We start from the raw sequence: 105,618 nt of genomic DNA, 5'->3' as shown, positions 1-105,618 counted from the left end.
TTTAATTCACGAATATTGGCTGAACCGTTGATTAGATAACTGCCATCACTTTGGGGATGAATTTCTTTTTCATCATCAATGGTATTAGCAGTAAATTCACCAACAATTTCTCTGAAAATATCTTCCAGCGTAATCAAACCGAGCAAATCACCATACTCATCTACCACCAAACCGGTACGTCGCAATTTACGTTGGAATTGAATAAGCTGTGTGTTAAGCGGAGTGTCTTCTGGAACGAAATAGGCTTCCTTAACAATACTCTCAAAGGTCTGTAGATTCAGATTGTCCTGAGTCATCAGATTCAAGGCTTTACGGACATGCAAAATGCCAACGATATTATCCATACTGTCACGATAGACGGGCAGTCTGGTGTATCCGCAATGTGAAAGCTGTTTTACGATATCCGCAAACGGCTGATTGATATCAATGCCTTCTATTTCATTGCGCGGTACCATCACATCATTCACAGTTACCTGTTCTAAATCCAAAATACTCATCAACATATCTTTGTGACGGTTTGGGATCATGCTACCGGCTTCCATCAGTGCTACCCTTAACTCTTCGATATTAATAGCCGTAGAAGTCGCATCTTCACGAGAAACACCAAATAAACCCAGCAATCGATTGGTGATAATACTGGTAAACCACACTAGCGGATAGAGAATGAATAGCAGTGGCTTTAAAACGAAACTAGCCGGATAGGCAACGCGTTCAGGATGCAGGGCAGCTAATGTTTTCGGGGTGACTTCAGCGAATAATAATATGACCAGAGTCAGGGTAAAGGTCGCCACCACAATACCATTCTCGCCTAGCAGCTTAATCCCGATAACTGTTGCAATCGCTGAGGCAAAAATATTCACAAAATTGTTGCCTAGCAGGATCAGACCAATCAAACGATCTGGTCTAGCAAGTAAACTGCTGGCAATGATTGCGCCACGGTGACCTTGGGATGCAAGATGTTTTAAACGATAGCGATTTAACGACATCAAAGCTGTTTCTGAGCTGGAAAAAAACGCCGATAAAACCAATAAACCAAACAGGATCAGAAACAGCGCAATTAAAGAGGTATTTTCCATCAAATTAACTTTGTATTAAAAATTCAAGGACTAGCTTGCTACCGACGTATGCCAGCAATAAAAAACCAAACCCGGATAAAGTCCACTTAACTGCTGTCTGGCTACGCCAACCGTATTGCATGCGTCCCCATAACAAGCCAGCAAAAACCAACCAGGCAATAACCGACAAGACCGTTTTGTGGACAACATGCTGGTCAATAAAATCATCTACAAAAACAAAACCGGTGATTAAGCCCAAGGTTAATAAAATAAAGCCAGCATTAAGCAGTTGAAATAACGCTTTTTCCATTGTTTGGAGTGGTGGCAATTTGCGCAATAAGCCACCGGCATTTTTGTGGCGTAATTGTTTTTCCTGAATTGCCAAAATAATTGATTGCATGGCCGCAAGTGCCAGTAGGGCATAAGCCGTAAGAGACAATAAGATATGCCACTCTAAAGCGGGATCGCTAAGTGTTTGTTGGTTACCGGGCGCTTCCACCCTAAACATCAGACATAATGCAACTAACGGATAAACGACTATTCCAGGATGGGCTATTGGAGAACGCATTCCCGCTAACATGGCAATGAAAGCCATTAACCAAGCAGCGATGGATAACATGCTCATTAGGCTGAGATCCCAACCTTGAGCAAATTTCATTGTGAAATAAATATCTGCAGCATGAAATAACAATGCCAATGTGGTCAATATACCAATCGGTAATGCAAGTTTATTCGCGTTATGATCGCGTTTGACAAAGTCACGGATCAAAATAACGCTGCTACTTAAATACAGTAAGAAGGCTAATGCGTTGGCAATGGCCATGAGGGGAAATCCTTAAGTTCCAATAGTGTTTATCCAGTTAAAAGCGGGTTTATCATAAATGATAAGCTGCTTCGCCGGATATCATATCAGTTATAATGCAATATCTAGAGTCTGTTTAAATTTCCTACACTTCTGAAAAATAAACAGACCCTAATACAAATAGTACTGATTTTTCAGTAACGAACCGATGCAGGATACATTATGTTTGACAGCCTAAGTGACAGACTCGCCGGTAGCCTCAAAAAACTGCGTGGCCAAGGTCGAATCACCGAAGACAATATAAAAGAAACGTTACGTGAAGTACGTATGGCTTTGCTTGAAGCTGACGTTGCTTTACCTGTAGTTCGCGATTTTATCGAAAAGGTAAAAGAGCGCGCAATGGGTCAGGACGTAATGCGCAGCCTCAGTCCAGGCCAAGTTTTCGTTAAAATAGTCAATGACGAATTGGTCGCTGTAATGGGCGATGAGGATAATAGCCTTAATCTGAACAGTCAGCCGCCAGTAGTCATTCTTATGGCAGGTTTACAAGGCGCGGGTAAAACCACCAGTGTAGCGAAGCTGGCACGATTCCTAAAAGAGCGCCATAAAAAATCCGTGATGGTTGCCAGTGCTGACGTCTATCGTCCAGCGGCGATCGAACAGCTCAAAACATTAGCGACGGATGTTGAAGCGAAGTTTTTCCCCAGTGATGCTAGCCAAGATCCTGTTGCAATCGCCCAAGCTGCTGTAGCGCAAGCCAAGCTTGAATATGTCGATGTGGTGATTATTGATACGGCAGGTCGTCTGCATATTGATGATGACATGATGGGTGAAATCAAACGCATCCATGCAGCAATTAATCCAGTTGAAACCCTGTTTACAGTGGATAGCATGACTGGCCAGGATGCGGCCAATACTGCCAAAGCGTTTAACGAAGCGTTGCCACTGACCGGTGTGATTTTGACTAAAACAGATGGCGACGCGCGAGGCGGGGCAGCTTTATCCATTCGTCATATCACCGGTAAACCCATTAAATTTATGGGTGTGGGGGAAAAGACAACCGCATTGGAAGTGTTTCATCCAGATCGTGTGGTTTCCCGAATTTTGGGAATGGGTGATGTGCTTTCCCTGGTGGAAGATGCGCAGCGCAAGATGGATGCTGGTTCTGCTGAAAAACTGGCCAACAAGCTCAAAAAAGGCAAAGGCTTCGATTTCGAAGATTTCCGCGATCAATTGCAACAAATGAGCAAAATGGGTGGGCTTACTTCGTTGATGGATAAATTGCCCGGCATGGGGCAACTTCCAGATTCAGTTAAGAACCAAGCGAATGATAAAGAGCTGGTTAAAATGGAAGCAATGATTAATTCGATGACTCCTAAAGAGCGACGTCGTCCTGAATTAATAAAAGGTTCGAGAAAAAAACGTATCGCAACTGGCTCAGGAACACAGATCCAAGATGTAAATCGCTTACTGAAACAGTTCTCTCAAATGCAAAAAATGATGAAAAAAATGGGCCAGAAAGGTGGCATGGCTAAAATGATGCGTGGCCTTGGTGGAAAGCTCCCAATGGGCGGCGGTGGCATGCCATTTTAGGACAATCGCATTTACAGCTTTGCAAAGCTTAGATAAGTGCGTAAAATAACTCTATTTTTCCATCCAGATTTTCAACGGGTAGGTTTATGGTAACAATTAGAATGACTCGCGGCGGCGCTAAAAAGCGTCCTTTCTACGGCATTGTCGTAACAGATTCACGCAGCAAACGTGATGGTCGTTATATCGAGCGCGTTGGTTTTTTCAACCCAATCGCTAAAGGCCAAGAAGAAGAATTGCGCATTGATTTGGAACGTGTGAAACATTGGATCAGCCAAGGTGCACAAACTTCTGAGCGTGTAGCTCAGCTGATCAAACAAGCACAAAAAGCTGCTTAATTTCACTCCGGGAGTGTCGTGATGGCTGATGCCAGCGAATTTATCCCGGTAGGGAAGATATCAGGAGTTTTTGGCGTTAAGGGCTGGGTAAAAGTATTTTCTTTTACCGATCCTCGCGACAATATCCTTGAATATAAACCGCTTTACGTGCATCGCCATGGTGATTGGATTCCAATCGACGTTAATGGCGGCCAGTTGCAAGGTAAAGCAGTTGTTATGAGTCTGGAAAAGGTTACTGACCGTAATCAGGCCATGACATTAATCGGTTCAGAGCTGGCGATTAAACGGTCGCAGTTGCTTGAAACTGACGAAGATGAATATTACTGGGCTGATTTAGTTGGCCTGACAGTGATTAATACTGAAAATGAAAAACTGGGAATTGTTGATCACCTGTTAGAAACCGGTGCCAACGATGTTCTCGTAGTGAATGGAGCAGATGCGGAAACGCAATATCTGATTCCATTTGTATTAGAAAGAACCGTATTGAAGGTTGATCTGGAAAATAAACAGATTCAGGTTGATTGGCAAGCCGACTATCTTTGAACAATGAAATGCAGCTATCGGTAATTTCATTGTTTCCTGAGATGTTTGCTGCAGTAACAGAATATGGCGTAACAGGTCGGGCGGTAAAACAAGGCAAATTAAGCCTGAATTATCATAACCCAAGAGAATTTACGTCAGATAAACATCAGACCGTGGATGATCGCCCTTATGGTGGCGGCCCTGGGATGGTTATGAAAGTCAGTCCGCTGTTGGATGCAATTAAGGTTGCAAAACAACATTTAGGTGATGATGCAAAAGTCATTTATTTATCACCTCAGGGACAAAAGCTGAATCAGCATGCGTTAGGCCAAATGGCGAAACGTAAATCAATGATTCTGCTGGCTGGTCGCTACGAAGGTATTGATGAGCGATTAGTAGAACAAGAAATTGATGAGGAATGGTCGATTGGTGACTATGTTCTCAGCGGCGGTGAGCTGGCAGCCATGGTGATGATTGATGGTATTGCCCGTTTGTTGCCGGGGGTGTTGGGTGATGCTGAATCTGCAGAGCAGGATTCATTTATGAGTGGTCTTTTAGACCATCCGCATTACACTCGTCCGGAAGAGTTAAATGGCCAGACAGTGCCAGCCGTACTGTTAGGTGGGAATCATGAGGCAATACGTCAGTGGCGTCTCAAACAGTCCTTAGGACGAACATGGTTACGGCGACCTGATTTGTTGGAATTGATAACTTTAACAACAGAACAGGCTGCTTTATTGGAAGAATTTATTGCCGAGCGCGGGCAGGATTAGTTGGGAGCAAACAATGAGTAACATTATCGATCAGCTTAACGCTGAACAATTGAGAAGCGATATTCCGGATTTTTCTGCCGGTGACACAATTGTTGTCAAAGTTCGTATTAAAGAAGGTGAGCGTGAGCGTGAACAGGCTTTTGAAGGCATTGTTATCGCAAAACGTAACCGTGGTTTGCATTCAGCTTTCACTGTTCGCAAAATCTCTAACGGTGTTGGTGTAGAGCGTGTTTTTCAAGCGCACAGCCCGACTATCGCCAGTGTTGAGTTGAAACGTCGTGGTGATGTTCGCCGTGCGAAACTTTACTACCTGCGTGATTTGACTGGTAAAGCAGCACGTATTAAAGAAAAATTGTAATTATTACGGGTCGTCAGATCCGTTGAATTATAGAAGGGACAAAGTTGATTTCAGCTTTGTCCCTTTTTTTGTGGTTTGAAATTATTAATATGCGCAATAGTGAATCTTAAGCAATCCAATGACAAAGCCTAGCGATATACATCTGAGTCATCTACAAAGCTTTCTTGATTCCTTATGGCTTGAATCCGGGCTCAGTGATAATACGGTTACCGCTTATCAACATGATTTGGTGGCATTCTCCAGCTGGTTACAGCCATTGGGTGTGACATTAGTTAATGCCGAGCGTGAGCATATCCAGCGTTATCTGCAACAACGAATGCGTGATGGTAAAAAGGTGCGCAGCGACGCACGTTTGTTATCCAGTTTGCGTCGGTTTTATCGTTATCTTTGCCGTGAAAGTATTCGTGATTCCGATCCTACTGCGATGCTGGAATCTCCCAGACTTGGCAAATCACTTCCAGGTAGTTTATCTGAAGAAGATGTGATCAACCTGCTAGCCCAACCCGATACTGAAAGTGCTTTGGGCATGCGTGACAGAACGATGTTGGAAGTTTTGTATGCCACCGGGTTACGGGTATCTGAACTGGTGGCGTTAACCTTTGAACAACTCAATATGCGCCAGGGACTTATTCGCTGTATCGGTAAAGGAAATAAAGAACGACTGGTTCCCTTAGGTGAAACCGCGTTGGACTGGTTACAGCTTTATTTGCTGGAAAGCCGACCTCAGTTATTACAAGGCCAGCTGACAGATGATTTATTTCCAACTCGTCGTGGCCAATTAATGACCCGTCAGGCATTCTGGTACATCATCAAACGTTACGCCAAACTGGCACATATCGATAAACCACTGTCACCGCATACGTTACGCCATGCTTTTGCCACTCACTTGTTGAATCATGGTGCCGATTTGCGTGTGGTTCAGTTGTTACTGGGGCATGCCGATTTATCGACAACGCAAATTTACACCCATGTCGCTAAAGCCAGACTGCAACAGATGCATAACCAACATCATCCACGCGGGTGAGTTTTCAGCATCATGTGAGCTGATGTTAAACTGGCGAGTTAAAAATTAATTAGTTTGGGAGAAGCTAAATGCCCTCATTTGATATTGTTTCTGAAGTAGACAAGCATGAATTGACCAATGCGGTGGATCAAGCAAACCGTGAACTGGATAACCGCTTTGATTTTCGAGGAACCGAAGCCAAAGTCGAACAGTCAGACAAAACGCTTACAATGTTTGCCAATAGTGATTTCCAGTTAGATCAGTTGCTCGATATCCTCAGAATGAAATTGGTTAAACGCGGTATTGATATCAGTTGTCTCGAGCTTAAGGATTCAGTGGGCTATGGCAAGATGCGCAAACAGGATGTACTAGTTCGCGAAGGTATCGAAAAAGATTTATCGCGTACCATTGTTAAACTGATCAAAGAGAGCAAAATCAAAGTGCAGGCAGCAGTGCAGGGCGATAGTGTCAGAGTTACTGGCAAAAAACGTGATGATCTGCAACAGGTAATGGCGTTATTGAAAAGTCATGATTCGATTGATATGCCACTGCAATTCAACAACTTTAGAGATTAAGAGAATTATAAGAATGAATTTAAGCCGACTGGCATGGTTGCCATTATTGCTCTGCGTAGCTCTGGTACATGCAGATGAAATATCAGAATTGAAAGCCGAACTGCAGAAACAACTACCGGATATGCAATTGCAATCATTGACTCCTGTTGGTCAGACCGGTTTATACGAAGCCGTTATTGATGATCGCATTTATTACTTTACGGCAGACGGTCAGTATTTATTGCAAGGCGATATTCTGGCATTGGAGTCACGTGAGAATATTACCGAAGCCCGACGTTTGGAAGTGAAAAAAGGATTGCTGGATCGAATAAATGAAGATGAGATGATTATCTTCGCCGCGGAAAAACCAGAGTATGCCGTCACGGTGTTTACCGATGTTGATTGTGGATATTGCCGAGAATTACACCGTCAGGTGAAAGATTATAATGATTTAGGCATTACCATTCGTTATATGGCTTTTCCACGTGCCGGAGCTAAATCCGAATCAGCTAATAAATTAATAGAAGTCTGGTGTGCCAAGGATCAGCAGAAAGCCATGACGGACGCCAAAGCACAGCGTGAAGTGAATAAAACTTCTTTGTGTGAAGACAATCCAGTGGCTGAGCAGTTTGAAATTGGTGGTAAATTAGGTGTCCGGGGTACTCCGGCTATTTTCCTGGAAGATGGTCAAATGCTACCGGGGTATCTACCGCCCAAAAAACTTCGTGAAGTTCTGGATGAATATATCGGCTCACGTTAGTGAGAGATGCGTTTCTCCATGGGGCAAGCGTTGGTCAACTAAGCGAACAGCTTCCTGAGTGATTTCGATATAACTGGGCTCAGGATGCCAATCACCTAATACAATTCGGTAGCTAGGAATAGTTTGTATCGATTCCAGTTTATGGATTGCAGGTCGATGCGTATGGCCATGTAGCAAAAGATTAACTTTATGCTGCTTCATTTCCTGTCTTACCGCAGCAGGATTGACGTCCATAATCTGGGCTTGTTTATACTGCTTTTTCTGTTTGCTTTTGGCTTTGATTTTATCGGAAATGCGCTGGCGAATAGACAAGGGCATGGCCAGGAACAGTTTTTGTAACCAACGCTTACGCACGACTTTTCGGTAACGCTGATAACTCACATCATCGGTACACAAACTATCTCCATGCATCAGCAATACTGAATGACCATAAAGATTTACCACTACAGGGTCATCCAATAAAACCCCGCCAACCAGTCTGGCAAAATCATTCCCAAGCATAAAATCACGATTACCCTGCATCAGGTAGATTTTGCTACCTTGTTGCTGCTGATGCTGTAACGCATGAATGAAAGGCTCAAATTCTGGTGGGATCAAATCGTCACCCAGCCAAGTATTAAAAATATCACCCAAAATATAAAATGCATCAACAGCAGATTGCTTTGCAACAAAATCAGTTGCCAGCCGGATTAACTCCGGCTGATCTGGACTAAGATGTAAGTCTGATAAAAACAGAGTTTTCATTATGATGGAGGTGTTGAATTATTCGACTATAGTCGCTTTTTCAATCACTACTGCATCAGCCGGCACATCCTGATGACCTCCGCGCATAGTGGTATTTACTTTGCGAATGGCATCAACCACGTCCATTCCTTCAATGACTTCACCAAACACGGCATAACCCCAATCCTGCATGGTTTTACCACGGTAGTTCAAAAAGTCATTATCTTTAGTATTGATAAAAAACTGTGCTGTTGCAGAATGCGGGTCGCCGGTGCGTGCCATCGCGACAGTACCTTTTGTATTGCTTAAGCCGTTATCGGCTTCATTTTGAATTGGCGCTTCGGTTTTTTTCTGTTTAAAAGATTCATCAAATCCACCACCCTGGATCATGAAGTTTTCAATGACACGATGGAAAATGGTGCCATCATAAAAACCGGATTCAACATATTGAATAAAATTTTTGACCGTTTCAGGCGCTTTGTCAGCATTTAGAGCGATAACAATATCGCCGTGATTGGTACTGAGCTTCACTTTAGTTTGTGTGCTGCCACCTTCCGCCTGGGCAGCCAGAGAAAACGAAGCAAAAAACAGAGGGGCCAAATGGCGGTAGAGTATTTTCATAGTGGCTTACTTCCAAAATTGCAAAAAACCAACATGATAGTGCATCAAAGCAATTCAGGTGAAGACAATTAAAGACCTTTTCAGAGGCAGCGTAACGAAACAGCGCTGTTATCCGACGCTGCTGACAGCGTATAATGCGCGTTCACATTTAACTGTAAAAATTCAATATGTCAGAATCTGCCGTCAATCATAATTTTATACGTCCCATTATTCAGGAAGATATTGATTCTGGCAGGATCGCCGGAAAAGTGGTGACCCGTTTTCCCCCTGAGCCCAATGGTTATTTGCATATTGGACATGCCAAATCTATTTGCCTGAACTTTGGTTTGGCAAAGGAATTTGGCGGTGATTGTCATTTACGCTTTGATGACACCAATCCAGCCAAAGAAGAGCAGGAATACATTGAAGCCATCAAGGAAGATGTACAGTGGCTGGGGTTTCAGTGGGCGGGTGACGTGCGTTATGCATCAAGCTATTTTGAGCAGTTTTATGCTTGGGCTATTCATCTTATCAAGCAAGGCAAAGCCTATGTTTGTGATCTCACTGCTGAACAAGCCAGTGAATACCGTGGCTGGGCGACCAAGCCTGGCAAAGAATCGCCATTTCGTAATCGTAGCGTAGAAGAAAACCTAACGTTGCTCGAAAAAATGAAAAATGGCGATTTTGCTGAAGGTTTTTGTGTTTTGCGTGCAAAAATCGATATGGCTTCGCCCAATATGAACCTGCGTGACCCTATCCTTTATCGCATTCGTAAACAGTCGCATCACCAAACTGGTGATACATGGTGTATTTATCCCAGTTACGATTTTGCCCACGGGCAAGGCGATGCGATTGAAGGAGTTACCCACAGTATTTGTACGCTGGAATTTCAGGATCATCGGCCGTTGTATGAGTGGTTTATTGAAAATTTGCCCGTACCTTCTCAGCCTAAGCAGTACGAGTTTGGCCGTCTGAATATTAACTACACGGTGACCAGTAAGCGCAATTTGAAACAACTGGTCGATGAGCAAATCGTTGCTGGCTGGAATGACCCCAGAATGCCAACGATTTCAGGCATGAGACGGCGTGGATATACAGCCGAAGCTTTACGCGCTTTTTGTGACGGTCTGGCGGTAGCCAAAACTGATGGTATTGTTGATATTGCCCAACTGGAATTTGAAATCCGTAAAGATTTAAATGAAAACGCAGCGCGTGCCATGTGTGTGCTCAATCCTTTGAAAGTGACCATCACTAATGCTGCTGAAAGCGTGGAATGGCTGGAAGTCGCGAATCACCCGCAACAGGAATCCATGGGGCAGCGTTCATTGCCATTCACTAAAGAGCTCTTCATTGATGCTTCCGACTTTACCGAAGACACCAGTCTCAGCCGGAAAAAATTCAAGCGCCTGGTTATTGGCGATTATGTGCGGTTACGCGGTGCTTATGTCATTAAGGCTGATGAGGTCATCAAGGATAACAACGGTGACATTATTGAAGTGATTGCCTCGTTAGTGCCAGATACCGTCGGCCAAAATCCGCCAGCTGAAATGAAACCGCGCGGCGTTATTCACTGGGTTTCAGCCACTGAAGGCAAAAAAGTCGAGTTGCGGTTATACGACAGATTGTTTGTGGCGGAAGCACCGGGAAAAGCAACGGGTAACTATCTTGATGATGTTAACCCGGATTCGTTAAAGGTCATTAAAGCGATTGCTGAACCGGCCATTGTGAATTGTGAACCAGAAACAGTTTTTCAGTTTGAACGCGAAGGCTATTTTATCAGTGATCGCTATGATCATAGCATTGATAAACCGGTATTCAATCTGACCATTGACTTAAAAGATACTTCAGATAAATAAAAAATGTTAAAACTTTACAACACCCTATCCAAGCAGAAAGACGTCTTTAAACCCATCGAGCCAGGCAAAGTCAAAATGTATGTCTGTGGCATGACGGTTTACGACCTCTGTCATGTCGGCCATGCTCGGGTAATGGTGGTGTTTGATGTTGTCACACGTTACTTACGAGCCAGTGGCTACGAAGTGACCTATATCCGTAATATCACGGATATTGATGACAAAATCATCAAACGCGCTATGGAAAACGGCGAAACGATTCAGACCTTAACTGATCGCTACATCAATGAAATGCATGCCGATGCCGATGCCTTGGGTGTGTTGAGACCAGATCATGAGCCTCGCGCCACCGAAGCCATGCAGCCTATGCTGAATATGATTCAGACTTTGGTCGACAAAGGCCTGGCCTATGCCGCTGATAACGGCGATGTTTATTATGATGTTAGTGAATTTGCTGATTACGGCAAACTATCTGGCCGACAAATTGATGATTTGCGTGCCGGTGAACGTATTGCTGTTAATGAAGCGAAAACCGATCCTCTGGATTTTGTTTTATGGAAAGCGGCAAAGCCTGAGGAACCCTCCTGGGAGTCCCCATGGGGGCCAGGGCGTCCCGGTTGGCATATCGAATGTTCAGCCATGTCCGCTGATTGCCTCGGACATCATTTCGATATTCATGGCGGCGGTCAGGATCTGCAGTTCCCGCATCATGAAAATGAAATCGCCCAATCCGAAGGGGCACATGGTTGCCAGTATGTGAATTACTGGATGCATAATGGTTTTGTGCGGATTGATGACGAGAAAATGTCAAAATCGCTGGGTAATTTCTTTACCGTGCGTGAAGTATTGGCCAAGTATCCAGCCGAGGCTGTGCGCTATTTCATTTTAATGAGCCATTACCGCAGTCCATTAAATTACGCAGAAGATCAACTGGAACAGGCCAAAACAGCCTTAACCCGTTTTTATCATTCACTGCGTGATGTCACACCAAAAAAAGTGATATGGCGGGAGGATGCTGAGTTCGCGCCGCGTTTTGCTGAAGCGATGGATGATGACTTTAATACGGCCTTGGCATTATCAGTATTAGCAGACGTGCGTCAGGCATTGAACAAAGCCCGTGAAGAAAACGACGAGCAAAAATCAGCTTATCTTGCCGGATTATTATTAGCATTTGGTGAAGTACTTGGTTTGTTCCAGCAATCTGCTGAGGCTTTTCTTACCGGTGGCCAACAAGATGAAACCGGTAAAATCGAACAATTGATTGCCGATAGAAATGCAGCCCGTTCGGCAAAAGATTGGGGACGCGCAGATCAAGTTCGTGATGAACTGACGGCGATGGGAATTGTGCTGGAAGATGCTGCTGGTAAAACCAGCTGGCGTAAAATTTAATATTTGTCTCAGCTGCCTGCTAATGGTGGCTGAGACAATTTAATTTATGGCAATTTTCTCCTGATCTAAATCAACAATAGCGTCATTAATCTACTTCCTAGCTATACAAAGCGGTTTAGTGTGGGCATGATCGAATTTACATTAATGGATCGATTATGCCCAAAGATAAAACGTATTTACTTACTATCAACGGCGGTTCATCCAGTATCAAATTTACGTTGTATAACGTAACCGAATCGCTTACTCCCATTTTGTCCGGCAAGCTCACAGGGCTGGGATTGTCTGCAGCCAAGTTGCGTGTCACAAATTCGATTCAGGCAGAAGAATCCACTGTAGATATCAAAGCTGATAATTACCGGCAGGCTATTGATGTATTGATAGATTGGTTCTATAAAAATATTGATATCAGCTCAGTTAAAGCTATTGGGCATCGAATTGTTCACGGTGGTCATCAGTATAAAAATCCGCAATGGGTCACCAAGCAACTAATCAAGCATTTGTCGGCAATAACACCTCTTGATCCACAGCATTTACCGGGTGAGATTCAATTAATCGAAGCATTTGACCAGCATTTCCCAAAGTTAAAACAAATGGTTTGTTTTGATACTGAATTTCATCAGAATCTGCCAACAGTTGCCAAATTACTCCCCATTCCCCGTCAGTATTATGAAAAAGGTATTTATCGATACGGATTTCATGGCCTGTCATACCAATATTTAATGCAGGAGTTACAACAGCAGAATGCTGAAAAATCTAACCACGACAGGATAATTTTGGCGCATCTGGGTAATGGGGCCAGTATGGCCGCTGTAATAAATGGACAATCTATTGATACCACAATGGCGATGACACCTTCGGCTGGCCTGGTTATGGGGACTCGTAGTGGTGATCTTGATCCGGGTTTATTTGGTGTTCTTAACCGAAGTGAAAGCATGGGTGCTGAACAGTTTGAAACAATGATTAATCAGCAATCTGGATTGCTGGGAATATCTACCACCACCAGTGATATGCAGCAGTTATTGGAACAACGGTCTACAGATCCAAATGCCGAAGATGCCATAAACGTTTTTTGTTATCAGGCCTGTAAACAGATTGGTGCCTATGCGGCGGCGTTAGGCGGTTTGGATACTTTGGTATTCTCCGGCGGGATTGGTGAAAACGTAGCGGAAATTCGGGCACAGATTTGTCAGCAACTAGCATTTATCGGCATTGAACTGGATAACGAATTAAATCAGCAAAATGCTCTGCGCATTTCAACATCACAAAGCAGAGTTACCGTCTGGGTCATCCCGACCAACGAGGAATTAATGATTGCACAATCAATGTGCGATCTATTGAACCTGAATCATTAAGGGGAAAAGCAAAATGACATTTGAACCATCAAATACATTACAACCACTGGATCAGGACTTATTAGACAAAATGCATGCTTACTGGCGTGCCGCAAATTATCTGTCGGTAGGACAAATCTACCTTTATGACAATCCTTTATTAAAACAACCTTTACAAGCAAGTCATATCAAACCACGTCTGTTGGGCCATTGGGGTACCACACCAGGCCTCAATTTTATTTATGTACATTTAAACCGTGTTATCAAACAACGTGACCTTAATATGATCTATATAGCCGGCCCTGGTCATGGTGGCCCGGCATTGGTCGCTAATACCTATCTGGAGGGAACTTATAGTGAAACCTATCCGGACATATCCGAAGATGAAGCCGGCATAAAACGTTTGTTCAAACAATTTTCCTTTCCGGGTGGCATACCCAGTCACGTTGCTCCGGAAACCCCTGGCTCGATTCATGAGGGGGGAGAATTAGGTTATGCCTTATCCCATGCCTATGGTGCGGCATTTGATAATCCTGATTTGGTTGTGGCCTGTGTGGTCGGTGATGGTGAAGCGGAAACGGGTGCGTTAGCCACCAGTTGGCATTCGAATAAATTTTTGAACCCGCAGCATGATGGAGCGGTATTACCAATATTGCATTTGAATGGTTACAAAATCGCCAGCCCGACAGTACTGGCGCGTATCCCCAATGATGAGCTGGAAGCATTGTTTTATGGTTACGGTTATACGCCGTATTTTGTTGAAGGCGATGATCCGCAGCAGATGCATCAACTGATGGCGGCAACATTGGATAAAGCCATGGAACAAATCCGGCATATTCAGAATGATGCGCGTGAACATGGCGTACATCTGCGTCCCCGCTGGCCAATGATCATTCTTCGTTCACCCAAAGGTTGGACCGGTCCAGAAGAAGTAGATGGTAAAAAAACCGAAGGCACATTCCGTTCTCATCAAGTTCCTATGGGCGATATGGATAAGGAAGGGCATCTCGAAATCCTTAATAAATGGATGCAAAGTTATCGCCCTGAAGAGCTATTTGACGATAGCGGTAAACTCAAAGCGGAACTGGCGGCATTAGCGCCTGAGGATGATCGACGGATGGGCGCAAATCCACATGCAAATGGTGGGCAGTTGTTGCAGGATTTAGTCTTACCTGATTTTCGTGACTATGCGGTGGAAGTCAAAAAACCTGGTGGAACAAAAGGTGAAGCGACCCGGGTAATGGGTAAATTTCTGCGCGATGTCATGCAACAGAATCTTGATGCCAAGAACTTCCGCTTGTTCAGTCCCGATGAAAATAACTCCAATCGTTGGCAGGATGTGCTTGAAGTCACCGGCAGAACCTGGATGGGAGAAATGATTCCGGGCGATGACAAGTTGTCCAAAGATGGCAGAGTGATGGAAATGCTCAGTGAACATCAATGTCAGGGTTGGCTGGAAGGCTATCTGTTAACGGGGCGTCACGGCTTTTTTTCCTGCTATGAAGCGTTTATTCATATCATCGACTCAATGTTTAATCAGCATGCCAAATGGCTGAAAATCTGTAATCAGATCCCTTGGCGTAAACCCGTTGCATCACTGAATTATCTATTGTCATCACATGTCTGGCGCCAGGATCACAATGGCTTTTCGCATCAGGATCCGGGCTTTATTGATCATGTGGTAAATAAAAAAGCCGAAGTGGTACGGGTGTATCTCCCCGCTGATGCCAATACACTTTTATCTGTTACCGATCACTGTTTGCGTAGCCGTAATTATGTGAATGTGGTTGTAGCGGGTAAACAATCTTCACCGCAGTGGCTGGATATGGAGTCGGCAGTAAAACATTGCACCGCAGGCGTAGGCGTCTGGGAATGGGCCAGTAATGATAATGGCAACGAACCGGATCTGGTGATGGCGTGTTGCGGTGATGTGCCGACATTGGAGACATTGGCTGCGGTGAAATTACTGAATATGTTTTTACCTGAGCTGAAAGTCAGGGTGATAAATGTCGTGGATTTAATGAAATTACAATCACCCAGTGAACATCCTCATGGGCTTGAAGAAGATGAATTTGATGCATTATTCACCGAAGATAAACCGGTTATTTTTGCCTATCATGGTTATCCAATGCTGATACACCGATTGACGTACCGTCGTACCAATCATAAAAACTTGCATGTCCATGGTTTCAAAGAGGAGGGTACCACCACCACGCCATTTGATATGGCAGTGATTAATGGTTTGGATCGTTTTCATCTAATGGAAAACGCTGTAAAACATCTGCCCAATCTACCCGGCGACAAAGTATCTGAAATTGAATTATTTATTCAACAGAAACTGGCAGAGCATGATGACTATATTCGGGAACATGGCCAGGATTTACCGGAAATTCGTGGCTGGCAATGGAGTAGTTGAATAGAGACTCTGGAAGCCCCTCCATAACCAGAGGGGCTTTCTCTGTTATTGATGCAGCTGATCAGCAGCAAACAAAGTGTTTTCCAGAAGTGTGGCTACGGTCATTGGGCCAACACCGCCAGGCACAGGTGTAATCCACGATGCTTTTTCGCTGGCTTTATCAAACTCAACGTCACCTGTTAACTTCCCGTTTTCCAATCGGTTAATACCTACATCAATCACGATAGCGCCATCACGGATCCAGTCACCCGGAATAAAGTTGGGTTTTCCTACCGCAACAACCAGCACTTCTGCACGACGAACATGAGATTCCAGATCTTTGGTCATGCGATGACATACGGTAGTGGTGCATCCGGCCAGTAATAATTCCAATGCCATTGGTCGGCCGACGATATTGGATGCTCCGACGACTACTGCTTCCTTACCTTTCAGTTCAATCCCGACAGATTGCATCATGGTAATGACACCTTTGGGCGTACATGGACGCAACTGTGGATTACGCTGGGCTAATCGACCAATATTGTAAGGATGAAACCCATCCACATCCTTATGCGGAGCAATATGTTCAATCACCACATCGGTATTGAAATGTGCAGGTAAAGGTAGCTGCACCAAAATGCCATCAATCTCATCGTCTTCATTAAGCTGAGTTATCAGATCCAGTAGTTCCTGCTCACTGGCGGTTTCGGGTAAGTCAAACGATTCAGATTTGAAACCTACTTCTTCACAACTGCGACGCTTACTGCCGACGTAAACCTGTGAAGCGGGATTGTCTCCAATCAATATTACAGCGAGTCCAGGCCGACGTTTGCCGGTAGCAAGGCGCATTTGAGTTGCTGCTTTGATTTTCTGTTTTAGCTCGGCAGCAATTGTCTTTCCGTCAATGATTTGGGCAGTCATTCTGTTGGTTCCGGCCTTTCAAAAGCGGCTATGATCGCACGTTGCGCCAACCACGGCAAAAAATATAAATGTGCTGTTGACTCGCTATCGCCATCAGCGTATTATTTCGCCTTCTTCGAGGATGTCTGTCCTTGGAAAAGTCGGGGCATAGCGCAGTCTGGTAGCGCATCTGGTTTGGGACCAGAGGGTCGGGAGTTCGAATCTCTCTGCCCCGACCATTTTTTGACTGCTTCAGCCTCACTTAGTTATTAATGCGCCCGTAGCTCATCCGGATAGAGCATCGGCCTTCTAAGCCGAGGGTAGCAGGTTCGAGTCCTGCCGGGCGTACCATTTCTACAATACTTTCAAGGTTAGTTGTTACTAACTACTTTCGCCATAATCTGCTTTTACTTTCGCCATCTTTACGTTTTCCACTGCTTCTAAGCTCTGTGTTTCCTCCCCTAAATAGTCTCTGATATATGCCCGTGTTTGTGCCTCAGTGGAGTGGCCCAAAAACTTGCGCGTAGCTTCAATTCCTTCTTTTTTATATCGCTCTGTTGCTGCAAATGGGCGAATATCTTTTAATTGCCACCGGCGTTTTAATTTTGCATCGTCGCGGGCTTTTTTAAACCAATATTTTATTGTTCCATTTAATGTGAGCGGCTGGCCCTTATCATCAAATAATATCGTTGGATCAATCAGCGTTACTTTAGATGAGGCGAGTAGCTTTTTACGTCGGTCAATCAGTTTACGAAAGTCCGGGCCAATCTGCACACGCTTGATGCGTTTGGTTTTTGGCATTTGATACATCAGATTGTCACCTTTGTCATGTGAGAATCTGAAACTGATTGCTTCATCAGGTCGCGTTCCGGCCATGTAGAGCGTTGACATGAGATCCTGAATAAAAGCTGGCGCAACATCATAAACTGCATTGAATTCGGCGCTGGTGATTAATATATCTCGATGCTCTTTTACCTTGTACTGCCTGGTGGTACCGGTGATGGGGTTTTCTATACCGCATAACCCGCGCAGCTTGGCCCAGTTGAACAGCACTGACATAAATTTAATTTCTTTTTTCGCGCCCACTTGTGAACTACGCGATTCAAAATACTGCAAAAACCACTCTGGTTTGAAGTCATCCATTTCAATGTCGGCGAATACGGCTTCAAGCTGTTTCCAATAGTTTTTGCGGTCTTTAATCGTGCGGGGTGCCAGGTTTGAGATGTTGGTTTTTTCGGCCCATTTCATGTACTGCTGATACACAGCGCCGAGCGTATTGCCTGAATATTTATCAACCTTAACGCCTTCAATCTCGCCCCATTTTTGTTTGGCTTTGGCAAAATCGGTGCCTAATGGCTCAAGGAGCCGCTTGCCGTTTTCATCACGTGGGTGCTCGTAGTAATACGCCACGTTGATGCCTTTGCGAGTTTTCCACGGGCGTTTGACCATGCGTGGCGGTAACTCGGGATGAGCGGTTTTATGCTTTGGTGTCATGATACTTTGTCAAAGTTAGGCAGTTTCATTGGGCTAATCTCAACAGCTTTGGTTGATATTCCGGACATCTTGATCCGAGCGTACCACCGGCCAATCTTAACCTTGTTTTTATGATTAACGCTATATTCCCACTCTTTTTCTTTTAACCAGTTGAGCTGCACATTAAGTTGACTGGCTCCTGTTAGTTCCTCGACTTCTTCTTCAGTCAGAAACTCGTTTGATATTTCGTTTTGAATTAAGAATGACATATGATCACCACCAAAATGGACGTTCAATATTGTGTTTATGGCAAAAGTCAGCGATAGCTGCTTTTTCTGAACTGCCAAAACCGAAGGCATCATCACCGTGTTTTCCTAAGAAATCACCGGGATCGTTATCTTCACTCCAGCAGGTCCACTGCAAATCTGCTTTATCCATGTGTGGTGAATGGTGAGTGAAGATGTCATTCGCCTTTTTCCAGTCGGATAGCTTGGCTTTTTGTTGGCCGATACCGTCGATTTCTAATTGCTCAGCCATAATCTTCAGCTCTCAATCTGATTAGCATGGTCCAAATAAGTCATAATCGCTCGCCTGGCGTGTTCGATGGTTAGATCACGGTGTTCTTGCTGTGCTTCTTCCCATGTTAGGGTTGAGCCGGCTGATTGAATGACCGATTCCCACAGGACTTTTGCAGCTTTTAAAAGAGCGGTTTCATCCATTGTCTTCACCTTCTCCAATTCGTTTATTCCACTTTTCTTTAATCGTTTTATATGTATCACTAGATCCGCCAAACAAAACCAACCCACAAGTATCAGAGTCATCATCTTCAACGCCGCATGAAGCGTTATAAGTTGACTTGTGTCCATGATTAAGGGTGGTGATTTGAGAGTCCTTACCACATAAAGGACAGGGTTTTAAATCTGGATTAGGAGTATTCATCTTGAACCCACTCATCCCAATCGAATTCACAACCATCATCTGATTTACAAAGTTCAAACATCTGTCCACACGCCGGGCAGCAGGGAATGTAAACGATCACCTTGATGCCTGGTGGAAAGTCTTTGCAATCTAATTTAAGTGGCTCTGACAAAAAGTCTGAATCCATATCGCCTTCACCGTATGCCTCCCAACGAGGAACAACCTGATCACACTTATCACCACCATAGACATCTGGCTTCATTTCAACATGCATAATTTCTTGAAATTCCATTGTGCTCACCTTTTCTCAAGATATTTGACGATCGTTTCCAGCGCATCGGCTGTCCGATCAGCGTTGTCTGCATATCTGCTTAACCGTGCTTCAATAATGTCGTGATGCTCTAACATGATGTTGAAGCGCGTATCGTCTTTTGAATCACCGGCTTTTTTTATTAATGCGGTGATTACAAGGCCGACAAAAAAGCCGATAAGAGTGGCACCGCTGGCAATTAGTAAATTAGTCATTTCAATATCCTTAAGGCTGTTTGATTTTATGCACTTACAAAAGTGACATCGATGGCGTTGGCGTGGCAGAATTTTATCTCTGCCATTACACCGATGGATTTATCCCATCCATCGAGTGATAGCACGATCATGCTGTCAGCCTTTTTGAGCATGGATATGCAGTGGTTTTGCCAAAATGCAAAGTCTGTTGGCAGGTTATGGCGTTGCGCCATTGCATGGCCGTGAACAATGGGTGAGTAAACCGGAATACCTTCTTTCATGAGTTCAGCGGCCTTTGCTTCGACTGCTTCAAATCGCTGCTGCATGATAGTTGGATCGGTATGGCTGTATGGGCTGGCTAAATAAATCATTTTTTACCTCAAATAACGTAAGCACTAGGGAAGGGTTTGAAAGGGATGTCATCATCGTAATAGCCACCTTGGCCGTCATAGTCCGTGCTGGACTGCGCAGCTTGTTGTGGCGGTGGTGATGCGAATTGTTTTTCAGCTTGGCTTTGTGGGCTGTGTTGGTCTTTGGTGGTACTGCCACCGCCGAGCATGGTCATGGTTTCTCCAACGATTTCGGTAGTGTATTGGTCTTGGCCTTGTTGGTTTTGCCATTTACGGGTTTGAATTCGGCCCTCGATATATACCTGTGCACCTTTGGTGAGGTATTGCTGAGCGATTTCACCGAGTTTGTTACGTAGCACAACGCGGTGCCACTCGGTTCGCTCCTGGCGTTCACCGGTTTGTTTGTCGCGCCATGACTCTGATGTGGCTATGCGTAAATTGCAGATTGATCCACCGTTAGCAAATGCCCGGCTTTCGGGGTCGACGCCGAGTCGGCCCACTAATATGACTTTGTTGACGCTCATGCGGCGTGCTCCTGTTGTGCTAAAAAGTGTTGATAGGCGGCTTTGATATCGTCGCGGTTGATCCATTCGGTTTTCATGTCACCTTCATGGTCGCGGTCGTAGACCAGCACGCAGGATCCACGAGTGTTTCCTGATACCTCATCGCCTTTTTTATAGTGCTTATCCGGTTTGTTGTTTTTGCCTTTGACGATGAAATCTTCGGGGGCCAGATGGGCAATGCGTCCGTTGATGTAGATGATGGTCGATGCTTTGCCAAAGGCGTAATCACGGAATGATTCTTCACCGTTGGGGTTGGGCAGATAAAAAACCGATGTGTAACCGAGTTGTGCTTCTGTCCAGGCTTTTTTCAACCATGATTTGGGGTCGCTGTAAGGCGGATTACAAAAGCCTGGTGACGGCAGTTTGTGCCAGTCCATGGTGAGTGCGTCTTGTTCTTTGCAGAGGAACAAGGGAAATTTCTCAATGCCGCGCTCAGCTGCCAGATCAATGGCAAAGTTGAATCGCTGGCCTAACCACCATGTGATGAAGTCAGGCGTTCTCAGCCTGTCTCTGATGTGTTTTGGGGTGGTTGAGCGGGCTTGGGGGATCATTCGCATAACCCATACATTGATGAGCAGGCGACTTCGGCTTCTTCATGTTCGAATAAGTCGAACATTTTGCCGCCACGTGTGGTTTTGCTCCACTCCACAACCTTATGGATTAGAGGTATATTCGTGATGATGCCGCTTTTAGTTTTCTCTCTGCCTTCAGCCGTTTTATCGGCTGCAAAAAATGATGCTGCACCTCTCTTGCTGGCTAATCTAACCAGTGTCTCCATTTCAGAAGTCCGCTGAATTTCTTCTGGGAAACGATAATTGATCTGTTTTAATTCAGATTTTTTGCAATGAATGCATGGCATGCAACCCACACGGCCCATGCCTTGCTTATATAGTGGGTTAGGTTTTATTCCATGCTTATCGTGCATTGCAAAAACTTCTTGCCATGTCCAATTGAGAACTGGTCTGTAGATAGATAAGCCACCACCAACATCTTCATGCTCGGTTAGCTTGGCTCGATCTTCTGATTCTTCGGCTCTTACGCCTTGCCAGCTATATACTTCATTGTTTTCAAGCTCATTAACGATATAGTCGCCGATAGGAATATGCTTCAATTCACTGGAACAAAAACGGGCTTTGGTTGAAGGAAAGCGGCCCTTCCATAAACACAAATCTAGAAATGGATTTCCAGTTGGATATAACACACTTAACGCCCGGACCCGGCCACGGTTATTCCAACCACGAATCCGAACTTTTTTGATTTTTCCAGTAGCCTTATCCTTTTTTCGTTTATAACGAACCTTTTTTGCTGATGGCTTGCATAGGTTGGCTCTACGTACATTTATTTCACGAGTAAAATCTCTCTTTACACGCACAACAGTGATGTTTAAAGCTGATTCAAGATAGTCGATATAATCAAGTGTTTGCTGTTGTTCATGGCCTGTATCAGCGAAGACAAAACGAAGGTTTTCCGTTTCACGTTCGAGAGCAAGTAATGCCATTGCAGTACTGTCCTTGCCTCCACTCATTGAAATTACATTGACTCTCATTTCGATTCCTTCCCGGCTCTGGCCATCTGTTGATTAATGGATGGGCTTAAGCGTAAAAACTCAGGCAGTGAGTGTGGGATGCCGTCGCTCATTTTCTTGTCGTCGCATTTGTCACAGACCAGACGCACACCGTGATTGATTTCGCCTTCAATCAAGTTGCCGACAGGTTTCCAGCAGCGGGAGCAGTGGAGTTCAGACATGGTTTAAGCCTGTCTATCCAGTTTCTCAATCTCTGCAACGATTAATGCTGCAGCTTTGATTAGGCTTTGACGCGGGGTAGTGGGTTTGAACCATTTTTTATCCCAACACCAGCCATCAGGGATCTCACCGTTTCGGAATGCATCACCTTGGGATTGTGGATGTAGGGCATCTGCTGCATGCATGGCATAAGCTGCAGCGGCACCCGCAATGACACCCGGATCATATCTATCGTCATGTTGTCGGGTGAACCCTTCTTCAACAATTTGTCTTACACGCTCTAGTTGTATTTCATTTACAACAGGCCAAGAAAACTGGTGATCGGGCGCAGCTTTAACCATTGTTCTATAAGTATCAGCAATGCGACCATAATGAGTTGCATCAACCTGCTCACGTGCAACGGCTGACTTTAGCATCTCCATAGTTGGTTCATTTGGTACTACTGTAGTGTTCATAAAGCTCTCCAATAATTATCTGCGGTGTTACGCCGAGTCGGCACTGAGAGCCTATTCCCCGGATTATTACGCTCTTGCCGTTTCGCACCGCATTAGGCTGCTGACTGCCTCGCCAGAGGGATGACCGGGCACGTATGGTCATCTTGTCAATCAGCAGCCTGATGCGTGGTGATTCATATCACCGCATTAATAAGCACCCTGCACGTTTGCTACCACACAATGCTTTAAGTTAATTAAAGGTGTGCAGGGTGCTTATTGATACGATTCTGGCCCCATCTGCCGGGCTTTCTCCGGCGCGTTATCATTGTCTTGTCCTCTTGTCTGGTTAATAAAAATCTATTCTCAAAAATTCCAGCAATTAGCTGGCACCCCTTAACCCCATTTAAGGGGCTTTGTGTTTAGTGTCGTTAGATAGCCATTGCTGGCATCTTTGGCATTTTTCGTAGTTGCCTATGTTGAGTGGCTGCACTTGTGAGTTGGTCACTGCCTTAAGCCCGCATTTGGATAGATAGAGGGCTTCACCATCTAGGTTGGCGTGTAGCCTTTTCCAGTGATGTGGTTTGTGCCGAAAGGGGATGATTGCCCAGCCGGTTGTTAAGTTGGGTATTTGCCCATAAGCCCATTTGGTTTCTGAATTACTCATGGTGGTGTCCATTCCAAATTTGTTGTGAATGGGATATGGCTGAATAAAAGCTGGTTGGCTCATTTTCAAAGCAGGTTTGTGGCTGAGTTTCTATGCCGCATGAGCATCGGATCAGCAGTGAGTGTGTTTTAGGCTCATTGGGTCTCAGGAATATGACCAGCTTGGCATCCTGTGTTTTGCAAAAAGCACATGGCTGCAGCGGTAACTTAAGTAATTTTTTAAGCTTTTCAATTTCAGTTTCGATACGCTCGTGTTCGATGCGTAAGTTTTGCTGAATATCGAGTAAGGGCTGGATTGGGTTCATTGCAAGCTCCCGGCATTTAGACCGCTAAACAAAACGTGCTTTTGCTGCATATCTGGGAAGCGGTGGCGATTGATCATGATGTGTTGTTCCACACCCGTGATGCCAAGTTGATGTAATAACGAATCAACAGCGGGTTTAACCTGAGATTTTGTGGCACCAAGCTTTTCAATCAAATGAAATGGGAAGTTGGCAGCAGCCTTGAATCCATACACCACTCTGTTGTCCTGTAGCTTAAAAATAACAATGTGTATGTCAGCTGCATGGTCAGGAAAAAGCAGTTTGAGTCGGGCCATTTGTTCGTCAATAGCCTGGGCTTGATAGATAATGCTCATAGTGAACGGCCTTTTTTAAATGATTGGCTGTTGTATTGACGCTGGCGTTTACGTCGGCCTTTTTGGGATAGGGTGTTATTTGATTTGCCGACCTTTTCAGACTTTCTTTTGGTTATAGCCGGCCGATTTCTGGTAAGGGTGTCTTTAAATCCATTAATGTGAAATATGCCAGGTGAGCCGATTGCGGCCATGGCAGCGGCTAGAATTAATGATGGGTTTTTCATGCTGCACTCCGCTCTACTAAATGAAGCTCCATGTGGTCCATTAATTCTTCAAACTCTTTTGTTTGAATGTATTGCTGAACGGTTGTGATCTTTAGGCGCTTCATTACGTTGTTAACAGCTTCTTCTGCTGTCCAACCATGCCCTGAAACAGTTATGTTGCTATCTGCCATCGTCACAATTGTTTCAAATGTCAAAACAAAGTTATTTGATGGCGTTTTATGAACACGAACCGATAAGTCAGCCAGTTTTCTGGGGAAAATACAGGCTAAACGGTGAAGTTGAGATTTCATTTCGTTATCTAATGAAACGATGCTTTTCATGGCAGTCTCCTTATGGCCAAAACGGGCGGTTTAACCAGCCCATAATCAGTTGGCGGTTATGGTCATCCAGCAAACCAGCCGCATCGGTGATGCTAAATTTGAGTTCGTCTTTTCCTAGCCAAATGTTGACAAAGAATGCGAGCATGACTTTTTCAGCATTGGTTAGGATGTTGCCTTTAATCGCTTTTTTGGCTGCTGGTACATCACACGACTTGGTTGTCTGATCAAAAAAACCACTGATAATGTTTCTCGACTGGCAACGTCGGATCAATTCAAAAAATCGTTGTTGTTCTTCATTCATTGGGGTCTCTCCTAATCGTTCAAAAAGTCTTGAAGGTCGCCACTGGTTTGTTGCTTTATCTTTTTAATGGCGGATTGTTCAAGGCCGTAAATAAATTGGGGCGAGCAGCCACACACATCGGCAATGAGTCTATGGGGCAGTGCAATACCGGCAGGGCGAATGATGTCGAGCACAGCCAGGCCAATGTCGATGTTTGGGTTACGGGTGCTTGGTCGCGTGTGCATTAGCTAATCCAGAAAAAGGCGGTTTGTGAGCCAACGAACAAGGCAATCAAAAACACTAGATCGTTAATGACTCTGCCGTGCTTTCTATAAACCCATTTGAGCCGTTTCATTACGCGACCAGAGGAATAGCAATGATAAGAATCATGCACACACCAATGGCGGTATTGAGTTTTTGCTCAGGGGTGTATGCGTCTCGGTTTTTGCTGTTTATTTCCATTGTGTTTCGCATGGGGTTCTCCCTATGCCCCGGCCATCACCGGGGCTTTATTTATTAGTTCTGATAACTGAATTTGCCGATGGTGACTTTGTGTTCAGCAGTCAGGCCATCACTGATTTTTTTGCAAAACTCTTGAACAATTTCGTGTTCAATCGCGCTTTGTTTGATGATGCGAAAGGCCAATGTGAAACCTTCTTTTTTGGCATTAGCACGAAGCGAACAGACAAAATCACGCATTCCAAGATCGGGATATGGGATGCAGCTGAAAATGAAATAAGCAGGCGGCGGTGCTTCACCCGCTTGCAATTCGACTTCTTCTAATGTGCTGCGGGATTGGGCATAGTTACCCTGGTCTTGATTGCTTTCGCCGCTGACTTTGATTTTCAGTCGACGGATGTTTTTAATGGCATCGGTGCTGCTGATTTCTTCACCATCAACATCATGGAATTGGATGTTTTCCATCCAGTCTTCTATAAAGTCGATGATGCTTTGTTGATCCATCTGAACATCAGATCTTTTAAGCAGGGCAGCATAGGCAGGTTCTTTTTCAAGGCTTAAACCGGCTTTGTGATGTCCCCATTTAGGTTCTGCAGGTGTACCAAGATCATAAAAAGCCACCGCACCGAAGTTTTCTTCATTGATAAACACATGGGATGAAGCTTGTTCACGTGTGTAATTTAAGAATTGCTCGATGTATTTGGTGCTGAGCATGGCCCGATAAAACAGGGGTGCCGCACCATATTTTTCCAGTGATGTCAGAGCAGTTTCGTTTGAGACGATAGCGGTAGGAATGTGCGTTTCCAGATCACGATCCAAAACACTACCGGCAAGCCCCAAAAGGGTTTGAATGTCTTGTCTATCCATTGACTTTAATCCCTGTCACTTTTGGGTTTTCTGAGAACATTTCTTCCTGTTTTTCTGGAGAAATGGTCAAGGCACCATCACGACGCACATACATCGGGGTGGAGGTGGTGGCTTCTTCGGATGATTTGCCACGCATAGTGGGCTTGGTGTAGGTCAGACGGTGCTGAACTTTCACACGATCCGATTCAGGGTCGTTGCTTAATGTCAGTTCAATAGTGACTTTGCCTTTTGTGCCATTGCTAACGTTAGTTTTGACGCCGAGTGCAACTTCACGCAGTGCTTTGCCTGCCAGCTTTTCAAATAAGCCAGCATCAAATTCGCCTAGCGTTTCGCTTAGGGTTGGAGCAGGTAATTTATCCATGTCAGTCTCCTGTTAGAAAACGTGCCCGGTTCCTGGATTCTTGGAGGGAGTTAAGATCCGGGCACGACGGTGTTGTTTTTGCACCGTGGCGACATTTATAACCAAGGTTGTTTTATATGTCAACAACCAAAGTTATAATTTTATCGAAATTGCTATTTTGGGATCCCGTTTTGGTAGTTTTAAAAGTGTATTAAGTATATTTTGCGCAAAAAAAACCCGCGATCGCGGGCTAAATTTATGAGTAAGGCTATTGGTTAAAGTTGGTCAACTGCCTGTTTTTTTTCTGCAGCCTCAACATCTTCTTTAGTTGTTAAATCAGTATAGATAATTGCCAATGATATCGATTGGTTTTCGCCGCCCAACATATTAGTGATCTGAGTATTTCCTGATTTCCATTCTGAATAATATATAAGTTGGCCAACTGAGATTGCTAACCCATGATTTTGCGGATCATCTCTAAATAAATTTGCTAGCCACTTAATATCATCTATGAGTGGTTCGCCATATTTAGTCGTTAACAATTCTTTTAATTTTTCGTAATCCCCTATGTGTTTATTTTTATTTAGATATTTTTGGTCACTTATGTACATAGCACTTACCAGCTTACTATCAGAGAAAATATAAGCAGCAGCCATATCTATACCGGCAATTTGTGCTTTATAAACTAGTTGAGTCGGGTATTGGTTGATGAGTTGCGCTGTTTCTTTTGCTTTAACAGATTCAATATCTTCACCCCAACTTGATCCTCTGAAATCATCAGAATAAACATTGCTGCTTATCATTAACAATACTATATATACATATAGTCTCATTGTTAAAACTCCTGATATGAGCCGGAAACTTTACCTATGACTTGGTAGGAATCATCCAATAAAACGGGTTTGTAGTTTTCATTGAAGGACCCTAAATATGGCAAATTTGCTTGGATTTCATATCGTTTAATTGAAAGTATTTTGTTGTTGTCTAGCGTTAATACCATGTTCCCTGATTCAAGATTGCAATCAGGATCAATGATAATAAAGGCACTGGTATGAAAACCAAACCTATCATTAGGTGTGGGTAGTTCTTCTACAGATACAGCAAACGAGTTGATGCTAACGGATTTGGTAGGGCACCAGAATTTGTGATTTTCCGGCGTTAGTTCAGCGGGCTTAATTCTCTCTATTATATTTTTTTTATTAATCACGGGCACATTCCTTATTGGTAGCGATCTATAGGGAAGTTTGCTTTCCCCAATATTGCCCTCAACAATTTGTGTGCCGATTTTATACGGATTCTGCTCAATTTGAACATTACCTGGTGTGGTTGGTGAACCAATACCAGTGGCAAGCCAAATTGAATTGCACTCGAGTGCCTGACTAATTTGAATAATGTATTTAGTTTGCTTTGTTTTTCCTGATTTAATCTTGTGAAAAGCCGCTTGTGAAAAAACTCTATGAGCTCGTTCAACAACTTGCTCTTCTGTTAGGCCGAGGTCAACCATCCTTTGTTTAACCCGATCTGCAAGGGTAGTCATAATTCGAATTCCAGTAAATAACTATGCATAAGATGCAAATTTCCACTTGCGCAAGTTATTCTCACGCGCATAAAAAGTAAAAACACCAAAGTTGTAATTTCTGTTGACAAATAACAACCAAAGTAATAATTTGTCGCCATGAAACCAGTAAACCCCATTGATAAAGCAATTAAGTTGGCCGGTAGCCAGACAGAGCTGGCCAGGCTTAGCGACATTTCTCAGGCGGCAATTTGGAAAATGGCTAAAGGTCATTCCAGATGTTCCGCTGAGTCTGCTGTAAAAATAGAAAAGGCATTAAACGGTGCTATTACCAGGCACGAATTACGGCCCGATCTGTTTGATGCGGTGACAGCAGCATGATTCTCTCTCATCTCGGTGATTTCCAATTTCCTTTGCATCGGGGTGTCCTTGGCGGCTTCGGTCGCCTTTTTTATTCCAGTGAGTGCAGTTTGATCGCTTCTGTCACTAATTTCTTCGATCTAACCTATGAAAAAGGATTTGGCTATGGATATTGATATCGAGGTGGATAGAGCTAAATCTGAGCTAACCAATAAACAGAATGATTTGTTGGCGATGCTGCCCACGGGCCTGACCCTGCCAGAGATAGCCGAAGCGTGTCATCGAACGCTTTCAACCATCAATACGCATCATCATGCCTTGTTAGCTAAGTTGGATGCTAAGAATAGGGCTCATGCCATTTCGATAGCGGTGGCAAAAGGTTATTTGAAGATTTCGCCAAAGGTGTTGTGTTTATGCCTGGCGTTTATTTCGGCTCAGGCGGCTGTTTTTCCTACGCCTAGTTTTGCTGATTCGCCTATGACGCGCACGCGTACTCGGGGGGGATCGTCGCTTCGGCTTTCTAGTGGTGCATCACGATTACGCCAATCATCTAAACGCTATGCCTTGGGTGAGGTTGATCCTTCGTTTTATTTAGAGGTGGCGAGTGAAGAATAAAGATAACGATGAGTCATGGATCAGTGTGTGTTTCTTTTATTTGTGCATGGGGATCTATTGCGTTGTTGCCACTGTGTTTACCTTCGTAATGGCTGTTTTTACGCTGCCATCTCAGGCACCTATTCTGTTCAATAAAGTTGTGAGTTTTTTCCGTGATCGCTTCTGATGCCTTGGCACATGTTCAATCGATGGGGCTGATGGTTGATGCGTTGGTGACGGATGGTGCTGTGCATCGTGTGCCGGTGCAGGGTAAGGCGAGTGGGACCAAAAGCGGGTCTTATTGCTTTACTGAGTTGGTGATTCCGGATGTTCGCACTGAGTTGTGCGGGTTTGTGTGTAATTGGTATGACAGGCGGTTTGAGTTTTTAAAGCCGGACATGCTGGATGATGATCCGTTTGAATCAATGTATGAGTCATTACAGCTTTTTACCACTATGCAGGAAGTCCAAAAGCAGCATGAGCAGGAGATGCATATTGAGGCATCACACCGTGCTGCTGAGATTTTTGAGAAGTTGCCAGACCGTGGAAAAGCGCCGTGGTTGTTTGAACACAATATCGGTGGCTATGGCTTGCGGTATAGCAAAAAAACGGTGGTGATACCGATTAAGACGATTACGGATGAATGGCGCGGCTTGCAGTTTGTGAATGAGGCGGGCAATGCCAAGTTTTTGACGGGTACGGATTTTTCAGGGGCGTTTCATTTGCTTGGCCAAGTGAAAAAAGAAGTGGCCATTGTGCGTGATTATGCGTCGGCGGCGGTGATTCATAAAACGATGAATTGGCCGGTTGCGGTGACGTTTGATGATGAGAATCTACGGGCTGTGGCTAAGGCGTTTCGTAAGAAGTTTCCGAAATTGTTTATTTTAATTTGTGGATCGGGGTCAGGTGCATCTGATGATCAGGAGAGCATTCCGGCTGCGTTAGCTGCTTTTGATTGTCAGGGGCAGTGCGTGTATCCGTTTGCTGGTGATTCATTATGACGCAATCTTTTATCGACCTGGCTATGCAATATGGCCCCGAGGCGGTGGCAGCGTCTATCCGCGCTCAATTAGAGAAGAACGAGAAGAAGCTTAAACAGCAGATTAAGCAGCATGAAGTGCCCGATACCCCCGATCAGCCTGCGGCGGAGTTGTGGCAAAAACGGCTGATGAGAAATGATAGAGGCGTTATTCAAAATCATGCATTTAATATTTTGCAGATATTGGATAACGACCCGGCATGGAAGGATGTGCTTGCTTATTGCGATTTTTCGTATCGAATCATCAAACGAAAACTGCCTGGTGTTAAAGATTTTAAATTGGGTGAGTGGGATGACGGCGATACGGCACGTTTGGGTATTTGGTTAACCTCTCGTCATAAATTCAAACCGGGCAGAGGTGAGATGTTGGATGCCTTGTTAACATCAAGCCAGTCAAGGCGATTTCATCCGGTTAGAGAGTATCTACAATCTGTTAAATGGGATGGCGTTAGTCGGATTGATAATTGGCTAGAGGGCTGTTTCGGTGCGAAAGCTAAGGCGGGGTCAAAGTACCTGCAATTAGTTAGTCGATATTTCATGATTTCGGCAGTGGCCAGAATTATGCTGCCGTTGAAAACGGACGACGTTAACAAGGTTGATACGGTGTTAATCCTGGAAGGTAACCAGGGGATTAAGAAATCAACAGCTGTGAAGACGCTCTTTGGTGAGTGGTTTTCTGATGCACCCATACCGATAGGCGATAAGGATGCTTATCAGAACATTACGGGGGTGTGGGGCGTTGAAATGGCCGAATTGGATGCGTTCAATAAGGCTGAGAATACAGCGGCTAAGATGTTCTTTTCTCAACAGCGTGACCGATATCGACCGAGTTACGGCATGTTTGCTCAAGACTTTCCACGTCAATGTGTATTTGTCGGTACCACGAATCAAGATGAGTATTTGAAGGATTACACAGGTAACCGGCGCTATTGGCCGGTTATGTGCACTAAGGTGAATATTCAGGCGCTAGCTGATTTTCGCGATTTGCTATGGGCTGAGGCGTTTCATGCTTATCAGTCGGGTGAGCGATGGTGGGTCGATGGGGCTGAAGAAGATGCTCTTTTCGAGAGCGAGCAGGATGATCGTATGCAAGCGGACCCGTGGGAGTCGATGCTACAGGATTACCTCGATACGGCTACAGATGAATATTTCACCGCTGCGGACTTATTGCTGAACTGTATAAAACTGGATGGCGGGCACATGACCCGCGCCCATCAAAACCGGCTTAGTCCGATCATGAAATCTCTCGGTTGGAAAAACGAAAGGCGATGGATCATAACAGGTGTTTCTGCTCAAAAAGTGCAGCGGCGGGTGTATGTGCGACCTGTGAAAAATGAGGCACCTTTTTGATTATGGCTAATTACAACCAATTTTGTGACAACCAAGACAACCTTGTGACAACCTTTTTAAAAGAGGTTGTCACGCTGAAAAATGTTGGTATATCTCGCTTTAGCCGATTTGTGACAACCAAGACAACCTCCTTACGTGACACGTGCGTGCACATGCGCACATGCGCGCACGTACGTGAATACGTTGTCACATATGTCACATCATGTTTTTTAATAAAAAAATCAGATAGTTATGTTGTGACAACCTGTTTTTATTTGGTTGTCTTGGGTTGTCTTGGTTGTCACAGAGGGTTTTTTCATGGGGGTGGTTATGAATCGTGATGTTCGGATAAACACCAAATCCTTGCTGCATCGTTGGGGTCAGTGGGCGAGCCGGGATGGTATGGCAAGGTTAGGTTATCCACCGATGTCAGCTGAGCAGATGGATCACATTAAAATCCATGAAGGTGATTACCCCACTGAAATGCGTGTTGAAATAGCGTTGTGTGAGTTGGGCAAGTTTGATGACCTGGCGCTTAAGGCCACTAAGCTGTATTACACAGAAGACAAAGAAACCGGAAACATGTTGAGCTGGGATGAAGTGGCAGACCGGCTGAAATGTGGCAAAAAGAAGATTAAGGCAGCACACGATTTCACTATCGGCTTTGTGGCTAGTTCTTTACGAGACCTGGTATCAAACTGATGGATCTGAATCTGTCAGCATTGGACAATGAACGTAAAGCCTTTGCATGGGGATGGATTAAAGAAAACAAGCCAGAAGTGGCAGCATTGATTGAATCAGCCTTTGTTAAGTCTGCGCAAAAAACCTTTGCTGGTGAAATCATTATCAATGTAAGCGATAGTGATTTAGCGGATATGAAAGAAAAGTTTGCAAAGGGGCCCCGAGTTGTTATATAAATCAGCACAAGATTCCATAAATGCCTCTAGCGCTTGCGTTAGGGGCTTTTTTTATGCCTGTGATATGGGGTGCAGTTTGTCAGTAGAGGAAATGAAACAGTTTATTGAGCACATTGCATCAACGTTATTACCGAAGATCTTTACCGTTACAGCCAGTGGTAATCTGCTTATTGCTGGCTTAGCCTTTGCTGATGTGGTCAATGTGTTTGTTTCATTCACTTCATTCGTCCTGATGATAGTGGTGTTTTGGTTTACTCTTCGACATAAAAAGCGCCAGGCATATCTGACAGAGTTAGAGATAGCTGCTAAAGAAACAGCTAATGCATTGAGCAGGGCGAACATACAGCCTTACCCGAAAGACTCAGATGCTTCACTTACTGATGCACTATGAACATTCAAATCAAATCAGAGTTGGATAAACTCACTAAGAATCTGACGGATGTAGAGAAGAAGCAAATCCCTTTTGCCATGGCTTTAGCCCTCAATGAAGCGGCTACCATTGGACAGTCAGCCGGTGTGAAAGAAATGCAAAGGGTGTTTGATAGACCAACACCCTTCATCCTCAAATCATTACGAGTGACCAGAGCAAGTAAGAACAACCTGAAGTCTGAGGTTGGCTTTAAGAATGTCTTTGGTAAGTTTGGTTCAGCGGTTGAGAACACACTGAAGCCACACATCGAAGGCGGCAAACGTAAGCCTAAAGGATCAGAGGCAACACTGAGACGTGCTGGTATTTTGCGGCCTGATGAATTCATTGTACCAAGCAAAGCACTCAGGCTTGACCGGTTCGGCAACATACCGAACGGCACCATGAATAAGATCCTGTCTAACATTGGTGGGTTTGGTGAGCAAGGTTACAAGGCCAACACTCCTGCAGCCAGACGAACACTCAAGTATATCGTTGGTGAAGTAGGTGGCACACGTGGCATCTGGAGTGTGCAAGGTAAGCAATGGAAACCAGTGCTCATCTTTGTTAAGCAACCAAACTATAAAGCTCGGTTCGACTTCTATGGCGTAACACAACGTGCAATAGATGAAGGCTTTCCCGGTGCCATGGCCCGAAGCTTGAGACGCGCACTCGATACAGCAAACTAAAGGTACTCCCGGGCCCCCAGCCCACACGGGTAATTAACACCCCGGTTTTTTTGTAGATTTGAATTCCTATAGGGGGTTCAGTTGCAGAAGTGATTGATTCATCAGCTCAAAATTCAGGAAGTGAGACGTGCCAACATTAAAAGTTATCGGCAATCATCTGGATATGAGCGAGCGAAACGCCGGTACCGTTTGCCAAAACCTTGGCTTAAATCGTGACACCTCCACACTGGATCACATCCGCATTACCTATATTCGTGATTTGCGAGAAAAGGCAGCGGGCCGCGGTGGTGAGGATCAAGGCAAATTAACACTGGCCAGAATCAGAGAGGCCAACAGTAATGCAGACCTTAGAGAGTTAATGGTCAAAGAGAAAGCAGGGCAGTTGGTGAATGTTAATGAAATCGAACCCCAACTTGTGTCCATGGTTACTGCAGCAAAACAGGAGCTCTTATCTTTACCTGAAAAAGTGGCGAGCGATATTAAAGCAATGCATGGCATTGAGATTGATGTATCGCTGATACAGGAACATATTTATGACTCCCTCAACCAATTGGCAACAAGCTTGCACGCAATCGATGCAAACGATGATGTCAAGAGTGATGAAAAAATGGTTACCTCCACCGAAATTAACGACTACTGAGTGGGCTGATAAATATCGTTATTTAGCTGCTGAATCATCAAACATCCACGGAAAATATAATTCAAAATTAACTCCGTGGGTTAAGTTCATACACGAAGCATTAGACGATCCAAACGTTTACAAAGTTGTTTGTATGAAGTCTGCTCAAGTCGCATGGACAGACGGTGTTATAAATAACTGGCTTGGTCGAATTATTGATATAGATCCATCGCCTGTAATCGGCTTATTCAGTAAGACTGATTCAGCCAGAGAGTTTGGACAAGAAAAACTCGGTCCGATGGTCACAGCCACACCAAGGCTTAGAGATAAGCTTGACGTAACTACAAGCAGAAAGGACGGAAACAGAGCTTTATTTAAAAAATTCCCTGGTGGATTTATCAAACTAGTTGGTTCCAACAGTCCGAGTAATGTCAAGTCAACACCTGCACCCAGAGTATTTGTTGAAGAACCTGATGATGCATCCGAAAACGTTGGCAAGCAAGGCGACTCAATTAAGTTGCTTGAGGAAAGAACCAAAACATATTCTCGAAGGAAAATAGTTTTCGGTGGTACACCCTCAATCAAAGGTCTATCAACAATAGAGGATGCTTATAACGGTTCTGATAAAAGAATTTTTCTTGTACCTTGCCATCACTGTGGCGAAGCTCACGCATTGAGTTGGGAAAACGTAGGATGGGATGAGGACGAAAACCAACTACATGAAATATATGGACATGCTAGACCTGAAACCGCTTATTACTCTTGCCCTCATTGTGGGGCTATTTGGAACGATTACGAAAAGATAAAAAATGTACGACAGATGTATCCAGAGAATACTGCTGAATTTCGAGGTGTTGCTGGCTTCTACATCAACGAATTGTACAGCCCGTTTCCAGGCTCAACCTTTTCAAGGTTAGTTGAACGCTATCTCGAAGCTGAACAAAAGCTTGAGCAAGGCGATCAGACTGACTCAATAGTGTTCACCAATGCAGCACTTGGTTTGCCGTATGAGTTCAAGTCTGATGCACCTGAGGCAGATGAACTAAAAGATAAAGCACTTGATTACCCAGAACTGGAAGTGCCACGGGATGGCCTGATATTAACTGCAGGCATCGACGTTCAGCACAACCGCTTTGCTGTGATCATTCGAGCATGGGGCCGTGATGAGGAAAGCTGGTTAGTTTATTGGCATGAGCTCCACGGGAATGTTCATGACAAATTAGATCCAGTTTGGGGCGAATTAGAAAAGCTGATTTATTCACCAATCAAGCACTTTTCAGGTGCTTCGATAATGATGAGTGCAGCCAGCTTTGACAGCTCAGACGGTACCACCTCTGACAATGTTTATGCCTTTGTTCGTGACATGAGCAAAAAATACAGATCGATTTCATCGATGGCCGTGAAAGGATCATCAAATGATTACGGTACCCGCGAGATATTTGCCAAACCGAAACAGTCAATCGACACCAAAAACAAAGCTAACACCAAGGCTGCCAAGTATGGTTTGGCTCCGTTTATTGTCGGTACCCACAAAGCCAAGGATGAAGTTGATAGACGACTCAAACTAGTCGGCAGGGGAAAGGATCGTTTCCACACATACAAAACAGTACGTGTTGATTATTTCGATCAAGTACTTGCCGAAGTTAAAGCGCCTCACCGCTCCATTCGCAACAAAATGGTTTGGCAGTTGAGGGCTGGCCAACGTAATGAAGCACTTGATTGTGAAGTGTATGCGCTGCATGCGGCTAGAGCTAAAAAAGTACATTTAATGAAAGCCGGGCATTGGGATGCTATCGAACAAAAGCTCATACAAAGCGATTTGTTTACAGCTCCAGATCCAGTGGAGCAAACAAATACACCAGCTGATAACGCCACGCCCGTTACAGCAAAACCAAAAAAACGACAACTTAGCGAAGGGGTTAGTCTTTAATGACTGGAATAACAAAAGAACAAGCACAAGCTAAGTTGGACACATGGTTAGCAGCTGATGAGCGTCTGGCAAAAGGCCAAAGCGTTTCGATTTCTGGTCGTTCGATCACGCATGCTGAAGCATTAAAAAATATCCAGTTTTGGGATAAGAAAGTTCGTCAACTCACCCGAGGTGGAAAACGTATCAGATTGGCGGTACCGAATGGTTAACAACGTCAACACACCTTTCGGAAATTTTTTACTTCCGGCATCGGTTGCACGTGAGCTCGCTACAGAGCAAGTTAATGCACTCATGGGTGGTTATTCAGGTGCAAGCAATAAACGCTCAATGCAAGGATGGCGTGCCCCTTCATTAGATGCTGATAGCTCGCTTGAATATGATTTAAAAAAATTACGAGATCGTTCAAGTGACTTAATTCGTAATAACCCTTTAGCAACTGGCGTCATTAATACCAAAGTGACATCTGTTGTTGGCTCTGGTCTCAAACTAAAGCCATCGATTAAGCGAAAATACCTTCCGATATCCGATGAACAAGCAGATGAATGGGAAAGCACTGCAGAGTTTGAATTTAACGAATTAGCTAAAACGATCAATGTTTCTGGAAACACATCCTTTGCAGGTATGCAGGATCTGGCCTTCCGTAGCGTACTCGAAAAAGGCGATACATTTGCGTTGTTAGTCACCAAAAAACGCCAGAACCTTCCCTATACACTTGGCGTTCAAATGATTGAAGCTGAGCGGGTTTGCAATAAAAATAACAAACGTAATGCTGATAGGCTGGTTGATGGTATTGAAAAAGATGAGTATGGCGCACCGATTAACTATCACATCATCACTAAGCACCCAGGCTCAACAATAAACAATAAAAAAACCGCATGGCAGATCGTTGCTGCCAATGATGCGAATGGCCGCCCACAAGTACTTCACTTGTTTAAGCCTTTGCGTCCAGGACAAACACGAGGCATTCCCGATCTAGCACCTGTCATTGATTCATTAAAACAGTTGGGACGATATACAGAAGCCGAATTAATGGCTGCAGTTGTCGGGGGAATGTTCTCAGTCTTTATAAAAACAGAAGATGGTGATGGTGAACTTGAACAATTAACCGAAGGTGCTACTAATTCAGAACAAGATTTATCACTGGGTAATGGTGCCATTGTAGGTTTAGGGCCCAATGAGTCAATTGAAGTGGCTAACCCCGGCAGACCTAACCAAGCTTTTGATCCGTTTGTATTGGCCATCCTGCGTCAGATTGGTACCGCACTTGAGCTGCCTTATGAAATATTGATCAAGCATTTCACAGCCAGCTACTCAGCATCACGTGCCGCGATGATTGAAGCATGGCGTTTCTTCATGGCCAGAAGACAATGGTTGGCAGAACGTTTCTGTCAGCCAATCTATGAAGCTATGATTGATGAAGCGGTCGCTATGGGCCGACTGAAAGCCCCTGGATATTTCTCCGATCCATTTATTCGTGCTGCCTATTTGGGTGCTGAATGGGTTGGCCAGTCACCTGGTCAGATTGATCCACTCAAATCAGCCAAGTCCGATGAGCTGTTAAATAAAATGGGCGTTAAAACACTGGACCAAATCACCAAAGAAACGACCGGTGGTGACTGGGATGCCAATCATCAGCAGTTAGTTAAAGAAAACAACCGCCGAACCAAAGATGGATTAAACGTTACTCCTAGTGCTGATGTGGGTGAGTTATTGCCTGAGGATCAGCAAAATGAAGGCGACGTTAGTTAGATAGTATTTTCATGTAAATAAAAGCCGCGCTTAGCAATAAGCAGCGGCTTTTTTTATGGCCGAACAAAAGGATAACCCTATGCCGAAAAGTGCGATTGAACTGCTCACGGGTGGCGCACCTTGGGCGATCATGCCAGAAATGATGGACACCATCGAAGCGATTGCCAATCGTGAAACCGATCCAGAGGCTGTTGCCAAGCAACTTGGTAGACCTTTACAAAACACACGATCAGTTGAAATGCGTGGTGATGTAGCAATCATTCCGGTTTCAGGTCCTATCTTCCCTAAAGCCAATTTAATGACCGAGATATCGGGTGCCACATCGATTCAGATCTTGGCGCTTGATTTTAATTCGGCATTACAAAATCCCAACGTGAAATCAATTGTGCTTGATATGAGTTCACCAGGTGGTCAGGTCAGCGGGATAAATGAATTTGCTGGAATGGTACGGGATTCGACCAAACCAGTAACAGCCTACGTGGGAGATTTAGCAGCCAGTGCCGGTTATTGGATAGCAAGCCAGGCTGATGAAATTGTGATGGAACCCACTGCGTTAGCAGGAAATGTTGGCGTTGTCCTTGGGTTTAAAAAACCATCTGCTGAAGACCCAAATAGAGAGCTTGTTTCATCCAGAGCACCAGATAAACGACCTGATTTAAACACTGAAGAAGGGGTCGCAGTTTTACAAGCCCGTATCGATGCTATCGAAGATGTTTTTTTAACTACCGTGGCCAGTGGTCGCGGTATGACAGTGGATGCTTTGGCCGCCATTCGTGGCCAAGTATTGGTAGGTCAGGCGGCTGTTGATGCTGGTCTGGCAGATAAGTTGGGTTCACTTGAATCCGTTATTGCCGGGTTATCCGGTGTTTCAATCAATGGAGGCGCTATGCCTGATACGAAAAAACCAACCGCAGGTGACGATCCAGAAACACCTGCATTAACCGTCTCAGCCATTAAGGCTGATCACCCTGAAATCTACGAAGCAATTTTTAATGCTGGTGCATCATCAATTGATGTTTCAGCAGTACAGAAAGAAGGTGCTGAAAAAGAACGTGAGCGAATCAAAGCCGTTCAAGAACAATCCGTTCCTGGCCATGAAGCATTGATCACAGAAATGGCATTTGATGGTGTTACCTCACCAGGCGAAGCGGCTATTGCTGTATTAAGAGCTGAACGTGAGCTCGGTGCAAAGCATTTAGAGTCTACACAAACCCGAATCACACCATTGCCTGATGCAGAAGTTACCACCAAGGCAAGTGGTGATTCTAAAGATCTCGCGGATCAAGCTAAAGCGATGGTTGCTGAATACAAGTCCCGAGGTATCACGCTCAGCCTTTCACAAGCGATGAGCAAAATTAAACAGGGAGATACTGAGTAATGAACCCATTATTGATTAAAAACTATACGGCTCAAGCAGTCGTTCTACCTCATCGCATTGTGAAATTCGGTGCGGCGGATGGTGAGGTATTGCATGCTGCAGCTGCGTCAGATCTTAGCGTTGGCGTGACTGATACCTTGGGCGCTGAACTTGGCGGGCGAGTTGATGTTGTTCGTATTGGTATTGGCAACGTGGAATACGGCGGTACGGTCGCACGTGGTGCCAAGCTTACTAGCGACTCAACAGGTCGAGCAGTTGCTGCAGCACCATCGGCCGGTGCAAATGCCCAAATTATCGGGACAGCAGAACTTTCAGGTGTTGTCGGTGATATCGGCAAAGTGCTTATTAATCCATCTATTATGCAAGGATAACCATCATGCCAGCTCCATTTCCTATTGATCCACATCTTACAGGCATAGCCATTGCCTATCGAAACGAAAGCCTGATTGCTGATTCCGTTTTACCACGTGTACCGGTAAGCAAAGAATCATTCAAGTATCAGGAATTTAAACTAGCAGATAGCTTTACGCTCCCTGATACACGCGTTGGTCGTAAATCCGAACCGAATCAAGTTGAGTTTGGCTCAACTGAAAAAACTGCTTCAACCGAAGATCACGGTTTGGATGATTTAATTCCTTATTCAGACATAGCGAATGCATCAGAAAATCAAGATCCGGAAGGGCAGGCAGTTGAAACACTGACTAACTTGATTGAACTTAGCCGTGAAGTACGTACTGCATCTGTCGTTTTCAATGCTGCAAGTTATACTGCGGGCAACATCAATACGCTCTCTGGTACTTCTCAGTTTAATGATTACGCGAACAGCGATCCGATCCGCATTATCACTGAGGCATTAGATTCGATGATTATGCGGGCCAACGTCATGACACTTGGCCGTGAAGTCTACAGCAAGCTTTCACGTCACCCATTGTTAGTCAAAGCCTTTCATGGCAACAGCGGTGATTCTGGCATCGTTACGCGTCAGTTTTTAGCGGAACTGTTCGAACTTGATGAAGTGCTGGTCGGTTCAAGCCGGTTGAACATTGCAAAACCTGGTCAAACACCGACATTAAATCGTGTCTGGGGTAAACACATTTCATTAACTTATCGTGATCCTTTAGCCAACACTCGTAACGGTACAACATTCGGCTTTACTGCTCAGTTTGAAGAGCGTATCGCTGGCAGCATGCCAGAAGAGAAAAAAGGCTTACGCGGCGGCACGCTGGTCCGTGCTGGTGAATCAGTTAAAGAATTGGTTGTTGCCAAAGATCTGGGCTACTACATTCAAAATGCGATTGCATAAAAGGGGAATGTCATGCCTAAGTTCAATGTTGATACTAAGTTAGAGCACGATGGCGAGCCTTATGAAACTGGCAGTTCCATTGAGTTATCTAAAAAACAAGCTGAACCACTATTAGCTATCAATGCCATTAGCGTTGCTGGCAAGTCAGATAAGGCAGATCCATTTACTCAAGAGCAGATCCTTGAAGCAATGGGTGCTTTAGATAAAGAAAATGAAGACCTATTCACCCGTGAAGGTTTGCCAACAACGAAAGCCCTTGAAGATGTTCTGGGCGGCAGCGTTTCTGCTGAAGAACGAAACGCGGCATGGGCTGTTTTTAACGAAGAATAGTCTGTATGAAAACCCGAAAAGCTACTGCCAGAAGTTAGGGCAGTAGCTTTTTTTCACACCCAAGGTGCTGATATGAGCTTATTAAAAACAAATTTTGGACTGATACCCGTTATCAATCCCACATCGATTGCAACTACTGAATCAATTGATGGTGATGAGACGATTGTTTTTTCTCCACAAACTGATGTGGTTTATCACATCAACGATGACACTGAAAATACGGCCACCATTTTTGCCGGTACCGTTCGTGGCATCGATAAGGGTCAGGTTTTTACACTTGCATCACCTACGGTATGTGAATTGGTGGAACGCTAATCATGGCGATGGATCCTGATTTAATTGATGAATTAAACCAAACATGCATGGAAATTCTCGGCGATTCTGGCATCTTAATTGACGGTGTTGAAGTTGATGCCGTTTTCCATGATGCCTATAACGAGCTGGGTTTAGGTGTTGGCATGGAGTCTTCTAGCCCTTATTTAGAGCTTTTATCAAACGAAGCATCTAGTGTTAATAGTTCAACTTCGATCACTGTTTCCGGTGTCAGTTACCGAGCCGTGATGCCACTTGAGCCAGATGGTACCGGCATGACAATTGTTCGGCTAGATTTGATATGAGTCATGTAAGGCAACAAATACGCGAAGCGCTTAAAGCGGTTTTGAAGGGCTTACCGATCACACAAGATAGAGTCTTTGTAAATCGCGTTGATCCGATTCTTAAGGGCACTGTTCCTGCTTTAACGATCCGCACCGGTAATGATCAAAAAACAGAAGTGATAACCATGGGAAAACCTGCACTGGTTGCACGTCAAGTTGATGTGTTTGTCACCGCTTATGCCGTAGGTGACGAAGTGGATGATCAGCTGGATGATATTTGCATTGAAGTTGAAAAGACGATTGCAAGTAATTCAACCTTATCCGGATTAGTCAAAAATATTGAATACATGGAAAGCGAGCATGATTTAGAACGCTCAGAAAAACTAAAAGGCATTCGTGAGAATGGCTTCCAATGTATCTACTTTATTCAAGAAGATGATCCAGAAACAGCTCTTAACTAAATTTTAAACTCAAAAATCAAACCCCAGATGGTAAGCGGCCACTGGGGTTTTTTTATTTCTACCGCTTGAAAATATTGGAGATAGATAATGGCTAATCCTATGTTACCGGCGGGAACGCGAATTTTTATACAAAGCGCAATCAGTGCCCAGCAAACTATAACGGAGATATCAAAGGCCAACCCTGGCGTTGTAACTTATGAAGGCACCGATCCAGAAAACAATGCATATGTCGCAATACAAAATGTAAATGGAATGACCATCTTAGATGATGCATTAGTCAAAGTAGCTAATGTCGATATTGTTGAAAAAAACTTTGAAATGAAAGGTCAAGACACATCTGATTACCCTGATTTTGAAAGCGGCTTTATGTCACCTTTGGTTATCGGTACAGAGCTAAAAATAGCAACAGGCTTGGCAATGTCTGGCGGTGACCCTAAATATGCATCATTTCAGTTTTTGTGGGACTTAATTGAGAGACAGCTACCCGCAGGATTCACGCCTATTACTGTAAGTATTCCATGCATATTTGATCCTGCAGATCCGGGCTTGGTTAGATCAGTTAAAGCGTCTGATACACAATCAAAACTTGCGATTAAACTTTTATTTACTAATGGTTTAGAGCTGTTATTTTTTGGCTATATTTCTGCGCCTGGACTGCCTAATATCACGGATTTAGCAAGTGTGATAACAACAAATGTCTCGGTATCACTATCAACCCGCCCAAGATTTATTCTTCCAGTTTAAGGTGAACCATGAGCGAGATATTTGAACTAGATCATGAGAACAGCTTTATCGGTGATGTAGAAATCCCACTGCCAGGCAAACAGAAACCCAAAATACTCACCCTTAAATTTAAGTGGATGAGTAAAACCGACAAGCTTGAATACCTGAAAAACGTATCTGGTAAAGATGATCTCACTGCATTAAAAGAAATCGTCTTAGGTTGGGAGAACGTAAAGGCTAAATTTACAGATGACAGCCTGGCCAAGCTACTCGATAACTATGGCAATTCTGGCCTGGTGATTCTTAATTATTGGATAGCAGAAACAGCCAAGGCGAAAGAAAAAAACTAATCGCGCTTGCTACACGGCTGTATAGCAAGCGTGATGATTTAAAGGACAGCTTAGCGGCATTCGGATTGCCACCAGAACTGGCACAACATATTCCCATCGAAAAAACACAGGTGTGGCTAATACACTTTGATGTTTTGCAGGTATTTAACTCACTTAGCACTCAATGGCGTGTTGGTCCTTGGGGCAGAACGGGCATTGATTATTCAGTGCTACCGGTGGTGATGGATCTGCATGAAATAAACCCAACCGAAAGAAAGCAGATGTTTGCTGATTTAAAAGTCATGGAAACCGCTGCGTTAGAACAACTGCATCCCCCAACTAAATAACGGTATTCACTATGGCAAGATATAGCATTTCATTAGTCGGTGATGCTACCGGTGCTGTGCGTGCCGTTAAGTCAACCAGTGCTGAAGTTGATAAGCTTAATAAAGATCTAAGTGAATCCTCAAAATTATTTGCTGATGTAAGAGGAAATGTTAACAGCCTTGGTCAAGTAGCTGTGGCATCGGTTGCCGGTATTGCTGCAGCCGCCGCCGTATTTACTGAATCAACCATTTCTCAAGTGGCTGAGCTTGAGCGTTTATCATCTGTTTCAAACAGTGTATCTAGTGAGTTTCAGAAATATGCAGCCGGTGCCAAGTTGGTTGGTGTTGAACAAGACAAGCTCGCTGATATCTTTAAAGATACCAACGATAAAATCGGCGATTTTCTTCAAACGGGCGGCGGTCCTTTAGCTGACTTTTTTGAGAATATCGCGCCTCAGATTGGTGTTACCGCCGAACAATTCAGAAAGCTTTCAGGCCCACAAGCACTCGAGCTGTATGTTTCTAGCCTAGAGCGAGCAGGTGTTTCACAAAATGAAATGACCTTCTTTATGGAGGCTATCGCCAGTGATGCAACATTGTTATTGCCATTACTGCAAAACAATGCTGCAGGGTTTAAAACGCTGGGTGATGCTGCAGAAGATGCCGGTGCCATCATGGACGGTAAAATCATTGCTTCATCGCAACAGCTCAACGCGACCCTATTTTTATTGGATCAAGGTACCGAAGGTTTTAAGAATCAACTTCGTAGTGAATTGATTCCGGTCATTAGTGATCTGGCTGTTGAGTTTTATGATTTATCTTCTGATGCTTCGGTTGCTGAGTTCACTGCAGGTCTGCTGAACGGCACCATTAAAAATGTCACTACCACCGGCATCGGTGCTGTGGCCGTGTTCGATTTACTTGGTAAGACACTGGGCGGATTTTTGGCCAGTGTTGATGGTTTGTTTGATGGTGTCACGCTTGAAGATGCCATGTTCTCACCACGCATCATTGCCAAAATAAGAGCAAATGCCGGGGATGCTAAAGAAATATTAACGGTATCCGTTGATGATCTGAAGCAAACAGCACTGGAATACGGCGAGGCAATCAATAACATTAATAATGCCGGTGTAGACGTTAATGGCACCGGTGCAATTAATGAAAAAGTTCAAGCGATTGTCGATTTACAAACTCAGAGCCGTGAGGGTTTAGGGCAATCAGGTAGCAGCGTATCATTTACGCCAATCGATGAAGCCGCCGTTAAAGAGATCGACAAAGCGCGAACAGCTTTAGAAGGTCTGCAAGGCTCACTTGAAACGCAAGTGGCCACCTTTGGTTTAGGCGAAACCGCCGTTCTTGAATATCGACTGGCCAGTGGTGATTTAGCTGATGAAGTAAAACGACTAGGCGTGGATGGTGAGGAATTAGCGTTATCAATCGTTTCTCAATCACAAGCCTATGAGCAATTAAAAGAACAGCAGGAACTCGCCAAGGTGGCTGAGCAAGAGCTGCAAAAACAAAAAGAAGCCGGGCTGCAATTAACCGAATCCATGCAGACCGCTGAAGAAATCCTGAATCGTGAACAAGCCGAATATAACCGGTTATTGCAAGAAGGTCATATTAATCAAGAGACCTTTAACCGCGCCATTGCCGACTCTGAAGCTTCCTATAAAAAAGCCAAAGATGGCATGAACGAAATGTCCGAGTATGCCAAACAAGCAGCTCGAAATATGCAAGATTCCTTTGCTGACTTTCTGTTTGATCCGTTCGATGGCGGCATTAAGGGCATGGCTAAAGGGTTTATTGACTCTATTCGCCGGATGGCCGCTGAAGCTGCAGCATCCAAAATATTTGATTTACTGAAAACCTCAGTGGGTAACACCGGCATTGGTGGATCGATTGCTGGATTTTTTGGCTTTGAAGATGGCGGCATTATGACTTCAAATGGGCCAATTCCCCTAAAGTCATATTCAAATGGCGGCATTGCAGATAGTCCACAGCTTGCTTACTTTGCTGAAGGCCGAATGAATGAAGCCTATGTACCTCTGCCGGATGGCCGAAGCATCCCAGTCACCATGAGTATGGATGCCGCTGCAGGACAATCTCAACCCATTACTATCATCAATAACGGCGCGCCGGTGCGTGTGGTGTCAGATTCAATGAACGGTAACGAACGGCAAATTGTGATTGCTGAGGCGGTTGATCAATCAAAACGGGCTGTGGCCAGTGACATAATCCGTGGTGATGGCGATATCGCGAATGCAATGGAAAGTGTGTTTGGTCTAAATAGAGCCGTTGGGAGCAGACGATAATGCCGGTCAGTTGGCCCAGTACTTTGCCCAAACCCATCACCGATGGTTATGTGTTTCAGCCTGGAGATGGGCGCGAGATCACCGAAATGGAGCAGGGGCCCAGACGGATCCGTAAACGCTTCGATAACGTGCCATCAGACATCACATTACCGTTCATGATGACCCTAGCCCAGCTAAAACTATTTAAAGATTTTTGGGATGACGATATTAATGGGGGCGTTGATCCCTTTGATATTGAGTTAATGGCAGATGGTGAGCGGGTTATTGCGACCATTCATATCCTGGCTAGAGGCCAACAGACCCCAATGGGCGGAGGGCTTTGGCGCATGGCATTGCAGGTAGAAACACTATGACCACGGCACTTGATGAGTTATTTGCCTCTAATCCTAACAACAAGATTTATTACATCACCATTGAGCTGAGTCATTCAGCGTTTGCGCCTACTGTGCATAGATTGGTTCAGGGGTTTCAAAACCTGCAGGCGACCTTAGAAGAGGATGCACCGTATAACGCTGGCGAAGAGGTTAACTTTATCGGCTCAGCTTTTAAGCTGTCCATACCTGAAAAAAGCGTAAAAGGCCGGCAGGATTTAACCTGCACAATTTATGGTGCCTCGTTTGAGATTATCGAGCAGCTGGAACTGCAAGCAAAAGCCAACCGTGAGCCGGTAAAAATCACCTTCAGAGAGTTTGAATCAGGCGATTTATCAGCCCCAGCCTCTCAGCCGATCACCATGACAGTATTGAACCCAACAGCCGGACCCGATTCAGTATCGTTTTCGGCTACGTTTGCTGATGTGATCAATAAGCAATTCCCCTCAATTTTTTACAAACTCGAAACACACCCCGGCCTAGCCTGATGCATTGGTCAGATAGCTACATTGGTATGCGGTGGCAACCGTATGCCACTGGCAATGGTGCGTTTGATTGTTGGGGCTTGGTGCAGCACTGCTTAAAACAACACTATGGCATCACGCTTGATCGCTACATCGATATCGTGACCGACGATCACAAAGCATTTAATCGGGCCGTGTTCACCGAGCTAAGCGGCGGGCAGTGGATCAAAATTGATAAACCGATTGATGGCACCGTGGTGCTGATGTCACAAAACAAGCTTTTTCACCACATTGGTTTATTCACTGATGGTCTCGTGCTCCATTCAAAAGATGGGGCCGATGTATGCAAAGAAACCCTAAAAACACTCCAGAAAACTGGCTTTAAACGAATCGAGTTTTATATACATGAGCGTATCGCTAAAAGTTCTTAAATCGCCATTGGATGTGTATTCCGATGACGTGATGCACTTTGATAGCGGCTGCTCCATTGATCACGCCTTTCGTCAGTTAAGTGCGAGTTATACCGGGCCTTGTGATCATGTTATTTGTGTAGTAAATGGTGATGAAGTCAGCCCCGATAAATGGTCTGATCACATGTTATTTGATGGCGATACCATTATCGTTTGCCATCATGTGCATGCTGTTAACTTAGCAACTATCGCCATTAATATTCTGATATCGGTAGCGCTGTCTGTTGTGGCCTCCATGCTCACCTCTGTGCCGAGTGCAGATAAAAGCGGCGATATACCCGAAGCCAGCCCGACTTATTCGATTGATGCCCAGGGTAACAAGGCGCGATTAGGCAAAGTGATCCCGGTTCGTTATGGCCGGTTTCGTATTTACCCTGACTTTGCCTCAACACCTTATCGTGAATATATCGGCGGCGATCAATATTTGTATCAGCTTTTTGCCATTGGCCAGGGCGAATATGATTACTCTGATCTAAAGATTGGCGATACGCCTATTGCCAACTTTGAAGAGATTGAATACGAGTTCTATTCACCTGGTCAAAAAATTACGTTATTTCGTGACGCCGTTAATGTGTCACCTGATGTCACAAATTCCACATTATTTGCACCTAATGAACCAGAATATACCGGTGATGTTGGGCCATTTATCGCCAATGATGTTGATACCGTCGCCGAAGAAATCGCCATTGATATCCTGATTCCTAAAGGGCTGTATTTTTCCAACAATGATGGTGGTTTAGATGCTCGTAGTGTGCGTGTGTTTTTTGAATACCGTGATGTGGATAATGCCGATCAAGGCGTTGGCACATGGAAAGTTTTTGAGGATAAAACCTACACCGCTGCAACCGTTGAGCCAATCAGACGCACCATCAGAAAAACCATTACCACCACTACGGGCCGTGTTCAGGTGCGTGGCCGTCGCATTAACAGCTCAACCGATGATTTTAAAGAATCCGATGAGGTCCGTTGGGTCGGGCTCAAAGCGTATCTTGATTCAAGCCAAACCTATAACCATTCAACATGGGCGGTCAAAGCAAAAGCCACCGATAATCTATCAAGTCAAAACGAGCGGTTATTCAACCTGATCGCCTATCGAAAATTGCCTATATGGGATGGTGAAGAATGGTTGCCTGCAGCAACCACGCGAAACATCGCATGGGCATTGTGTGATGCAGTTAAAGCCGAATATGGCGGTAATTATCTCGATAAGAATCTGGATTTAGATGGCATCAAAGAACTGGCCGATGAATGGGAAGCCCGTGGTGATTATTTTGATGGCCAGTTTGATACAAAAACCACGCTGTGGACTGCCCTGAAAAAGATGTGCATGGTCGGTCGTGCTGAGCCTATTCAATATGGCGAGCAGTTCAGCATTGTGCGTGATGGCGACTATGCTAATGACACCTATATGTTTAATGGTCGCAACATGACCAAAGGCTCATTGGCGATAAGTTATCTCACGGTTGATGAGTTTGCCGATGATTCTGTTGAGATTGAATACACTGATCCCAATACATGGAAGCAGGATTTTATTACTGCAGCCGTGCCCGGTAGCCCGGCGAATCAGCCCAAAAAAGTGAAACTGGATGGCTGCACAAGTCGCCTTCAAGCGCACCGTGAAGCGATGTTCATGGCCGCAAAGCAAGAGTATCGCAATATTGTGGGCGATTTTGGTACCGAACTAGATGGCAGAAACATCGGTTATTTATCAAAACTGATCGTGGTTCAAGACATCAGCCGTTGGGGTAAGGGCGGCGAGGTCTTGGCGGTCGATGGCAATACGTTAACCTTGTCAGAGCCAGTGACGTTTGATGTCAGTGGCGATCATTTTATTTATCTGCGTGATGATTCCGGCAGAACGTATGAGCCACAACAGTGCACCTTTGTGGCGAACAACAAAGTCACCGTGCTCGGCACACTGCCAGCGTATGTTTACACAGGCTATGCCAAAGAAAAAACCTATTATGCCTTTTCATCACCCACGCAAAAGCCACGCAAAATGTTGGCTCAAACCATCAAAGCGGATGGTGAAACTAAGGTTAAAATTCAGGCGGTCATTGATGATCCAATCGTTCACAGCTTTGATGAGTTAATCAACAACGGCACGATCATCACGCCACCAAGTGTTGGGCCAAAACCAGTGCCACTGTTTAAAGTCTCCAACCTGGTCGTGATTCAGGCGGGCACATTAACCAACCCACAATTAGTGCTTTCATGGACACCGGCCAACAATGCCAAACGTAACCTGATTGATATATCTTATGATGAAGGCGTTTCATGGCAGCGTGTTGCCACAACCACCACCAATAGCGCATTGATTGATGTGCTGTTTGGTGTGGTCGATGTTCGCGTGGCACCGCAAAACGATGAAATCGGCAAATGGTTTCAGGTTCAAGTCACCATTGGGTCAGATTTTGGCACACCGAATCAACCAACCGGGCTCATGTTATCAGCCCCATTTACCGGTAATCAGGTAGATCTTGAGTGGGATGAACAGGCAACAGCCGCATCATGGTTTGTGGAAGTGCTGGATCTTACTGAAGCAGTGAGATATTCAGAGGTACTGACCACTAACAAATTTCGTTATCGAGCCGATCAAGCTGCCATTCATGGTATTGGCCGTGAGTTTGATATTGTGGTGTATGCCATCAATGCCAATGGTGTCACTAGCCCCTCGGCCACGCTTCGCGTAAAGAATCAACAGATCGCCACCTTATCAGGCGTAACGGCAAACGGTATTGCCGATCAAATCGTGATCCAATTCCCAGAGTCAGCTGAACCTGATTTCAACAACTTCAGACTATACGCCAGCAAAACAAATGGTTTTACAGCCGATGCCAGCACATTAATAGAGCCTAACATCAGAACCCTGCTGTATTCCTTTCCCGTTGTCTATGGCGAAACCTGGTATTTCAGGGCAGCGGGCGTCGATGTTTGGGGCACTGATGAACTTAATTTCAGCAGCCAAGTATCAGCACAAAGCGGCGAGATAGTCGCCACCGTCATTCACGATGACTTTATCGAAACACCGATGTTAAAGGCTAATGCGGTTACGGCGGAAAAGATCACCGTGCCAAGCCTTTCAGCCATATCGGCAGTGATGGGCACGGTCACCAGCGGTATTTTCAAAACCTCATCGTTAAACGGCTACCGGGTTGAAATGTCCAGCGAGGGTGATTTCCCTATCTGGTACGGAACCGGCAGCACCAAAGATGCGGCGAACGGTAAGTTTTACGTTGATAAAAATGGCAACCTGGTCGCGAAAGGCATCGCGATTTATGATGATGAAGATAACTTAATCTTATCAGCAGGCGGCACCTACACCGGCAGTATGCTGGCCAGCAATATTGATGGGCTGGGTGCGTTTGCCAGTGTTGATCAATTAAACGCGGCCAACATCACTACCTATATTGCAGGGGCGGCGATTCCTAACGCTTTGATGGGGCTGGCATCGATTAGAACCGCTAACATTGATGTGGCGAATGTTGAAACATTAACGATTGCGGGCAACGCGGTTACTATACCGGCAAGTGCTTATGGTTCTGCAGAAATTACGTTAGGTAGTAGTTTTACTACTCTTGCTTCTGTAACCATACAGTCAACTGGAAGCCCTATTTCTGTAATTGCATCAGTTAGTTTAAGAAGTTTTTACGGGGGGGACTCAGAACCTGACAGTCCCGGAGTAGGAGAATTGAGACTTGTCTGCACACAAACAGGTAGCGTTTTATGGTCAACTTCCTTTAATTTTGGAGGAATACGTGCAGTTTCTCAATCGCCTACGACAACCAGAGAAACAATTACCCCAGCCGCAAGACACACCAGAGGTGTTGGGGCGGCAACTTATGTTTTACAAGCAAGACGCGTTTTACCTAGTAATGCAAGCTATGCATCAAATCGTTTTATTCAAATTCTTGAGGTTAAACGATAAATGAACGATTTTTATATTTACGATAACGTTACAGGTGAAATTTTAAGAACAGGTAGCTCACCCGTTTCAATGATTTATTTGCAAGCAACTGAACCCAATGAATCATTTGAAATAGGTTTAGCTGATGAGGAAACTCAATATCATGACCTCGTTGATAACGAGTTAAAAGCAAAAACCGAATCGCCCGTAACCATTGATACAACCATCACAACAGTCGTTACAGAGGATGACCACGCTAATGATATATGGCTGCAATTTCCTATTGGAACTGTCCTTGCAGTAGCAGACGGCCTGTATAACATGGGTTTTGAAAACATACCTAACCCTTCAAAGTTGTATCTGAATGGTGAATTTTTAACTGAAATAACAGATGGAGAATTAGAATTTGCTTTAGATCTTCCTTCTAGTGCACACGGCATTGAGCGATTCAAATCGCAAGTAGAAAACAACCCCAAGTTGCATAGCTTGCAAATAAAATCAGTGGCGCATTTGCCTTTTGAGGTCAAGATTTATGCAGTATAGCTACAGCCAATACACGGACATTCAGGACGCAAAAACAAAAATAACTTCCGATATAAACAGCTATGCAAATTTAAGCATTGACGCCAAACGATTTTTTACAAATATTACACTTGCCGAACAGTTGGAGAGGTATAAACAAGCTTTAGATTATATAGAGTTTGAGCCGCCAACTAATGAGAAGCACAGACTTGTCGAGGCGGCGGCGATAGCAAGGGGGATTAGCATGCTTTCTGCGGCTGTCAGTATCTATATAAACGACGAAGATTTTTTTGATGTTTTGTGGTCTTCAATTGAGGAAATAAGAGCACGTCACTTAGATAACCTAGAAGCTTTGGAACTTCCAGACACTATAAATGATGCCGTTGCAATTAGAATGTCTGCATTAGAAGAACTGCTTTCATTATAAAACTAAGGAATGTAGAAATGCCTTATGCAAGTAATAATAAGTTAAGTAAAACTTTTAAAGATGGTTGGGTCCAAGTATCAAACGAATTCTATAAAGAGCTTTTATTCATACAGTTAGGCAAGCATCAAACATACAAAGGTTTTTCAAATGAAAATGGAAATATAGTAAAAATTGAAAGGGTAGAAAAAACACCACCCGCTATTGATTACAATGAGTTTGTTAAAAAAGCAAAAGCCAAGATTGATAGGGCAGCGGGGGCAGTTCGACTGAGATACATCACCGACGTGCCCGGCCAACAAGCCGTTTATATGCAAAAACTGGAACAGGCAAATCTATTCATCGCCGATAACCTGGTGGACGATAACTTGATCCCCTACATAATCGCCGAAGCCGAAGCCAGAAACATCACCAAACTTGCTTCAGCGCAATTGATTATAGCCATCGCAGACTTTTGGAACATCACAGTGGCCCCCAAAATCGAAGGCATCCGGATCAAATACAAAGCAGATCTAGACAACCTCACCGGCGAAGCCCTGGCAACCGCCCCCCAAGTCTATCAAGATGCCGTCAACGAACTAGATCAAATCATCATCACCTATCCACCGTGATGGATTAATCGATAAAAAACCATTCAGCAACAACGCTGAATAGAAAAATACTCAACCACAAACCCGCCAAGGCGGGTTTTTTATTGCCCGGAGTTTTACATGAATCTAGGTCTGCAACTTAGTTTAGGCGGAAGAATACATGCCATCTTAAACCCGGCAGAGCCAACGGCTGTCGAAAACTTCCGCCTTGCCCGTAATGCTGTGGCGAATGTGTTGGCTGTGCCGAGCTTCGATATTGTTATTCGTGCCAGTCAAACCTCCGGCCCTGCTCCAATGGGTGTGGTATTTAACATGCTGGATGACTCGACGTTTCCGGGCATAACGAGACCAGAAGCAGACCTTTCTTTCTGGCTTGAATATGACGATGTTGGGTCTACTTATCAGAACGTTTCAAGTGAATTGGGACGTAATAACGCCAATATCGGGCAGGGGGCTATTCATGGTCATGTATTTGACTCTGTAAAAACCTACACCGTTAAGGGGTATGTATATCAGCACTCAACAGGTAAGTTTGGTTATAGGGAAATTGTGATAGCCCCTAGCGATGCTGATGCTTTTTACCCAACAACAAACACAGTATGTCTTGATCCTTCTGGTGTGTTTTCTGGCGCTCCATCAGGAAGTCAACAGGTTACAACTTGGGCTGCCGCTGCATCAGCTATTGATACGTTAAAAGCAGATTCAAGATTATTAATCGCAAAAGGCGCAGAGATAAATCTAGATAGCACTAGTGCTAGATTATCCATCTATAACCATCAGCAGTTTGGCTCCTTTGGAGAAGGTGAATACCCAGTAATTAACTTGCCGGTAAATGGTATGAGTGGGTTTAGCACTTCATTGTTTTATGGCAACGCAGGAACAAGCAGGGGGACAGGAGAGGGTACGATAATTTATGAGTGGGATATTAAGGGAAATTATAGCCCAGTAACCGGAGTAGGCGAGACAAAAAGAACAGGGTTAATCTCATTAGTGTCTAACTCATCTGTAACAATACACAAGGTTAGTGAGTCCGGCGTTGGGATAATGGTTTACCCATATGACATTGGCGGGGGGCTACCGTCAAACATACTGCTTAGTGATGTTAAGTTCACGGACTGGTTTGATCTTTCAGTTTTTGGTCGGATGGAGAATTCAGTAATAGTTGGCTCAAGCATTAAGCAGAATGTAAACGCTGTAGGTGGCATTGCTGGCGGGAAAACTTATTATTTTGAGAGAATTGCTGGTGATGGCGTAACGCTTGAGTATGCCTTAAATAATCTGGCTATTTTTGGCGATACATCAAACTTAGCGGTTTTTGATTATGACACTGAAAATCAAATCTATACAGAGCTAACCGAAGCTAACGGTGGCTTTGTCTTCACGGCAGGCGCTGACTCCACTATAGGGTCTTCAGATGGCTCAACCCCTTACACCGGCAATGGGACACATTCTGCACTATTAACAGCGGCAATTGCGGAAGGCCATGAGCTTTATTACCATAAGCGCTACTGGGCATTTCATGGCCCAATACGTCTGGAGGACTGTCAAGGCGTAACGATAACTCAATCAGAATTATTTTCTAACACTGGATGGTCTAGTGATGGACTGGCTCACCAGTCCTGTATTCGCTGGAACTCAAATGGTACGTTTGGCGCTTATGGTTTTATCAACCAAAATAAGATGGAAGGCGGCATTAGTCAAATGTCTCTTGCACCTCAAAACCAAGGAACCAGGCAGCATGTAACAAGACCATTGGTTATAGAATCTAACCTGTTATATGGGTACACATCAACTGAGAACTCAATTGGGGTTGGCTCAACGAACTTGTTTATAAGGAATAATGTAGCTATTCAGTTTAATTTACCTTCTATATATCCGGATCATGAATATGCAACATTCGCAATAATCGAAAAGCGCGATGAAACTTTAGATGACGTAGATGTTAATCCTATCGTTATCGCAAATAACTCTGTTATCAACTTAATGTCAACAGCCAACAGCGCACGAGATACGAATGTAATTAAGGTGGTTGATGGTAACACAGGATTTCCACTGGTCACTGATGTAAACAATCTACTCTATCATGAGGACAGACCAACGCCTTGGCCGATAGATTACGCACCACTATATCCTGATATTTATTATCAGCCTTTAGCGGGAAGTCCAGCGATTGGGTCGGGCGTATCAACCGCTTATGTCTGGGATGATATTCTTGGCGCGTTAGTTGAGGATAGCTATAACTTTGGAGCGTTTGACTCAGTATCGGCTCCTGTTTTTGAATTAACGTTTAATCCAGCAAATTCAACAAAAGCGACATTTTCAACTGTTACACTAGCGGCTGGAGAAAAAGTAAGGTTCACATTCAAGTGCTTGCCAGCAGCATTTAGAAGGGTTTTGATTGAGAAGGCGCTGGGTGGTGGGTCGATTGATCGTGCACCTATAGAATTTAATGAGTCTAACAATATTGCATTCAACACTGCCGAGGCATCACTGGTCACCATAGATGCTGTATCAATCAGTAATGGGGCTTCTGCCGTGGGGTATATGGATGATGATGAACACATCCTTGAAATGACCATTAACACTGGGCAAACCTCTGTTTTTGGCACACTGGGATCAGCCTATACAAATGCATTCTTCTATAATGGCGTTATAAAAGACTTGGAGTTTGACAAGTTTGTGGAAGGAGAATTAACAACTGTTCTAAAATGGGATATTGATTCAGGAAGTATAACTACCGAGCCTTCAGTTATTGGTACAGCAGATTTAACCTTTGTTAATTTTGTGGAAGACGATTGGACTACTGCTTAATTTGTGCAATTCATTATTCACACAGCCGCCTCCGGGCGGTTTTTTATTGCCCGGAGTAAATCATGAATAGATTGAAGGTTGGAGCTTCAGCACTGGCATTGATTGTGTCAGGCGCGATTACGCTTTATTCGCCACAAGTTCAGGAGCATCTCGGCGAATTAGAGGGTGAAGGTCAAAACATTGCTTATGCAGATAAGGTGGCAAATGATATCCCAACGGTATGCAAAGGATTAACAAACCACGTAAGTCCCGAAAAAGTGATTATCGGTGACTTTTGGTCTGATGAAAAGTGCGCCGAAGTGGAAAAGATTGTTGTAACAGAAGGCCAAATCAGTCTGGCCAGATGCCTGCCAGACACGATCACACAAGATCAATTTGATGCGTTGACCCTGTTTGCTCACAACGTCGGAAACCCTATGGCATGTGCAAGCCGCGCAGTGGGATTGATATGGCAGGGTAAGCATTACGAGGGGTGCAGAGCATTGGCCTACAGCCCATCAAATCGACCAGTTTGGTCGTATGTCGGTAAAACCTATATTCAGGGTTTACATAATCGTCGGATAAAGGAATATAAAATTTGCTCAAAAGGATTGAGACAATGAATCCCTATGCATTTATAGCAATAGTAACGATTTCATTTATCTCTGGAGCGGGCGTGCAGGGCTGGCGAATGGGCAAAGTGATGGCTGAATATGAAAATACATTATGGCAAGCATCTCTCGCAGCAACACAAAACAAAATCGAGATAGACAGGCTTAATACTCAACGAGAAAGAGAAGCTTTAGAAATCTCAGCTATTCGTAAACAAAAACAAAAAGTCGTTACAGGAGCCATCAACAATGAAGTCATTAAGTATATTCAAAGCCCTGACGCTGGTATGTGTACTTTACCTGCTGAATGGGTGCGCATCCACAATGCAGCAGCAACAGGACGCATCGATCTGCCCTGAAAGAAAATCAGCACCTGCAGACTATATGTTAGAGCCGGGAATACTGAAGGAGATTAATATTAAATCGCCAGGCGACAAAGAGTCGCTTAAGATAATCACTGAAAACTATGCTTTATTCCGAGAAGTTAGAGATCAGTTAATTGATTTACAAAATTGGGAGAGGTCACAGAGCGAGTAAATAATCAGTTACTCGCGTGTTAGTCCCGCTTGAGCCGGGAAGAATGATTGTCGGTGGCTAAGCTCTTTATCCACTTCCTCATGGGTTTTTCAAAATATTGATAGCTTAAGAATGCCGCCATTATTGTTGATGCGAGCATTACAGTAATGAATAGCTCTTTATTCTGCAGATTAACAAATGGAACGTGCGGCCATAGGTAGCTACCAACCATGGTTATAGGGATGTGAAGCAGGTATATGCCAAAAGACCAAGCACCTAGTAACTGAAATATACGAATAGATAAGAATCTGGCAAGAAACCCAGAATCAGTCCATGTTAAAGCGATTAGTGCTGCAAATGATGGGATAAGAAAAATCTCGCTCACCTCAAAATAAAAACAGCTAAATAGCGACAAAATAGCACCGATTTGCATTAAATTAATGTTTTGTAACTTTTCAGTCATGCCTCGGTAGTGATAAACGATCATACCCAAAGCAAAGCCAACCACCCCTCTCAGCCCTGCAAGCCTTTCATCAATGTTCAGTGTTCCATAATTATGGATAAGGATAATATAAGAGAGCACCACCACGGCAAGTAGCAAGGGAATGCTTGATCGGTTTCTCCAGTACAGTGCGAAAATAGGGAAACAAAGATATGCTGCAAATTCTGCACTTATCGACCATGCCGGAAAGTTAAAGTAAAACTGATCTGACACGCCCCACGCTTGAACAGCAAATAAACTAAAGGCGATGTGACTGGCAGCTTCATCATGCATTTCCTTACCAACAACAACGAAAAATCCGACCGTTAAGGTAAGCGCCGCTATATATAGTGGATATATTCTTGCAAATCGGCTGAAATAAAAAGACCTGTATCTGAATTTTGCACCAGGCACCAAGTACCCAGAATACACGGCTGCAATAATAAATCCGCTCAGTATGAAAAACATATCAACAAAAGCATGGCTTTTTTCTAGGTAATGATGGTAGTTCAGTCCAATTGTATAATGAAACAGAACCACGCCAATGGAAGCAAGTCCTCTTAATGCTGTGTGTGATTCTATTTCTTTCATGCTACCAATCCTTGAGATTTAAAATCAATAATACCAGTCCGAAACCATACCGTAACCCATTGTTTTTATTATGCCGAAAATGCCATTTTTGACAGTAGCTAAAAACAGTGCAAAATCACGCCCCTAGTAGGTTTGCGCGAGTTACGATACCACCTTGATATTGTGCTGTTCTAAGCATCAAAAACACTTTCGCCACTAAAACAAAATCCAAACAAAAACAAATAGTTAAAATTGCCAGTTTTCAGAAATGGCGAAAGCGAATAATTAACTAACCTATTGATACTGCTTAAATAACTTACGGCCTTCTAAGCCGAGGGTAGCAGGTTCGAGTCCTGCCGGGCGTACCATCTTTTGTCTACCCCCCTAGCGTTGTGTCCAAACTTTCAAGTTGATTTTTAGCCCCTGTCGGTGCTAACTTTCACGTGACCAAGGACGGCATATCTGAATTTCTCAAACTCAATAGTGAACTCAGCAACGTGAATAAAAATACCCTGCTCGTAACTGGCGGCGCCGGTTTTATCGGTTCTGCATTAATTCGTCAATTAATTACCGAAACCGATTTCACGGTTATCAACATCGACAAACTGACCTATGCTGGCAATCTCGAATCACTAACTGAGATTAATGCTTCGCCAAACTATCATTTTGAGCAAGCTGATATCTGTGATGCTGAGGCAATGGATCGAATCTTCTCCCAATATCAGCCGAGTGCCATTATGCATCTGGCTGCTGAATCGCATGTTGATCGATCAATTGATGGCCCCGCAGACTTTGTGCAAACCAACGTAGTTGGTACGTATGTTTTGCTTGAGGCTGCCAGAAAATATTGGAAAACGTTATCTGCAGATGATGCCAGAAACTTCCGTTTCCACCATATTTCTACCGATGAAGTCTATGGCACTTTAGGTGAAACGGGGCTGTTTACTGAAACCACTCCGTATCAACCAAACTCTCCTTATTCTGCGACCAAAGCAGGCAGTGATCATTTGGTTCGTGCCTGGCACCACACTTATGGTTTACCGGTATTAATGACCAATTGTTCTAATAACTACGGCCCATATCAATTCCCAGAAAAACTGATTCCGGTGGTTATTAACAATGCATTGGCCGGAAAACCTTTACCGATTTACGGTAAAGGTGAAAATATCCGCGATTGGTTGTATGTCGATGATCATGCTAGAGCATTAAGACTGGTGCTGGCGGAAGGCAAGTTATGTGAAAGCTATAATGTTGGCGGCTTTAACGAACATACCAATTTGGATGTAGTACAACTGATTTGTCAGATTCTGGATGAATTATTGCCTGAATCACCACATCGCCCACACAAAGAGTTGATTGAGTTTGTCACGGATCGTCCAGGTCACGATGCGCGCTATGCAATTGATGCCAGCAAAATTGAACGTGAATTAGGCTGGAAGCCTCAAGAAACGTTTGCCACTGGTTTACGTAAAACGGTTCAGTGGTATCTGGATAATCGCCAGTGGTGTGAAAATGTAATGGATGGTAGTTATCAACAACAACGACTAGGTTTAGGAGAAAACAAATGAGCCGCAAAGGAATTGTATTAGCTGGCGGAAGCGGCACTCGTTTATATCCCGTAACCCAATCCATCTGTAAACAACTGTTGCCGGTTTATGATAAACCAATGATTTATTACCCGCTGGCCACCATGATGCTGGCAGGCATGCGAGACATCTGTATTATTTCCACACCACAAGACACCCCGCGGCTGGAACAATTGCTTGGAGATGGCAGTAAATGGGGATTGAACCTGCAGTATATTGTTCAGGATAAACCAGAAGGTATTGCACAAGCTTTTACACTAGGTGCTGATTTTATCGGTGATGATGATTGTGCTTTGGTGCTTGGGGATAATGTGTACTACGGCCATGACTTGGCAGATATGATGCAAGATGCAGACAATAACAAAGATGGTGCGACGGTTTTTGCCTATCCGGTCAGTGACCCTGAACGTTATGGTGTTGTGGATTTTGATAAGGATGGTAAAGCCCTGAGTATTGAAGAAAAACCTTCAAAACCAAAATCACGTTACGCAATTACCGGTTTGTATTTCTATGATAACCAGGTCGTTGAAATTGCGCGAAATCTTAAACCTTCGGCGCGTGGTGAATTAGAAATTACGGATGTGAATCAGGCTTACCTGGATAACGGCAAGCTCAATGTTCAGGTAATGGGACGTGGCATGGCCTGGTTGGACACCGGCACGCACGACTCACTTCTTGATGCATCAATGTTTATCCAAACCCTTGAACAACGCCAGGGTTTAAAAGTCATGTGTCCAGAAGAAATTGCCTACCGTATGGGCTACATCAATGCCGAGCAACTTGAACAATTAGCACAACCACTGTTGAAAAGTGGTTATGGTAAATACCTGTTAAATATTATTAACGAGACCATTTTCTGATGTTAGTCACCGAGACAAATATTCCCGAGGTTAAACTGCTAACACCGAAGAAGTTTGGTGATGAGCGTGGTTTTTTTCTAGAAAGTTATAATAAAAAAACCTTTAAAGATTTACTCGGTTTAGATATTGATTTTGTTCAGGATAATCACTCTCGCTCAGCAAAAGGTGTCTTGCGTGGTTTGCATTATCAAATAAAGCAGCCCCAGGGCAAACTCGTACGGGTGACCGCTGGAAAAGTATTTGATGTGGCTGTCGATATGCGCCGTAATTCATCAACATATGGTCAATGGACTGGAGCAATCTTAACTGCGGAAGGACAAGAACAGTTTTGGGTTCCAGCCGGTTTTGCCCATGGCTTTATAGTATTAAGCGATAGCGCGGATTTTCTTTATAAAACTACTGATTATTACGCTCCAGAATATGAGCGAACCGTAGCTTGGGATGATTTGGATTTAGCAATTGACTGGCATTTGGATGGTATTACCCCAGTTTTATCTGCTAAAGATCAACAAGGCACGCCTTTTAAATTGGCTGAGACATTTTAAGTGACAATATTATTGATAGGTAGACAGGGACAAGTTGGTTTTCAGTTGCAGAGAAGCCTTGCCTGTTTAGGAGAGGTATATGCAACAACTCGGCAGGAACTTGATTTGTCGGATATGGATGCTATTCGATCATTAGTTAGCAACGTCAAACCTCATCTGATTGTGAATGCAGCAGCTTACACTGCAGTTGATAAAGCGGAAGCCGAACTCGAATTAGCTAGAGAAATTAATGCTATTGCACCAGCAGTATTAGCAGAACAAGCCAAAAAACTAACCATTCCATTAGTACATTATTCAACGGACTATGTATTTGATGGCAGTAAGGATTCCCCATGGTTGGAAACAGATGCCACCGGACCGCTAAGCCATTATGGTTTGACGAAGTTGGAAGGTGAACAAGCAATTTTGGCGAGTGAGTGTGATCATTTTATTTTTAGAACCAGTTGGGTATATGACCGGCGAGGTCATAATTTTTTGAACACCATGCTTAGACTGGCTGAAGAGCGTGAGCAATTGAATATTGTCGATGATCAAATTGGAACGCCTACCTGGAGCAGACATATAGCTGATGTCACTGCCCAGGCCCTGTCACAGGCACATAATAATGAAACATTTTGGCAAAAACATAGTGGTATTTATCATTTGAGTGCAGCAGGTCAAACCAGTTGGAAAGGTTTTGCCGAGGCTATCTTTAATTTAGCAGAGCAAGGTGGTCGTCATGTGCCGCAAGTCACTGGAATTAACACAGCAGAATATCCTACCCCCGCCAAACGTCCATTGAATTCTCTTATGGACAATACCAAGTTAAAACAACATTTTGATCTGCAATTACCTGATTGGCAGCAAAGTTTACAATGGGTTATGCAGTCATAAATAGTCAAGGTAGATTCTGCTTAGCTTGCCGTATTAGGGAAAGTCAGTGATACAAACCTCCTATAACAAATTAATGCAGTGGTTTTTGAGTCGTCCACGAACCACAAAACGAATACTGAGTATTTTTATCGATTATATCGTCGTTATGCTGGTTTTATGGATGGCATTTTCACTACGACTAAGTACTTTGTATGAACCACCTGTTTCCCAATTCTGGTTATTCTTTCTTGCCCCGCTGATCGCAATACCGATCTTTATCAAGTTGGGCTTATACCGGGCAATTGTCCGATATATTGGTCTAGATGCACTGTGGACTATTTTTAAAGCGATTGGTCTGTTTACAGCGATTTTTGCCACATTTGTTGTGCTTTCAGGTCCTTATGCCGGGCTGGTACCTCGTACGGTTTATATTATCAATGCTGTATTGTTATTTTTGTTTGTTGGCGGTCTACGTTTGTATGCTCGTTGGTTATTCATCAGTACGACTCGCAGGCCTTTAACAGAGCTCGATAATCAGCGGTTTATTCCCCCGGTCCTCATTTATGGGGCAGGTCGTGCTGGAGCACAACTTTCTGCTTTATTAAAAATGGGTCGTCAATTGCGTCCAGTTGCATTTATCGATGACGAGCCAACGCTTTATCGCCAACAAATTAATGGGTTAAATGTGTATCGGCCTCGCGATCTGGTGAAGCTGATTGATAAATTTCACGTTCGTGATGTGTTGTTGGCCATGCCATCAGCTTCCCGAAGTCGTCGTAGTGAGATTCTTCGATCTCTTGAAGAACTGCCAGTACACATCCGTACCTTGCCAGATTTAACAGATATAGCTGAAGGCAAACTGGAAGTCTCGGATATCCAGGAAGTAGATATTGCAGACTTACTGGGTAGAGAGGCCGTCGAGCCTGATCCCATGTTATTAACAGCAAACATTACCGGAAAAACAGTAATGGTAACGGGCGCTGGAGGATCCATTGGATCTGAGTTGTCCCGTCAGATCGTTAGACTTAAACCAAGCCGGTTATTGTTGTTCGAAATAAGTGAATTTGCGCTTTATCAAATCGAACAGGAGTTAAGACATCTGGCTACTCAGGTCGAAGTAATCGCATTACTTGGGTCAGTTGTAGATCGCACTCGTTTGACATCAATTTGTCAGCATTTTTCGGTGCAAACTGTTTACCATGCCGCAGCTTATAAACATGTGCCTATGGTTGAAAAAAATGTTGGTGAAGGCATACGCAATAATGTATTTGGCACATTACACTGTGCCCAAGCGGCTATTGCAGCAAAAGTTGAAACATTTGTGTTAATTTCAACAGACAAAGCTGTTCGACCAACCAATACCATGGGTGCCAGTAAACGCATGGCTGAATTGGTATTGCAGGCGTTGGCGCAAGAGTCAGTTACACGCTTTACCATGGTAAGATTTGGTAATGTATTAGGTTCTTCGGGGTCAGTCGTTCCGTTATTTCGAGAACAGATTGCCAAGGGTGGCCCTGTTACCGTGACTGATCCACAAATTATCCGTTATTTTATGACTATTCCAGAAGCTGCGGAACTGGTGATCCAAGCCGGCGCAATGGGACAAGGTGGTGATGTGTTTGTATTGGACATGGGCTCGTCAGTAAAAATTGTGGATTTGGCGAAACGGATGATTCATCTCAGCGGGTTCACAGTACAAAATAGTGAGAACCCAGATGGTGATATCGAAATAACTTTTACCGGATTACGTCCCGGTGAGAAATTATTTGAAGAGCTGTTAATTGGCGAAAATGTTAGCCAAACAGCTCATCAGAAAATAATGCGAGCGGAAGAGCATGTCATTCCATGGCAAGACTTACAACTCATACTGACAGATTTGCAACATGCTATGAGCGTTTCAGATTATGAACAAATCAGAAGCATTCTCGGGCAATATGTGGATGGCTTTATGCCCCAATGCGGAATTGAAGACTGGTTAAGTCACAAAGTTGTGGTAAACCAATAAATATTGGCCCTATTAATTTTATATAGAGACGAATTATGGAAAAAACACTCAATATTGCAGTTGCTGGAACCGGTTACGTTGGTTTGTCTTTAGCTGTTTTACTGGCACAACACCACAATGTTACTGCTTTGGATATCGTCCCTGAAAAAGTGGATCTGATTAACGCCAAAAAATCTCCGATTGTGGATAGAGAGATTGAAGATTTTCTCGCCAATAAGCCCTTAAATTTAACTGCCACAACTAATAAAAACACTGCTTATGAAAAAGCTGATTTTGTCATTATTGCTACCCCAACAGATTATGATTCTGTCACCAATACCTTCAATACCAAATCCGTTGAAGCGGTTATTCAAGATGTGATAGCCATTAATCCAAATGCAGTCATGGTCATTAAATCGACTATTCCAGTTGGCTACACCAGTACGGTCAAAACCAAGTTTGGTACAGATAATGTTTTCTTCTCACCCGAATTTTTACGTGAAGGCAAAGCCTTATACGACAACCTTTACCCATCGCGCATCGTGGTGGGTGAGCAGACTGACCGAGCCCGTCTATTTGCCGATTTATTGATAGAGGGCGCAGTAAAAAAAGATGTACCAGTATTATTTACTGATCCCACAGAAGCAGAAGCGATTAAATTATTTTCCAATACCTATCTGGCGATGCGGGTAGCGTATTTTAATGAACTCGATAGCTATGCCGAAACCCATAATCTGAACAGCCGCCAAATTATAGAGGGTGTGGGCTTGGATCCACGGATTGGCGACCACTACAATAATCCTTCTTTTGGTTACGGCGGTTATTGTCTGCCAAAAGATACCAAGCAACTATTGGCCAACTATGACACCGTGCCAAACAGTTTGATTAGAGCTATCGTTGATGCCAATACCACCCGTAAGGACTTTATTGCCGATCAAATTATTAAGAAAAATCCGCAGGTCGTGGGCATCTATCGTCTGGTGATGAAACAGGGATCGGACAATTTCCGCGCCTCGGCAATTCAGGGGATTATGAAGCGCATCAAAGCCAAAGGTATTGAAGTTATTGTTTATGAGCCTGTGCTCGAAGAAGCTGAATTCTACCGTTCAAAAGTAGTAAATGATTTAGCTGCATTCAAACAACAATCCTCATTAATTATTGCCAATCGTATTACGGATGATATCCAAGACGTCAAAGACAAAATTTATACCCGTGATCTATTTGGTCAGGACTAGCCATATTTACAAAACGTATTGATAACGGGAATTATTCGACTCCGAGCTGATGTATAATCCTTGTTTGCTTTTTTGGAGGACAACCATCAGTGTGTGGAATAGTCGGTGGTATTGCTGAGCGGAATGTAGCCCCAATTTTAATGGAAGGTCTTCGTCGGCTAGAGTATCGAGGTTATGACTCCTCCGGCGTGGCCCTACTGAATGCGGATGCTAATATTCATCGTGTCAGGTCGTTGGGTAAAATCAAGCAACTCGAAGCCAAAATCGATGCTGAAAACACCAGCTTTTCAGGTCAAATGGGTATCGCGCATACCCGCTGGGCTACACACGGTATTCCTTCTGAAAATAATGCTCATCCACATATTTGTAATCATCGAATTGCTGTTGTTCACAACGGCATCATCGAGAATTATCAGGTTCTCAAACAACAACAGATAAATCAGGGGTATCGTTTTACTTCTGAGACAGATACTGAAGTCGCTGCTCACTCTATCTATCAATACTTATATGGGGATGCTTCTCCAACGGCAAGCAGAACCGGTCTTTCACTGCTCGATGCGGTAATTGAAGCAACTCGTGATTTCGAAGGTGCTTATGCGCTTGGTGTGATTGCTACCGATGATCCCAATACTCTGATAGCTGCGCGTAAAGGTAGTCCTCTGGTGATTGGTATTGGTATCGGCGAGCATTTTATCGCCTCAGATGTTTCTGCATTATTGCCCGTAACACAAAATTTTATTTTCTTAGAAGATGGCGACGTTGCCCGTCTGACGCGTGATACTGTAGAAATATTCAGCGCTATCACGGGTGAAAAGGTAGAACGGCCTGTCAAGCAATCAACACTGAATATTACTGCTGTAGAACTCGGCGAACATCGTCACTACATGCATAAAGAGATATTTGATCAGCCTCAAGCGGTCATCGACACCCTGGAAGGGCGGGTAACACAAGACCAAGTACTGGTTTCCACCTTCGGTCCTGGTGCAGAATCGATTTTCAAAAGCATTGAAAGAATCCATATTATCGCTTGTGGTACCAGTTATCACGCAGGTATGGTGGCGAAATACTGGGCAGAAGATATTGTTCGTATCCCATGTCAAGTTGAGGTAGCCAGTGAGTTTCGCTATCGAAATCCCGTCATTGAAGATAACACCCTATTTGTCACCATTAGTCAGTCAGGCGAAACTGCCGATACACTAGCGGCATTGCAGCAAATTAAAGCGCATGCAGCAGAAAGCCCCGAGGCTTTTGCAGCCAAAAATATTCCCACGTTGTCTATTTGTAATGTGGCAGAGAGCAGTCTTACACGTGAAGCCGATTTGAGTTATCTCACCCATGCCGGGCCAGAAATCGGCGTAGCTTCCACCAAGTCGTTCACCACGCAGTTAGTGGCACTAGCGTTATTATTAACCTGTATCGGTAAAGTCAAAAAGCGTATTTCTCGTGAGCGCGAAAGCCACATTACTCAAGGCCTGCAGAAATTACCTAACCTCATCCAGAATGCTTTGATGCATGAGCAGGAAATTCAAGATATTGCCCAGGATTTTGCCGATAAACAACATGCTCTGTTTTTAGGTCGCGGCACTATGTTCCCAATCGCTCTTGAAGGCGCCTTAAAGCTCAAAGAGATCAGTTATATCCATGCTGAAGCCTATCCAGCTGGGGAGTTGAAACATGGTCCATTAGCCCTGATTGATGAGAATATGCCGGTTATTGCGATTGCGCCGCTGGATGATTTATTGGAAAAGCTAAAATCCAATCTCCAGGAAGTGAAGGCGCGTGGGGGACAAATGATAGTGTTTGAGGATGAGCGCTCTGACATCAGTTCAGAGACGGGCTTTAAGGTTATTAAAGCTACCACGAATGTAGGGCGTATTACTGCCCCTATAACCTACAATATTCTCCTTCAATTATTGAGTTACCACGTTGCTTTAATTAAAGGGACAGATGTGGATCAGCCACGTAACCTTGCTAAATCTGTCACAGTTGAATAGTAATCATAAAGAATTAAAGAAATAATGATAAAAAAATCAAATTCACAAAAACAACTAAATCATCTCTCCGAAACATTAAGTAATGATGAAATTGATTTGTTTGAGATAGCTGAATTGCTATGGTACAAAAAAATTATCATTATATTTGTCACTATAGCTTGCGGGCTTTTAGGCTATGGCTATACAGTATATGAAAGCAATAAGCCAATGGTTTATCAAGGAAAAATCCTTTTGGAATCAGGCGCGTATATCACAAAAGAAAATGAGCTCAGAAATCTACATGCCCCACGCGATATGGCGATGATGATCTCTACTATAAAAAATGTTAGTGCTTCGGCCCCAAACGGTACGAGTACTCTCATCGAGGTAACAATTAGCGATACTGAAAAAAATGAAATTCTCGCTAATTTTAATAAAGTTTACAAATTCATTGAACAACAAGACAATTTATTCATCAATAAGCTCGATTCTCAACAAATCATTAAAGTCACGCAAGCTATCGATGAACCAGAAATTACTGAAAAGTCTAAAAATCGCATGATGCTAGTTATTATTCTCTCTATAACCCTTGGTGGCATGCTCGGTATTTTCCTAGTATTGATTCGCGCTGCTATTAAAAATCGCCGTGCTTTTAAGGCAAATATTAAATAGCCTTCCAAAATCAAGATTCATCCAACCATCATATTGTTACGTAATTTAGGTTTTACTCAAAACATATTTGAATTACATTGAGTTCGATTATTGAACGGATAATAAAATGCATGTTAATCGAAAAACTCGCTATAAATCTTTAAATCATTGAGGTTAACCCTGAAATGAGTCAACGTGAAGTCGTCAAGGCTCCTTGACCTCACATCCTCAGTAAAGCGAAGTTTGGTCTAAAAGCATTGTTGAAAAGGATATACAAAAAAACTCAAACTTCAGTAACAGTCTAAATGTACTCGCTTGTATTTATTAAATTACCACAAATAGTATTGGAGAAATATCTAGTATTACAGCTCGTTTTCTAAAAATGAATATGCATAATTACAAACAAATACCGCGTGAAATAGTACAATTAAGTTATGAAGTATCTCACTCATCATCCTCTCAGCACACACATGAATAATAAAAATCTAGTATTTACGGCGCTAAGTTTAACTGCTCCACAGACGGCTACATATTGCGCCACCGTTCGAGAGCTAAGGTTTGAAAACTGTCATCTGCGGCATCCTGGCAATTCACCGCAATGAGGCTTTATGCTTAAGCGGAATCGGAACAAGAACAAGAAGTACAAATATAACACTGCAGAGCACCTTTAATACTCGCTGTTATCAAACGGTAAATCAGAATTTTTGATTTTTAAAATATGAGAAAAAATAATGAAAAAAAAAGCCCTTATCACCGGTGTAACCGGACAAGATGGATCCTATCTTGCAGAGTTTTTACTTGAAAAAGGCTATGAAGTTCACGGCATTAAACGTCGTGCCTCGTCTTTTAACACTCAGAGGGTTGATCACATTTATCAAGACCCGCATGTCGATAAAGCCCATTTTATCCTTCATTATGGAGATTTGACGGATTCCTCCAATCTCACACGTATTTTGCAAGAAGTACAACCTGACGAGGTCTATAATTTAGGCGCCCAATCGCATGTTGCTGTTTCTTTTGAATCTCCGGAATACACCGCAGATGTAGATGCTATTGGCACTTTACGTTTATTGGAGGCCATTCGCTTACTAGGATTAGAAAAGAAAACCAAATTTTACCAAGCCTCTACTTCTGAACTGTATGGCGAAGTACAAGAAACACCTCAGAAAGAAACAACACCATTTTACCCGCGCTCACCTTATGCAGTAGCCAAAATGTACGCATATTGGATTGTTGTCAACTATCGTGAAGCTTATGGTATGTATGCATGTAATGGTATTTTGTTTAACCATGAATCTCCTCGCCGTGGCGAAACATTCGTTACCCGTAAAATCACGCGTGGCCTTGCCAATATCGCCCAAGGCTTAGAGAAATGCCTTTACATGGGGAATATCGATGCATTACGCGACTGGGGACACGCCAATGATTACGTGCGTATGCAATGGCTGATGTTACAACAAGAGGAACCGGAGGATTTTGTGATTGCCACCGGAGTGCAATATAGCGTCAGACAATTTATCGAATGGTCAGCGCAAGAGCTAGGAGTCACGATTAATTTTGAAGGGAAGGGTATAGATGAAAAAGGCTTTGTAACTGCAATTGATGGTGATAAAGCGCCGGGAATTAATATGGGGGATGTAATTGTGAAAATTGATCCACGTTATTTTCGTCCAGCAGAGGTTGAAACTCTATTAGGTGATCCAACTAAAGCCAAACAAAAATTAGGCTGGACGCCAGATATTACCGTGCAAGAAATGTGTGCAGAAATGGTTTATGAAGATTTAAAAGCCGCACAACGTCATGCCTTCTTGAAAGCGAATGGTCATGACATACATGTACCGATGGAAGAAGGGCGTTAAGCATGCCGCAAAAGCGTATTTTAATTGCAGGGCATAAAGGCATGGTAGGCAGTGCATTAGTGCGTCGACTTAGCAAAGATGTAAGCAATCAAATTATTACCGCCGATAGAAAAAAGCTCGATCTATTAAGTCAACAAGCCGTGAATGAGTTTTTTGCCAACCAGGCGATCGATCAGGTTTACCTTGCCGCGGCAAAAGTTGGGGGTATACATGCTAATAATGAATATCCTGCAGAATTTATCTATCAAAATCTAATGATAGAAGCGAATATCATTCAAGCCGCGCATCAAAATAATGTGCAACAACTTTTATTCTTGGGTTCCTCATGCATCTACCCCAGACTCGCACAGCAACCCATACGAGAAGACGCATTATTGACCGATACGCTTGAACCAACAAATGAACCCTATGCGATCGCCAAAATTGCCGGTATTAAGCTTTGCGAGAGCTACAATCGCCAATATGGCCGTGATTATCGTTCAGTGATGCCGACCAACCTGTACGGTGAAAACGATAACTTTCACCCAGAAAATTCGCATGTTATTCCTGCGTTGATTCGTCGTTTCCACGAAGCCAAACATAGCAATGCCCTGGTCGTAAAAGCTTGGGGAACGGGCAAACCTATGCGTGAGTTTTTATACGTTGATGAAATGGCAGACGCTTCAATATTTGTTATGAACCTCGATAACCAAATTTATCAACGCGAAATACAGCCAATGCTTTCGCACATTAATGTCGGTACAGGTGTCGATTGCACCATTAAAGAACTTACCGAAACCGTTGCTAAAGTAGTTGGCTATAAAGGCAAAATAGATTGGGATACCAGTAAGCCTGACGGCACTCCTCGTAAACTGTTAGATGTTTCGCTTATAGATCGCCTTGGCTGGAAAGCTAAAACAACCTTAGAAGACGGCCTAATCCAAACCTATAACTGGTTTTTAGCCAACCAGGACGAATTTAGAAAGTGATGGGGTAAATTTGTTATTCCCACGAACGCGTGAGTATCTAAAGAATGGAAGAAGCTTAAACTTGTTAAACAATATCGACTTTAAACAAATAGTCAGAAACGCGCCACTATTAGCAATTGATTTGGTAGTGCTGGATGATCAAAATCAAATTTTATTAAGGCAACGTATTAATGCCACGGCAAAAGTTTATTGGTTTGTTCCTAGTGGCCGCGCTTTTAAAAATGAAAGTTTAGAAAAAGCCTTTTTCCGCATTAGCAAGGCAGAACTTGGTTTACCCAGTGAACGTAGCCTCGCAGTGCTATTAGGGATTTATGACCACTTTTATAGCGATAGCGTGTTTGATGAAAACACCAATACTCACTTCATTAATGCTGCATATTTAATAAAAATGAAAATGGGACAAGCGTTAAATTTGCCTAGAGCACAGCATCATGACTTTCGCTGGTTAAGTCTTAACGACATAAAACGAGACAACACCGTACATCAATTCAGTAAAATATTTCTAGATGAACTAATTACCGTGATTCCAAATTGAAATGAGTACTTGGCAAACACTGAAAACCATCTTTTCGGACATGATCCGGAGTTTGCAGTCAGAGACTCGAAATGTTTGCTAAATTAAAAACATTACAAAACCATCCAGGTTTTATCCGCTATTTTAAAAACACCAGTTGGATGATGGGTGAACAATTTCTACGCATTATTGCAGGTTTGTTTGTCGGAATCTGGGTGGCGCGGTATTTAGGTCCAGAACAATTTGGCTTATTTAACTATATGCTTGCTTTTACCGCTCTCTTTGGTGGCATCGCCAAATTAGGTCTAGATGGTATTATGGTGCGAGATCTGGTCAACCATCCTGAAAAAAGCGTCACTTATCTTGGTACCGCCTTTTGGCTAAAGTTTATTGGCGCGATTATAGTTATGGGTTTAATAGCAGCCATAGCGCCGTTTATTTCCAACGACACCACAACAAACCAATTTATCTTTATTATTGCCGCAGGTCTAGTATTTCAAAGCTTTGAAGTGGTCGAGTTTGACTTTCAATCGCAAGTGCTAGCCAAAATCGTCTCTATCTGCAAAGTCATTCAATTATCATTGTCATCTATTATAAAAATCTATCTAGTGCTCACCGAAGCGGGACTGTTTTGGTTTGTCCTTGTTACCGCTTTAGATGCGGTAAGTTTAGCCATCAGTTACCTTATCGCCTACAACATTAGAAAAAAGCAGGCGTTTTATAAGCACTTTGATTTCAACTTAGCTAAACAATTACTTAGAGACTCATGGCCAATGATTTTTGGAAGTAGTTTATTAATGATACAAGCATATATTGATCAAGTTATGATTCAGTGGCTACATGGGAGTGTAGAAGTTGGTTACTACAGTGTTGCAATAAAATTAATTGCCGTGTTTGGGTTTGTACCAATAATACTTAAGGACTCATTATTCCCAGCTATAGTAAATGCAAAAAATAAATCTAGTTCACTCTATACAACGCGAATATTAAATTATTACAGACTTAATTTCATGCTGTTTTTATTATTTGCTATACCAGTTTTTATGTTTTCAGAAATTATTGTTGTGTTTTTATTTGGAGATACTTATAGGCCTGCAGGTGTTTTATTTGCACTATTGGCGTTTAGACTTTTCTTTAGCAATATGGGTGTGGCAAGAGGTGCTTTTTTATTAAATGAAAATTTATTGAAATTTTCTTTAATCACATTATTTGTAGGTGCTCTTGTAAATATTGTTTTGAATTATCTTTGGATACCTGAATATGCAGCGAAAGGTGCCGTTGCTGCTACAATTGTATCCTTTACAGTAACAATATTCTTAATGGATTTCTTTTACAAAAAAACAAGAAATAATGCATATTTAATGGTTAAAGGAATTTTAACTTTTTATAGGATTAATCTAGGTGTGGATAATGATGCAAAATAGGATAAATGCAATAAAAGAAAGTTTTTTCAGAAAACGAAACATGAAGAAATTTTATAGCGGTTTAATTTCAAAAAACGATTTAGTTTTTGATATAGGTGCAAATATTGGGAGTAGAACGAGCGTCTTTCTTGATATTGGTGCAAAAGTTGTAGCTGTAGAACCAAATCCCAATCTTGCTCGAAGACTCAAAAAAAAATTTAAATATGCAACAATAATAGACAAGGCGATTGGTGGAACGGAGGGGAAGGTATTATTACATCTAAATGAATCAGATGTACTTTCGTCTACTTCGGAAGATTGGATTGAATCTGTAAAGAAATCTGGAAGATTTGGAGAGTTAGCAAATAAGTTCAACAAAAAAATTGAAGTTGAACAAATCACTATAGATTATTTAGTTAATAAATTTGGCACTCCGAAGTTTGTTAAAATTGATACTGAAGGAACGGAGCTGGAAATAATAAAGGTTATAGACAGTTGCGTTATAGGATGCATTTCGTTTGAATTTGCTATTCCGGAATCTAAGGAAGTTTCAATTGGCATAATAAATCATTTAAATTTAATCGGGTTTAAATTATTTAACATTTCTTTCGGCGAAAGCATGGAGTTTTTATCCTCAAGAAAGCTAAATATTAGTCAATTAATTGCGTTGATTGATAACCTTCCAGAGTTTTCGTGGGGGGATGTCTATGCATTTAGTGAGTAAGGCAAGGGAAAAGTTAAAAAATAATAAGTTTATTTTAAATATTTATAACATTTACAAGTCTCTTTTTAATTTTTTTTGCTTTAGGCCTTTTTTTCTTATCAAGCAATATTGCTGGTTTTTTTCTAAAATGAAAGAATTAAAAAAACAAAATAAGAATGATGCATTTAAAGATTTTGAGTATTATCCATGTCTGTTTGATAACTTAAGTTATACCCCACTTGAACCAACATATTTTTTTCAAGACAGTTGGGCCGCAAAGCATATTTTTGATTTGAAACCACAGCACCATTATGACGTTGGCAGTTCTGCAAAAACAATAAGTATCATTTCACAGTTTACACCTGTCACAATGATAGACATTAGGCCGATTGAACTTGTATTGCCAAATTTATATTTCATGAAAGGCTCAATATTAGACCTTCCTTTTGAAGATGGGTCTATAAATTCCTTATCAAGTTTATGCGTTGTTGAGCATATAGGGCTTGGAAGATATGGGGACCCAATTGATTCTTTCGGGAGCGAAAAGGCTATACGTGAACTAAAACGAGTGCTAAGTGAAGATGGTATTTTATTGTTTAGTGTGCCAGTAGACAAAGTTAATAAGATATTCTTCAATGCACATAGAGCGTTTACAAGAGACTATATTATTGAGTTGTTTGATGGATTTGTGGTTATAGATGAAAAGTATCATTATGGTACCAAGCTCTATGATGAGTATGACCCGCAAAAAGGTTTTGGTACAGGATTGTTTATGATGAAAAAAATGGTTTATGAATGTACATAAAAACTAAATCATTAAACAAAAGGTTGCGAAACTTTGCATTTAATTTATTTAATGCACTGGAGAATAATAACAATGCTATGTTTGACAAAAATGGCGAGAAAAACTTCTTAAATTATCTGATTTCAAGGCTTGCTGATTCAGATGGGAGCAAAGTTGTCTTTGATATAGGTGCTAATATTGGTGAGTATTCGTCGATGTTGTTACATATTTTCCAAAATAATAACATTGTTGATGTCCAGTTGCATCTATTTGAACCGACACAAAGTTGTTTTGAGGTGATTAAGAAAAAGTTTGAAACTAAAGAAAATTTTCACCTTAATAAATTTGGTGCTTCAGATAAGCAAATTGCAGCAAAAATTTTTTATGATAAAGAACAAAGTGGCTTAGCATCTCTGTATCAAAGAAACTTAGATAGTTACAATTTAAAGTTAGATAAAAGTGAGGAGATTAATCTTAGACGTATGGATGATTATATTGTGTCCATGGAAATTAAACATATTGACTTTATAAAAATTGACATAGAGGGTCATGAATTGAAGGCCTTCGAAGGATTTGGCCCATATTTAAATTCGGATTTTGTTGATTATATACAATTTGAGTATGGTGGGGCTAATTTAGACTCCCATACAAGCTTGATGAAATTGTATAGGTTTTTGAATGATAGAGGTTTTATTATCGCTAAAGTTATGCCAAAAAGTTTGGAAATAAGAGATTATAAACCATTTATGGATAATTTTATGTATGCAAACTACGTTGCTATTTCAAATAGATTGCTTGAAAAATGATTCTCTATATCTCCGATGGCCGACTAGGAAATCAGCTCTTTCAGTATGTTTTTTTAAATACAATTGCCAAAGAAAATGAAAAAATCATCGCAATAAATATGTGGAAATTTTATGATGATTTTGATATCAACAATCCTAATTTCATACCTGTTATTTTTGGCAAGTATGGACTTTATTTAGTCAGAAAAGTACTTAAACCTTTTTTTTTATATGTTTTAGTGCCACTCAAACTTATAGTATATGTAAGACAGAACAGAAGCGAAACTTCAGCATTACCAACTTTTAACAAAACAAAAGGTTTTTTACCCATCACTCTTGTAGAGTCAAACTTCTTTCAATCTGAAGATTTTTTTAATTCTGAAAAAGTAGACTTCACCATTAAAAATAAATATATTCAACAAGCAGAGGGTTTTTTACAAAGAATTCCTAAACAATATACAAAAGTTTTCATACATGTAAGAAGGGGGGATTACTTGTCTGAAACTTATCTTGGTGAGCAGGGCATTAACCTTCCAATGAGTTATTTTAAAAATGCAATGTTAGAGATAGATAAAGAGATTAAAAATCCTTACTATGTATTTCTATCAGATGATCCGGAGTTTGTTGAGTGGAGCTTCAGTAATGTTAAAAACAAAATCATATCTAATAATGACATGGTTACCGATTTAGCTATAATGAGTGAATGTAGCTATGGGATAGTTTCAAATAGCAGCTTTTCTTGGTGGGGAGCTTATTTGATGAAAAATAGAATAAAAGTAATATTCCCAAAATTTTGGTATGGTTGGAAGGCAAAGGTTGAGTCTCATATAGGTATACAGCCATCTTGGTCTACAATAATTGATGTCAAATAAATTTTCTTCTTTATAGTACTTTTATATTTGTATCATTTTTTAAATAAATCCACTAATTTAATTATTTTTAAAGATAACGATCTGTCTCTTTAATTACATTATAAATAACAATTGAAGTGGTCATATTTACAAATAACTTAATCTTGATATATTAATAATTAATTAACTTCATGTTTTTTATAGAATGAAATATGGTATTTTTTTATTGATATTTAGTTTAAATGGTCACTTAAAAAATATGTTTAAGATTATTTTAATATATCAGGTTTAAATATTTGAAAAATATAAATTATTCCCAGTATCAATTAAAACTAGCGCCTATAATTCTCTTCGTTTATAACCGTCCATGGCATACAAGGCAAACGATTGAAGCTCTGCAAAAGAATGAACTTGCTGAACAAAGCGATTTGATTATTTATTCTGATGGGCCAAGAAGTGAACAAGTTAGTTCGCAGATACAGGAAGTTCGAAAATACTTAAAGACAGTCAATGGCTTTAAATCGATTAAAATTATTGAACGCAATACAAACTGGGGCTTAGCTAACAATATTATTGATGGCGTCACTGAAGTGGTTAATCAATATGGGCGCATCATAGTAATGGAGGACGATATTGTTACTAGCCCCGCATACCTTTCCTTTATGAATCAAGCTTTAAGCTTTTACCAAAATCAAAGCAACGTTTGGCATGTAAGCGGCTGGAACTACCCAATTAATACAAACGTAATGAGTGACGCTTTCTTTTGGCGAGTAATGAACTGTTGGGGATGGGCAACGTGGGCAGATAGATGGAAACACTTTGAGAAAAATCCCCAACGATTAATTGAAAACTGGAGCAAACAACAAAAACATTACTTTGATTTAGATGGTTCTGGTTTATTTTGGCATCAAGTTACCGCCAATGCAGAGGGGAAAATTAATACTTGGGCGATATTTTGGTACGCCACACTGCATGAAAAAGGCGGTTTATGCCTAAATCCTGCTCAAAGCTATGTCAATAACATCGGTCACGATGGCACCGGTGAACATTGTGGCAATTCTCAATCCCTTGCAAACAACAGGCATGCATTGTGCACAAAATCACAACTTAACTTTACAGTTGTAATCCAAGAGTCATTAGACGCAGTTAGTGCAATTAAGCTTTACTATAGAAAACAAAAGAAACCTTTTATAATTCGTGCAATTAATAAAGTCGCGCGATTAACCATCAAAAAAAATATTTTTCAATGAAAATCCTAATTGTAAATACATCTGACATTCAGGGGGGAGCAGCCAGAGCAGCATATAGGTTGCATCGGGCATTATTGGCTAAGGGTGAAGATAGTCAAATGTTGGTGCAGTCTAAGGCGTCTGATGATTATAAGGTGATAGGCCCTGAAAATAAGATTCAAAAGGCGATAGGTAAAATACGCCCCACTTTGGATTTGATTCCAGTTAGACTTTATAAAGATCGCACGAAAACTTTATTTAGTCCCAGTTTGTTGCCGTTTTCTTCAGTCCTAAAGCGCATTAACGAAATAAATCCTGATGTAGTGCATTTGCACTGGATCGCCGGCGGAATGATGCGCACTGAAGACCTTGCCAAAATTAAAGCCCCGATTGTGTGGAGTTTGCATGATATGTGGGCGTTTACTGGGGGGTGTCATTATGATGAGGATTGTGGTGCTTACCAAAAAGAATGTGGTGTATGCCCTGTTTTAGGTTCCAACAAATATCAGGACTTAAGCCGAAAAATTTTAAGGAGAAAACATACTACATACGAGAAAACGCCAAATCTTAATATTATTGGGGTGAGTCAGTGGTTAGTAGATTGTGCTAAAAAAAGCAGCTTGTTTGCGGAGAGACCGATTTATAGGCTGCCAAATCCAATAGATACTGATGTTTTTGCCCCATTCAATAAACAAGAAGCAAGATCACTACTTAACCTACCACAAGATAAAAAGCTCGTGCTATTTGGTGCGATTGGCGCAACTAGTGATCCACGCAAAGGTTTTAAAGAACTTTCACAAGCCTTGAAAAATGTGCCAGAAAGTCATCAATTAGTTGTGTTTGGTTCAAGTGAGCCGTATACCCCTCAAGGACTTAAACAAAAAGTACATTATTTAGGTTATTTACATGATGACGTAAGTTTACGTGTCCTTTACAGCGCGGCAGATGTGATGGTGGTGCCAAGTTTGCAAGAAGCTTTTGGCCAAACTGCCACGGAGTCAATGGCGTGTGGTACTCCAGTAGTCGCATTTGGTGCAACGGGATTATTGGATATTCTAGATCATCAACTAAATGGTTACCTTGCTAAACCCTTCGAAACCCATGACCTGGCCAATGGCATTAACTGGGTACTTAATCATCCTAAACCTGAACAGTTAGCTCAATCTGCACGTGAAAAAATTGTGAGTGTATTTGATAGTAAGATTGTAGCTAAAAAATATATTCTTTTATATCGCGATATTATTCACAAAGCCAATACTTTAATTGCTAAATGAATAACTTTATTTACCTTCAAAATAATAAAATTATAATAAATATTTATAATTTTTTTTTAGTTATTTCAATGTGTTCACTTTTTTATTATTTTTGTGTGAATATAAATGTTATTGGTGGTGGTTCAGTTGCAATTTTAGGCCTCTTAATATTTTTTGTTTTATGTGTGAATTCCATTTTATTAAGAATTTTTTTTGATTCAGATGTTTATTTAAAAAAATCATTATATTTTCTGTGTTTATTCTTTTGGTATTTCTTATTTAGAGTGATAGCTGATGGGCAAGAGTTAAGTTTTTTAATTTCTAAAACTTTAAATACAAGTACTGGGATGATTTTATTTTTATTAATTGGATCGTTTACATCATTTTTTTTGAATAAATTAACATCGGATAGTATAAATTTAAGAAATGGTTTAAAAAAATATAACCTTATATTTTTTATATTTTTAATATTTTATTCAGGTATAACCTTTTATACCTCATTTAGTCTAGTTTCAAGTCTTAGTGGTGACAAGCTGTTAATTGATGGTATTGGTAACCAGTATCAAAGACCGGGTAATTTTTTAACAATTTCATTTTATTTGTTCTCATTTATTTATACTACTTACAACGTATTAAATAACAAAACAAATATAGCGATTTTTATTTTTTATATAGTTGTCAGTTTTACAGGCATGTTCAACTCACAAGTGTTTGGTTCGAATAGCGGTTTGGCCGGAGTGGGGGGTATTTCTTTTATAACAATATTATTTGTTATGTTTTTGGCATCAAAAAGATCAAGAGAAATTTTATCTGTTACTAGGTTAAGTATAAAAAAGTTAATAATTTCAAAACTGGCAAATCATATTTATAAATATATTATTTTGGCAATAATGATTTTTATTCTTTCTTTAATAATTATGATGGCTTATTTTGACATAAGTTTTTCGATGCTTCGTGTATCTGATTTTGGTTCAGGTAATACCTCTATAAGTAGCAGGTTGGATTTGTGGATATATTTTATCGAAAACTTTAGTTACTCACCTTTTTTGGGAGATCTAATTGTTGAAGAAGTAGTTGGCACAGATAACTATGTACATAGCTTAATTGCATATATGTTGACACACCTTGGCGTATTAGGAACGCTGCTTTTTTTGTTTTATATCTTCATAGCAGTGAATGAGGTAATTGCTGAAACGAATCGAGAGAACGACATAAGGGTAAAAAGTTTGACTTTATATTCAATTATACTGTTTATAGTTGTTTTTGTTCTGGGCATTTTAACAACAACGATGTATTGGATTGTGTTATGGTTTTCTATAGGATTTACTTTCAGCCCATTTAAATTAAATTCAAGAAAAAATCATTTTAAATTTAACTTATTATAAACTATATATATGCTTCCTTTAGTAACTATAATCACACCAGTTTTTAATGGTGCTAATTTATTAAGATATACTCTTGATTCTATTGTTAAACAGTCATATAAAAATATTGAATATATTATAGTTGATGGTGGTTCAACTGATGAAACGTTAGATATCGTTAATGAGTACAGTGACATTGTTAGTAAAATCATTTCAGAAAAAGACTCTGGAATGTATGATGCATTAGCAAAAGGTTTGCTTGTTGCGAATGGTGAAGTTATATGCTATCTGAATGCAGGTGATGTTTTTTATGAAAAAGCTATTGAAGTAGTAGCGAATATTTTTTCAGATAATAATTTAAGTTGGGTAACTGGTTACAGAAGTACTTGTATCGCTGATAATATTATAGTGAGGATAGATTTGCCTTTTCGATATAAATCAAATTTAATTGAAAAATGTGCTTATGGTCGATGGCTTCCCTATATTCAGCAAGAATCTACTTTCTGGAAAAGAGAGTTAATTGAAACTATAGATCTAGAAAAGTTGAGATCGTTAAAGTTGGCTGGAGACTACTATCTTTGGTATTGTTTTTCACATCAAGCAACACTCGAAATAGTTAAAACTCCTTTAGGTATATTTAGGATACATGAAGGTCAATTATCTGAAAATCTTGAATCTTACTGGAAGGAGATAAAGAGTTTTTCTAGTAAAATGAATTTGTACGATTTTGTACAAGTTATTATCGAAGCTTTTTTTTGGTTGTTAGATTCAAGAGTTAGAGATAAGCTTTTTAATAATATATGGAAATTTAACCTTAAGAAAAATTTATGGGAGCGTGGTAGTAAATAGAATGAAAGTTTCTATTATTACTGTTTGCTACAATAGTGGAGGTGTTATTAATACAGCCATTCGTTCAGTATTATCACAATCTTATGAGGGTATCCAATATATTGTTATTGATGGCGGTTCTAAAGATAATACTTTATCGGTTATACATTCATATGGAAATGATTTTTTTAAAGTCTTGAGTGCTCCTGATAAGGGTATTTATGATGCAATGAATAAAGGTCTTTCATTGGCTACAGGCGATGTAATTGGGATTTTAAATTCAGATGACTTCTACCCACACAATGATGTTATCAATCAGGTTGTAAAAACTTTCAAAGCTTATCCAGATACTCAGATGATTTTAGGGAATGTAGATTTTGTGCATCCTGATAATTTAACCCTACCTGTTCGATTTTACTCATCACTAAATTTTGCTCCTTGGAAAATGCGTTTTGGTTTTATGCCTGCACATCCGGCTGCATTTATTAAACGTTCGGCTTACAATGAGGTTGGTAAGTATAAATTGGGATATAAAATCGGTGCCGATTTTGAATGGTTTGTTCGCGCGCTGATGGTTAAGCGTTTGCCTTATGTAAAACACAATCAAACTTTAGTGCGAATGCGTGAAGGGGGTGTGAGTACTTCTGGTTTAAAAAGTTATTGGTTATCCTCGAAAGAACAACTTTGTGCACTGCGTGTAAACGGAGTCTATTCTAATTTAATATTTGTGTTGATTCGCTTGCCAATTAAATTTTTCCACAAGATTTTTAGAAAAGGCAAATGAAAATATATTTAATAAATATTATGGTTTGAGTCGAGTTTACTATTTACCGTTATGAACATTAAATTGATGAAATTTCCGAAAAAACTTTAAGCCTTTTCAATATCATATATACCAGAAAAATTATAATGCTATTTCAGAGGAGAGGTTTGAAGCGCACCTTTAATTATCGCTATAAGATAAAAATAACTATTAAGTAAACAATATTTTTATAAAACTACTTTCAATATGAAATAATCTGTGAGTATTAACATGTGCGATCAGTTGAAATGTTTTAAAGCCTACGATATCCGGGGCAGATTAGGTCATGAACTTAATCCGGATATCGCCTATAGGATCGGTTACGCTTATGCCAAGCATCTCAAGGCAAAAAAAGTTGTGGTCGGTGGTGATATCAGACATACCAGCGAACCATTAAAATTGGCTTTGGCCCAAGGCTTGATGGACGCCGGAGCAGAAGTGATTGATATTGGTATGGTGGGCACAGAAGAGATTTATTTCGCTTCATTTTATCTGGATGTTGATGGCGGCATTGAGGTGACAGCCAGTCACAATCCCATGGACTACAATGGTATGAAGCTAGTTGGTCGTGGGGCTTTGCCGATAAGTGGCGATAGTGGCTTAAATGATATTCGGGACTTGGCTGAGAATTTAGTTTCACCGTTTGGTCAAGCTACTGACGTATTAGCACCCGATGCCAAGACGATAAACAGTAAAATAATGGATATAAGCTTTCATTGGGATGAGCAGGATAGTTCAGAAATTATTACTACTAGTGAAGCAGCTTCATCGACTAAAAATTCTCCGCTTGAAGAATTACCGAACAAAGCGCTTTATCATCAACACTCCATTTTAGATCCATATGTTGGGCATCTACTAACCTATATCGACCTAACAAAACTCAACCCATTAAAACTGGTTGTAAATGCAGGTAATGGTGCGGCCGGGCATGTCATCGATGCGATTGAAAAGCAGTTTAAATCCAATAATGTACCTATTGAATTCATCAAAGTGCATCATGAAGCGGATGGCAGTTTTCCTAATGGTATTCCCAACCCGTTATTACCCGAAAATCGTGCAGCAACTGCTGATGCAGTAATTGCTAATAAAGCCGATATGGGTATCGCCTGGGATGGGGATTTTGATCGGTGTTTTTTGTTTGATGAAAATGGCCGATTTATCGAAGGGTATTATATTGTGGGTTTGTTGGCTGAAGCGTTTTTGCTCAAGTCGCCAGGTGAAAAAATCATTCATGATCCTCGACTGACCTGGAATACCATCGATCAAGTTGAAGCTGCAGGTGGTAAACCCATCCAATCCAAAACCGGTCATGCTTTTATTAAAGAACGTATGCGGCTGGAAAATGCAGTTTATGGTGGTGAAATGAGTGCTCACCATTATTTCCGGGATTTTGCCTATTGTGATAGCGGTATGATTCCATGGTTACTGGTGGCTGAGTTAATCAGCGTTGCCGGAAAACCTTTATCCGAATTAGTGAATGAGCGTATGGCGAAATACCCATGCAGTGGTGAAATTAATTATCGGGTAGCAGATGTCAATTTCATTCTCGATAAAATCCTGAAACATTTCGCGGTTGAAAATCCTGTTATTGATAGAACTGACGGCATAAGTCTGGAATTTGAACAATGGCGATTTAACCTACGATCTTCTAATACTGAACCATTGTTGCGGCTGAATGTTGAAACACGGGCTGATGAAGCCTTGATGAGAGCCAAAGTGGCAGAAATTGAACAGATAATTCAGAACTAACGAATGCGGATTTTTGTAACAGGCGCAACTGGATTTGTCGGTAAAGCGCTCATAGATTATTTATTGACTGAGAATCATATCGTTATTGCGGGTGTTCGAATACTTTCAACACAATTGCCTTTATCCGTTAAACAAGTTGAGATTGGCGATTTAGCTGATTTTGTCGTTAAGGAAGACATCAAGACTGAATTTCGATTAGGTGAGGCTTTGTCTGGTTGTGATGTTTTTGTCCATCTTGCTGGGCGAGCGCATACGGGCAGCGAGGACCTAAAGAATGGGCAGTCACTTTTTGAAGCAGTCAACGCCAAAGCTACATTAGAATTGGCAAAATTAGCGTCTAAACACAATATAAGAAGGTTTGTATTTTTAAGCTCAATAGGTGTCAACGGCAATCAAACTGACCATAAGGCGTTCTCCGAGGAAAGTAGTCCTGATCCCCAGGAGCCTTATGCCGTTTCGAAATGGCAAGCTGAGCAGTTACTTATAAATTACTCATTTGCTAATCGTATGGAGTGGGTCATTATCAGACCACCGTTGGTTTACGGGCCTGATGCACCTGGCAATTTTGCGACTCTAATGAAGTGGTCAAAAAAAGGGATACCATTGCCGTTTGGCTCGGTTCATAACCAACGCTCTATGATCGCATTAGATAATTTGACGGACTTTATTTCGATATGTCTCGATGCACCTGCGGCAGCGAATCAAACTTTTGTTATTGCTGATGATGAATCAGTTTCCTTGACTACTTTATTAAAGAAAGTTGCTGCTGCCCAAGGTATGTCAGCAAAGTTGATTCCTATGCCAGTGTGGTTAATGAGTACTACTGCGAAATTACTGGGAAAATCTTCTCTAGCAATTCGATTATTCGCAGATTTGAAAGTTGATAATAGTAAAGCACATCAATTGCTTGGCTGGAAACCGGTAACGACAGTAGATCAACAAATGAAGAAAATTGCTGAGTTGGATAGAGGCTCTTCCTTTCAAAAACATTAAAACGAGTATTTCATGACCCAAGTTGTTATCCGTTTACTGGATATTATCTTTTCCATTGTTGGATTATTGATTAGTTTGCCAATTTTATTCATTCTGATAATTGTTGGTTGGTTCGATACTGGCTCGCCGATTTTTCGTCAGCAAAGGGTAGGTCGTTTTCAAAAGCCTTTTACATTGGTCAAATTTCGCACCATGAAAAAAGATACTGCCCATGTTGCCAGTCATCTTGCGAATGAAACGTCAATTACACGCTTTGGGCGTTTTCTCCGCCGAACCAAGCTGGATGAATTGCCACAGCTATGGAATGTATTTAAAGGCGAAATGAGTTTGGTTGGACCAAGACCATGTTTGTTTAATCAACATGAGTTGATTGAGGAGCGTGAGACAAGAGGTATATTTAACGTTAGACCTGGTATCACTGGTTTAGCTCAAATAAATGAGATAGACATGTCCACGCCGGAGTTATTGGCAAAGACTGACGCGCAAATGATTCAGCAGATGACTGTAACTCACTATTCAAATCTCATCCTTAAAACGGTTACAGGGAAAGGTGCCGGAGATAGGATTGGTAAAAAACAATAACGATTTTCATGAGCTAGCCTACAACTTGCTGTCTTTGAGTTTAATCAAGCCTTTTGTATTTTCATCTAATATTAAGTGTTTGAGTTGCTCTTGCAACACCCATTCTCCAGCAGAGGTGATCCTTATAACCGTTAAAAAATTTTAAAATCGAAATTTTAACGAAAACCATTTGGACATGAATTCTTCATGTGATCCACTTCTCAAAATTGGATAGGATTATTTCCTATTTAACCTTTTTGACATTTCTCCTATGGAATTAAGTTAACAAATTACTTTATTCTGTAATTGCAGCTCGGATGAGCTGAATTCAATTAATACAAGGAGCATGGAAAGATGTTTAAGAAATGGATTATTTCTTTATTGTTAGCGTTGTCAATTTCATCATTCGCTGCATTTGCAGCAGATAAAATCAATATCAATACGGCATCAGCAGATGAATTACAGCTGCTGAATGGTGTGGGATCATCTACTGCCAATGCTATCGTGGATTACCGTGAGCAAAATGGGGCATTCAGTAGCGTTGAAGATTTGGTGAATATCAAAGGAATTGGTGAAAAAAAGGTGGCTAACCTTGCAGAGCAAGTCACGGTAGCTGAATAAACTTAAGTTATTAAAATTGAAAAAGGTGAGGCTAATAACCTCACCTTTTTATGCCCCTTCAAAAAGCAATGGAGGTTGATACTGCTGATTCTGCCTGCATTACGAGTTTGTCTTTCAAATCGCTATATAAGCTTTGTTGTTCCGCTTCATTTAACGCATTGTCATCACTATTGGTGATGAAAAAGACGTCTTCTACTTGATCTCCTAGGGTAACCATTTTGGCATTTATGACCTGAATCTGATGTAGCAAAAATACCTGAGCAACAGCCGATAACAAGCCTGGTCGGTCATGGGTATATAGCTCCATAACCGTATGTGTTTTCTGAGGATTTGCTGAAAACTTTATAACCGGCTCAGTCTTAAACAATTTTGTGGTTCGCGGCATTAATTGCGGTTTATAGCCTGAGGTTAATTCCTCACGGGCCAGTTGTTTATGAAGAGCATTAGTGATGTCTTCATAACGTTGTTGTGCACCATTAACAATAAAAGTATTTAACGCATTGCCATCAGTACTAATATTAATTTTTGCATCCAGGATATTCAGTTGTAACTGTTCTAAACAAGCTGTCATCGCCGCAAATAAACCCCGGCGGTCATGTGTGAATATACATAATTCCAGTGTTTGGTTGTCGTTATGTGGACGAACCAAAATCAAGGGTTCTTCTTCAGGCTTTTCTAACCGGCCATTGGTTTGCCATACAATTTCATCGACTGAATGCCGCAGAAAATAATCCAATTCATATTCACGCCAGAGCTGAGTAATATTTTGCGGTGGCCAACCCCTTTCAGTGAGTTTATCCAATGCTAATTGATATTTTTTATAGCTTTTTTCTTGAGTACTTTTGGCCTGAGCTTCCGTGTGTTCCAGCCATTGATGGGTGCTGTGATAAAGCTGTTTGAGCAGCGAATCACGCCAACCATTCCACAAATTATTATTGGTGGCTCTGATGTCCGCTACCGTCAGTAAATACAAATAATTTAATCTGTTGACGCTGCCAACTAAACCAGCAAAGTCTTGAATGACTTCAGGATCTTCCAGATCTTTCTTTTGGGCAGTGGAGGACATTGCTAGATGATGTCTAACTAAAAAAGTCACAATACTGGTGTCGTAATCACTCAAATTATGTTGGGTACAAAATTGTTCTGCATCCTGAACTCCCAGGATACTGTGATCACCACCACGGCCTTTGGCAATGTCATGATAAATACCGGCAATGTAGAGCAATTCAGGTTTTGGCAGTTGATAAAATACTTCCGAACATAATGGGAATTCATCTATGAATTCAGCGCACGAAAAACGGCGCAAGTTACGCACCAGAAACAAGGTGTGTTCATCCACGGTATAGGCATGAAATAAATCATGCTGCATTTGTCCAACGATTCGGCCAAATTCTGGCAGATAGGCACCCAATACGCCGAGCTGATTCATCCGACGGAATTCGTGTGTAACGCCTTTGGGCTGGCGAATGATCTCCATAAACAAGCTGCGATTTTTGATGTCTGCACGAAAGCGTTCATCAATTAAATGTAAATGCGCGTGAATTTGCCGGATTGTGGATGCTCGAATACCTTTGATATGCGGATGTTGTTGCAAGATTAGAAATACTTCTAACAAAGCATAAGGATAGAAGGCAAACATACCGGGATTAATGGTTTCTAAATAACCATTGTGTGATTGGAAGCGACGGTTTATTGGTTCGATATCCCTTGGCTCGTCTGCCAGGATGATATTTTCTTCAAATAGCTGTAACAACAGTGCATTCATCTGACCCACTGCGCGGACAGTACGGTAATAATCTTTCATGAAATGCTCAACGGCCATACGGCTGTTGGTTTCAACGTAACCTAACTGTTTCGCAAGTTCACGTTGATGATCAATCATCATTTTTTCTTGTTTACGCCCGGCTAGATGATGCAAGGCAAACCGCACTCGCCATAAAAAACGCCTTGATTGTTGCAGTGTGTCGAATTCACTTTCAGCCAAAAATCCTTTGGATTTCAAGCCTTGTAGATTTCTTACATCGAAATGTTGTTGAGCAACCCAGTTAATGACCTGGATATCGCGCAGACCACCGGGTGATTCTTTTAAATTTGGCTCAAGGTTATTGCCGGTATCGTTATATTTATGATGCCGTTGTATTTGCTCCTGTTTTTTGCGCTCATAAAATAATCGGGTATCCCAGGTTTTATTGGAAACGGTTAATTGTTGTAATTGCTCAAACAGTTGCTGATTACCGGATAAAAATCGCGCTTCCAGCAAATTGGTTGCAATGGTGATGTCGTCCTCAGCTTGGTGACGACATTCACTTATCGTGCGAACACTATGGCCAATTTCAAGACCGATATCCCAAAGTTGGGTTAGAAAGTTAGACAGCGCTGCTGGCGGTGCTTCGGCAATCGAATCATCTAATAATACGAGCAAGTCGACATCGGAATGAGGATGTAATTCACCACGTCCATAGCCACCGACAGCGACTAAACTCACTGTGGTTTCACTGGCCAGATTCTTTTGCCAAATAAATTGCAGGATTTCATCTACAAAATGTGATTGTTGATGAACTAGCCAATCAATATCAGCCTCATCTTCAAAAAAACATTTTTTTAAATGTTGGGAGGCTTTCGCGAGAATATCGCGACAACCAGTCGCATTATCTGCCTGGCCAAATTCCCAGACAGATTGTGCTGCAATTGCCATTATTAGAGGCTCCTATGAGCGTTCTTCATCCCTAAGGGTTAAAATCTCATGACCATCATCGGTCACCAGAATGGTGTGTTCCCATTGGGCAGATAAGGAACGGTCTTTAGTGACTACTGTCCAGCCATCAGGTAGTTGGCGAACTTGACGTTTGCCAGCATTAATCATTGGTTCAATCGTAAAAGTCATACCAGTTTGTAGCGTCATCCCAGTATCGGGCGAACCATAATGTAAAACTTGTGGTTCCTCATGGAATACCTGACCAATGCCATGCCCACAATATTCTCTGACAACAGAAAAGTGTTCATTCTCCGCATGTTGCTGAATCGCATGACCGATATCACCCAGCTTGATACCCGGTTTAACCATATCAATCCCTATCAGCATACATTCACGGGACACTCGAGACAGGCGTTGCGCCAGAATCGATGTCTTGCCGACATGAAACATTTTGCTGGTATCACCGTGATAACCATCTTTGATAACGGTAATGTCAATATTAATAATATCGCCATCTTTCAATTTTTTGTCGCTGGGGATGCCATGACAAATGACATGATTCACCGAGGTACAGATGGATTTAGGAAAACCATGGTAATTCAAAGGGGCAGGTATAGCTTTTTGTTCGTTCACAATATAATCGTGGCAGATTTTATTTAATTCGTCGGTGGTAATGCCTGCCACCACATGTGGTTCGATCATAGTCAAAACGTCTGCAGCAAGTTTACCTGCCAGACGCATTTTTTCGATTTCTTCGGCTGTTTTGATGGTCACGCCCATGCCAGATCCTGATTGCTATTAACGATAAAAAGTCAAAGCATAGTTTGCCGTAAAAAGTCCTGAACTGCCAGCAAAGCAGGGTAATTGGAGGTATATGCCGCTGGTGCTTTGTTTTAGTTGGTAACTGTGGAATAATATGCGCGCCTTAGCAAAGGCAAAATCACACACGTGCCGACACAGTTTTCGGGGTGCTGTCTGGAAAATCAGATCAGTCGATAGCTGGGGTACGTGGAGGTTTAACCCCATATATATAGGTATAAAAATGGCTAAAATTACTATGCGCCAAATGCTTGAAGCTGGCGTTCACTTCGGTCACCAAACACGTTACTGGAACCCAAAAATGGGTCCTTACATCTTTGGTAAACGTAACAATATTCATATCGTTAACTTAGAGCACAGTCTGCCTATGTTCAACGATGCACTAAACTACGTCAGCAAACTGGCTTCCAAAAAAGGTCGTATTTTGTTCGTCGGTACTAAACGTGCTGCACAAGATTCAATCCGTGAAGATGCTGAACGTTGTGGAATGCCTTACGTCAACCGTCGCTGGTTGGGTGGAATGCTGACTAACTATCAAACCGTTCGCCAATCAATTAAACGTCTTGAAGCAATTCAAGCGATGATTGAATCAGGTAAGACGGAAGGTTTGAAAAAGAAAGAAGTTCTTAACCTGACTCGTGAACAAGAGAAATTAGAAAAAAGCATCGGTGGTATCAAGAAAATGGGTAACCTGCCAGATGCTTTATTTGTGATTGACGTTGATCACGAACGCATTGCTATTCAAGAAGCAAATAAACTGGGCATTCCTGTTATTGCCGTGGTTGATACCAACAGTAATCCTGAAGGTGTTGACTATGTTATTCCTGGCAATGACGATTCTATGCGCGCTATTCGTCTGTACACAGCAAACATTGCTGACACCATTCTGGAAGGCCGTGCATCGGTCACCACCGGTGATGCAAGCGAACAGTTTGTTGAAGTCGCGGAAGAAAATGCACCAGCTGCAGCTGAATAAGCTCTGCTAATGACTTAAGCAGGCTCGCTGAAAAGCGGGCCTGTGTCGTATGTGTGGTCTTAAAAAAGACCGTTCACAAAAATTGATTTTAAGGGTTACAAGAAAATGGCTATAACTGCAGCTTTAGTAAAAGAACTGCGTGAGCGTACTGGCTCCGGCATGATGGAATGCAAAAAAGCATTGGTAGAATCGAACGGTGATATCGAAGTAGCGATTGAAGAAATGCGTAAGTCTGGTCTGGCTAAAGCCGACAAGAAATCTGATCGTGTTGCTGCTGAAGGTGTTATTGCCATCGAAACCAGTGCTGACAACAAACAAGCAGTAATGCTTGAAGTGAACTCAGAAACTGACTTCGTGGCAAAAGCAGATGATTTTGTTAATTTCGTCGAAGCAGTAGCGAAGAAAGTACTTGAAGCTCAACCTGCTGATTTAGACGCATTAATGCAATTATCATTAAGCAATGGTGAAAGTATTGAAACAGTTCGCCAATCATTGGTCGCGAAAATTGGTGAAAATATTCAAATTCGTCGTTTTACGTTGATGAGTGTAGAAGCTGGTGTTATTGGTGCTTACCGTCATGGCGATCGCATCGGTACATTGGTTCAATTGAACGGTGGCGATGAGAGTCTGGCGAGAGATTTAGCAATGCATGTTGCTGCCAGCCGTCCTCAAGCGGTTTCTGCTGCAGAATTACCAGAAGAATTATTGCAAAAAGAACGCGATATCGTGGCGACTCAAGCACGTGAAAGCGGCAAGCCTGAAGCGATTGTTGAAAAAATGATCGAAGGTCGCATGAGCAAATTTGTTAACGAAATTAGCTTGCTGGGCCAATCATTTGTCAAAGATCCTGATGTCACTGTTGAGAAATTGGTTAAACAAGCCGGTGCTACAGTTGAAGGTTTTGCCTGTTTTGAAGTTGGTGAAGGTATCGAAAAGAAAGCCGATAACTTTGCTGAAGAGGTTATGGCTCAGGCACGAGGAAATTAAATTATGACAACATCGGGAAGTCAGCCAGTTTATAAGCGAATTCTGCTCAAGTTGAGTGGGGAAGCTTTAATGGGAACTGCCGAGTATGGCATTCAACCCGAGGTGATTTCCCGATTTGCCCAAGAAATATCTGAACTGAATGCTCAAGGTGTTCAGCTTGGTATTGTGATTGGTGGGGGCAATATCTTCCGTGGCGCCGGTCTTGCGGCTAGTGGGATGGATAGAGTCAGTGCTGATCATATGGGCATGTTGGCCACGGTTTTAAATGCACTGGCACTGCAGGATGCTCTGGAACGTAATGGAACATTCTGTCGTGTCATGTCTGCAATCCGTATACATGAAGTGTGTGAAGATTATCTGCGTCGTCGTGCTATTCGTCATTTGGAAAAAGGCCGTGTGGTAATTTTTGCTGCCGGTACCGGTAATCCATTTTTCACTACTGATTCGGCCGCCAGTTTACGTGCAGTTGAAATTGGTGCTGAACTGATGCTCAAAGCTACTCAGGTTGATGGCGTATATGATGCTGACCCGCGAAAGAATCCAGATGCGGTCCGTTACGATACTTTATCTTATGATGAAGTTATCAATAACCGTCTCGGTGTGATGGATACGACTGCGGTAGTCATGTGTCAGGAGCAGAAAATGCCTTTACGGGTATTTGATGTTCATCGTTACGGTAATCTGACTGACATTGTGTACGGGAAAAATGTTGGAACATTGGTTAAATAGGACAAATCATGATTAATGATATTCAAAAAGATGCAGCAGACCGGATGCAAAAAAGCGTTTCCGCTCTGAGTACTGCACTGGCGAAAATTCGTGCCGGACGAGCACATACTAGTTTATTAGATCATGTCACAGTGCCATATTACGGTTCTGACGTTCCATTAAGTCAGGTTGCCAGTGTGGGCATTGAAGACTCAAGAACACTTACAGTGGCTCCTTGGGAAAAAAATATGGTGTCAGTCATCGAGAAAGCTATTATGACTTCTGATTTGGGTGTCAATCCAAACAGTGCTGGCATGACGATCCGTATTCCAATCCCACCGTTAACCGAAGAACGTCGTAAAGATTTGGTTAAGGTGGCTAAGTCTGAAGCTGAGAATGCCCGTATTGCGGTGCGCAACATTCGCCGTGATGCCAATGGCAGCTTGAAAGATTTATTGAAAGACAAAGCGATTTCTGAAGATGAGCAACGCGGTGCAGAAGAAGCTATTCAGAAGTTAACCGATAGCACCATCAAACAGATTGACGAAGTGCTTGCAGAAAAAGAAACTGATTTGATGGCGGTCTAAGCCATTACGGTTTAGCCATTATTGATGAAATCTCCCAGCCGTTCTATTCCCAGACACATTGCTATCATTATGGATGGCAATGGTCGCTGGGCAAAACAACGGTTACAACCACGTTTTATGGGCCATCGTGCAGGTGTAAGAGCAGTAGAAGGTATTGTTAAACACTGTGTTGCTACCGGTGTTGAAGTCCTTAGCCTGTTTGCTTTCAGTAGTGAAAACTGGCGACGACCCGGCAAAGAAGTTAACTTGTTGATGGAGTTATTCAGTCACGCATTGGATAACCAAGTTAAACGTCTGCATAAAAATAATATCCGTCTGAATATTATTGGCGATATCAGCCGGTTTTCGGATTCGCTTCAACAACAAATTGCCGATGCAACAGCATTAACCGCTGCAAATGACGGTTTGATTTTGAACATTGCTGCCAACTATGGAGGGCGATGGGATATTGCTCAGTCAGTTCAGCAGATTGCTTTTAAGATTAAATCTGGTGAATTGAATCCGGAACAAATCGACGAATCTTTATTAGCTAGTCATCTGGTCACGGCGGATCTTCCAGAACCAGATTTGTTTATCCGCACTGGTGGTGAGCAACGCATCAGTAACTTCTTACTGTGGCAATTAGCCTACACAGAATTGTATTTTACCGAGAAACTATGGCCAGAATTCAAAGCTCAGGATCTGGATATCGCCATTGAATCTTTTTCTAGTCGCGAACGCCGTTTTGGTCGTACTTCAGAACAACTAACCGGACAAGACGATGCTTAAACAGCGATTATTAACCGCTGCAGTGCTCATCCCCTTAGTTGTATTGGCTATATTATTTTTACCCAGTATCGGTTTTATCGCTTTACTGACCGTTATTTCATTGATGGCAATGTGGGAATGGCTGTCGATGGCTGCGATGAAGCGAGTCACTAAAGTCTTTGCCGGCTTGTCATTTATTGCTGTGTTAATTCTGCTGTTTACAATGGCAGTCATACAGCAGGTATTATTAACTGGTTTGATTTTCTGGATAATCATCAGTCTCATCATTGTTTTATTTGCTCATCGTCCATTACCTGATCTGCTCGCACGCTGCTTCCATAACAAACTCTTTACTTATCTGCTGAGCATGCTGGTTGCGTTGTTGTTTGTTTACAGTGCGGTGTGGTTGCATGGATTGGCCAACGATGGACCAGTTTTAGTGCTTTATGTTCTGATAAGTGTTTGGCTGGCAGATACTGGCGGTTATTTCGCTGGTAAACGTTGGGGAACACATGCTTTAGCGAAAGCCATCAGCCCGAATAAAACACTGGAAGGATTGGCAGGAGCGTTGGTATTAGTCGCCATATGGAGTGTGATGGCCCATCAAATGGGTGTTGCTGAAAATTTATCAGTAGTAACTTGGATTATTATCAGCTTGATAACCGGATTGATTTCAGTCAGTGGTGATTTATTTGAGAGTTTATTCAAACGTAGCTATCAGATAAAAGACAGTGGTCATTTACTACCTGGTCATGGCGGAATGCTGGACCGGGTGGATAGTCTTTTAGCCGCTGTTCCATTCTTTGCTGCACTTATGTGGCTAACAGGGCAGTTTTAATGCAGCGCGTTACTATCCTTGGCTCAACGGGTTCTATTGGCATCAGCACTTTAGACGTATTGCAACGTCATCCCGATAAGTATCGCGTATATGCACTTGCAGCAAATAAATCAGTTGATGTGTTGTTTGAACAATGCAAACAATTTAAACCTGCAGTCGCAGTAATGTTATGTCCCGAGTCGGCCGAACAACTTGAAGCGAAATTTCACAGTGCTGGATTAGCCATTAAAGTACAAAGTGGCATGCAAGCGCTGGAAATGATTTCAAGCACCGAAGAAACGGATGTTGTTGTCGCCGCAATAGTCGGGGCTGCCGGATTAATCCCGACTTTGGCCGCAGCCAAATCAGGTAAACGAATCTTACTGGCAAATAAAGAAGCGCTGGTAATGAGCGGTGCTTTATTAATGCGTGAAGTACAAGCCAATAACGCCATTTTGTTGCCGGTTGATAGCGAACATAATGCTATATGGCAGTGCATGCCAGTGGGCGATACCCAGCAATATCATTTTGAAAATGCAGGCATCCGCCGCATTATTCTTACAGCATCAGGTGGGCCGTTCCGTGATTGGGATATAGCCGATTTGGAAGACGTAACGCCAGAACAAGCTGTTGCCCACCCTAATTGGTCGATGGGGCAAAAAATATCAGTTGATTCCGCCACGATGATGAATAAAGGTCTTGAAGTCATCGAAGCACATTGGTTATTTGGAATGAGCAGTGACAAAATTGAAGTCGTATTGCATCGTCAAAGCATCATCCATTCTATGGTGGACTATGCTGATGGATCAGTCTTGGCGCAGATGGGCAATCCTGATATGCGCACGCCGATCGCCAATACGCTTGCTTGGCCGGAGCGTATTGATTCAGGCGTTGAAGCTTTGGATTTAGTGAAAGCGGGAAGGCTGGATTTTGCTGCCGCAGATTTTGAGCGGTTCCCTTGTCTGGCACTTGCTTATAAGGCATTAAATTCTGGTGGAACCAGTACCGCCATTCTTAATGCCGCTAATGAAGTGGCTGTAGAAGCCTTTCTTAATCGACAAATCAGGTTTACTGACATTGCCCGAATTATTGCCGATGTTTTGGAAAGCGTAAAATCAACTTCAGCCGATTCATTGGAACAAATTTTGTCTGCCGACAAAATGGCCAGAAAGATCGCCCAACAGCAGATACAGGTTTTATGCAATCACTAATATTTTTCATCATCGCTCTGAGTTTGCTGGTGGTCATTCATGAGTTTGGCCACTATTGGGTAGCGCGGCGCTGTGGGGTCAAAGTACTGCGTTTTTCAGTTGGTTTTGGCCAAAAGCTATGGTCGAAGCAATTAAAAAATGGTACAGAGTTTGTCATCGCAGCTCTCCCGTTAGGCGGCTACGTCAAGATGCTTGATGAGCGAGAAGGGCCGGTTGCTGAAAATGAGCTTGATCAAGCCTTTAATCGTCAGCCATTAAAGAACCGAGTAGCAATTGTTTCCGCTGGACCAATAGCTAATCTGTTATTTGCAATATTTGCCTATTGGCTGATTATGGTTGTAGGTGTACCAGGCATAAAACCGATTATTGCTGAAGTGACTACGGACTCACCTGCTGCTGTGGCTCAACTATATGCAGGTGAAGAAATTATTGCCGTCAATGGCAAAGCAACGCCAACAGTAAACAGCTTGTTTCAACAATGGTTGAGGTTAGCCCAAGATGGAGAAACCATCACGCTAACAACTCTTAGCGCAGATGTTGAAACCAACAAGCAACTTGCTCTACCAAAGCTAGGCCTTGATGATGCAGGTTCGCTGTTTAATCAGATCGGGATTAAAATGCAGCAACCTAATATGCCGCCGGTGTTGGGCAATATTGTGGTTGATAGTCCAGCAGAAAAAGCAGGTTTACAAGCTAATGATGAATTAATTTCTGCTGATGGCGAGGCTTTATCAAGTTGGCAGGCCTGGGTAACACTGATTCAGAATCATGCTGATCAGCCTATCGAAGCTGAAATTCTGCGCAATGGACAAATTCAGAACGTTGTTATTACCCCTGAAGCAGACGAAAATGGTATTGGTCGGATAGGCGCAGCGGTCAATACAGATGCCTTTGAAATCCCTGCAGAATTGCAAGCAGAGTTACGCTATGCACCGTTAGCGGCAATGCCAGAGGCAGTGATGCAAACTTGGCAGTTTAGTGTAACTACGTTAAGTGGTTTATGGGGAATGCTAGTTGGTACAGTATCAAGTGACAACCTGGGTGGTCCTATTGCGATAGCCCAATTTGCTGGGGACTCAGCACAGCAAGGTTTTATTGCCTTTATCAGTTTTTTAGCCATGATCAGTATTAGTTTGGGTATTTTGAATTTATTACCTGTACCAGTACTTGATGGTGGTCATTTGCTCATGTATTTTTTTGAATGGGTGCGCGGTAAACCGCTACCGGAAGCAATACAAATACAGGGACAAAAAATAGGATTATTTTTGATTCTGCTATTGATGGTATTCGCTTTTACAAATGACATTGCTCGTCTGATTGGCTAATCCTCTCATTGCAGGTACACTTACGATTTCTTCGGCTGACTGACTGTAAAACAATAATGAAACAAATCATCACAGCATTGACGCTCATCTGGTTATCCTCCGCAGCTTGGGCTGAGGAATTTATCATTAAAGACATCCGTGTTGAGGGTCTACAACGGATCTCTGCAGGAACGGTTTTTAACTTCTTACCGGTCAAGGTAGGTGATGAGCTGACAGATAACGATGTCAGAGGCATCATTCGTTCTCTGTTTAAATCAAAATATTTCAATGATGTACAGGTTGAGCGTGATGACGGTGTATTGGTCATCAAAGTTAGTGAACGTCCCGCTATTTCCAGTATTGAATTTGTCGGTAACAAAGATCTAGACAGTGATGAGCTGACTAAATCGTTGCGTCAAATTGGTTTTGCAGAAGGCCAAGTGTTTGAGCAAGCTATGTTGGAACGAGTTGAGCTTGAATTACAACGTCAGTATTTCAGCCGTGGTAAATACGGGGTTAATATTGATTCAGAAGTTACCCCCTTGTCGCGTAACCGAGTTGCGGTGCGTATTAACATGGCGGAAGGGGTGGTGGCGACTATTGGTGAAATAAATATCGTTGGCAATGACTCTTATGAAGATTCAGAGTTGCTAGAGGAATTAGAATCAACCACTGGTGGTTGGTTATCATCCCTAACCAAAGACAACCAATATTCACGTCAAAAATTATCTGCTGATCTTGAAACCTTACGTTCATTTTATCTAGATCGAGGCTATGTAGATTTCACTGTTGAATCGACCCAAGTCACAATTTCAGATGATAAGAAACAGATGTTTATTACTGTCAATATTGCTGAGGGTGAACGTTATAAAATTAATGAAGTAAGACTCGCGGGCAATCTGATTGTGCCTGAGGAAGAATTGTTCGATTTGGTCACTATTCGTAAAAACTCTGTATTTTCAAGAAAGGCGATTACTTCCAGTTCGGAAAGACTGACTGATCGTTTAGGTAATGATGGTTATGCGTTTGCAAACGTTAATGCTGTACCTGACATTGACCGTGAAACGCGGGAAGTAGACCTGACTTTCTTTGTTGATCCTGGCAGACGAGCTTATGTAAGACGTATCAATATTTCTGGCAACAGTAAAACCCGCGATGAAGTATTACGCCAAGAATTGCGGCAACAAGAATCAGCGTGGATTTCGACAGGCGATGTTGAACGGTCTCGCGAACGAATTTCGCGTTTGGGTTATTTTGAAGATGTAAACGTTGAAACAATCCCTGTGGCAGGTACTTCAGATCAGGTTGATCTCGACTTTGCTGTCACCGAAATGGCGTCTGGGAGTTTGTCTGCAGGTGTTGGTTATTCACAGTCTGACGGTATTATTTTTAACGCTAACGTGACCCAGAAAAACTTCTTTGGTAGTGGTAAGCATGTTCGCTTTGGTTTCAATAACAGCCGAGTCAATACTGTCTACAGCTTTGGTTATACCAATCCCTTTGCCACAGTTGATGGTATCAGTCAGGGCTATAATCTGTTCTACCGTGAAACAGATGCTTTTGAAGCTAATATTGCTAACTACACCACGGATGTTTTTGGCGGAGATATTAATTTTGGCATACCAATTTCAGAAAATAACCGAATAAACCTGGCCTTCGGCTATGAAAACACCCAATTAGACGTTCCAAGTAATAATGACATTACGCGTTATGATGATTTTATTGAAACGGAAGGGGATTCATTCCACGCGTTCCCTGTTACGCTCGGTTGGTCAAGCGATACTCGCGACAACGCCATACTACCTACCAGAGGCCTATCGCAAAGTCTCTCAGCTGAAGTAGCTACCCCAATTGGTGATTTGCAGTATTACAAACTGCGTTATCGCAATAATTGGTATACCCCAATTAATGACACGTTTACTTTTGCCTTGAGAACAGACCTTGGCTACGGTAAAGCTTATGGTGACAGCGAACAGTTTCCATTCTTCCAGAACTTCTATGCTGGTGGTATTCGCAGTGTAAGAGGTTTTAGAGCAAATACATTGGGTGTTCGTGAAGCGGATCAACCCCTCGGCGGTAACATGATGGTCACGGGTGGCGCAGAGATTATTTTCCCAATCCCATTCATGAAAAAAGCGTTACGCTCATTCCGCTTGAGCACATTCGTGGATGTGGGTAACGTATATGATGTCGAGGAAAGTTTTGAAGCTGATTTGTTGCGTTATTCAACCGGGCTTTCAGCAATTTGGATTTCGCCATTTGGTGCAATGTCGTTTAGTATTGCCGCTCCTTTGCGTGATCAACCGGATGATGAGACCGAAATATTCCAGTTTTCATTGGGATCGACATTTTAAATTTAACTATCGGAGTTAAGAGTGAAAAACATCAAGATTGTTGGCCTGTTGTTGGCTTCTTTAATGGTCAGCCCAGTATTTGCTGAAGAAATGAAAATCGGCGTAGTTAATGCCAGTGTTGTATTAGATCAATCGCCACAAAAAGAACGTGCTTTAGCCCGATTGGAAAAAGAATTTTCAACTCGTAGCAAGTCACTCGAAAACAAACATAAAGAATTACGCGCTGCGCAGGATAAATTAAATCGTGATGCAGCAGTACTCAGCAATGAAGATCGTCAAGTTCAAGAACGTAAGATCATCAATGATCAACGTGAACTGAAGCGTCTGCAAGATGAATACAGTGAAGACTTATCTATTCGTCGTAATGAAGAATTACGCAAATTAGAAGAAGAAATTGCAGAAACGATTGTTGAACTTGCTAAAAAAGAAGCTTATGACTTGGTACTTTACCAAGGTGTTATTTTCGCCAGTGAAAAAGCAGATTTAACTGCTAAGGTGCTGGAAAGACTGAAAACGAAATAAGAGTCTGGATGTGGTCTGGACTTTAGAAAAAATTGCATCTGAAATTGATGCGAAGCTTGTTGGTGAAGCAGAAAAAATTATAACAGGTGTTGGTACATTGCATAACGCTACGGATACCGATATCAGTTTTTTAGCTAATCCTAAGTACCGTCAGTATCTTAAGTCTACTACAGCAGGTTGTGTGATTGTTTCTCCTGCTGATTTAGCTGAAGTTAACACTAATGCTTTAGTCATTGAAGATACATACGTTGCTTATGCCAAAGTGGCTTCGTTGCTATATCCTGAAGAACAACCCGATACTGGAGTTCATCCAAGTGCTGTAATTGGTCACAATTGCAGCATTGCTGATTCTGCAAGAATTGCTGGTCAAGTGTTTATTGGCTCTAATGTCCAGATTGGAGAAAACGTTATTATTGGTCCTGGCTGCATCATTGATAATGATGTCGTTATAAAGGCTAATAGCATGCTTGTTGCAAACGTCACTTTATGTCGAAAAGCAATAATCGGCGAGCGCGTTCGTATCCATCCTGGCGTTGTAATCGGTGCAGATGGTTTTGGTATTGCTAACAATAATGGTCAATGGCTGAAAATTCCACAAGTGGGTAAAGTCATAATTGGTAACGATGTAGAAATCGGTGCTAACACAACCATTGATCGTGGCGCGATTGATGACACCATCATCAGTGATGGTGTCAAACTAGATAATCAAATTCAAATTGGTCATAACGTTTTCATCGGCGAACATACAGTTATCGCTGGTTGTGTCGGTATTTCTGGTAGTACTCGAATTGGTTCGCATTGTGCTATAGGTGGTGGTACTGGTATTGCTGGTCATATTGAAATCACAGATGGTGTTCAACTCACCGGTATGAGTATGGTGACTAAGTCAATTATGATCGCAGGAAGTTATTCTTCCGGGATACCCGTAGAGCCCACCAGAGAATGGCATAGAAATGTCGTTCGCTATAGACAGCTTGATAAATTAAACGACAAACTAAAAAAGTTGGAAGCCAAGTTAGATAAGTGAGTTTTCACAGGTTTATCACAGACTTAGCTTTACCGTAACATGGTCTCAACGTAAGATTATTGCACGCAACGAGATAAATCCTAAAGGATAAAAAGATTGAACACCATTGACATACATGAAATTCAACGCTTGCTGCCACATCGATACCCATTCCTGTTGATTGACAGGGTGATTGAATTTACACCGGGTGAACATCTGGTTGGTATTAAAAATGTCAGTTTCAATGAACCTCACTTTACAGGCCACTTTCCACAGCGCGTGATTATGCCTGGGGTACTCATTCTTGAAGCTTTAGCACAGGCTACAGGCTTACTAGCTTTTAAGACGGCCGATCAAATTCGGTCTGATGAAGCTTTGTATTATCTAGCTGGTATTGACAATGCCCGCTTTAAAAAGCCTGTAGAACCAGGCGATCAGCTGCGTCTTGAAGTTAAGCTGATTAAAAATAAACGTAATTTATGGAAATTTTACGGTCAGGCGACTGTTGACGGCGAGATCGTTGTCAGCGCTGACATTATGTGTGTTAACCAAGAAATGCCTTCGTGATTCATCAAACTGCTTTAATAGACCCAAGTGCTAAAATTGCCGATGACGTTGTTATCGGTGCATACAGTATTGTTGGAGCGAATGTAGAAATCGCTTCCGGCACAGAAATCTCGTCACATGTAGTGATCAATGGACCAACCAAAATAGGTCGAAATAACCGTATATTTCAATTTTCCTCTATTGGCGAAGAGCCCCAGGATAAGAAATATCATAGCGAACCTACCTTGTTGGAAATTGGTGATAATAACCTTATTCGTGAATCCGTAACGATTAATCGAGGCACGGTTCAAGGTGGGGGCATCACCAAGGTTGGTAGTAATAATTGGATTATGGCTTATGTCCATATTGCGCACGATTGCATTATTGGTGACGACAATATATTTGCTAATAATGCTTCGTTGGCAGGACATGTGATTGTCGATCAACATGTGATTTTAGGGGGCTTCACATTAGTTAGCCAGTTTAATCATCTTGGTTCACATTGTTTTAGCGCAATGGGAAGTGTGATTTCGCGTAATGTACCGCCTTATGTATTGGTATCTGGTCATATGGCTGAGCCAGTAGGGATTAATGTTGAAGGCTTGCGCAGACGAGCATTCACCGATATCCAGATTAGAAATATTCGTCAGGCTTATAAAGTAGTTTATCGTTCGGGTTTACGTATGGAACAGGCAAGAGAACGCTTAAACGACATCCAGCAAGAAGCAAAAGAATTGGATATATTCATTGAGTTTCTGGACAAACAACAAGGTGGAATCATCCGGTAGTTTCTACCGGATGATTTTTACTCGACAACTGAGTCTAATCGTTAGCAGGAGTTGAGCTGATTTTATGGATGCTCAAATCGGCACCATTAAATTCTTCTTCCTCAGTTAATCTTAAGCCCATAATCGCCTTCAAACCCCCATATACGATAAGGCCTCCTAAAAAGGCAATGCTGACACCAATGGCCGTTCCGATGAACTGAGATGCCAGACTTACGCCGCCCATACCACCCAGAGCTACCTGACCAAAAATTCCAGCTGCAATTGCGCCCCACACACCACACAGACCATGCAGAGGCCAGACTCCTAATACATCGTCAATTTTCCATTTATTCTGTGCTAGGGTGAAAGTAATAACAAATAAACCACCAGCAAGTGCGCCGGTAATCAATGCACCAAGTGGGTGCATTACGTCTGAACCAGCACAGATTGCTACCAAACCTGCTAATGGTCCGTTATGAACAAATCCTGGGTCATTACGGCCAATCAGACAAGCCGCTAATGTCCCACCAACCATCGCCATCAAAGAGTTGATCGCAACTAAACCACTAATGCCTTCAATCTCTTGAGCAGACATCACATTAAAGCCGAACCAACCGACAGTTAGAATCCACGCGCCCAATGCTAAAAAAGGAATATTGGAGGGGGGGTGAGCATAGATTTCGCCTTGTTTGCCATAACGGCCATGTCTTGGCCCCAATAACAATACTGCGGCTAATGCTATCCAGCCTCCAACAGCATGAACCACCACCGAGCCAGCAAAGTCATGGAAACCTGCACCATATTGATTTTCCAACCATGCTTGAATGCCAAATAAACCATTCCAGCTTATGCCTTCAAAAAGTGGGTAAACAAAACCAGCAATTAAAAAAGTCGCAATTAATTGAGGGTTAAACTTTGCACGTTCGGCTATACCGCCGGAAACAATGGCAGGAATAGCGGCTGCAAAAGTGAGTAAGAAGAAAAACTTCACTAAAGCATAGCCATTATTTTCAGCCAGAAGAGGTGAGGGTTCGAAGAAATTCAAACCATAAGCAATGCTATAGCCAATAAAAAAATAGGCAATGGTGGACATGCCAAAATCAGTGATAATTTTTACTAAGGCATTAACCTGATTTTTCTTGCGGACAGTACCGACTTCTAAAAAAGCAAAGCCAGCATGCATAGCCAGCACCATAATGGCGCCGATTAATATAAAAAGTACGTCGCTTGCGTTTTGCACAATGGATTTTCCTTATAATTAGTGTTGAGCAAGCACCAAAATAGCAAGAGTTGCACCAATTTAGACAATTTCATATAAAACAGTCATCTAGTGTTTTTCCGGTCATAAATAATCCCAATAATTGAACTTATATGGTGCATGTTATGGTTTTTAGGCACTTATATGGTGCGGTATGATGGTGCGCGCCGTGGTTAGCACAATTAGCGGATAAACACGTATAATCTGGCACTTTAATTCACTTATGAAATAGTGATGTCTTAACTATCCTTAAATTGCAGTAAGCAAGGAGTAAACGATGGATATCTACGCATCGGATGATGAAAAAGGCGAAGCGATAAAAAGTTGGTGGCGGGAAAATGGCCGATCAGTAATAACCGGTGTGGTATTGGGTGGAGCCGTAATCTTTGGTGGTCGTTATTGGATTAATTTCCAACAAGTGAAGACTGAACAAGCTGCAGCAATGTATCAACAAGTACAGATGAATATTAGTGAAGCTGATTTAACCGCTGCAGAAGACCTGACTCAAGAACTTATGCAATCACATTCTTCAACACCTTACGCTGCTTTTGCTACGCTAGAACTTGCTGCTGAACAGATGCGAAATGATCAAGCACCAGCGGCATTGGAATATTTACAGTGGACAGCTGACAAGGCAACACTTACCGGACAAAAAGATTTAGCCAGATTACGCATGGCTCGAGTATTGGTTGATCAAGGTGAGTATGAAAAAGCCTTGGAATTAACACAACAGACAGTTTCAGAAGCCTTTACGTCATTATTTGCTGAACTTGAAGGTGACATTTATCTTGCTCAAGAAGATAAACAACAAGCCTATGAAGCATATCGCAATGCTATTTCCAGTATGGATGTAGATGATCCACGTAAAACCCTTTTAGAGATGAAGCGTGATGATGTGGCTGTTATCAATGAAGGCTAATCTAATAAAAAACATATTTGTGGGCTTACTGCTCACTACTCTTACGGCTTGTGGAACGGTCAAAGAATTTTTTGCTGCCGATAGCTATGAAGCTCCTCCAACAGAGTTAACGGAGTTTGAGGCTGAATTTGAACCCAAAACTTTGTGGTCAACGAGTACCGGGGATGGTGCTAATACAGCTTATGCGAATCTTGCGCCCTGGTTGCAAGGCAACTTTATTATTACGGTGGATCATGAAGGTGACGTTCGTAGTCATCATGTTGAAAATGGTAAGCGTGTATGGCGTACTAAATTAGATATTCCTATCGCTACCGGGGTAGGTGGTGGTGAAGGTCTGATTATTGTTGGTTCTCAATCCGGCGAAGTAGTGGCTTTGGATGAGAGTTCAGGTGAAGAACTCTGGCGTCAACGTTTAAGTAGTGAAGTGCTGGCCCCAGCAAAAGTGGGTGGCGATAAAGTCGTAGTAAGAACTGCTGATGGAAGGTTAACCGCTATTTCGGCATCTAATGGCAATGTTCTGTGGAATTATCAACGTGCCGTACCGCTTTTAAGTTTACGTGGAGTGAGCTCACCAGTGATTGATGGCCAAACAGTGCTTGCTGGCTATGATAACGGCAAGTTGGTCGCACTTTCGTTAAGTGATGGCAAAGTCATTTGGGAGAAAAGTGTTGCTGTACCAGCGGGACGAACTGAATTAGAACGGTTAGTGGATATTGATGCCGATCTGGTTATCCAGAATGGCATCGTCTATGTCGTTGCTTTTCAAGGTAATATGGCAGCAATGGATGTGGAAACCGGGCAAACCTTTTGGGATAGGGAAATGTCTTCTACCACAGGGCTCGCCGTTGCTCAAAATGACGCAATTTACGTTAGCGACGATGAAAGTTATTTGTGGGCAGTCGCTGATGGATCTGGTGATTCATTATGGCGACAAACACTACTGCTGAGACGGACCATTTCTGCTCCAGTCATTGCTGGCGATTATGTTGTAGTGGGTGATTTTGAAGGTTATCTTCATTGGGTCGCTCGTTCCGATGGCCGTTTCGTTGCTCGTCAAAGACTTGATAAAGACTCTATTCGTAGCCAACCAGTCGTGCGTGATGGTGTGCTCTATGTCATGACTACAGGCGGCAAGCTGTCCGCCATACGGATTCCGTAACTGTGAAACCTGTTATTGCTCTTGTTGGGCGGCCAAATGTTGGCAAATCTACATTATTCAATCGTTTAACCAAAACCCGTAATGCGTTGGTGGCAGATCATGAGGGTTTGACCCGTGATCGTATATACGGCAATGCCCGTCATGATGAAGCAGAATTTATTCTTATCGACACTGGTGGTTTGACCGTACAGGGTGACGATATGTCAGATCTGATGCGTAAACAAGCTGAATTAGCGATTGTTGAAGCAGATCTGATCTTGTTTTTAGTGGATGGTAAAGCTGGTGTTGTGCCGGCAGATGAATTAATTGCTAAGCAATTACGTAATGTAGGTAAACCGGTTTTATTAGTGATTAATAAAACTGAGAGCGAACAACGTGAACTAGCAGCCGCTGATTTTTATCGACTTGGATTGGGTGAACCAGAAGTGATTTCTGCTACTCAAGGCCGTGGCATTAGTAATTTAATGAACACCTTGATGCGAGAACAACCATCAATCCGAATTGTTGAATCGGAGGAAGAAGACGCAGAAGAAGATACATCTGGTGATATTCGACTGGCGGTTGTTGGCAGACCAAACGTAGGTAAATCTACGTTGGTTAATCGATTGTTAGGCGAGGATCGCGTTGTTGCTTTTGATGAACCTGGCACAACCCGCGACAGTATTTATATTCCTTTTGAGAAAGAGGGTACGAAATATATTTTGATTGATACCGCTGGTGTCAGACGTCGTTCTAAAGTATCTGAAGCTTTAGAAAAATTCAGTATTGTTAAGACATTACAGGCTATAGAAGCTGCCAACGTGGTGTTATTGGTGCTAGATGCGCATGATGGGATAGTTGACCAAGATCTGCATTTGGCCGGCTTGATTATTGAAAGTGGTCGTGCTGTGGTGATTGCAGTCAATAAGTGGGATGGTTTAGAGAAGCAAGAACGTGAGTGGGTTGCCACCAATATTGAACGTCGTCTGCCATTTTTAAGTTTTGCTAAAACCCATTTTATTTCAGCTTTACATGGCAGTGGTGTGGGCTTATTACTTAAATCCGTCAAAACAGCTTATGGATCGGCTTTAGCCAAGATCCCGACTCCACAATTAACGCGAGTACTGGAAGAGGCTGTTGCAGACCATCAGCCGCCACTAGTCAATGGGCGCCGTATTAAATATCGCTATGCTCATTTGGGCGGTAAAAATCCTCCTCGCATAATCATTCACGGTAATCAGACGGAAGCGACGCCGAACAGTTATCGCCGATATCTGGAAAATTACTTCCGTACTGCACTTAAACTGCAGGGTACGCCAGTGATGATTGAATTTAAGACCAGTGAAAATCCGTTTCAAGAGCGCAAAAAAAAGCAACCTGAAACTCCACAGGAAAAGCGCAAGCGGGTAATAGCGAGTCGAGCTAAAAAGAGAGAGTCTTAAAAACTTAAATTCTATAGAACAATCAGAAGACTTAGAGTAAGCCTTCATCTTCATTCATTAAATTTTCTAATGAATTAAGATGATGGCGTATTTTTTTACGCTGGACTAATTTGTCACGTGCTGCATCAGGTAAGTCGGTAAATAAAATCACACCTTTGTCTATCAGCGTATTCACCAAGTCTTCGATAACCCTGACCATAGCCATATCTGATGCCGTAAGGATGGTATGAATATCCTCATGTCGATTAGATTGACCAAGAAACTCTAGTAATTCCGGCGCTTGAGGTGAGATATATTGGCTACTATCGCTCTGCGGTGAATTAAATACCCCAATTATCTGGCCCTTCTCATCGCGATCGACATATACCATCTTTATTGTTCTCGCTAATTCAGTTTATGCTACTTTGAGCAAGGTTAAGCGGTCATAGGTTTACAGTAAAGAAAAAAACTGTGAAACTCCTCACATTTTGGTTTGGATAGTATCGTCGGATAACATGGAACATCAAGCAACCAATGAA

119 protein-coding genes and 2 tRNA genes are annotated in these 105,618 nt (G+C 42.4%); 88 read left to right on the top strand and 33 right to left on the bottom strand.

The window, feature by feature from the left end:
- Positions 1 to 1,076 (bottom strand): HlyC/CorC family transporter (locus ACN0V2_RS07470; RefSeq protein ID WP_417550177.1); only part of this gene is annotated, 1,076 nt, incomplete at its 3' end.
- A 4-nt stretch (positions 1,077 to 1,080) separates the two neighbouring features.
- A complete protein-coding gene (locus ACN0V2_RS07465; protein ID WP_417550176.1) occupies positions 1,081 to 1,878 on the bottom strand; it encodes a cytochrome C assembly family protein in 798 nt (265 codons plus the stop codon).
- Between the two features lie 201 nt (positions 1,879 to 2,079).
- Here ACN0V2_RS07465 and ffh point away from each other — a divergent pair, with 201 nt between their 5' ends.
- From ffh to ACN0V2_RS07425, 8 genes are all read left to right on the top strand, one after another.
- The gene (gene ffh / locus ACN0V2_RS07460; protein ID WP_417550175.1) at positions 2,080 to 3,450 is read left to right on the top strand and encodes a signal recognition particle protein; all 1,371 of its coding nucleotides are present in this window, start codon (positions 2,080 to 2,082) and stop codon (positions 3,448 to 3,450) included.
- Between the two features lie 86 nt (positions 3,451 to 3,536).
- Positions 3,537 to 3,785 (top strand): 30S ribosomal protein S16, encoded by a 249-nt coding sequence (rpsP, locus tag ACN0V2_RS07455; protein WP_069295778.1) that lies wholly within the window; start codon positions 3,537 to 3,539, stop codon positions 3,783 to 3,785.
- Positions 3,786 to 3,806: 21 nt separating this feature from the next.
- A complete protein-coding gene (gene rimM / locus ACN0V2_RS07450; protein ID WP_417550174.1) occupies positions 3,807 to 4,328 on the top strand; it encodes a ribosome maturation factor RimM in 522 nt (173 codons plus the stop codon).
- An 8-nt stretch (positions 4,329 to 4,336) separates the two neighbouring features.
- Complete coding sequence (gene trmD, locus ACN0V2_RS07445) at positions 4,337 to 5,080, top strand: tRNA (guanosine(37)-N1)-methyltransferase TrmD (RefSeq protein WP_417550173.1); 744 nt, start codon at positions 4,337 to 4,339, stop codon at positions 5,078 to 5,080.
- A 13-nt stretch (positions 5,081 to 5,093) separates the two neighbouring features.
- Positions 5,094 to 5,438, top strand: coding sequence for a 50S ribosomal protein L19 (gene rplS, locus ACN0V2_RS07440; RefSeq protein ID WP_069295780.1), 345 nt, complete (start codon positions 5,094 to 5,096; stop codon positions 5,436 to 5,438).
- Between the two features lie 118 nt (positions 5,439 to 5,556).
- Positions 5,557 to 6,462: a site-specific tyrosine recombinase XerD gene (xerD, locus tag ACN0V2_RS07435; RefSeq protein ID WP_417550172.1), complete on the top strand. Its 906-nt coding sequence runs from the start codon at positions 5,557 to 5,559 to the stop codon at positions 6,460 to 6,462.
- Between the two features lie 68 nt (positions 6,463 to 6,530).
- Entirely contained in the window at positions 6,531 to 7,016 is a 486-nt protein-coding gene (locus ACN0V2_RS07430; RefSeq protein ID WP_417550171.1) for a YajQ family cyclic di-GMP-binding protein, read from the top strand.
- Between the two features lie 13 nt (positions 7,017 to 7,029).
- Complete coding sequence (locus ACN0V2_RS07425) at positions 7,030 to 7,755, top strand: thioredoxin fold domain-containing protein (protein WP_417550170.1); 726 nt, start codon at positions 7,030 to 7,032, stop codon at positions 7,753 to 7,755.
- Here the strand turns inward: ACN0V2_RS07425 and ACN0V2_RS07420 are convergent.
- Together ACN0V2_RS07420 and ACN0V2_RS07415 are read right to left on the bottom strand one after the other, a co-directional pair.
- Positions 7,747 to 8,499 carry a UDP-2,3-diacylglucosamine diphosphatase gene (locus ACN0V2_RS07420; RefSeq protein ID WP_417550169.1) on the bottom strand — a complete coding sequence of 251 codons (753 nt, stop codon included), beginning with the start codon at positions 8,497 to 8,499 and terminating at the stop codon, positions 7,747 to 7,749. The genes ACN0V2_RS07425 and ACN0V2_RS07420 overlap by 9 nt on opposite strands.
- A gap of 18 nt (positions 8,500 to 8,517) precedes the next feature.
- Positions 8,518 to 9,099: a peptidylprolyl isomerase gene (locus ACN0V2_RS07415; RefSeq protein ID WP_417550168.1), complete on the bottom strand. Its 582-nt coding sequence runs from the start codon at positions 9,097 to 9,099 to the stop codon at positions 8,518 to 8,520.
- 167 nt (positions 9,100 to 9,266) lie between these two features.
- Between ACN0V2_RS07415 and ACN0V2_RS07410 the strand changes: the two genes are divergently transcribed.
- From ACN0V2_RS07410 to ACN0V2_RS07395, 4 genes are all read left to right on the top strand, one after another.
- Complete coding sequence (locus tag ACN0V2_RS07410; protein WP_417550167.1) at positions 9,267 to 10,934, top strand: glutamine--tRNA ligase/YqeY domain fusion protein; 1,668 nt, start codon at positions 9,267 to 9,269, stop codon at positions 10,932 to 10,934.
- Positions 10,935 to 10,937: 3 nt separating this feature from the next.
- Complete coding sequence (cysS, locus tag ACN0V2_RS07405; protein WP_417550166.1) at positions 10,938 to 12,320, top strand: cysteine--tRNA ligase; 1,383 nt, start codon at positions 10,938 to 10,940, stop codon at positions 12,318 to 12,320.
- Between the two features lie 155 nt (positions 12,321 to 12,475).
- Positions 12,476 to 13,672, top strand: a complete 1,197-nt coding sequence (locus tag ACN0V2_RS07400) for an acetate/propionate family kinase (protein WP_417550165.1) — start codon at positions 12,476 to 12,478, stop codon at positions 13,670 to 13,672.
- A gap of 13 nt (positions 13,673 to 13,685) precedes the next feature.
- The gene (locus tag ACN0V2_RS07395) at positions 13,686 to 16,067 is read left to right on the top strand and encodes a phosphoketolase (protein ID WP_417550164.1); all 2,382 of its coding nucleotides are present in this window, start codon (positions 13,686 to 13,688) and stop codon (positions 16,065 to 16,067) included.
- A 45-nt stretch (positions 16,068 to 16,112) separates the two neighbouring features.
- On the opposite strand, the gene folD is transcribed toward ACN0V2_RS07395, so the two are convergent.
- The gene (folD, locus tag ACN0V2_RS07390; RefSeq protein ID WP_417550163.1) at positions 16,113 to 16,967 is read right to left on the bottom strand and encodes a bifunctional methylenetetrahydrofolate dehydrogenase/methenyltetrahydrofolate cyclohydrolase FolD; all 855 of its coding nucleotides are present in this window, start codon (positions 16,965 to 16,967) and stop codon (positions 16,113 to 16,115) included.
- Between the two features lie 141 nt (positions 16,968 to 17,108).
- Between folD and ACN0V2_RS07385 the strand changes: the two genes are divergently transcribed.
- Together ACN0V2_RS07385 and ACN0V2_RS07380 are read left to right on the top strand one after the other, a co-directional pair.
- A tRNA-Pro gene (locus ACN0V2_RS07385) sits at positions 17,109 to 17,185 on the top strand.
- A gap of 35 nt (positions 17,186 to 17,220) precedes the next feature.
- A tRNA-Arg gene (locus ACN0V2_RS07380) sits at positions 17,221 to 17,297 on the top strand.
- Positions 17,298 to 17,327: 30 nt separating this feature from the next.
- Here ACN0V2_RS07380 and ACN0V2_RS07375 read toward each other — a convergent pair.
- From ACN0V2_RS07375 to ACN0V2_RS07265, 23 genes are all read right to left on the bottom strand, one after another.
- Positions 17,328 to 18,440, bottom strand: coding sequence for a hypothetical protein (locus ACN0V2_RS07375; RefSeq protein WP_417550162.1), 1,113 nt, complete (start codon positions 18,438 to 18,440; stop codon positions 17,328 to 17,330).
- Positions 18,437 to 18,688 carry a DUF4224 domain-containing protein gene (locus ACN0V2_RS07370; RefSeq protein ID WP_417550161.1) on the bottom strand — a complete coding sequence of 84 codons (252 nt, stop codon included), beginning with the start codon at positions 18,686 to 18,688 and terminating at the stop codon, positions 18,437 to 18,439. Before ACN0V2_RS07370 ends, ACN0V2_RS07375 begins: the two co-directional genes overlap by 4 nt.
- A gap of 4 nt (positions 18,689 to 18,692) precedes the next feature.
- A complete protein-coding gene (locus tag ACN0V2_RS07365) occupies positions 18,693 to 18,956 on the bottom strand; it encodes a hypothetical protein (protein WP_417550160.1) in 264 nt (87 codons plus the stop codon).
- Between the two features lie 5 nt (positions 18,957 to 18,961).
- Positions 18,962 to 19,138 (bottom strand): hypothetical protein, encoded by a 177-nt coding sequence (locus tag ACN0V2_RS07360; protein ID WP_417550159.1) that lies wholly within the window; start codon positions 19,136 to 19,138, stop codon positions 18,962 to 18,964.
- Positions 19,131 to 19,358, bottom strand: coding sequence for a Lar family restriction alleviation protein (locus ACN0V2_RS07355; RefSeq protein ID WP_417550158.1), 228 nt, complete (start codon positions 19,356 to 19,358; stop codon positions 19,131 to 19,133). Before ACN0V2_RS07355 ends, ACN0V2_RS07360 begins: the two co-directional genes overlap by 8 nt.
- Positions 19,345 to 19,629, bottom strand: a complete 285-nt coding sequence (locus tag ACN0V2_RS07350) for a hypothetical protein (protein WP_417550157.1) — start codon at positions 19,627 to 19,629, stop codon at positions 19,345 to 19,347. The genes ACN0V2_RS07355 and ACN0V2_RS07350 overlap by 14 nt, the downstream gene beginning before the upstream one ends.
- 5 nt (positions 19,630 to 19,634) lie before the next feature.
- Positions 19,635 to 19,862 (bottom strand): hypothetical protein, encoded by a 228-nt coding sequence (locus tag ACN0V2_RS07345; RefSeq protein ID WP_417550156.1) that lies wholly within the window; start codon positions 19,860 to 19,862, stop codon positions 19,635 to 19,637.
- A gap of 26 nt (positions 19,863 to 19,888) precedes the next feature.
- The gene (locus tag ACN0V2_RS07340; protein ID WP_417550155.1) at positions 19,889 to 20,212 is read right to left on the bottom strand and encodes a DUF1937 family protein; all 324 of its coding nucleotides are present in this window, start codon (positions 20,210 to 20,212) and stop codon (positions 19,889 to 19,891) included.
- Positions 20,213 to 20,220: 8 nt separating this feature from the next.
- Positions 20,221 to 20,715, bottom strand: a complete 495-nt coding sequence (gene ssb, locus ACN0V2_RS07335) for a single-stranded DNA-binding protein (protein ID WP_417550154.1) — start codon at positions 20,713 to 20,715, stop codon at positions 20,221 to 20,223.
- Complete coding sequence (locus ACN0V2_RS07330; RefSeq protein ID WP_417550153.1) at positions 20,712 to 21,305, bottom strand: DNA N-6-adenine-methyltransferase; 594 nt, start codon at positions 21,303 to 21,305, stop codon at positions 20,712 to 20,714. The genes ssb and ACN0V2_RS07330 overlap by 4 nt, the downstream gene beginning before the upstream one ends.
- Complete coding sequence (locus tag ACN0V2_RS07325) at positions 21,302 to 22,300, bottom strand: phosphoadenosine phosphosulfate reductase family protein (protein ID WP_417550152.1); 999 nt, start codon at positions 22,298 to 22,300, stop codon at positions 21,302 to 21,304. The genes ACN0V2_RS07330 and ACN0V2_RS07325 overlap by 4 nt, the downstream gene beginning before the upstream one ends.
- Positions 22,297 to 22,500 carry a hypothetical protein gene (locus tag ACN0V2_RS07320; protein WP_417550151.1) on the bottom strand — a complete coding sequence of 68 codons (204 nt, stop codon included), beginning with the start codon at positions 22,498 to 22,500 and terminating at the stop codon, positions 22,297 to 22,299. The genes ACN0V2_RS07325 and ACN0V2_RS07320 overlap by 4 nt, the downstream gene beginning before the upstream one ends.
- A 3-nt stretch (positions 22,501 to 22,503) precedes the next feature.
- Positions 22,504 to 22,953 carry a hypothetical protein gene (locus tag ACN0V2_RS07315; protein WP_417550150.1) on the bottom strand — a complete coding sequence of 150 codons (450 nt, stop codon included), beginning with the start codon at positions 22,951 to 22,953 and terminating at the stop codon, positions 22,504 to 22,506.
- A gap of 635 nt (positions 22,954 to 23,588) precedes the next feature.
- Positions 23,589 to 23,900 (bottom strand): hypothetical protein, encoded by a 312-nt coding sequence (locus ACN0V2_RS07310; RefSeq protein WP_417550149.1) that lies wholly within the window; start codon positions 23,898 to 23,900, stop codon positions 23,589 to 23,591.
- Positions 23,897 to 24,232: a hypothetical protein gene (locus tag ACN0V2_RS07305; RefSeq protein WP_417550148.1), complete on the bottom strand. Its 336-nt coding sequence runs from the start codon at positions 24,230 to 24,232 to the stop codon at positions 23,897 to 23,899. The genes ACN0V2_RS07310 and ACN0V2_RS07305 overlap by 4 nt, the downstream gene beginning before the upstream one ends.
- Positions 24,229 to 24,456 (bottom strand): hypothetical protein, encoded by a 228-nt coding sequence (locus tag ACN0V2_RS07300; protein WP_417550147.1) that lies wholly within the window; start codon positions 24,454 to 24,456, stop codon positions 24,229 to 24,231. The genes ACN0V2_RS07305 and ACN0V2_RS07300 overlap by 4 nt, the downstream gene beginning before the upstream one ends.
- Complete coding sequence (locus tag ACN0V2_RS07295) at positions 24,453 to 24,776, bottom strand: hypothetical protein (protein ID WP_417550145.1); 324 nt, start codon at positions 24,774 to 24,776, stop codon at positions 24,453 to 24,455. Before ACN0V2_RS07295 ends, ACN0V2_RS07300 begins: the two co-directional genes overlap by 4 nt.
- Positions 24,777 to 24,786: 10 nt before the next feature.
- Positions 24,787 to 25,077, bottom strand: a complete 291-nt coding sequence (locus tag ACN0V2_RS07290; protein ID WP_417550144.1) for a hypothetical protein — start codon at positions 25,075 to 25,077, stop codon at positions 24,787 to 24,789.
- A gap of 11 nt (positions 25,078 to 25,088) precedes the next feature.
- Entirely contained in the window at positions 25,089 to 25,301 is a 213-nt protein-coding gene (locus tag ACN0V2_RS07285) for a hypothetical protein (RefSeq protein ID WP_417550143.1), read from the bottom strand.
- A gap of 271 nt (positions 25,302 to 25,572) precedes the next feature.
- Complete coding sequence (locus ACN0V2_RS07280) at positions 25,573 to 26,382, bottom strand: DUF2303 family protein (protein ID WP_417550142.1); 810 nt, start codon at positions 26,380 to 26,382, stop codon at positions 25,573 to 25,575.
- On the bottom strand, positions 26,375 to 26,743 hold the full coding sequence (locus ACN0V2_RS07275; protein ID WP_417550141.1) for a hypothetical protein: 369 nt from the start codon (positions 26,741 to 26,743) through the stop codon (positions 26,375 to 26,377). Before ACN0V2_RS07275 ends, ACN0V2_RS07280 begins: the two co-directional genes overlap by 8 nt.
- Positions 26,744 to 26,997: 254 nt before the next feature.
- Positions 26,998 to 27,555 (bottom strand): hypothetical protein, encoded by a 558-nt coding sequence (locus ACN0V2_RS07270; RefSeq protein ID WP_417550140.1) that lies wholly within the window; start codon positions 27,553 to 27,555, stop codon positions 26,998 to 27,000.
- 2 nt (positions 27,556 to 27,557) lie between these two features.
- Positions 27,558 to 28,259, bottom strand: a complete 702-nt coding sequence (locus tag ACN0V2_RS07265; RefSeq protein WP_417550139.1) for a hypothetical protein — start codon at positions 28,257 to 28,259, stop codon at positions 27,558 to 27,560.
- Between the two features lie 138 nt (positions 28,260 to 28,397).
- On the opposite strand from ACN0V2_RS07265, the gene ACN0V2_RS07260 reads away from it, so the two are divergent.
- From ACN0V2_RS07260 to ACN0V2_RS07100, 33 genes are all read left to right on the top strand, one after another.
- Entirely contained in the window at positions 28,398 to 28,619 is a 222-nt protein-coding gene (locus tag ACN0V2_RS07260; protein ID WP_417550138.1) for a transcriptional regulator, read from the top strand.
- A 144-nt stretch (positions 28,620 to 28,763) separates the two neighbouring features.
- On the top strand, positions 28,764 to 29,213 hold the full coding sequence (locus ACN0V2_RS07255) for a helix-turn-helix domain-containing protein (RefSeq protein WP_417550137.1): 450 nt from the start codon (positions 28,764 to 28,766) through the stop codon (positions 29,211 to 29,213).
- Positions 29,214 to 29,365: 152 nt separating this feature from the next.
- A complete protein-coding gene (locus ACN0V2_RS07250) occupies positions 29,366 to 30,193 on the top strand; it encodes a hypothetical protein (RefSeq protein WP_417550136.1) in 828 nt (275 codons plus the stop codon).
- Positions 30,190 to 31,581 carry a VapE domain-containing protein gene (locus tag ACN0V2_RS07245; RefSeq protein ID WP_417550135.1) on the top strand — a complete coding sequence of 464 codons (1,392 nt, stop codon included), beginning with the start codon at positions 30,190 to 30,192 and terminating at the stop codon, positions 31,579 to 31,581. Before ACN0V2_RS07250 ends, ACN0V2_RS07245 begins: the two co-directional genes overlap by 4 nt.
- A gap of 309 nt (positions 31,582 to 31,890) precedes the next feature.
- Complete coding sequence (locus tag ACN0V2_RS07240) at positions 31,891 to 32,262, top strand: hypothetical protein (protein WP_417550134.1); 372 nt, start codon at positions 31,891 to 31,893, stop codon at positions 32,260 to 32,262.
- Complete coding sequence (locus tag ACN0V2_RS07235; RefSeq protein WP_417550133.1) at positions 32,262 to 32,477, top strand: hypothetical protein; 216 nt, start codon at positions 32,262 to 32,264, stop codon at positions 32,475 to 32,477. Before ACN0V2_RS07240 ends, ACN0V2_RS07235 begins: the two co-directional genes overlap by 1 nt.
- A gap of 91 nt (positions 32,478 to 32,568) precedes the next feature.
- Positions 32,569 to 32,868: a hypothetical protein gene (locus ACN0V2_RS07230; protein ID WP_417550132.1), complete on the top strand. Its 300-nt coding sequence runs from the start codon at positions 32,569 to 32,571 to the stop codon at positions 32,866 to 32,868.
- A complete protein-coding gene (locus tag ACN0V2_RS07225) occupies positions 32,865 to 33,572 on the top strand; it encodes a hypothetical protein (protein WP_417550131.1) in 708 nt (235 codons plus the stop codon). The genes ACN0V2_RS07230 and ACN0V2_RS07225 overlap by 4 nt, the downstream gene beginning before the upstream one ends.
- Before the next feature lie 127 nt (positions 33,573 to 33,699).
- Positions 33,700 to 34,212 (top strand): hypothetical protein, encoded by a 513-nt coding sequence (locus tag ACN0V2_RS07220; RefSeq protein ID WP_417550130.1) that lies wholly within the window; start codon positions 33,700 to 33,702, stop codon positions 34,210 to 34,212.
- The gene (locus tag ACN0V2_RS07215; RefSeq protein WP_417550129.1) at positions 34,106 to 36,121 is read left to right on the top strand and encodes a phage terminase large subunit family protein; all 2,016 of its coding nucleotides are present in this window, start codon (positions 34,106 to 34,108) and stop codon (positions 36,119 to 36,121) included. Before ACN0V2_RS07220 ends, ACN0V2_RS07215 begins: the two co-directional genes overlap by 107 nt.
- The gene (locus tag ACN0V2_RS07210) at positions 36,121 to 36,330 is read left to right on the top strand and encodes a hypothetical protein (RefSeq protein WP_417550128.1); all 210 of its coding nucleotides are present in this window, start codon (positions 36,121 to 36,123) and stop codon (positions 36,328 to 36,330) included. Before ACN0V2_RS07215 ends, ACN0V2_RS07210 begins: the two co-directional genes overlap by 1 nt.
- Positions 36,323 to 37,870, top strand: a complete 1,548-nt coding sequence (locus tag ACN0V2_RS07205; protein WP_417550127.1) for a phage portal protein — start codon at positions 36,323 to 36,325, stop codon at positions 37,868 to 37,870. Before ACN0V2_RS07210 ends, ACN0V2_RS07205 begins: the two co-directional genes overlap by 8 nt.
- A gap of 55 nt (positions 37,871 to 37,925) precedes the next feature.
- Positions 37,926 to 39,248 carry a S49 family peptidase gene (locus ACN0V2_RS07200; protein WP_417550126.1) on the top strand — a complete coding sequence of 441 codons (1,323 nt, stop codon included), beginning with the start codon at positions 37,926 to 37,928 and terminating at the stop codon, positions 39,246 to 39,248.
- The gene (locus ACN0V2_RS07195) at positions 39,248 to 39,619 is read left to right on the top strand and encodes a DUF2190 domain-containing protein (protein WP_417550125.1); all 372 of its coding nucleotides are present in this window, start codon (positions 39,248 to 39,250) and stop codon (positions 39,617 to 39,619) included. Before ACN0V2_RS07200 ends, ACN0V2_RS07195 begins: the two co-directional genes overlap by 1 nt.
- Positions 39,620 to 39,624: 5 nt before the next feature.
- The gene (locus tag ACN0V2_RS07190) at positions 39,625 to 40,551 is read left to right on the top strand and encodes a phage capsid protein (RefSeq protein WP_417550124.1); all 927 of its coding nucleotides are present in this window, start codon (positions 39,625 to 39,627) and stop codon (positions 40,549 to 40,551) included.
- A gap of 12 nt (positions 40,552 to 40,563) precedes the next feature.
- A complete protein-coding gene (locus ACN0V2_RS07185; protein WP_417550123.1) occupies positions 40,564 to 40,881 on the top strand; it encodes a hypothetical protein in 318 nt (105 codons plus the stop codon).
- Positions 40,882 to 40,953: 72 nt separating this feature from the next.
- Positions 40,954 to 41,196 (top strand): hypothetical protein, encoded by a 243-nt coding sequence (locus tag ACN0V2_RS07180; protein WP_417550122.1) that lies wholly within the window; start codon positions 40,954 to 40,956, stop codon positions 41,194 to 41,196.
- A 2-nt stretch (positions 41,197 to 41,198) separates the two neighbouring features.
- Positions 41,199 to 41,498 (top strand): hypothetical protein, encoded by a 300-nt coding sequence (locus tag ACN0V2_RS07175; RefSeq protein WP_417550121.1) that lies wholly within the window; start codon positions 41,199 to 41,201, stop codon positions 41,496 to 41,498.
- Positions 41,495 to 41,938, top strand: a complete 444-nt coding sequence (locus tag ACN0V2_RS07170) for a hypothetical protein (protein ID WP_417550120.1) — start codon at positions 41,495 to 41,497, stop codon at positions 41,936 to 41,938. The genes ACN0V2_RS07175 and ACN0V2_RS07170 overlap by 4 nt, the downstream gene beginning before the upstream one ends.
- Positions 41,939 to 42,025: 87 nt before the next feature.
- Positions 42,026 to 42,682, top strand: coding sequence for a phage tail tube protein (locus tag ACN0V2_RS07165; protein WP_417550119.1), 657 nt, complete (start codon positions 42,026 to 42,028; stop codon positions 42,680 to 42,682).
- Between the two features lie 8 nt (positions 42,683 to 42,690).
- Positions 42,691 to 43,011: a phage tail assembly chaperone gene (locus ACN0V2_RS07160; RefSeq protein ID WP_417550118.1), complete on the top strand. Its 321-nt coding sequence runs from the start codon at positions 42,691 to 42,693 to the stop codon at positions 43,009 to 43,011.
- Positions 42,972 to 43,337 carry a DUF1799 domain-containing protein gene (locus ACN0V2_RS07155; RefSeq protein ID WP_417550117.1) on the top strand — a complete coding sequence of 122 codons (366 nt, stop codon included), beginning with the start codon at positions 42,972 to 42,974 and terminating at the stop codon, positions 43,335 to 43,337. The genes ACN0V2_RS07160 and ACN0V2_RS07155 overlap by 40 nt, the downstream gene beginning before the upstream one ends.
- 11 nt (positions 43,338 to 43,348) lie before the next feature.
- Positions 43,349 to 45,628, top strand: a complete 2,280-nt coding sequence (locus tag ACN0V2_RS07150; protein ID WP_417550116.1) for a hypothetical protein — start codon at positions 43,349 to 43,351, stop codon at positions 45,626 to 45,628.
- A complete protein-coding gene (locus tag ACN0V2_RS07145) occupies positions 45,628 to 45,981 on the top strand; it encodes a hypothetical protein (RefSeq protein WP_417550115.1) in 354 nt (117 codons plus the stop codon). The genes ACN0V2_RS07150 and ACN0V2_RS07145 overlap by 1 nt, the downstream gene beginning before the upstream one ends.
- Positions 45,978 to 46,487, top strand: coding sequence for a DUF1833 family protein (locus ACN0V2_RS07140; RefSeq protein WP_417550114.1), 510 nt, complete (start codon positions 45,978 to 45,980; stop codon positions 46,485 to 46,487). Before ACN0V2_RS07145 ends, ACN0V2_RS07140 begins: the two co-directional genes overlap by 4 nt.
- Positions 46,487 to 46,894 carry an NlpC/P60 family protein gene (locus ACN0V2_RS07135; RefSeq protein ID WP_417550113.1) on the top strand — a complete coding sequence of 136 codons (408 nt, stop codon included), beginning with the start codon at positions 46,487 to 46,489 and terminating at the stop codon, positions 46,892 to 46,894. The genes ACN0V2_RS07140 and ACN0V2_RS07135 overlap by 1 nt, the downstream gene beginning before the upstream one ends.
- The gene (locus ACN0V2_RS07130) at positions 46,869 to 50,861 is read left to right on the top strand and encodes a host specificity factor TipJ family phage tail protein (RefSeq protein ID WP_417550112.1); all 3,993 of its coding nucleotides are present in this window, start codon (positions 46,869 to 46,871) and stop codon (positions 50,859 to 50,861) included. Before ACN0V2_RS07135 ends, ACN0V2_RS07130 begins: the two co-directional genes overlap by 26 nt.
- On the top strand, positions 50,862 to 51,383 hold the full coding sequence (locus tag ACN0V2_RS07125) for a hypothetical protein (protein WP_417550111.1): 522 nt from the start codon (positions 50,862 to 50,864) through the stop codon (positions 51,381 to 51,383).
- Positions 51,373 to 51,789, top strand: coding sequence for a hypothetical protein (locus tag ACN0V2_RS07120; protein WP_417550110.1), 417 nt, complete (start codon positions 51,373 to 51,375; stop codon positions 51,787 to 51,789). Before ACN0V2_RS07125 ends, ACN0V2_RS07120 begins: the two co-directional genes overlap by 11 nt.
- Positions 51,790 to 51,806: 17 nt before the next feature.
- Positions 51,807 to 52,397, top strand: coding sequence for a hypothetical protein (locus tag ACN0V2_RS07115; RefSeq protein WP_417550109.1), 591 nt, complete (start codon positions 51,807 to 51,809; stop codon positions 52,395 to 52,397).
- 99 nt (positions 52,398 to 52,496) lie between these two features.
- A complete protein-coding gene (locus tag ACN0V2_RS07110) occupies positions 52,497 to 55,187 on the top strand; it encodes a hypothetical protein (protein ID WP_417550108.1) in 2,691 nt (896 codons plus the stop codon).
- Between the two features lie 62 nt (positions 55,188 to 55,249).
- Entirely contained in the window at positions 55,250 to 55,789 is a 540-nt protein-coding gene (locus ACN0V2_RS07105) for a lysozyme (protein ID WP_417550107.1), read from the top strand.
- Positions 55,786 to 56,136, top strand: coding sequence for a hypothetical protein (locus tag ACN0V2_RS07100; protein WP_417550106.1), 351 nt, complete (start codon positions 55,786 to 55,788; stop codon positions 56,134 to 56,136). The genes ACN0V2_RS07105 and ACN0V2_RS07100 overlap by 4 nt, the downstream gene beginning before the upstream one ends.
- A gap of 197 nt (positions 56,137 to 56,333) precedes the next feature.
- Here ACN0V2_RS07100 and ACN0V2_RS07095 read toward each other — a convergent pair whose 3' ends face one another.
- On the bottom strand, positions 56,334 to 57,365 hold the full coding sequence (locus tag ACN0V2_RS07095; RefSeq protein WP_417550104.1) for an acyltransferase family protein: 1,032 nt from the start codon (positions 57,363 to 57,365) through the stop codon (positions 56,334 to 56,336).
- 476 nt (positions 57,366 to 57,841) lie between these two features.
- Here ACN0V2_RS07095 and rfbB point away from each other — a divergent pair, with 476 nt between their 5' ends.
- The 25 genes from rfbB (at position 57,842) to ACN0V2_RS06970 (ending at position 84,297) form a co-directional block, all read left to right on the top strand.
- Positions 57,842 to 58,912, top strand: coding sequence for a dTDP-glucose 4,6-dehydratase (gene rfbB, locus ACN0V2_RS07090; RefSeq protein WP_417550180.1), 1,071 nt, complete (start codon positions 57,842 to 57,844; stop codon positions 58,910 to 58,912).
- The gene (rfbA, locus tag ACN0V2_RS07085; RefSeq protein WP_417550103.1) at positions 58,909 to 59,790 is read left to right on the top strand and encodes a glucose-1-phosphate thymidylyltransferase RfbA; all 882 of its coding nucleotides are present in this window, start codon (positions 58,909 to 58,911) and stop codon (positions 59,788 to 59,790) included. The genes rfbB and rfbA overlap by 4 nt, the downstream gene beginning before the upstream one ends.
- A complete protein-coding gene (rfbC, locus tag ACN0V2_RS07080; protein WP_417550102.1) occupies positions 59,790 to 60,335 on the top strand; it encodes a dTDP-4-dehydrorhamnose 3,5-epimerase in 546 nt (181 codons plus the stop codon). Before rfbA ends, rfbC begins: the two co-directional genes overlap by 1 nt.
- Positions 60,336 to 61,208: a dTDP-4-dehydrorhamnose reductase gene (gene rfbD, locus ACN0V2_RS07075; RefSeq protein ID WP_417550101.1), complete on the top strand. Its 873-nt coding sequence runs from the start codon at positions 60,336 to 60,338 to the stop codon at positions 61,206 to 61,208.
- A 46-nt stretch (positions 61,209 to 61,254) separates the two neighbouring features.
- Positions 61,255 to 63,192: a polysaccharide biosynthesis protein gene (locus ACN0V2_RS07070; protein WP_417550100.1), complete on the top strand. Its 1,938-nt coding sequence runs from the start codon at positions 61,255 to 61,257 to the stop codon at positions 63,190 to 63,192.
- A 35-nt stretch (positions 63,193 to 63,227) separates the two neighbouring features.
- Entirely contained in the window at positions 63,228 to 64,406 is a 1,179-nt protein-coding gene (locus ACN0V2_RS07065; RefSeq protein WP_417550099.1) for a nucleotide sugar dehydrogenase, read from the top strand.
- A gap of 89 nt (positions 64,407 to 64,495) precedes the next feature.
- Positions 64,496 to 66,400 carry a glutamine--fructose-6-phosphate transaminase (isomerizing) gene (glmS, locus tag ACN0V2_RS07060; protein ID WP_417550097.1) on the top strand — a complete coding sequence of 635 codons (1,905 nt, stop codon included), beginning with the start codon at positions 64,496 to 64,498 and terminating at the stop codon, positions 66,398 to 66,400.
- 24 nt (positions 66,401 to 66,424) lie between these two features.
- Positions 66,425 to 67,051 (top strand): Wzz/FepE/Etk N-terminal domain-containing protein, encoded by a 627-nt coding sequence (locus ACN0V2_RS07055; protein WP_417550096.1) that lies wholly within the window; start codon positions 66,425 to 66,427, stop codon positions 67,049 to 67,051.
- A gap of 710 nt (positions 67,052 to 67,761) precedes the next feature.
- Positions 67,762 to 68,889, top strand: a complete 1,128-nt coding sequence (gene gmd / locus ACN0V2_RS07050) for a GDP-mannose 4,6-dehydratase (protein WP_417550095.1) — start codon at positions 67,762 to 67,764, stop codon at positions 68,887 to 68,889.
- Positions 68,890 to 68,891: 2 nt separating this feature from the next.
- Complete coding sequence (gene fcl / locus ACN0V2_RS07045) at positions 68,892 to 69,857, top strand: GDP-L-fucose synthase (protein ID WP_417550094.1); 966 nt, start codon at positions 68,892 to 68,894, stop codon at positions 69,855 to 69,857.
- Between the two features lie 61 nt (positions 69,858 to 69,918).
- On the top strand, positions 69,919 to 70,392 hold the full coding sequence (locus ACN0V2_RS07040; protein ID WP_417550093.1) for an NUDIX domain-containing protein: 474 nt from the start codon (positions 69,919 to 69,921) through the stop codon (positions 70,390 to 70,392).
- Positions 70,393 to 70,463: 71 nt separating this feature from the next.
- The gene (locus ACN0V2_RS07035; protein WP_417550092.1) at positions 70,464 to 71,795 is read left to right on the top strand and encodes a flippase; all 1,332 of its coding nucleotides are present in this window, start codon (positions 70,464 to 70,466) and stop codon (positions 71,793 to 71,795) included.
- Positions 71,782 to 72,498, top strand: coding sequence for an FkbM family methyltransferase (locus ACN0V2_RS07030; protein WP_417550091.1), 717 nt, complete (start codon positions 71,782 to 71,784; stop codon positions 72,496 to 72,498). Before ACN0V2_RS07035 ends, ACN0V2_RS07030 begins: the two co-directional genes overlap by 14 nt.
- Before the next feature lie 127 nt (positions 72,499 to 72,625).
- Complete coding sequence (locus ACN0V2_RS07025) at positions 72,626 to 73,282, top strand: DUF268 domain-containing protein (protein WP_417550090.1); 657 nt, start codon at positions 72,626 to 72,628, stop codon at positions 73,280 to 73,282.
- Complete coding sequence (locus tag ACN0V2_RS07020) at positions 73,273 to 74,067, top strand: FkbM family methyltransferase (protein WP_417550089.1); 795 nt, start codon at positions 73,273 to 73,275, stop codon at positions 74,065 to 74,067. The genes ACN0V2_RS07025 and ACN0V2_RS07020 overlap by 10 nt, the downstream gene beginning before the upstream one ends.
- Positions 74,064 to 74,918: an alpha-1,2-fucosyltransferase gene (locus ACN0V2_RS07015; protein WP_417550088.1), complete on the top strand. Its 855-nt coding sequence runs from the start codon at positions 74,064 to 74,066 to the stop codon at positions 74,916 to 74,918. The genes ACN0V2_RS07020 and ACN0V2_RS07015 overlap by 4 nt, the downstream gene beginning before the upstream one ends.
- Before the next feature lie 275 nt (positions 74,919 to 75,193).
- The gene (locus tag ACN0V2_RS07010) at positions 75,194 to 76,147 is read left to right on the top strand and encodes a glycosyltransferase (RefSeq protein ID WP_417550087.1); all 954 of its coding nucleotides are present in this window, start codon (positions 75,194 to 75,196) and stop codon (positions 76,145 to 76,147) included.
- Positions 76,144 to 77,400 (top strand): glycosyltransferase family 4 protein, encoded by a 1,257-nt coding sequence (locus tag ACN0V2_RS07005; protein ID WP_417550086.1) that lies wholly within the window; start codon positions 76,144 to 76,146, stop codon positions 77,398 to 77,400. Before ACN0V2_RS07010 ends, ACN0V2_RS07005 begins: the two co-directional genes overlap by 4 nt.
- The gene (locus ACN0V2_RS07000) at positions 77,397 to 78,764 is read left to right on the top strand and encodes a hypothetical protein (RefSeq protein ID WP_417550085.1); all 1,368 of its coding nucleotides are present in this window, start codon (positions 77,397 to 77,399) and stop codon (positions 78,762 to 78,764) included. The genes ACN0V2_RS07005 and ACN0V2_RS07000 overlap by 4 nt, the downstream gene beginning before the upstream one ends.
- 9 nt (positions 78,765 to 78,773) lie before the next feature.
- Positions 78,774 to 79,592 carry a glycosyltransferase family 2 protein gene (locus ACN0V2_RS06995; protein WP_417550084.1) on the top strand — a complete coding sequence of 273 codons (819 nt, stop codon included), beginning with the start codon at positions 78,774 to 78,776 and terminating at the stop codon, positions 79,590 to 79,592.
- A gap of 1 nt (position 79,593) precedes the next feature.
- Positions 79,594 to 80,355, top strand: a complete 762-nt coding sequence (locus tag ACN0V2_RS06990) for a glycosyltransferase family 2 protein (protein WP_417550083.1) — start codon at positions 79,594 to 79,596, stop codon at positions 80,353 to 80,355.
- Between the two features lie 249 nt (positions 80,356 to 80,604).
- Complete coding sequence (locus ACN0V2_RS06985; RefSeq protein ID WP_417550179.1) at positions 80,605 to 82,122, top strand: phosphomannomutase CpsG; 1,518 nt, start codon at positions 80,605 to 80,607, stop codon at positions 82,120 to 82,122.
- 3 nt (positions 82,123 to 82,125) lie between these two features.
- Positions 82,126 to 83,115: an NAD-dependent epimerase/dehydratase family protein gene (locus ACN0V2_RS06980; RefSeq protein WP_417550082.1), complete on the top strand. Its 990-nt coding sequence runs from the start codon at positions 82,126 to 82,128 to the stop codon at positions 83,113 to 83,115.
- A gap of 12 nt (positions 83,116 to 83,127) precedes the next feature.
- Positions 83,128 to 83,697 carry a sugar transferase gene (locus ACN0V2_RS06975; protein ID WP_417550081.1) on the top strand — a complete coding sequence of 190 codons (570 nt, stop codon included), beginning with the start codon at positions 83,128 to 83,130 and terminating at the stop codon, positions 83,695 to 83,697.
- A gap of 333 nt (positions 83,698 to 84,030) precedes the next feature.
- The gene (locus ACN0V2_RS06970; RefSeq protein WP_417550080.1) at positions 84,031 to 84,297 is read left to right on the top strand and encodes a ComEA family DNA-binding protein; all 267 of its coding nucleotides are present in this window, start codon (positions 84,031 to 84,033) and stop codon (positions 84,295 to 84,297) included.
- 58 nt (positions 84,298 to 84,355) lie between these two features.
- On the opposite strand, the gene glnD is transcribed toward ACN0V2_RS06970, so the two are convergent.
- Together glnD and map are read right to left on the bottom strand one after the other, a co-directional pair.
- The gene (glnD, locus tag ACN0V2_RS06965; RefSeq protein ID WP_417550079.1) at positions 84,356 to 86,992 is read right to left on the bottom strand and encodes a [protein-PII] uridylyltransferase; all 2,637 of its coding nucleotides are present in this window, start codon (positions 86,990 to 86,992) and stop codon (positions 84,356 to 84,358) included.
- Positions 86,993 to 87,004: 12 nt separating this feature from the next.
- Positions 87,005 to 87,772, bottom strand: a complete 768-nt coding sequence (gene map, locus ACN0V2_RS06960; protein ID WP_417550078.1) for a type I methionyl aminopeptidase — start codon at positions 87,770 to 87,772, stop codon at positions 87,005 to 87,007.
- Positions 87,773 to 88,034: 262 nt separating this feature from the next.
- On the opposite strand from map, the gene rpsB reads away from it, so the two are divergent.
- The 13 genes from rpsB (at position 88,035) to lpxA (ending at position 100,364) form a co-directional block, all read left to right on the top strand.
- Complete coding sequence (gene rpsB / locus ACN0V2_RS06955) at positions 88,035 to 88,787, top strand: 30S ribosomal protein S2 (protein WP_417550077.1); 753 nt, start codon at positions 88,035 to 88,037, stop codon at positions 88,785 to 88,787.
- 105 nt (positions 88,788 to 88,892) lie between these two features.
- Complete coding sequence (gene tsf / locus ACN0V2_RS06950; protein WP_417550076.1) at positions 88,893 to 89,774, top strand: translation elongation factor Ts; 882 nt, start codon at positions 88,893 to 88,895, stop codon at positions 89,772 to 89,774.
- 3 nt (positions 89,775 to 89,777) lie between these two features.
- On the top strand, positions 89,778 to 90,503 hold the full coding sequence (gene pyrH, locus ACN0V2_RS06945) for a UMP kinase (RefSeq protein ID WP_417550075.1): 726 nt from the start codon (positions 89,778 to 89,780) through the stop codon (positions 90,501 to 90,503).
- A gap of 8 nt (positions 90,504 to 90,511) precedes the next feature.
- Positions 90,512 to 91,069: a ribosome recycling factor gene (gene frr / locus ACN0V2_RS06940; RefSeq protein WP_069296401.1), complete on the top strand. Its 558-nt coding sequence runs from the start codon at positions 90,512 to 90,514 to the stop codon at positions 91,067 to 91,069.
- Positions 91,070 to 91,093: 24 nt separating this feature from the next.
- Positions 91,094 to 91,837: an isoprenyl transferase gene (locus tag ACN0V2_RS06935; RefSeq protein ID WP_417550074.1), complete on the top strand. Its 744-nt coding sequence runs from the start codon at positions 91,094 to 91,096 to the stop codon at positions 91,835 to 91,837.
- Positions 91,830 to 92,654: a phosphatidate cytidylyltransferase gene (locus ACN0V2_RS06930; RefSeq protein ID WP_417550073.1), complete on the top strand. Its 825-nt coding sequence runs from the start codon at positions 91,830 to 91,832 to the stop codon at positions 92,652 to 92,654. The genes ACN0V2_RS06935 and ACN0V2_RS06930 overlap by 8 nt, the downstream gene beginning before the upstream one ends.
- Positions 92,654 to 93,844: a 1-deoxy-D-xylulose-5-phosphate reductoisomerase gene (gene ispC, locus ACN0V2_RS06925; RefSeq protein WP_417550072.1), complete on the top strand. Its 1,191-nt coding sequence runs from the start codon at positions 92,654 to 92,656 to the stop codon at positions 93,842 to 93,844. Before ACN0V2_RS06930 ends, ispC begins: the two co-directional genes overlap by 1 nt.
- A complete protein-coding gene (gene rseP, locus ACN0V2_RS06920) occupies positions 93,832 to 95,169 on the top strand; it encodes an RIP metalloprotease RseP (protein ID WP_417550071.1) in 1,338 nt (445 codons plus the stop codon). Before ispC ends, rseP begins: the two co-directional genes overlap by 13 nt.
- Positions 95,170 to 95,225: 56 nt before the next feature.
- The gene (gene bamA, locus ACN0V2_RS06915; RefSeq protein WP_417550070.1) at positions 95,226 to 97,502 is read left to right on the top strand and encodes an outer membrane protein assembly factor BamA; all 2,277 of its coding nucleotides are present in this window, start codon (positions 95,226 to 95,228) and stop codon (positions 97,500 to 97,502) included.
- Positions 97,503 to 97,523: 21 nt separating this feature from the next.
- Positions 97,524 to 98,024, top strand: a complete 501-nt coding sequence (locus tag ACN0V2_RS06910) for an OmpH family outer membrane protein (protein ID WP_417550069.1) — start codon at positions 97,524 to 97,526, stop codon at positions 98,022 to 98,024.
- Positions 98,025 to 98,034: 10 nt separating this feature from the next.
- Complete coding sequence (gene lpxD, locus ACN0V2_RS06905) at positions 98,035 to 99,051, top strand: UDP-3-O-(3-hydroxymyristoyl)glucosamine N-acyltransferase (protein ID WP_417550068.1); 1,017 nt, start codon at positions 98,035 to 98,037, stop codon at positions 99,049 to 99,051.
- Positions 99,052 to 99,147: 96 nt separating this feature from the next.
- Positions 99,148 to 99,597 (top strand): 3-hydroxyacyl-ACP dehydratase FabZ, encoded by a 450-nt coding sequence (fabZ, locus tag ACN0V2_RS06900; protein ID WP_417550067.1) that lies wholly within the window; start codon positions 99,148 to 99,150, stop codon positions 99,595 to 99,597.
- Complete coding sequence (gene lpxA / locus ACN0V2_RS06895) at positions 99,594 to 100,364, top strand: acyl-ACP--UDP-N-acetylglucosamine O-acyltransferase (protein ID WP_417550066.1); 771 nt, start codon at positions 99,594 to 99,596, stop codon at positions 100,362 to 100,364. Before fabZ ends, lpxA begins: the two co-directional genes overlap by 4 nt.
- A gap of 34 nt (positions 100,365 to 100,398) precedes the next feature.
- Here the strand turns inward: lpxA and ACN0V2_RS06890 are convergent, their stop codons facing one another.
- Positions 100,399 to 101,583, bottom strand: a complete 1,185-nt coding sequence (locus tag ACN0V2_RS06890) for an ammonium transporter (RefSeq protein ID WP_417550065.1) — start codon at positions 101,581 to 101,583, stop codon at positions 100,399 to 100,401.
- Positions 101,584 to 101,878: 295 nt separating this feature from the next.
- Between ACN0V2_RS06890 and ACN0V2_RS06885 the strand changes: the two genes are divergently transcribed.
- From ACN0V2_RS06885 to der, 3 genes are read left to right on the top strand one after another with little or no spacing between them, the layout of a single operon-like run.
- Positions 101,879 to 102,520: a YfgM family protein gene (locus ACN0V2_RS06885; RefSeq protein ID WP_417550064.1), complete on the top strand. Its 642-nt coding sequence runs from the start codon at positions 101,879 to 101,881 to the stop codon at positions 102,518 to 102,520.
- Positions 102,492 to 103,679 (top strand): outer membrane protein assembly factor BamB, encoded by a 1,188-nt coding sequence (gene bamB / locus ACN0V2_RS06880; protein ID WP_417550178.1) that lies wholly within the window; start codon positions 102,492 to 102,494, stop codon positions 103,677 to 103,679. The genes ACN0V2_RS06885 and bamB overlap by 29 nt, the downstream gene beginning before the upstream one ends.
- Before the next feature lie 2 nt (positions 103,680 to 103,681).
- Positions 103,682 to 105,100 (top strand): ribosome biogenesis GTPase Der, encoded by a 1,419-nt coding sequence (der, locus tag ACN0V2_RS06875; protein ID WP_417550063.1) that lies wholly within the window; start codon positions 103,682 to 103,684, stop codon positions 105,098 to 105,100.
- Between the two features lie 31 nt (positions 105,101 to 105,131).
- Here der and ACN0V2_RS06870 read toward each other — a convergent pair whose 3' ends face one another.
- Complete coding sequence (locus ACN0V2_RS06870) at positions 105,132 to 105,470, bottom strand: hypothetical protein (RefSeq protein ID WP_417550062.1); 339 nt, start codon at positions 105,468 to 105,470, stop codon at positions 105,132 to 105,134.
- Positions 105,471 to 105,618 lie beyond the last annotated feature (148 nt).

This window comes from Methylophaga sp., assembly GCF_048266885.1.
GTDB lineage: Bacteria > Pseudomonadota > Gammaproteobacteria > Nitrosococcales > Methylophagaceae > Methylophaga.
Note: the sequence above shows the minus strand (reverse complement) of the source record. Positions and strands in the feature narration are given on the sequence as shown.

Excerpts from the sequence above, each read along its gene's own strand:
- ACN0V2_RS07465 (WP_417550176.1), bottom strand. The coding sequence starts at position 1,878 with ATGGCCATTGCCAACGCATTAGCCTTCTTACTGTATTTAAGTAGCAGC.
- ffh (WP_417550175.1), top strand. The coding sequence starts at position 2,080 with ATGTTTGACAGCCTAAGTGACAGACTCGCCGGTAGCCTCAAAAAACTG.
- rpsP (WP_069295778.1), top strand. The coding sequence starts at position 3,537 with ATGGTAACAATTAGAATGACTCGCGGCGGCGCTAAAAAGCGTCCTTTC.
- rimM (WP_417550174.1), top strand. The coding sequence starts at position 3,807 with ATGGCTGATGCCAGCGAATTTATCCCGGTAGGGAAGATATCAGGAGTT.
- trmD (WP_417550173.1), top strand. The coding sequence starts at position 4,337 with ATGCAGCTATCGGTAATTTCATTGTTTCCTGAGATGTTTGCTGCAGTA.
- rplS (WP_069295780.1), top strand. The coding sequence starts at position 5,094 with ATGAGTAACATTATCGATCAGCTTAACGCTGAACAATTGAGAAGCGAT.
- xerD (WP_417550172.1), top strand. The coding sequence starts at position 5,557 with ATGACAAAGCCTAGCGATATACATCTGAGTCATCTACAAAGCTTTCTT.
- ACN0V2_RS07430 (WP_417550171.1), top strand. The coding sequence starts at position 6,531 with ATGCCCTCATTTGATATTGTTTCTGAAGTAGACAAGCATGAATTGACC.
- ACN0V2_RS07425 (WP_417550170.1), top strand. The coding sequence starts at position 7,030 with ATGAATTTAAGCCGACTGGCATGGTTGCCATTATTGCTCTGCGTAGCT.
- ACN0V2_RS07420 (WP_417550169.1), bottom strand. The coding sequence starts at position 8,499 with ATGAAAACTCTGTTTTTATCAGACTTACATCTTAGTCCAGATCAGCCG.
- ACN0V2_RS07415 (WP_417550168.1), bottom strand. The coding sequence starts at position 9,099 with ATGAAAATACTCTACCGCCATTTGGCCCCTCTGTTTTTTGCTTCGTTT.
- ACN0V2_RS07410 (WP_417550167.1), top strand. The coding sequence starts at position 9,267 with ATGTCAGAATCTGCCGTCAATCATAATTTTATACGTCCCATTATTCAG.
- cysS (WP_417550166.1), top strand. The coding sequence starts at position 10,938 with ATGTTAAAACTTTACAACACCCTATCCAAGCAGAAAGACGTCTTTAAA.
- ACN0V2_RS07400 (WP_417550165.1), top strand. The coding sequence starts at position 12,476 with ATGCCCAAAGATAAAACGTATTTACTTACTATCAACGGCGGTTCATCC.
- ACN0V2_RS07395 (WP_417550164.1), top strand. The coding sequence starts at position 13,686 with ATGACATTTGAACCATCAAATACATTACAACCACTGGATCAGGACTTA.
- folD (WP_417550163.1), bottom strand. The coding sequence starts at position 16,967 with ATGACTGCCCAAATCATTGACGGAAAGACAATTGCTGCCGAGCTAAAA.
- ACN0V2_RS07375 (WP_417550162.1), bottom strand. The coding sequence starts at position 18,440 with ATGACACCAAAGCATAAAACCGCTCATCCCGAGTTACCGCCACGCATG.
- ACN0V2_RS07370 (WP_417550161.1), bottom strand. The coding sequence starts at position 18,688 with ATGTCATTCTTAATTCAAAACGAAATATCAAACGAGTTTCTGACTGAA.
- ACN0V2_RS07365 (WP_417550160.1), bottom strand. The coding sequence starts at position 18,956 with ATGGCTGAGCAATTAGAAATCGACGGTATCGGCCAACAAAAAGCCAAG.
- ACN0V2_RS07360 (WP_417550159.1), bottom strand. The coding sequence starts at position 19,138 with ATGGATGAAACCGCTCTTTTAAAAGCTGCAAAAGTCCTGTGGGAATCG.
- ACN0V2_RS07355 (WP_417550158.1), bottom strand. The coding sequence starts at position 19,358 with ATGAATACTCCTAATCCAGATTTAAAACCCTGTCCTTTATGTGGTAAG.
- ACN0V2_RS07350 (WP_417550157.1), bottom strand. The coding sequence starts at position 19,629 with ATGGAATTTCAAGAAATTATGCATGTTGAAATGAAGCCAGATGTCTAT.
- ACN0V2_RS07345 (WP_417550156.1), bottom strand. The coding sequence starts at position 19,862 with ATGACTAATTTACTAATTGCCAGCGGTGCCACTCTTATCGGCTTTTTT.
- ACN0V2_RS07340 (WP_417550155.1), bottom strand. The coding sequence starts at position 20,212 with ATGATTTATTTAGCCAGCCCATACAGCCATACCGATCCAACTATCATG.
- ssb (WP_417550154.1), bottom strand. The coding sequence starts at position 20,715 with ATGAGCGTCAACAAAGTCATATTAGTGGGCCGACTCGGCGTCGACCCC.
- ACN0V2_RS07330 (WP_417550153.1), bottom strand. The coding sequence starts at position 21,305 with ATGATCCCCCAAGCCCGCTCAACCACCCCAAAACACATCAGAGACAGG.
- ACN0V2_RS07325 (WP_417550152.1), bottom strand. The coding sequence starts at position 22,300 with ATGAGAGTCAATGTAATTTCAATGAGTGGAGGCAAGGACAGTACTGCA.
- ACN0V2_RS07320 (WP_417550151.1), bottom strand. The coding sequence starts at position 22,500 with ATGTCTGAACTCCACTGCTCCCGCTGCTGGAAACCTGTCGGCAACTTG.
- ACN0V2_RS07315 (WP_417550150.1), bottom strand. The coding sequence starts at position 22,953 with ATGAACACTACAGTAGTACCAAATGAACCAACTATGGAGATGCTAAAG.
- ACN0V2_RS07310 (WP_417550149.1), bottom strand. The coding sequence starts at position 23,900 with ATGAACCCAATCCAGCCCTTACTCGATATTCAGCAAAACTTACGCATC.
- ACN0V2_RS07305 (WP_417550148.1), bottom strand. The coding sequence starts at position 24,232 with ATGAGCATTATCTATCAAGCCCAGGCTATTGACGAACAAATGGCCCGA.
- ACN0V2_RS07300 (WP_417550147.1), bottom strand. The coding sequence starts at position 24,456 with ATGAAAAACCCATCATTAATTCTAGCCGCTGCCATGGCCGCAATCGGC.
- ACN0V2_RS07295 (WP_417550145.1), bottom strand. The coding sequence starts at position 24,776 with ATGAAAAGCATCGTTTCATTAGATAACGAAATGAAATCTCAACTTCAC.
- ACN0V2_RS07290 (WP_417550144.1), bottom strand. The coding sequence starts at position 25,077 with ATGAATGAAGAACAACAACGATTTTTTGAATTGATCCGACGTTGCCAG.
- ACN0V2_RS07285 (WP_417550143.1), bottom strand. The coding sequence starts at position 25,301 with ATGCACACGCGACCAAGCACCCGTAACCCAAACATCGACATTGGCCTG.
- ACN0V2_RS07280 (WP_417550142.1), bottom strand. The coding sequence starts at position 26,382 with ATGGATAGACAAGACATTCAAACCCTTTTGGGGCTTGCCGGTAGTGTT.
- ACN0V2_RS07275 (WP_417550141.1), bottom strand. The coding sequence starts at position 26,743 with ATGGATAAATTACCTGCTCCAACCCTAAGCGAAACGCTAGGCGAATTT.
- ACN0V2_RS07270 (WP_417550140.1), bottom strand. The coding sequence starts at position 27,555 with ATGAGACTATATGTATATATAGTATTGTTAATGATAAGCAGCAATGTT.
- ACN0V2_RS07265 (WP_417550139.1), bottom strand. The coding sequence starts at position 28,259 with ATGACTACCCTTGCAGATCGGGTTAAACAAAGGATGGTTGACCTCGGC.
- ACN0V2_RS07260 (WP_417550138.1), top strand. The coding sequence starts at position 28,398 with ATGAAACCAGTAAACCCCATTGATAAAGCAATTAAGTTGGCCGGTAGC.
- ACN0V2_RS07255 (WP_417550137.1), top strand. The coding sequence starts at position 28,764 with ATGGATATTGATATCGAGGTGGATAGAGCTAAATCTGAGCTAACCAAT.
- ACN0V2_RS07245 (WP_417550135.1), top strand. The coding sequence starts at position 30,190 with ATGACGCAATCTTTTATCGACCTGGCTATGCAATATGGCCCCGAGGCG.
- ACN0V2_RS07240 (WP_417550134.1), top strand. The coding sequence starts at position 31,891 with ATGAATCGTGATGTTCGGATAAACACCAAATCCTTGCTGCATCGTTGG.
- ACN0V2_RS07235 (WP_417550133.1), top strand. The coding sequence starts at position 32,262 with ATGGATCTGAATCTGTCAGCATTGGACAATGAACGTAAAGCCTTTGCA.
- ACN0V2_RS07230 (WP_417550132.1), top strand. The coding sequence starts at position 32,569 with ATGAAACAGTTTATTGAGCACATTGCATCAACGTTATTACCGAAGATC.
- ACN0V2_RS07225 (WP_417550131.1), top strand. The coding sequence starts at position 32,865 with ATGAACATTCAAATCAAATCAGAGTTGGATAAACTCACTAAGAATCTG.
- ACN0V2_RS07215 (WP_417550129.1), top strand. The coding sequence starts at position 34,106 with ATGACTCCCTCAACCAATTGGCAACAAGCTTGCACGCAATCGATGCAA.
- ACN0V2_RS07210 (WP_417550128.1), top strand. The coding sequence starts at position 36,121 with ATGACTGGAATAACAAAAGAACAAGCACAAGCTAAGTTGGACACATGG.
- ACN0V2_RS07205 (WP_417550127.1), top strand. The coding sequence starts at position 36,323 with ATGGTTAACAACGTCAACACACCTTTCGGAAATTTTTTACTTCCGGCA.
- ACN0V2_RS07200 (WP_417550126.1), top strand. The coding sequence starts at position 37,926 with ATGGCCGAACAAAAGGATAACCCTATGCCGAAAAGTGCGATTGAACTG.
- ACN0V2_RS07195 (WP_417550125.1), top strand. The coding sequence starts at position 39,248 with ATGAACCCATTATTGATTAAAAACTATACGGCTCAAGCAGTCGTTCTA.
- ACN0V2_RS07190 (WP_417550124.1), top strand. The coding sequence starts at position 39,625 with ATGCCAGCTCCATTTCCTATTGATCCACATCTTACAGGCATAGCCATT.
- ACN0V2_RS07185 (WP_417550123.1), top strand. The coding sequence starts at position 40,564 with ATGCCTAAGTTCAATGTTGATACTAAGTTAGAGCACGATGGCGAGCCT.
- ACN0V2_RS07180 (WP_417550122.1), top strand. The coding sequence starts at position 40,954 with ATGAGCTTATTAAAAACAAATTTTGGACTGATACCCGTTATCAATCCC.
- ACN0V2_RS07175 (WP_417550121.1), top strand. The coding sequence starts at position 41,199 with ATGGCGATGGATCCTGATTTAATTGATGAATTAAACCAAACATGCATG.
- ACN0V2_RS07170 (WP_417550120.1), top strand. The coding sequence starts at position 41,495 with ATGAGTCATGTAAGGCAACAAATACGCGAAGCGCTTAAAGCGGTTTTG.
- ACN0V2_RS07165 (WP_417550119.1), top strand. The coding sequence starts at position 42,026 with ATGGCTAATCCTATGTTACCGGCGGGAACGCGAATTTTTATACAAAGC.
- ACN0V2_RS07160 (WP_417550118.1), top strand. The coding sequence starts at position 42,691 with ATGAGCGAGATATTTGAACTAGATCATGAGAACAGCTTTATCGGTGAT.
- ACN0V2_RS07150 (WP_417550116.1), top strand. The coding sequence starts at position 43,349 with ATGGCAAGATATAGCATTTCATTAGTCGGTGATGCTACCGGTGCTGTG.
- ACN0V2_RS07145 (WP_417550115.1), top strand. The coding sequence starts at position 45,628 with ATGCCGGTCAGTTGGCCCAGTACTTTGCCCAAACCCATCACCGATGGT.
- ACN0V2_RS07140 (WP_417550114.1), top strand. The coding sequence starts at position 45,978 with ATGACCACGGCACTTGATGAGTTATTTGCCTCTAATCCTAACAACAAG.
- ACN0V2_RS07135 (WP_417550113.1), top strand. The coding sequence starts at position 46,487 with ATGCATTGGTCAGATAGCTACATTGGTATGCGGTGGCAACCGTATGCC.
- ACN0V2_RS07130 (WP_417550112.1), top strand. The coding sequence starts at position 46,869 with ATGAGCGTATCGCTAAAAGTTCTTAAATCGCCATTGGATGTGTATTCC.
- ACN0V2_RS07125 (WP_417550111.1), top strand. The coding sequence starts at position 50,862 with ATGAACGATTTTTATATTTACGATAACGTTACAGGTGAAATTTTAAGA.
- ACN0V2_RS07120 (WP_417550110.1), top strand. The coding sequence starts at position 51,373 with ATGCAGTATAGCTACAGCCAATACACGGACATTCAGGACGCAAAAACA.
- ACN0V2_RS07115 (WP_417550109.1), top strand. The coding sequence starts at position 51,807 with ATGCCTTATGCAAGTAATAATAAGTTAAGTAAAACTTTTAAAGATGGT.
- ACN0V2_RS07110 (WP_417550108.1), top strand. The coding sequence starts at position 52,497 with ATGAATCTAGGTCTGCAACTTAGTTTAGGCGGAAGAATACATGCCATC.
- ACN0V2_RS07105 (WP_417550107.1), top strand. The coding sequence starts at position 55,250 with ATGAATAGATTGAAGGTTGGAGCTTCAGCACTGGCATTGATTGTGTCA.
- ACN0V2_RS07100 (WP_417550106.1), top strand. The coding sequence starts at position 55,786 with ATGAATCCCTATGCATTTATAGCAATAGTAACGATTTCATTTATCTCT.
- ACN0V2_RS07095 (WP_417550104.1), bottom strand. The coding sequence starts at position 57,365 with ATGAAAGAAATAGAATCACACACAGCATTAAGAGGACTTGCTTCCATT.
- rfbA (WP_417550103.1), top strand. The coding sequence starts at position 58,909 with ATGAGCCGCAAAGGAATTGTATTAGCTGGCGGAAGCGGCACTCGTTTA.
- rfbC (WP_417550102.1), top strand. The coding sequence starts at position 59,790 with ATGTTAGTCACCGAGACAAATATTCCCGAGGTTAAACTGCTAACACCG.
- ACN0V2_RS07065 (WP_417550099.1), top strand. The coding sequence starts at position 63,228 with ATGGAAAAAACACTCAATATTGCAGTTGCTGGAACCGGTTACGTTGGT.
- ACN0V2_RS07055 (WP_417550096.1), top strand. The coding sequence starts at position 66,425 with ATGATAAAAAAATCAAATTCACAAAAACAACTAAATCATCTCTCCGAA.
- gmd (WP_417550095.1), top strand. The coding sequence starts at position 67,762 with ATGAAAAAAAAAGCCCTTATCACCGGTGTAACCGGACAAGATGGATCC.
- fcl (WP_417550094.1), top strand. The coding sequence starts at position 68,892 with ATGCCGCAAAAGCGTATTTTAATTGCAGGGCATAAAGGCATGGTAGGC.
- ACN0V2_RS07035 (WP_417550092.1), top strand. The coding sequence starts at position 70,464 with ATGTTTGCTAAATTAAAAACATTACAAAACCATCCAGGTTTTATCCGC.
- ACN0V2_RS07030 (WP_417550091.1), top strand. The coding sequence starts at position 71,782 with ATGATGCAAAATAGGATAAATGCAATAAAAGAAAGTTTTTTCAGAAAA.
- ACN0V2_RS07025 (WP_417550090.1), top strand. The coding sequence starts at position 72,626 with ATGAAAGAATTAAAAAAACAAAATAAGAATGATGCATTTAAAGATTTT.
- ACN0V2_RS07020 (WP_417550089.1), top strand. The coding sequence starts at position 73,273 with ATGTACATAAAAACTAAATCATTAAACAAAAGGTTGCGAAACTTTGCA.
- ACN0V2_RS07015 (WP_417550088.1), top strand. The coding sequence starts at position 74,064 with ATGATTCTCTATATCTCCGATGGCCGACTAGGAAATCAGCTCTTTCAG.
- ACN0V2_RS07005 (WP_417550086.1), top strand. The coding sequence starts at position 76,144 with ATGAAAATCCTAATTGTAAATACATCTGACATTCAGGGGGGAGCAGCC.
- ACN0V2_RS07000 (WP_417550085.1), top strand. The coding sequence starts at position 77,397 with ATGAATAACTTTATTTACCTTCAAAATAATAAAATTATAATAAATATT.
- ACN0V2_RS06995 (WP_417550084.1), top strand. The coding sequence starts at position 78,774 with ATGCTTCCTTTAGTAACTATAATCACACCAGTTTTTAATGGTGCTAAT.
- ACN0V2_RS06990 (WP_417550083.1), top strand. The coding sequence starts at position 79,594 with ATGAAAGTTTCTATTATTACTGTTTGCTACAATAGTGGAGGTGTTATT.
- ACN0V2_RS06985 (WP_417550179.1), top strand. The coding sequence starts at position 80,605 with ATGTGCGATCAGTTGAAATGTTTTAAAGCCTACGATATCCGGGGCAGA.
- ACN0V2_RS06980 (WP_417550082.1), top strand. The coding sequence starts at position 82,126 with ATGCGGATTTTTGTAACAGGCGCAACTGGATTTGTCGGTAAAGCGCTC.
- ACN0V2_RS06975 (WP_417550081.1), top strand. The coding sequence starts at position 83,128 with ATGACCCAAGTTGTTATCCGTTTACTGGATATTATCTTTTCCATTGTT.
- ACN0V2_RS06970 (WP_417550080.1), top strand. The coding sequence starts at position 84,031 with ATGTTTAAGAAATGGATTATTTCTTTATTGTTAGCGTTGTCAATTTCA.
- glnD (WP_417550079.1), bottom strand. The coding sequence starts at position 86,992 with ATGGCAATTGCAGCACAATCTGTCTGGGAATTTGGCCAGGCAGATAAT.
- map (WP_417550078.1), bottom strand. The coding sequence starts at position 87,772 with ATGGGCGTGACCATCAAAACAGCCGAAGAAATCGAAAAAATGCGTCTG.
- rpsB (WP_417550077.1), top strand. The coding sequence starts at position 88,035 with ATGGCTAAAATTACTATGCGCCAAATGCTTGAAGCTGGCGTTCACTTC.
- tsf (WP_417550076.1), top strand. The coding sequence starts at position 88,893 with ATGGCTATAACTGCAGCTTTAGTAAAAGAACTGCGTGAGCGTACTGGC.
- pyrH (WP_417550075.1), top strand. The coding sequence starts at position 89,778 with ATGACAACATCGGGAAGTCAGCCAGTTTATAAGCGAATTCTGCTCAAG.
- frr (WP_069296401.1), top strand. The coding sequence starts at position 90,512 with ATGATTAATGATATTCAAAAAGATGCAGCAGACCGGATGCAAAAAAGC.
- ACN0V2_RS06935 (WP_417550074.1), top strand. The coding sequence starts at position 91,094 with ATGAAATCTCCCAGCCGTTCTATTCCCAGACACATTGCTATCATTATG.
- ACN0V2_RS06930 (WP_417550073.1), top strand. The coding sequence starts at position 91,830 with ATGCTTAAACAGCGATTATTAACCGCTGCAGTGCTCATCCCCTTAGTT.
- ispC (WP_417550072.1), top strand. The coding sequence starts at position 92,654 with ATGCAGCGCGTTACTATCCTTGGCTCAACGGGTTCTATTGGCATCAGC.
- rseP (WP_417550071.1), top strand. The coding sequence starts at position 93,832 with ATGCAATCACTAATATTTTTCATCATCGCTCTGAGTTTGCTGGTGGTC.
- bamA (WP_417550070.1), top strand. The coding sequence starts at position 95,226 with ATGAAACAAATCATCACAGCATTGACGCTCATCTGGTTATCCTCCGCA.
- ACN0V2_RS06885 (WP_417550064.1), top strand. The coding sequence starts at position 101,879 with ATGGATATCTACGCATCGGATGATGAAAAAGGCGAAGCGATAAAAAGT.
- bamB (WP_417550178.1), top strand. The coding sequence starts at position 102,492 with ATGATGTGGCTGTTATCAATGAAGGCTAATCTAATAAAAAACATATTT.
- ACN0V2_RS06870 (WP_417550062.1), bottom strand. The coding sequence starts at position 105,470 with ATGGTATATGTCGATCGCGATGAGAAGGGCCAGATAATTGGGGTATTT.